Annotated in this window: 84 protein-coding genes, 1 tRNA gene and 1 riboswitch (2 of these 86 cut by a window edge); of the genes, 37 read left to right on the plus strand and 48 right to left on the minus strand. The window is 42.5% G+C overall.

Annotated features, from left to right (window positions below):
- From FPZ42_RS11275 to FPZ42_RS11305, 7 genes are all read left to right on the plus strand, one after another.
- Window positions 1-220 carry the end of an ImuA family protein gene (locus FPZ42_RS11275; RefSeq protein WP_146271400.1) on the plus strand. The gene continues 518 nt to the left of window position 1, outside the view, so only the last 220 of its 738 coding nucleotides appear in the window; its start codon lies beyond the left edge, outside the window; the stop codon is at window positions 218-220.
- 2 nt (window positions 221-222) lie between these two features.
- Window positions 223-1,728 (plus strand): Y-family DNA polymerase, encoded by a 1,506-nt coding sequence (locus FPZ42_RS11280; RefSeq protein ID WP_146271401.1) that lies wholly within the window; start codon window positions 223-225, stop codon window positions 1,726-1,728.
- Between the two features lie 11 nt (window positions 1,729-1,739).
- Complete coding sequence (locus tag FPZ42_RS11285; RefSeq protein WP_146271403.1) at window positions 1,740-4,955, plus strand: error-prone DNA polymerase; 3,216 nt, start codon at window positions 1,740-1,742, stop codon at window positions 4,953-4,955.
- Window positions 4,956-5,055: 100 nt separating this feature from the next.
- On the plus strand, window positions 5,056-5,490 hold the full coding sequence (locus FPZ42_RS11290) for a LexA family protein (protein ID WP_146271405.1): 435 nt from the start codon (window positions 5,056-5,058) through the stop codon (window positions 5,488-5,490).
- The gene (locus tag FPZ42_RS11295) at window positions 5,459-6,727 is read left to right on the plus strand and encodes a Y-family DNA polymerase (protein ID WP_146271407.1); all 1,269 of its coding nucleotides are present in this window, start codon (window positions 5,459-5,461) and stop codon (window positions 6,725-6,727) included. Before FPZ42_RS11290 ends, FPZ42_RS11295 begins: the two co-directional genes overlap by 32 nt.
- A 68-nt stretch (window positions 6,728-6,795) precedes the next feature.
- Complete coding sequence (locus tag FPZ42_RS11300; protein WP_146271409.1) at window positions 6,796-7,410, plus strand: SOS response-associated peptidase; 615 nt, start codon at window positions 6,796-6,798, stop codon at window positions 7,408-7,410.
- Window positions 7,411-7,483: 73 nt separating this feature from the next.
- Complete coding sequence (locus tag FPZ42_RS11305; RefSeq protein ID WP_146271411.1) at window positions 7,484-9,907, plus strand: ABC transporter permease; 2,424 nt, start codon at window positions 7,484-7,486, stop codon at window positions 9,905-9,907.
- A 68-nt stretch (window positions 9,908-9,975) separates the two neighbouring features.
- Here FPZ42_RS11305 and FPZ42_RS11310 read toward each other — a convergent pair.
- Together FPZ42_RS11310 and FPZ42_RS11315 are read right to left on the minus strand one after the other, a co-directional pair.
- Window positions 9,976-10,049 (minus strand) — tRNA-Pro (locus tag FPZ42_RS11310).
- 312 nt (window positions 10,050-10,361) lie between these two features.
- The gene (locus FPZ42_RS11315) at window positions 10,362-10,778 is read right to left on the minus strand and encodes a DUF1801 domain-containing protein (RefSeq protein ID WP_146271413.1); all 417 of its coding nucleotides are present in this window, start codon (window positions 10,776-10,778) and stop codon (window positions 10,362-10,364) included.
- 60 nt (window positions 10,779-10,838) lie between these two features.
- Between FPZ42_RS11315 and FPZ42_RS11320 the strand changes: the two genes are divergently transcribed.
- Both FPZ42_RS11320 and FPZ42_RS11325 read left to right on the plus strand, forming a co-directional pair.
- A complete protein-coding gene (locus FPZ42_RS11320; protein WP_146271415.1) occupies window positions 10,839-12,566 on the plus strand; it encodes an FAD/NAD(P)-binding protein in 1,728 nt (575 codons plus the stop codon).
- Window positions 12,544-13,140: a DUF1543 domain-containing protein gene (locus tag FPZ42_RS11325; RefSeq protein ID WP_146271417.1), complete on the plus strand. Its 597-nt coding sequence runs from the start codon at window positions 12,544-12,546 to the stop codon at window positions 13,138-13,140. Before FPZ42_RS11320 ends, FPZ42_RS11325 begins: the two co-directional genes overlap by 23 nt.
- Here the strand turns inward: FPZ42_RS11325 and FPZ42_RS11330 are convergent.
- Entirely contained in the window at window positions 13,127-13,597 is a 471-nt protein-coding gene (locus FPZ42_RS11330) for a pyrophosphohydrolase domain-containing protein (protein ID WP_146271419.1), read from the minus strand. The genes FPZ42_RS11325 and FPZ42_RS11330 overlap by 14 nt on opposite strands.
- A 127-nt stretch (window positions 13,598-13,724) precedes the next feature.
- Between FPZ42_RS11330 and FPZ42_RS11335 the strand changes: the two genes are divergently transcribed.
- Genes FPZ42_RS11335 through FPZ42_RS11345 form a run of 3 tightly spaced genes read left to right on the plus strand, consistent with a single transcriptional unit; the run spans window position 13,725 to window position 17,185 of the window.
- Entirely contained in the window at window positions 13,725-14,750 is a 1,026-nt protein-coding gene (locus FPZ42_RS11335) for an LLM class flavin-dependent oxidoreductase (protein ID WP_146271421.1), read from the plus strand.
- Window positions 14,751-14,789: 39 nt separating this feature from the next.
- Window positions 14,790-15,611 (plus strand): helix-turn-helix domain-containing protein, encoded by an 822-nt coding sequence (locus FPZ42_RS11340; RefSeq protein WP_146271423.1) that lies wholly within the window; start codon window positions 14,790-14,792, stop codon window positions 15,609-15,611.
- Window positions 15,612-15,652: 41 nt separating this feature from the next.
- Window positions 15,653-17,185 (plus strand): FAD-dependent monooxygenase, encoded by a 1,533-nt coding sequence (locus FPZ42_RS11345; protein WP_146271425.1) that lies wholly within the window; start codon window positions 15,653-15,655, stop codon window positions 17,183-17,185.
- Window positions 17,186-17,192: 7 nt separating this feature from the next.
- On the opposite strand, the gene FPZ42_RS11350 is transcribed toward FPZ42_RS11345, so the two are convergent.
- Window positions 17,193-17,654 (minus strand): hypothetical protein, encoded by a 462-nt coding sequence (locus FPZ42_RS11350; protein WP_146271427.1) that lies wholly within the window; start codon window positions 17,652-17,654, stop codon window positions 17,193-17,195.
- Between the two features lie 360 nt (window positions 17,655-18,014).
- Here FPZ42_RS11350 and FPZ42_RS11355 point away from each other — a divergent pair, with 360 nt between their 5' ends.
- Together FPZ42_RS11355 and msrA are read left to right on the plus strand one after the other, a co-directional pair.
- Window positions 18,015-18,545, plus strand: coding sequence for an ankyrin repeat domain-containing protein (locus FPZ42_RS11355; protein ID WP_146271429.1), 531 nt, complete (start codon window positions 18,015-18,017; stop codon window positions 18,543-18,545).
- 135 nt (window positions 18,546-18,680) lie between these two features.
- Window positions 18,681-19,175, plus strand: a complete 495-nt coding sequence (msrA, locus tag FPZ42_RS11360) for a peptide-methionine (S)-S-oxide reductase MsrA (protein ID WP_146271431.1) — start codon at window positions 18,681-18,683, stop codon at window positions 19,173-19,175.
- Between the two features lie 6 nt (window positions 19,176-19,181).
- On the opposite strand, the gene FPZ42_RS11365 is transcribed toward msrA, so the two are convergent.
- From FPZ42_RS11365 to FPZ42_RS11390, 6 genes are all read right to left on the minus strand, one after another.
- The gene (locus FPZ42_RS11365; protein WP_146271433.1) at window positions 19,182-19,628 is read right to left on the minus strand and encodes a BLUF domain-containing protein; all 447 of its coding nucleotides are present in this window, start codon (window positions 19,626-19,628) and stop codon (window positions 19,182-19,184) included.
- Between the two features lie 101 nt (window positions 19,629-19,729).
- The gene (locus tag FPZ42_RS11370; RefSeq protein ID WP_222431565.1) at window positions 19,730-21,184 is read right to left on the minus strand and encodes an amino acid permease; all 1,455 of its coding nucleotides are present in this window, start codon (window positions 21,182-21,184) and stop codon (window positions 19,730-19,732) included.
- A gap of 131 nt (window positions 21,185-21,315) precedes the next feature.
- Window positions 21,316-22,728, minus strand: coding sequence for an efflux transporter outer membrane subunit (locus FPZ42_RS11375; protein WP_146271435.1), 1,413 nt, complete (start codon window positions 22,726-22,728; stop codon window positions 21,316-21,318).
- 33 nt (window positions 22,729-22,761) lie between these two features.
- Window positions 22,762-25,914, minus strand: a complete 3,153-nt coding sequence (locus tag FPZ42_RS11380; RefSeq protein WP_146271437.1) for an efflux RND transporter permease subunit — start codon at window positions 25,912-25,914, stop codon at window positions 22,762-22,764.
- Window positions 25,915-25,959: 45 nt separating this feature from the next.
- Entirely contained in the window at window positions 25,960-27,126 is a 1,167-nt protein-coding gene (locus FPZ42_RS11385; protein ID WP_146271439.1) for an efflux RND transporter periplasmic adaptor subunit, read from the minus strand.
- A gap of 67 nt (window positions 27,127-27,193) precedes the next feature.
- Window positions 27,194-27,787 (minus strand): TetR/AcrR family transcriptional regulator, encoded by a 594-nt coding sequence (locus FPZ42_RS11390; RefSeq protein ID WP_146271441.1) that lies wholly within the window; start codon window positions 27,785-27,787, stop codon window positions 27,194-27,196.
- 186 nt (window positions 27,788-27,973) lie between these two features.
- Here FPZ42_RS11390 and xrtY point away from each other — a divergent pair, with 186 nt between their 5' ends.
- The gene (gene xrtY / locus FPZ42_RS11395) at window positions 27,974-28,570 is read left to right on the plus strand and encodes an exosortase Y (protein ID WP_146271443.1); all 597 of its coding nucleotides are present in this window, start codon (window positions 27,974-27,976) and stop codon (window positions 28,568-28,570) included.
- Between the two features lie 9 nt (window positions 28,571-28,579).
- On the opposite strand, the gene FPZ42_RS11400 is transcribed toward xrtY, so the two are convergent.
- Both FPZ42_RS11400 and FPZ42_RS11405 read right to left on the minus strand, forming a co-directional pair.
- Window positions 28,580-29,017: a DUF4395 domain-containing protein gene (locus FPZ42_RS11400; RefSeq protein WP_146271445.1), complete on the minus strand. Its 438-nt coding sequence runs from the start codon at window positions 29,015-29,017 to the stop codon at window positions 28,580-28,582.
- A gap of 1 nt (window position 29,018) precedes the next feature.
- On the minus strand, window positions 29,019-29,495 hold the full coding sequence (locus FPZ42_RS11405; RefSeq protein ID WP_146271447.1) for an Lrp/AsnC family transcriptional regulator: 477 nt from the start codon (window positions 29,493-29,495) through the stop codon (window positions 29,019-29,021).
- Between the two features lie 146 nt (window positions 29,496-29,641).
- A riboswitch (cobalamin riboswitch) is annotated at window positions 29,642-29,833 on the plus strand.
- 150 nt (window positions 29,834-29,983) lie between these two features.
- On the opposite strand from FPZ42_RS11405, the gene metE reads away from it, so the two are divergent.
- On the plus strand, window positions 29,984-32,290 hold the full coding sequence (gene metE, locus FPZ42_RS11410; protein ID WP_146271449.1) for a 5-methyltetrahydropteroyltriglutamate--homocysteine S-methyltransferase: 2,307 nt from the start codon (window positions 29,984-29,986) through the stop codon (window positions 32,288-32,290).
- Between the two features lie 73 nt (window positions 32,291-32,363).
- On the opposite strand, the gene FPZ42_RS11415 is transcribed toward metE, so the two are convergent.
- A complete protein-coding gene (locus tag FPZ42_RS11415) occupies window positions 32,364-33,362 on the minus strand; it encodes an SDR family oxidoreductase (protein WP_146271451.1) in 999 nt (332 codons plus the stop codon).
- Between the two features lie 30 nt (window positions 33,363-33,392).
- Entirely contained in the window at window positions 33,393-34,556 is a 1,164-nt protein-coding gene (locus FPZ42_RS11420) for a zinc-dependent alcohol dehydrogenase (RefSeq protein ID WP_146271454.1), read from the minus strand.
- Window positions 34,557-34,735: 179 nt separating this feature from the next.
- Between FPZ42_RS11420 and FPZ42_RS11425 the strand changes: the two genes are divergently transcribed.
- Genes FPZ42_RS11425 through FPZ42_RS11435 form a run of 3 tightly spaced genes read left to right on the plus strand, consistent with a single transcriptional unit; the run spans window position 34,736 to window position 38,422 of the window.
- The gene (locus FPZ42_RS11425) at window positions 34,736-36,511 is read left to right on the plus strand and encodes a carbamoyltransferase family protein (protein WP_146271456.1); all 1,776 of its coding nucleotides are present in this window, start codon (window positions 34,736-34,738) and stop codon (window positions 36,509-36,511) included.
- Complete coding sequence (locus FPZ42_RS11430; protein ID WP_146271458.1) at window positions 36,456-37,424, plus strand: glycosyltransferase family 2 protein; 969 nt, start codon at window positions 36,456-36,458, stop codon at window positions 37,422-37,424. The genes FPZ42_RS11425 and FPZ42_RS11430 overlap by 56 nt, the downstream gene beginning before the upstream one ends.
- A gap of 5 nt (window positions 37,425-37,429) precedes the next feature.
- Complete coding sequence (locus FPZ42_RS11435) at window positions 37,430-38,422, plus strand: glycosyltransferase family 9 protein (RefSeq protein ID WP_146271460.1); 993 nt, start codon at window positions 37,430-37,432, stop codon at window positions 38,420-38,422.
- Here the strand turns inward: FPZ42_RS11435 and FPZ42_RS11440 are convergent.
- The 4 genes from FPZ42_RS11440 to FPZ42_RS11455 are packed head-to-tail and all read right to left on the minus strand — an operon-like array spanning window position 38,349 to window position 42,286.
- Window positions 38,349-39,479: a glycosyltransferase family 9 protein gene (locus FPZ42_RS11440; RefSeq protein ID WP_146271462.1), complete on the minus strand. Its 1,131-nt coding sequence runs from the start codon at window positions 39,477-39,479 to the stop codon at window positions 38,349-38,351. The two genes, FPZ42_RS11435 and FPZ42_RS11440, sit on opposite strands and share 74 nt — an antisense overlap.
- The gene (locus tag FPZ42_RS11445) at window positions 39,460-40,041 is read right to left on the minus strand and encodes a D-glycero-alpha-D-manno-heptose-1,7-bisphosphate 7-phosphatase (protein WP_146271464.1); all 582 of its coding nucleotides are present in this window, start codon (window positions 40,039-40,041) and stop codon (window positions 39,460-39,462) included. Before FPZ42_RS11445 ends, FPZ42_RS11440 begins: the two co-directional genes overlap by 20 nt.
- Window positions 40,041-41,315, minus strand: a complete 1,275-nt coding sequence (locus tag FPZ42_RS11450; protein WP_146271466.1) for a glycosyltransferase family 4 protein — start codon at window positions 41,313-41,315, stop codon at window positions 40,041-40,043. The genes FPZ42_RS11445 and FPZ42_RS11450 overlap by 1 nt, the downstream gene beginning before the upstream one ends.
- Window positions 41,312-42,286, minus strand: coding sequence for a glycosyltransferase (locus FPZ42_RS11455; RefSeq protein ID WP_146271468.1), 975 nt, complete (start codon window positions 42,284-42,286; stop codon window positions 41,312-41,314). Before FPZ42_RS11455 ends, FPZ42_RS11450 begins: the two co-directional genes overlap by 4 nt.
- A 640-nt stretch (window positions 42,287-42,926) precedes the next feature.
- Between FPZ42_RS11455 and FPZ42_RS11460 the strand changes: the two genes are divergently transcribed.
- Window positions 42,927-43,226: a hypothetical protein gene (locus tag FPZ42_RS11460; protein ID WP_146271470.1), complete on the plus strand. Its 300-nt coding sequence runs from the start codon at window positions 42,927-42,929 to the stop codon at window positions 43,224-43,226.
- Between the two features lie 13 nt (window positions 43,227-43,239).
- Here the strand turns inward: FPZ42_RS11460 and FPZ42_RS11465 are convergent, their stop codons facing one another.
- On the minus strand, window positions 43,240-44,862 hold the full coding sequence (locus tag FPZ42_RS11465; RefSeq protein WP_146271472.1) for a PAS domain-containing protein: 1,623 nt from the start codon (window positions 44,860-44,862) through the stop codon (window positions 43,240-43,242).
- 157 nt (window positions 44,863-45,019) lie between these two features.
- On the opposite strand from FPZ42_RS11465, the gene FPZ42_RS11470 reads away from it, so the two are divergent.
- Both FPZ42_RS11470 and FPZ42_RS11475 read left to right on the plus strand, forming a co-directional pair.
- Window positions 45,020-45,496 carry a hypothetical protein gene (locus tag FPZ42_RS11470; protein ID WP_146271474.1) on the plus strand — a complete coding sequence of 159 codons (477 nt, stop codon included), beginning with the start codon at window positions 45,020-45,022 and terminating at the stop codon, window positions 45,494-45,496.
- Between the two features lie 191 nt (window positions 45,497-45,687).
- Entirely contained in the window at window positions 45,688-46,239 is a 552-nt protein-coding gene (locus tag FPZ42_RS11475; protein WP_146271476.1) for a YciE/YciF ferroxidase family protein, read from the plus strand.
- A gap of 104 nt (window positions 46,240-46,343) precedes the next feature.
- Here the strand turns inward: FPZ42_RS11475 and FPZ42_RS11480 are convergent, their stop codons facing one another.
- Window positions 46,344-48,374 carry a PAS domain-containing sensor histidine kinase gene (locus tag FPZ42_RS11480; RefSeq protein WP_146271478.1) on the minus strand — a complete coding sequence of 677 codons (2,031 nt, stop codon included), beginning with the start codon at window positions 48,372-48,374 and terminating at the stop codon, window positions 46,344-46,346.
- Window positions 48,375-48,545: 171 nt separating this feature from the next.
- Here FPZ42_RS11480 and FPZ42_RS11485 point away from each other — a divergent pair, with 171 nt between their 5' ends.
- Complete coding sequence (locus FPZ42_RS11485) at window positions 48,546-49,667, plus strand: PAS domain-containing protein (protein WP_146271480.1); 1,122 nt, start codon at window positions 48,546-48,548, stop codon at window positions 49,665-49,667.
- Between the two features lie 268 nt (window positions 49,668-49,935).
- Here FPZ42_RS11485 and FPZ42_RS11490 read toward each other — a convergent pair whose 3' ends face one another.
- Window positions 49,936-53,637 (minus strand): ATP-binding protein, encoded by a 3,702-nt coding sequence (locus FPZ42_RS11490; RefSeq protein WP_146271482.1) that lies wholly within the window; start codon window positions 53,635-53,637, stop codon window positions 49,936-49,938.
- Between the two features lie 173 nt (window positions 53,638-53,810).
- Between FPZ42_RS11490 and fbp the strand changes: the two genes are divergently transcribed.
- Window positions 53,811-54,878: a class 1 fructose-bisphosphatase gene (gene fbp, locus FPZ42_RS11495; RefSeq protein WP_146271484.1), complete on the plus strand. Its 1,068-nt coding sequence runs from the start codon at window positions 53,811-53,813 to the stop codon at window positions 54,876-54,878.
- Between the two features lie 81 nt (window positions 54,879-54,959).
- On the plus strand, window positions 54,960-55,301 hold the full coding sequence (locus FPZ42_RS11500; RefSeq protein WP_222431567.1) for a nuclear transport factor 2 family protein: 342 nt from the start codon (window positions 54,960-54,962) through the stop codon (window positions 55,299-55,301).
- Between the two features lie 5 nt (window positions 55,302-55,306).
- Here FPZ42_RS11500 and FPZ42_RS11505 read toward each other — a convergent pair whose 3' ends face one another.
- The 3 genes from FPZ42_RS11505 to FPZ42_RS11515 form a co-directional block, all read right to left on the minus strand.
- A complete protein-coding gene (locus tag FPZ42_RS11505; protein ID WP_222431568.1) occupies window positions 55,307-57,724 on the minus strand; it encodes a glycoside hydrolase family 95 protein in 2,418 nt (805 codons plus the stop codon).
- A 98-nt stretch (window positions 57,725-57,822) separates the two neighbouring features.
- Window positions 57,823-58,839: a zinc-binding alcohol dehydrogenase family protein gene (locus tag FPZ42_RS11510; protein ID WP_146271488.1), complete on the minus strand. Its 1,017-nt coding sequence runs from the start codon at window positions 58,837-58,839 to the stop codon at window positions 57,823-57,825.
- A 75-nt stretch (window positions 58,840-58,914) separates the two neighbouring features.
- Window positions 58,915-60,549, minus strand: coding sequence for an alpha-L-fucosidase (locus tag FPZ42_RS11515; RefSeq protein WP_146271490.1), 1,635 nt, complete (start codon window positions 60,547-60,549; stop codon window positions 58,915-58,917).
- A gap of 218 nt (window positions 60,550-60,767) precedes the next feature.
- Between FPZ42_RS11515 and FPZ42_RS11520 the strand changes: the two genes are divergently transcribed.
- Window positions 60,768-61,649, plus strand: coding sequence for a helix-turn-helix domain-containing protein (locus tag FPZ42_RS11520; RefSeq protein ID WP_146271492.1), 882 nt, complete (start codon window positions 60,768-60,770; stop codon window positions 61,647-61,649).
- A 16-nt stretch (window positions 61,650-61,665) separates the two neighbouring features.
- Here the strand turns inward: FPZ42_RS11520 and FPZ42_RS11525 are convergent, their stop codons facing one another.
- The 16 genes from FPZ42_RS11525 to FPZ42_RS11600 form a co-directional block, all read right to left on the minus strand.
- Window positions 61,666-62,979, minus strand: coding sequence for a vanadium-dependent haloperoxidase (locus tag FPZ42_RS11525; RefSeq protein ID WP_146271494.1), 1,314 nt, complete (start codon window positions 62,977-62,979; stop codon window positions 61,666-61,668).
- Window positions 62,980-66,318 (minus strand): VCBS repeat-containing protein, encoded by a 3,339-nt coding sequence (locus FPZ42_RS11530; RefSeq protein ID WP_222431569.1) that lies wholly within the window; start codon window positions 66,316-66,318, stop codon window positions 62,980-62,982.
- A gap of 170 nt (window positions 66,319-66,488) precedes the next feature.
- Window positions 66,489-68,186, minus strand: a complete 1,698-nt coding sequence (locus FPZ42_RS11535) for a RagB/SusD family nutrient uptake outer membrane protein (RefSeq protein ID WP_146271496.1) — start codon at window positions 68,184-68,186, stop codon at window positions 66,489-66,491.
- 8 nt (window positions 68,187-68,194) lie between these two features.
- A complete protein-coding gene (locus FPZ42_RS11540; RefSeq protein WP_222431570.1) occupies window positions 68,195-71,383 on the minus strand; it encodes a SusC/RagA family TonB-linked outer membrane protein in 3,189 nt (1,062 codons plus the stop codon).
- Between the two features lie 421 nt (window positions 71,384-71,804).
- Entirely contained in the window at window positions 71,805-72,635 is an 831-nt protein-coding gene (locus FPZ42_RS11545; RefSeq protein WP_146271498.1) for a glycoside hydrolase family 16 protein, read from the minus strand.
- Window positions 72,636-72,679: 44 nt separating this feature from the next.
- Window positions 72,680-76,738 (minus strand): hybrid sensor histidine kinase/response regulator transcription factor, encoded by a 4,059-nt coding sequence (locus FPZ42_RS11550; protein ID WP_146271500.1) that lies wholly within the window; start codon window positions 76,736-76,738, stop codon window positions 72,680-72,682.
- A gap of 346 nt (window positions 76,739-77,084) precedes the next feature.
- Window positions 77,085-78,602, minus strand: coding sequence for a glycoside hydrolase (locus FPZ42_RS11555; protein ID WP_146271502.1), 1,518 nt, complete (start codon window positions 78,600-78,602; stop codon window positions 77,085-77,087).
- 11 nt (window positions 78,603-78,613) lie between these two features.
- Window positions 78,614-81,031 carry a beta-galactosidase GalA gene (galA, locus tag FPZ42_RS11560; RefSeq protein WP_146271504.1) on the minus strand — a complete coding sequence of 806 codons (2,418 nt, stop codon included), beginning with the start codon at window positions 81,029-81,031 and terminating at the stop codon, window positions 78,614-78,616.
- A 140-nt stretch (window positions 81,032-81,171) separates the two neighbouring features.
- Complete coding sequence (locus FPZ42_RS11565) at window positions 81,172-82,992, minus strand: sensor histidine kinase (protein WP_146271506.1); 1,821 nt, start codon at window positions 82,990-82,992, stop codon at window positions 81,172-81,174.
- A 75-nt stretch (window positions 82,993-83,067) separates the two neighbouring features.
- A complete protein-coding gene (locus FPZ42_RS11570) occupies window positions 83,068-85,251 on the minus strand; it encodes an alpha-galactosidase (RefSeq protein WP_146271508.1) in 2,184 nt (727 codons plus the stop codon).
- 156 nt (window positions 85,252-85,407) lie between these two features.
- Window positions 85,408-86,292 (minus strand): bestrophin family protein, encoded by an 885-nt coding sequence (locus tag FPZ42_RS11575; RefSeq protein ID WP_146271510.1) that lies wholly within the window; start codon window positions 86,290-86,292, stop codon window positions 85,408-85,410.
- Window positions 86,293-86,448: 156 nt separating this feature from the next.
- On the minus strand, window positions 86,449-89,601 hold the full coding sequence (locus FPZ42_RS11580; protein WP_146271512.1) for an efflux RND transporter permease subunit: 3,153 nt from the start codon (window positions 89,599-89,601) through the stop codon (window positions 86,449-86,451).
- Window positions 89,602-89,623: 22 nt separating this feature from the next.
- Window positions 89,624-90,724 (minus strand): efflux RND transporter periplasmic adaptor subunit, encoded by a 1,101-nt coding sequence (locus tag FPZ42_RS11585; RefSeq protein WP_146271514.1) that lies wholly within the window; start codon window positions 90,722-90,724, stop codon window positions 89,624-89,626.
- Between the two features lie 26 nt (window positions 90,725-90,750).
- Complete coding sequence (locus FPZ42_RS11590; protein ID WP_186458751.1) at window positions 90,751-92,043, minus strand: TolC family protein; 1,293 nt, start codon at window positions 92,041-92,043, stop codon at window positions 90,751-90,753.
- A gap of 220 nt (window positions 92,044-92,263) precedes the next feature.
- On the minus strand, window positions 92,264-92,995 hold the full coding sequence (locus FPZ42_RS11595; protein ID WP_222431571.1) for a response regulator transcription factor: 732 nt from the start codon (window positions 92,993-92,995) through the stop codon (window positions 92,264-92,266).
- A 76-nt stretch (window positions 92,996-93,071) separates the two neighbouring features.
- Window positions 93,072-94,085, minus strand: coding sequence for a mechanosensitive ion channel family protein (locus tag FPZ42_RS11600; RefSeq protein ID WP_146271518.1), 1,014 nt, complete (start codon window positions 94,083-94,085; stop codon window positions 93,072-93,074).
- A gap of 197 nt (window positions 94,086-94,282) precedes the next feature.
- Between FPZ42_RS11600 and FPZ42_RS11605 the strand changes: the two genes are divergently transcribed.
- The 6 genes from FPZ42_RS11605 to FPZ42_RS11630 all read left to right on the plus strand — a co-directional run bounded on the left by FPZ42_RS11605 (window position 94,283) and on the right by FPZ42_RS11630 (window position 99,965).
- Window positions 94,283-95,026 (plus strand): hypothetical protein, encoded by a 744-nt coding sequence (locus FPZ42_RS11605; RefSeq protein WP_146271520.1) that lies wholly within the window; start codon window positions 94,283-94,285, stop codon window positions 95,024-95,026.
- 109 nt (window positions 95,027-95,135) lie between these two features.
- Window positions 95,136-95,876, plus strand: a complete 741-nt coding sequence (locus FPZ42_RS11610) for a hypothetical protein (protein WP_146271522.1) — start codon at window positions 95,136-95,138, stop codon at window positions 95,874-95,876.
- The gene (locus FPZ42_RS11615) at window positions 95,873-96,556 is read left to right on the plus strand and encodes a response regulator transcription factor (RefSeq protein WP_146271524.1); all 684 of its coding nucleotides are present in this window, start codon (window positions 95,873-95,875) and stop codon (window positions 96,554-96,556) included. Before FPZ42_RS11610 ends, FPZ42_RS11615 begins: the two co-directional genes overlap by 4 nt.
- A 3-nt stretch (window positions 96,557-96,559) precedes the next feature.
- Entirely contained in the window at window positions 96,560-97,891 is a 1,332-nt protein-coding gene (locus tag FPZ42_RS11620) for an ATP-binding protein (protein ID WP_146271526.1), read from the plus strand.
- A 173-nt stretch (window positions 97,892-98,064) separates the two neighbouring features.
- Window positions 98,065-99,177, plus strand: a complete 1,113-nt coding sequence (locus FPZ42_RS11625; RefSeq protein WP_146271528.1) for a metallophosphoesterase family protein — start codon at window positions 98,065-98,067, stop codon at window positions 99,175-99,177.
- Window positions 99,178-99,338: 161 nt separating this feature from the next.
- Window positions 99,339-99,965, plus strand: coding sequence for a carbonic anhydrase (locus FPZ42_RS11630; RefSeq protein WP_146271530.1), 627 nt, complete (start codon window positions 99,339-99,341; stop codon window positions 99,963-99,965).
- A gap of 67 nt (window positions 99,966-100,032) precedes the next feature.
- Here the strand turns inward: FPZ42_RS11630 and FPZ42_RS11635 are convergent, their stop codons facing one another.
- Entirely contained in the window at window positions 100,033-102,690 is a 2,658-nt protein-coding gene (locus FPZ42_RS11635; RefSeq protein ID WP_222431572.1) for a DUF5695 domain-containing protein, read from the minus strand.
- Between the two features lie 765 nt (window positions 102,691-103,455).
- On the opposite strand from FPZ42_RS11635, the gene arr reads away from it, so the two are divergent.
- Together arr and FPZ42_RS11645 are read left to right on the plus strand one after the other, a co-directional pair.
- Window positions 103,456-103,851, plus strand: coding sequence for an NAD(+)--rifampin ADP-ribosyltransferase (gene arr, locus FPZ42_RS19485; protein ID WP_391561006.1), 396 nt, complete (start codon window positions 103,456-103,458; stop codon window positions 103,849-103,851).
- A gap of 112 nt (window positions 103,852-103,963) precedes the next feature.
- Window positions 103,964-106,408, plus strand: coding sequence for a bifunctional YncE family protein/alkaline phosphatase family protein (locus tag FPZ42_RS11645; RefSeq protein ID WP_146271536.1), 2,445 nt, complete (start codon window positions 103,964-103,966; stop codon window positions 106,406-106,408).
- A gap of 15 nt (window positions 106,409-106,423) precedes the next feature.
- Here FPZ42_RS11645 and FPZ42_RS11650 read toward each other — a convergent pair whose 3' ends face one another.
- The 3 genes from FPZ42_RS11650 to ppk1 form a co-directional block, all read right to left on the minus strand.
- On the minus strand, window positions 106,424-106,987 hold the full coding sequence (locus FPZ42_RS11650; protein ID WP_186458752.1) for a UbiX family flavin prenyltransferase: 564 nt from the start codon (window positions 106,985-106,987) through the stop codon (window positions 106,424-106,426).
- A gap of 164 nt (window positions 106,988-107,151) precedes the next feature.
- Entirely contained in the window at window positions 107,152-108,039 is an 888-nt protein-coding gene (locus FPZ42_RS11655) for a Ppx/GppA phosphatase family protein (protein WP_146271538.1), read from the minus strand.
- On the minus strand, window positions 108,036-110,090 hold the full coding sequence (ppk1, locus tag FPZ42_RS11660) for a polyphosphate kinase 1 (protein WP_146271540.1): 2,055 nt from the start codon (window positions 110,088-110,090) through the stop codon (window positions 108,036-108,038). The genes FPZ42_RS11655 and ppk1 overlap by 4 nt, the downstream gene beginning before the upstream one ends.
- Window positions 110,091-110,232: 142 nt before the next feature.
- Here ppk1 and FPZ42_RS11665 point away from each other — a divergent pair, with 142 nt between their 5' ends.
- The gene (locus tag FPZ42_RS11665) at window positions 110,233-110,724 is read left to right on the plus strand and encodes a YajQ family cyclic di-GMP-binding protein (protein ID WP_146271542.1); all 492 of its coding nucleotides are present in this window, start codon (window positions 110,233-110,235) and stop codon (window positions 110,722-110,724) included.
- 21 nt (window positions 110,725-110,745) lie between these two features.
- Here FPZ42_RS11665 and FPZ42_RS11670 read toward each other — a convergent pair whose 3' ends face one another.
- Together FPZ42_RS11670 and FPZ42_RS11675 are read right to left on the minus strand one after the other, a co-directional pair.
- A complete protein-coding gene (locus tag FPZ42_RS11670) occupies window positions 110,746-111,462 on the minus strand; it encodes a hypothetical protein (RefSeq protein ID WP_146271544.1) in 717 nt (238 codons plus the stop codon).
- Window positions 111,463-111,592: 130 nt separating this feature from the next.
- Window positions 111,593-112,018 carry an Hsp20/alpha crystallin family protein gene (locus FPZ42_RS11675; RefSeq protein WP_146271546.1) on the minus strand — a complete coding sequence of 142 codons (426 nt, stop codon included), beginning with the start codon at window positions 112,016-112,018 and terminating at the stop codon, window positions 111,593-111,595.
- Between the two features lie 136 nt (window positions 112,019-112,154).
- Between FPZ42_RS11675 and FPZ42_RS11680 the strand changes: the two genes are divergently transcribed.
- Window positions 112,155-112,601: an acyl-CoA thioesterase gene (locus FPZ42_RS11680; RefSeq protein WP_146271548.1), complete on the plus strand. Its 447-nt coding sequence runs from the start codon at window positions 112,155-112,157 to the stop codon at window positions 112,599-112,601.
- Window positions 112,602-112,629: 28 nt separating this feature from the next.
- On the opposite strand, the gene FPZ42_RS11685 is transcribed toward FPZ42_RS11680, so the two are convergent.
- Together FPZ42_RS11685 and folB are read right to left on the minus strand one after the other, a co-directional pair.
- The gene (locus tag FPZ42_RS11685; protein WP_146271550.1) at window positions 112,630-114,027 is read right to left on the minus strand and encodes an FAD-binding oxidoreductase; all 1,398 of its coding nucleotides are present in this window, start codon (window positions 114,025-114,027) and stop codon (window positions 112,630-112,632) included.
- 6 nt (window positions 114,028-114,033) lie between these two features.
- Window positions 114,034-114,390, minus strand: coding sequence for a dihydroneopterin aldolase (folB, locus tag FPZ42_RS11690; RefSeq protein ID WP_146271552.1), 357 nt, complete (start codon window positions 114,388-114,390; stop codon window positions 114,034-114,036).
- A 185-nt stretch (window positions 114,391-114,575) separates the two neighbouring features.
- Between folB and FPZ42_RS11695 the strand changes: the two genes are divergently transcribed.
- Window positions 114,576-115,343, plus strand: the 5' portion of a protein-coding gene (locus FPZ42_RS11695; RefSeq protein ID WP_146271554.1) for an acyl-CoA dehydrogenase family protein. It continues 414 nt past the right edge of the window; only the first 768 of its 1,182 coding nucleotides appear in the window; it begins with the start codon at window positions 114,576-114,578; its stop codon lies off the right edge, out of view.

Consider the following 115,343-nt stretch of genomic DNA (forward strand, 5'->3'; position numbering starts at 1 on the left):
TACTACTTGTGTTGCCCGCTGGCAGGTAACGCCATTACCCAGCCAAACAGAAGGCGATCTGCCAGGTGTGGGGTTTCCGTGCTGGCAGGTACAGTTGCTAAGGGTTCGTAACGGGTTGCCCGGCACCTGGCAACTAAGCTGGAGCGATCAGGGCTTTACCTGGGGAACCGAACAGGAACCGCAAATTGAATACACTGATGTACAATTACAGGTTGGTTAATTATGGGCAGGCGCTATGTTTCACTTTGGTTCCGTCATTTATTAACGGATTGGCTTACGCTTCGGCAGCCGGAGTTGAAGGATGTACCTTTCGTACTGGTTGCACCCGAAAAAAACCGACTGATTGTAAAAGCCGCAAACCATTTAACCGAAAGCTATGGCATTAGCACGGGCATGGCTGCTGCAGATGCACGTGCCGTAGTGCCCGATCTGAAAGTGCTGGATGCCGAACCCGGCAAAGCTGAAGAAATATTAAAAAAAGCAGCAGCCTGGTGTATACGTTATTCGCCCCTTATCGCTATAGATGCTGATGGGTTGCTCTTGGATATTACCGGCTGCACGCATTTATGGGGCAGTGAAAAGGATTACCTCAGATCATTAATAAAAACACTGATAACAAAAGGGTATGATGTGCGTGGAGCTATGGCAGATACGGTTGGCCTTGCATGGGCTGTTGCACGTTATGGTAAACAAAAGCCTATTATAACAACTCAAGAGCACCAACAAGCTTTACTGCCCTTACCACCGGAGTCTTTACGTATTGAACCAGAAACGGTTGACCTGCTATATAAACTTGGATTTTTTACAGTAGGACAGTTAATTGGGCATGAGCGTTCTGCCTTACGCAGAAGATTTGGAAACAGTTTTCTGTTAAGGCTGCATCAGGCTTTAGGTAATGTTGATGAGCCTTTACAATACATCCACCCGGTTGAGCCTTATCATGTGCGGTTACCATTCTTAGAGCCCATTCGTACAGCAGAAGTGATTGAAAAAGCGATCAATACGTTATTGGAAATGATGTGCGAACGCTTAAATAGCGAAGGAAATGGTTTACGCAAAGCTGTTTTAAAAGGCTACCGTGTTGACGGACATTTAACAGAAACAGTGATTGGTACAAATAAGCCATCAAACAATCCTGCCCATCTGCTTAAACTATTCGCGTTAAAAATCCCCAATATTGAACCGGCTTTAGGGATTGAACTGTTTACACTTGATGCCTTTAAGGTAGAAGAAGTTGAACACAAGCAGGAAAACTTATGGCTGCTTGAAGGCAGCGAAGGATCAACCGATGCCCTTGCAGGCTTATTAGACCGTGTTGGCAATAAAATAGGTGCACAAAACATTCATCGCTACCTGCCGCAAGCCAGCTACTGGCCTGAAAGATCTATAAAACCGGCCTTATCACTAACAGATCAGCCTGAGATGGATTGGAACAATGGCAGGCCCCGCCCTTCGCTCCTTTTAAAGTATCCGCAACGTATTGAAGTGATGGCCCTGCTGCCGGATGACCCACCCAAACATTTTGTGTGGAAGGGGCAAAAGCACATCATCAAAAAAGCCGACGATGCCGAACGCATCGAACCCGAATGGTGGCAACATGCCGACAGGCACAAACACCGGGATTATTACATGATAGAGGATGAAAAAGGTTGCAGGTACTGGGTATTCCGTTCGGGGCATCATCAGGGTGGTGACACACAATGGTACCTGCACGGTTTTTTTGCGTAAGGGGGATTAATATGGAAGAAATTAAAACCAAGTATGCAGAGTTGCAGATCACAAGCAACTTTACCTTTATGCTGGGCGGCTCACACCCCGAGGAATTTGCTGCCCGGGCTAAAGAATTAGGCTATACTAAAATTGCTATTACAGACCGTAATAGTGTTGCAGGAATTGTGCGTGCACACCAGCAAATTAAGAGTGATAAAAATGAAATAGGTTTCATTCCCGCATGCCGATTGGATCTGATAGACGGCCCGAGCCTGCTGGCATACCCTACCGATGTTAGTGCCTGGGGCAGGCTTTGCGCCCTATTGTCATTAGGCAACCTGCGTACAGAAAAGGGTAAATGCGAGCTATACAAGAACGATGTTTACGAACACAAAAAAGGTATTAAATTCATTGTTATCCCACCCGAAAAACTGAATGATAGTTTTGATTTTGATGATAATTTTAAACGCAACCTGGCCGTTTATAAAAAAATATTCGGTTCCGAATTATATATAGCAGCCAGCCGCTTATACAATGGGCACGACAGGAAGCGTTTGTACCGCATCAAAAAAACAGGCGTGCCAATGGTGGCTACCAATGATGTGCATTATCATGAACCCGCCCGTCGTGAACTGCAGGATATACAAACCTGCGTACGCGAGAAATGTACCATCAGCAATGCAGGTTTCCGTTTGCTGGCCAATGCTGAACGCTACCTGAAACCTGTTGAAGAAATAGAACGGCTTTTTACGCTTTACCCTGATGCTATTGAGCGCACACAGGAAATTGCCAATGCCTGTCATTTCTCATTAGATGAACTAAAATACCTCGAGCCGGAGTGGCGAAGCCCCGATGGACGTACCGCAGATGAGCACCTGCGCGAACATACCATGAATGGTGCGCACAAGCGATTTGGCGATCACATTCCACCGGAGATAAATAAGCAGATAGATTTTGAGTTAGCTTTTTTTGCACGCCGCAAGCTTGCCCCCTACTTCCTAAGAGTTTACGAATACACCCAGAAAGCCGAAGAACTGAATATTTTACATCAGGGCCGTGGTTCTGCAGCTAATTGTACGGTTTGTTATTGCTTAGGCATCACGCCGGTAAATCCGCTTAAGCAAAAATTACTGTTCTCACGCTTTATGTCAGACTCGCGTGAAGAATGGCCGGATGTTGATGTTGATTTTGAGCACGAGCGACGGGAGGAGATCATGCAATGGATATATGACACGTACGGTCGCGAACATGCAGCCATCGTGGCTACTGTAACCCAGGAACGCCATAAAGGTGCACTGCGCGATGTTGGCAAAGCAATGGGATTATCAGAAGATACTATTAAACGCCTCGGCGGCACCATCTGGAGCTGGGCCGAGGAGGGCTTTGACCGCGACCGCCTTGTTGCCCAAGGCATTAATCCGGATGATCCCCATATTGCAAAGGTTTTGGCGCTCACCAGTCAGCTAATGGGCTTTCCGCGGCAGTTGGGGCAGCACACCGGCGGCTTTGTGATCACACAAAACAAACTCTCAGATATTTGCCCGGTGATGAATGCCCGCATGGACAACCGAACCCAATTGGAATGGGATAAGGACGACCTGGAAGCTTTGGGCATTCTTAAAGTAGACGTGCTGGCTTTAGGTATGCTTACTTGTATCCGTAAAGCGTTTGATATGCTGCAGCTCCACTATCACAAGCATTACACTTTAGAAAGCGTAGAGCAGGATGATCCTGTTGTTTACGATATGATATGCAAGGCCGATACCATAGGCGTTTTCCAGATTGAAAGCCGGGCACAAATGTCGATGCTGCCCAGGTTAAAGCCGCGCGTGTTTTACGACCTGGTTGTTGAGGTTGCCATTGTACGCCCCGGCCCTATCCAAGGCGACATGGTGCATCCTTATTTACGTAGAAGAGATAAGATAGATCCTGAAATTTATCCCTCAGATGAACTAAAAGAAATCTTAGGACGAACGAAAGGAGTCCCTCTCTTTCAAGAACAGGCAATGGAAATAGCCATCGTAGCAGCGGGCTTTACCCCTGCTGAGGCCGATCAGTTACGACGAAGTATGGCAACTTTTAAAGCCAAAGGACAAGTAAGCGCTTTTAGGGATAAACTGGTAGAAGGCATGGTAAAAAAAGGCTATGAAGAAGATTTTGCCCGCAGGGTTTTTAAGCAGTTAGAAGGCTTTGGTAGCTATGGTTTCCCAGAGAGCCATGCAGCATCATTTGCGCATCTGGTATACATATCGTCATATTTAAAATGCCATTACCCAGATGTTTTTGCAGCAGCCTTGCTTAATAGTCAGCCTATGGGTTTTTACCAGCCGGCAGAAATTGTAGATGATGCCCGTGAGCATAATGTTGTGGTACGCCCTGTAGATATCAACTACTCCGAATGGGATAACATACTTGAAGAAATAGATGGTGAATACCATGCTTTACGCCTGGGTTTCAGGCAGGTAAAGGGTTTATCTTTACAGGATATGCAGATGCTTACCGCTAACCGAGGGATGGGCTACAAAAGCATTAGTCAGCTTAGTAATGCCGGCGTCCCAACAGATGCTATTAAGATATTAGCTGATGCTGATGCTTTTAATTCACTCAATTTAAACCGCCGCCAGGCTTTGTGGGAAATTGCCGCTTTAAATGATAAACCGTTAGCCTTGTTTGGCAACCAGCCATCAGAGAGTACAAAGGAGCGCCAGATAAGCCTGCCGCTAATGTCAAGATCAGAGCATGTGGTGCAGGATATTGCCGTTACAGGCTTATCCTTAAAAGCGCACCCGGTAAGCTTTGTGCGTTACCAGTTAGATATGCTTGGCGTAACCCCTACCGCAAAAATAAAAGAGCTTAAAAACGGCGACCGACTAAAAACAGCGGGCATTATTACCGTTAGGCAACGGCCGGGTACTGCAAAAGGTGTGCTGTTTATCACCATAAAAGACGAGACCGGTTTTACCAACCTGGTGGTATGGGAAAAAATGTTTAATAAATACCGCCGCGAGATACTGCAAGCCCGCTTACTAATGGTTGAGGGGCAGGTACAAATAGAAGGCCAGGTGATACACGTTGTTGTTAAACGTTGCTTTAATCTTAATAACCTGCTAAGCAAGCTTACTCAAAAGGGCGACGATTTCCCTGAGGTTACCCTATCACGCGCTGATGAAACAGTTTCGCCCGTACCGCAAAAGCGTGATATGTCTGTGGAAAGCATCTTACACAAAGGCCGTAATTTTCATTAAATACTTACAACCGGGCAGAATATTCGGGCTAACCACTTTTCAACAAACTTGCAGCTTTGGCTGAAAAATTCTTATTTTGCTAAAAATATTAGTAATCAAAATGCTGCGTATAAGGAAACAGGTTGCAAAAAGAGATGTGCTGGGGTTTAGGCTTCCTATGTTGTCGTACGAGGAGCCACCGCTTGATATAACCGATATCACCGTTATGGACCCTGATAATACTTACTTTATGCGGATGGGTTCTGAAGCCATGAAATCCTATCACATTATGCCTGATAATATCCTGGTGATCGACCGCAGCCTGAAACCCGTGAAAGGAAGTATCGTGGTATTTTTTCATGAAGGAAACTTTTACACAAGGGAATTTTATCCTGTTGCAGATAAATTATTATTGCGGGCAGATACGCTCGCTAATACCATTGAGATAGCGAATACAGAACACTGGACGTGCTGGGGTGTGGTTACGCTTAACCTAAACCCGCTGCTACCGGCCGAATTAAAAGTTGGGAGGTACCGGGGTGTTTGCGCATGTTGATATCAATAATTGCTATGTAGGCTGTGAAACACTTTTTAAGCCTGAATTAAAGGGGCGTGTTATTGTAGTGCTGAGCAATAATGATGGCTGCGTTATAGCCCGCAGCAACGAAGCCAAGGAAATAGGCATTAAAATGGCCGATGCGGAATTTATGGTTCGAAAGAATTTAGCTGAACACAATGCTATAATATTCAGCAGCAACTATCCACTGTATGCCGATATGAGTGCCCGTTTGATGAATAATTTGGCACGTTACACTTACATGCTGATGGTTTATAGCATAGACGAGGCATTTCTGGCACTGGGTGATATCTACGGCCTTGATCTGGAACGGCACGCACAAGCCATCAGCGAAAATGTGATGCATGATACCGGCTTACCAATAACCATTGGCGTTGGCCCAACCTTAAGTTTGGCTAAACTGGCCAACAAGGCAGCTAAAAAACAAAAGCGCGACTACCTGGTGCTTGATACCCCGGAAAAAATAGAGCAGGTGGTTTCTAATTTTCCTATTGAAGATGTTTGGGGCGTTGGCCATGCCTACTACCATAAGCTGGTAGCAAATGGTATCACAACCGCTGCTGATTTCCGAAACCGAAAGGCCGATTGGGTGCGTCAGCACATGACTGTGCAAGGTTGGCGGCTGCATCAGGAACTTTGGGGAAAGCCCTGCAACGTGATCCGTGATGTAGCGGAGCGTTCGAAAGGTATCGAATCAAGTCAAAGCTTTAACAGTTATCAAACCCGGTTAGAAGCTATTGAGGAAGCAGTTGCCATGCACGCAGCCACTGTTTCATTAAAGTTAAGGCAGCAAAAAAGTATGGCGCTTAATATCACCGTTTACCTGCGTACCAATAAGCATAATGTAAAGCACGATCAGCACTATCCCAGCATTACGGTTAAAATACCATTTGCAGCAAACAGCGCACACGAATTTACACGTATTTGTATACAGGCCTTAAAGGCTATATGGCAACCCGGTTACAATTATCTTAAAACAGGCGTGCGGGCAACTGGCGTCATCCCTGCCGGCGAGGTACAATACAATCTCTATTCGGATTATGAAAGTGAGCGCGAACAGCGTTTAGCCGGTTTAATGGACGATCTGAACCTAAGATATGGTCGCGGTACACTGCGTATTGCTACCGAGGGTTACAAAAAAAAATGGGTAATGAAACAAGAGTTCCTGAGCAAACAATATACCACCGACTGGCAAGACATTCTCACTACCCGCTGATTTACTTCAAATTAAAATTTGTTATTAATTACTAATTTTATTAGCTTTGAACTAATAAAATTAGTTTTATGTGCGGTCACGTTGAGATTGGTGAACAGAAAGATATCAAAGTTATTAAACGGGATGGTGCATCCTATACGCCGAAGAGTAATGGCGCCGGTAATCCCGGCTCTATGCTGCCGGTAGTTACTGATGCCATACCGGATAAGGTGCAGCAGTTTAGATGGGGTTTGCTTAATGCGGACGACGATCGCATACATAGCAAAAACAAGCACGCCCGTATCGAGTCTCTATTCGTAGTGCCTATGTGGAAAGACATCGCAGGCAAGCGGCATTGTGTAATACGTATCCAAGCATTTTTTGAATATAACCGCGAACAGCAGCGCAAATACCGCATAGAACGTGCAGACGGCAAACCATTTTATATAGCCGGTTTGTGGGATATATGGTTCGATATTAAAACAGGTATTTTGTTGCCTACGTTTGCTATGATCACCATGCAACCGAACTCGGCAATGGCAGAGATCCATGACCGTATGCCAGCCATATTGGAACGCGGCGACATCAAGACCTGGATAAATGGCAACTATACCGCCGAACAACGCGTAGATTTCCTGCGCAAACACCCCTGCCCTTCTGATCACTTACGGATCACTGTAGAAAAAGAACATCGCGATGAATGAGATTTTCTATTTGCTCGATAGCTTTTTTGTCAGAAACTACTGAATTATTGTAGATTAGCGAAAACACCTTTCTATGTTACGCAATCTGCTATTGGTGACTTATCGCAACCTAATTAAAAACATCTCATATACCTTTATCAATGTGGTTGGCCTTAGTTTAGGGCTGGCGGCGTTTATTGCTATAAGCGCATACGTACAGTATGAAAAGAGCTTCGATACCATGTATCCGGGCGCTGATCATCTATATCGTGCTGAAAGCCGTTTTTATAAACAAGGCGAACTTACCGATGCCTGGGCTACTGCAAGTAACGGTTATGCAAAAGCCATGTATGATAACATTCCGGGCATTGCCAGCTATGCACGGATAAGTTGGAATGGCAATGAGCGCGTGGTGAGGTATGGTGATACAAAATATCGTGAACAAAAGGTTTGCTTTGCAGATAGCAACTTTTTATCATTCTTTAAATTACCCTTACTTAAGGGAGATGAAAATTCGGCACTGAAAGAGGTGAACACTGTGGTGATCTCTGAAGCCGAAGCCAAAAAGTATTTCGGTGATCCCCAACAAGCCGCTGGCAAAAGGTTGGAGCTATCATCTCGTTTCGAGACTTATCATTGCCTGGTAACAGGTGTATTTAAAGAACTGCCGGCTAATTCTACTTTGCAGTTTAATATGCTCGTTTCTTGGGCAACGGCGCCTAACTGGATAAAAGAATTTTGGTATCAGCATGAGAATTACACATTTCTAAAATTGAAGCCGGGTGTTGACCCCTCAACCGTAGCACAAAAATTCCCGGCGCTGGCGGAACGTTTTAAAACAGCCGAGCCACTAAAAGAACTAAGCTGGGGCGTTGAATTGGTAGCGCTAAAAAACATTCATCTAAACGCTGCCAAACCGTACGAGATGGAACCAAAGGGTAATCGACAAGCTGTTGGCTTTCTTAGCGTAATGGCCTATATCATCTTACTGATTGCTTGTATTAATTATATCAACCTGGCAACTACAAAATCGGTAGATCGTGCGCGTGAGGTCGGTATCAGGAAAGTTAGTGGTGCACACACCAGCCAGCTGGTATTTCAGTTTTTCCTGGAATCCTTTATAGTGAACATTGTATCGCTTACTTTTTCAGTATTATTAGTAGGCGCGATCAGCTTGCTGCTTAAAAATATTTCCGGCGATACGCAGACTTATAGTTTGTTGATAGATGGTGAATTGGTTGTAAAAGTTTGCGTAGCCTTTGTTGCAAGTATTATTCTCTCCGGTCTTTATCCAGCTATTATACTATCAAAGTTAAAGCCGGTTAAAGTGCTAAAAGGCCGTTTTGCGCTTTCTAAAACAGGAACCTGGCTACGTAAGGGAATGGTGTTTTTCCAATTTGCTTCATCGCTGTTATTGTTAGCAGGTACAGTGGCAGTTTACAGGCAGGTTATTTATATGAATACCGAAGATACCGGCATAAACCTGAAGCAAACCTTAGTGGTGAAGGCCCCGGCCAATACCGATAACTACATTCAAAAGGTAAACGATTTTAAAAACAATGCTTTGAACATTACAGGCGTGCGTCAGGCTACGGTTTCAGGCGCTGTTCCGGGCAGGCAGGTAGGTATGGGGGCAGCATGCCGGCGCTATGGCACGCCTAAATTAACAGAAAGGCTGTATGAGATGCTGCGGGTTGATTTTGACTTTATGAAACTTTACAAACCGCAGCTAATTGCGGGTCGTGCATTTGATAAAGGCTTCACAACCGATTCTACCAAAGTGGTCCTAAACCAGGAAGCGGTCAAGCGATTTGGGTTTAGCTCTGCTCAAGACGCAGTTGGTAAAAAAATATGGATAGAGTCATTAGACAAAGAGCCTAACGAGGTTATTGGCGTTGTAAAAGATTTTCATCAACAGTCCTTAAAAGAAAGCTACGCGGCAACCGTATTATTTATGGATCCTAAATTGACTTGGGTGCCATTAAAATATATCTCCTTTGAGATCGACCAATCCAAGGCAAAATCGACATCACGCCAACTTGGTGACCTTTGGGCGCAATTCTTTCCTGAGTCGTCTTTCGACCAATTCTTTCTTGATGATTTTTACGCAAGGCAATATGAACAGGATGTACATTTTGGCCAGGTATTCATGCTTTTTTCTGCTATAGCTGTGGTCATCGCTTGCCTGGGCCTGTTTGGTTTAACCGCTTACGCTACCGCGAGACGCAAAAAAGAAATTGGTGTACGTAAAGTATTAGGGGCATCCGCGCAAAGTATTGTCAGGTTACTTGCCGCCGATCTGTTTAAATTAGTCATTGCCGCCAGTTTAGTAGCAATACCAGCAGCGGTACTATTGGTATACCAATGGCTGCAGGGCTATGCATTTAAAGTACAGCTTACCTGGTGGCAATTTGTATTACCTATACTTGTATTAATGCTGATATCGTTTTTGGCTACAGCTTATCTTACCTACAAAGCAGCATTAACCAATCCGGTTAAAATGCTCAGGGACGAATGACGACAACCATATAAAACAAAAAACCCTGCACTTAGTACAGGGTTTTTGATACTTGGTATCGCTTTTTGTCGGGATGGCAGGATTCGAACCTGCGGCCTCCACATCCCAAATGTGGCGCGATACCGGGCTACGCTACATCCCGTTTGTTCTCGTTTGGGATTGCAAAAGTAGCTTTTTTACCTACCCTTGCAAACTTTTTTTTCAAATTTTATTAAAGCGGCACCTAACCAATTCATTTGCATCAACTTAATTTTTATTTAACATCATCGTGGCTTTTCCTAACTAAAGCATTATACCGCATTTGCGGTATTGATGAGTTGAACTTTTGCTTGCAATTTTACAATATTGCACGGCACTAAAGCCTGGTACAACACGGACGGTCATACTAATAAAATAGGGGGAATGTGATCTTCCGACAAAGCCACATATCAACAATTGATGTGTGGCTTATTTTTTAACCGTAAACCGTTTTAAGATATGTTACGGAATTGTTTACCATTTTCTTTAAAATCTTTTCATCAATATCCGCCAGCTTTTTGATGTAAAGGCAACTTATGCCCGTCTTGTGTTTGCCAAGCTGTTGTAACAACTTTTCCTTATCAGCAAATTCGGCTGCCAAATAAATTGCAAACTCCTTACTCCGCGGCGAGAAACCAACAAGCGGTGCGTCACCTTCTCTCCCGCTTTCATATTTGTAATGGTAACTGCCAAAACCAATAATTGCCGTTCCCCACATTTGGGGTTCCATGGTTGTCTCATCCTTTAATAGGGCCAAAAGCTTAAACGCATCATCGCGTTTGGCTGTATCACCAATAGCGTTCAAAAAATCTTCTACGCGTATTGCTGTTGGGATAGTTTTGTTTTGTGCCATTTTAAAACAATAAGTTGTTTAGGTAGTTGATAATTTAATTTCTAAGATATTTTTTATTAATTGAAGATAATTAAGCAAATAGCTATCCTGGGCGGTGGTCCAAGCAGCTTATTCGTATTTAAACGTTTGGTTGAGAGCGGTCACACCGACATCTCCATAACCGTTTTCGAGAAAAACCAGCAACTGGGTACTGGTATGCCCTATTCTCACGATGGCGCTAATGACGAGCATGTAACCAACGTATCCGGCAACGAGATACCGGAAATTGTTACCGGCATCAGCGATTGGGTAAAAACAATATCCAAAGATACGCTGGATAAATACCACATCAACCCGTCTAAGTTTAACGATTATAAAGTATTACCACGGCTGCTGTTCGGTCAATATCTAAACGCCCAGTTTAAACTATTGCTACAACAAGCTAAAGATAAACAAATTAAGCATGAGGTAAGGTACGGTTGCTGTGTTACAGACATTATCGACCATCCAGAACAGGAAATGGTTACTGTAGTTGTTAATGATGACGAGAAATTGGTTTTCGATACTATTGTAATATGCACCGGACATAACTGGCCAAAAAAAGATGAAGACAAAATACCCGGTTTTTTTGATTCGCCTTATCCGCCTAAAAAACTGGCTTTAAAGCTCGATCATCCGGTTGCTGTAAAAGGCTCTTCGTTAACAGCAATAGATGCCATACGTACGCTATCGCGCCACAACGGGGCGTACGGTAAGGATGAGAACGGCTTAATTAATTACAAGCTTAACCCCGATAGTGAAGGCTTTAGAATTGTGATGCATTCGCGCAATGGGTTGTTACCGGCTGTACGCTTTCACCTGGAAGATCCGCATCTTTCGAAGACAGATACCTTAACACCCGAGCAAATAAAAGCGCACCGGGAAGGTAACGGTGGTTTCTTATCGTTAGATTATGTTTTTGAGCACGATTTTAAGCTTCCCCTCAAAAAGAAGCGTCCTGCTTTTTACGATGAGATAAAGGACATGAACATGGAACAATTTGTGGATAAGATGATGAGCCTCCGCGAAAGCATGGATCCATTTAAGTTGCTAAAGATAGAATACGATGAAGCTGAAGCATCTATAGAGCAACGGCGCTCTGTTTACTGGAAGGAGATGCTGGCTATACTTAGCTTCGCGATGAATTATCCGGCCAAATACTTCTCGGCCGAAGACATGCTTCGCTTACAGAAAACCTTGATGCCATTGATATCTGTTGTGATTGCCTTCATTCCACAAAGCTCTGTAGAGGAGTTGATGGCACTACATAATGCGGGCTTATTGGAGCTCATCTGTGTTGGAGATGACAGCCACGTAGAACCTGGCACGGAAGGCGCAACCTATTATTACACAGACGATAAAGGCAAAAAAAATGAGCAGCGTTACAAAACTTACGTAGATGCCACGGGGCAAAAACATCTGAACTTTGAACAATTTCCGTTCGCATCTTTGAGAGAGAACCGTGTGATTACTCCGGCCCGTGTAAAGTTCAAAAGCAGTGATGAAGGCTTACAAGCCATGAATGATGGTAACGATAAGGCTCAAACCGATGGTAAGGGCAATTATTATCTCAACGTTCCGGGCATTACAATTAACGACACCTTTGAAGCAATTGATGATTACGGAGCTTTAAACGATCGTATTTATGTGATGGCGGTTCCGTATATTGGCGGCTTTAATCCGGATTACTCGGGCCTTGACTTTGCCGAGGCTGCATCAGAAATTATCGTAAAAAGTATTTTTAAAGATGAACCAGCAACCATCTACTAACTATAAATTATTTATGCTGCTACTGGGCTCAAAAGCCCCTGCTCGTAACGTTGAACAACACGATTTCTTTTTTGGAATCGCTACATCACTAAAAGAATTGATCCCTGAAATAAAGGCCTTTTGGCCTGAGGCAGGTAAAAGCCTGCACATTGATGGCTGGCGAGAAGTTAACAGCGTGGATGGCTATGGAATTAGCATCACTGAAAAAATAGAACAACAGGCTGAACAAGAAAATAAACTATTCTTTATAAACCTGGGTGGTTACAAAGGTACTGACTTGGTTGAGCAACACTATACTTTACTCAGCGTTCATCCGGATCAGGGTACAGCTACGCAGGAGGCCAAAAAGACGATCTTCTTTAAAACTAATAGCATTGCTAACGGTAATCGTGCAAACGCTCACGTAGACGACAAATATGGTATTGATGTAGATGAGATATACCGTATAGAAGATATTCTTGCACCTCATCAAAAGGCAAAATTTCAGATCAACATCACACCAAATGCAAACCCGCCCGAAGATGAGGTACATTTAGGTTATTTTAAGCTGGATAAGATACTTAAGGGTGAATAATGCTCTTTAGATCAGCTGGCGAATAGTTGATGGATTTAAGCGTTTTGTTATCGGTAGTACGATAAACCAAAAAGCGATCCTCCTCTTGCAAAGCGTATGATCCGCTGCCGTCTTTTGCTTTATAGTACGCAATGGTGGAATTGGCTTCTTCTTCAGACTTGCAGGCTTTGCTCATGTTTGAGCGGTGCACTTCGTCAAAAATTTCTTTGAACTTATCTGCCAAACCAAACTCCAATATGGCACCGGCCAAAACGTATTGTATATCGGCCAGGGCATCAGCTATTTCAACCAGGTTGTTATCTTCTACAGCTTCTTGCAACTCTTTAACTTCTTCGGCAAGCAAAGCAACGCGCAGGTCGCAGCGTTTTTTATCCGGGATGGTCGGGCTTTCTAAAATTGGATGTTTAAAAGTGCGGTGAAATTCGGCTACCTGGTTTAATGCTTGTGGTTCCTGCATGATAATTGTATTGTGCTTTCAAATGTATAAAATATGCGGTCAATTTATTTTGATGTGGAAAAATCACACGCTTGTGGATATGACAATCAAATTGCATGTTTTAACACCTAATTATTGAACTTGCAGTATGGAAATAGGCATCGATAGTTTTGCGTCAGCACTTTACGGATCGAATGAATTAACGCCAGTTGTTGCCATGGAGCAACTGCTTGAACGTATTGTGTTGGCCGACCAGGTTGGGCTTGACGTTTTTGGTATTGGCGAACATCACAAAAAAGAATTTTTGGATTCGGCGACGGCGGTTATCCTTGCCGCAGCTGCAGCCAAAACGAAAAACATACGCCTCACAAGTGCGGTAACTGTTTTAAGTGCTGCAGACCCTGTTAGGGTTTTTCAAAGTTTTGCTACGCTTGATCTGATCTCTAAAGGCCGCGCAGAATTGGTTGTTGGCCGAGGTTCATCCATAGAAGCCTATCCCCTGTTTGGTTTTGACCTTGACGACTATGATGCGCTTTTCCGCGAGAAGCTTGATCTGCTATTGCAGATTCGCGATGAGGAGTTTGTAACATGGCGCGGTAAGTTTCGTGCGCCCCTAAACAACCTTCCGGTATATCCTCGACCGTCACAAAACAAGTTACCTATATGGCTGGGCGTTGGCGGTACACCCGAGTCGTTTGCGAGAGCGGGTGCTTTAGGGCTACCACTAATGGTTGCCATTATCGGTGGGAATACCTCACGTTTCCGTCCACTGATTGATCTTTATCGCGAAGCTGGTGCCCGTGCCGGATACAAACCGGACGAATTGACCGTTGGCCTGCATTCGCCCGGCTTTGTATCTGATAACGACGAAAAAGCGGTTGAAGAATACTACCCCGGTTATGCCGAATTATGGACCAAGCTTGGACGTGAGCGCGGCTGGCCGCCGGTAACACGTTACCAGTTTGATAGCCTAATTGCCCCCGAGGGCGTACTTGTTGTTGGTGGCCCGGAACGCGTGGCTGAGAAACTGTTGCATCACAGCGAAGCGCTGGGCGGCGTAGACCGTTTTACATTTCAAATGGATAACGCGGGCTTAACTCACTTGCAACTGATGCATTCAATAGAGTTAATAGGCACTAAGGTTATCCCGCTTGTGAAGGCAGCCAAAGCTTAATGTTTTGCTTTAAGTAAAAGCAAGCTTGTATATTACGGGATGTTTCATCAAGAATATGAGTCGCCATTAGCGTTAAAGGAAGCCATTAAATGCTTTTGGTATACCGACAAAGATTTTGGCGACGGTTATGCTGATTTTGAAGTTGTACCTGATGGCTATGCCGAAATAATCTTTCAGTTTAGTGAGATGAGTTTGCTTGATACCAGCGGCTTGTCCAAACCAATGCCCTCTCCTTTTATGGTAGGTTTACTTAATCAGCCATTGATATTTCGCGTTAAAGGACGCATGCAGGTTATCGGCATAAGATGTTACCCGTGGACGGTGTTCGATCTTTTAGAATTACCTGCAGGCAAGGAGGCTGTAAAGCAATTTGAACATCCTATTGCTGGGTTACATCCCATCTTAACAAAATTTATAAAGCAGAACGAGCCTGAAAGAGCCATAGATACGTTAAAAAGTTTCTTTTTAAATTATCATGTATCTCTGCGTGCTACAGATGCAACCTTATTTAAAGCCGGAAACTCCCTTACTGAAAACAAAGGAAGCGTGGGCGTTAGTTCTGTAGCGGAAGCTGCGCATGCAACGGTGCGTACCCTTGAACGTAAATTTAAGCAGGCCACCGGCCACACCGTAAAAGATGTAGCCGGACTGATGCGCTTTGAGCAGGTTCGCAACAGGCTGTGGAGCGAACCCAAGGTAAATCTGGCTCAACTTGCCAATGAGGTCGGCTACGTCGATCAGGCCCACCTTACCAGAGAATTTAAGCGTTACAGCGGCACTACACCCGCCGCATTTACCCGAAAAGCCAAATTACGGCAAGAAAGCTACGGCGACGATTTTGTCGCGTTTGTACAATCCTGAGATTTCGGCGCTTGTCACCTTTGTGTATCAATTAAAACAATATGATAAATACACAAAGCGATCATACTTACGATGTTATTATAGCTGGCGGTGGGCCGGTGGGCTTATTTCTTGCTTGCGAGTTGGCGCTCGCTAAATGCAGTGTTCTCGTACTTGAGAAAAACTCCGGATCGTGTTCAGTACTTAAACAATTACCATTTGGATTACGCGGATTAAATTCGGTTTCCATTGAAGCATTGTATCGAAGGGGATTGCTTCAACAGATGGAATTACACAAGCAATTTAAAACCCCACACATCAACAGCAATCCTAAACCTGGCGAAAAAGCATCCGGTTTAGGTCACTTCGCCAGAATACCTATCAATCGCGCAAAGATTGATGCATCGCAATGGAAATATCGCTTAACCGATGCCCTTGATACCAGTTTATTCACCTCTATGGAAGAGATCGAGACTGTGCTTTTAAAACGCGCAACAGAATTAGGCGTCGAAATAATGAACGGCTTGCACATAACGGGGTTTACTAAAAATCCCGAAATGATTATTGTTCAAGCAGGAGAAACTACATTCACGTCACAATGGCTTGTGGGTTGCGATGGCAGCCGCAGCATTGTAAGAAAAGCCGCCGGGATTGAATTTGCCGGTACCGAGCCCGAGTTTACCGGCTATTCGGCTAAAGTTGATATTGCCGATCCTGAAAAATTGCATACCGGCGGTATCACTAACGAAAAGGGCATGTACCTTTTATCGCAAAAGGATTACCTCATTATGCAGGACTTTGATGGCGGCGCTTTTCACAATTCAAACCAGCCGGTCACACGCGAACATCTGCAGGCTGTCCTCCGAAAAATTTACGACGCAGATGTTACAATAAACAAATTACATACAGCTACTACCTGGACAGACCGTGCAAGGCAAGCTACCACTTACCGCAAAGGCAGGGTACTATTAGCAGGAGATGCTGCACACATCCACGCACCGCTCGGCGGGCAAGGGCTTAACCTTGGCATAGGCGATGGCATGAATTTAGGCTGGAAACTTGCCGCGGTAATAAACGGCCACGCGTCAGACGAACTGCTTAATACTTATTTTAAGGAGCGCTATCCAATCGGCGCCAAGGTGCTCGACTGGTCCCGGGCACAGGTAGCTATCATGAAGCCCGATCCGAGTTCACGTGCCATCAACGCCATCATTCGCGATCTGATGGACACCAGCGATGGTGCAACCTACTTCGCCGGCCGAATATCCGGGGTAAATACGCGCTATGACCTCGGCGGTGATCACTCACTTGTGGGTTACAGCGTACCGGCTTTCAAGCTTAGCGATGGCACAACCATTAACGACAAAATGGCTGATGCGTTATGGACAATCTTAGCGTTTGAGCATAATGATGCATTAAAAAGTATTGCCGACAATGAACGGATGAAATACATCGAATCGACAACTACTGAAACATTTGGCCTTAAGGCCCTTCTTATCAGACCGGATGGTTTTGTAGCCTGGAGTACAAATAAGAATGCTGACGTTGATGTATTTAAAAGAGTGCTTTCATCAAATCAATTAATCAGCTTTTGACTACCATTTAGTTTACCTTTTTAAACCACATCACCTGTGTTGACTTGCTCGAGCCATTTGCATTAATATCATCAAAAAACAGGCATAATGTGTTGGCATTAAGCAAGCGGATAGTTCCGGGTCGTATCATCTGCTGGCTTTGGCCGGGTGCCAGGGTTATAATGATGTTTTTTTCATTTAAAATGTAGGTAAGGTCTGTTTTGCTGTTGGCGTTTATCTGTTCACCCGTACCATTTATATTAAATTGATAATACACATCGGTTACTAATTTACCATTGGTGTTTACAACTGTATTGCTATCGATCAACCTGGTTGTATCTGCAGTTTGCTGCCATTTCGAGGCCAACATCAGCGGGTATTTTGCAGCGTCATCGTTACCCCCGTTTGCAGGAGCAGGGTTATTTGTAGTTATTTTCTTACAGGCAAAAAGTGATACTGCTAACAAGGTAGCGAGCAATATTTTTTTCATAGACGTAGCAAATTATTTCAACGTTTTCGACAGTGATTATAAAACACCGTGCCAAATTTTCACTTCGATTGAAAAAGAAAACGCATGTTTTTGTGGATTATTTCTTTTTTGAAAGTTGGTGAGATCTCAAACAATGTCATCGTAGTGTCATTAGTAAACCAAAGGTTTATTTTCTACTAAGGAAATCATGTTGTTTTAAAATTAACCAACATGCATCTCAGACCTCAAGACGCCACTTTTATTTCGGGATTAGAAAGATTGTTTTTCGTTCCTCTCGCCTAAAACCTAACGCTATAAATATGCATAAACTAACAGTGGCGCTTTATCGTATAGTTCAGGAAATTCCATATAAAATACACAATGATCAAAAAACTTGCTTTGGTAGTTCTCCCCCTGCTTTGCACGGCAACTGCCTTTTCTCAGAATTTATTTACAGCTATTAGTGAGCGCGATGCTCTTGCGGTAAAACATTTACTTTACAAAGGTGCCGATATTGAGGCCAAAGACAGCAATGGCGAAACGCCTTTACTAAGCGCCGTCAAAAGCGGACAGGAACGTATAGTGATACTGTTACTGCAACGCAACGCAAATGTCGATGTTAAAGATAAAAATGGCAATACACCTGTAATGATAGCCGCTGCGCGGACAGCTGATGATGAGATTTTAAACTTACTTGTTCAGCACTATCCAAAATTATCAGTGAAGAATGGTATGGGAGAAACAGCATTAATAGTAGCCGCTAAAGCCGGTAATAAAGAAGCCGTTAACCTTTTGGTGAACAGTGGTGCCGATGCCAATACGCAGGACAAACAGCATAAAAAAGCTGTTGATTACGCTAACGAACAAAACAATGGCGGTATGGTCTCCATCTTAACAACCGGAGGAAAATAAATTATACGAAAAAGGGACAGCCTGTTAGGCTTTCCCTTTTTGATTTTGAATAGCTGCCATAAAGGCCAGTATAAATCCGGATCAGTTAATTGGTACGGATTTGGCATTACAGTTAGTGACAACAAAATTTGATTTATGGCAACTGAAAAAGCAATATTGGCAGGCGGATGTTTCTGGGGCGTTGAAGAGTTAATAAGGCATCTACCGGGCGTGCAATCTACACGTGTTGGATATACAGGCGGTGACGTACCTAATGCAACCTACCGCCATCACGGCACACACGCTGAAGGCATAGCAATCATATTTGACCCTCAAGTACTTTCTTACCGTAAATTGCTGGAATATTTTTTCCAGATACACAACCCAACAACAAAAAACCGTCAGGGTAATGACATCGGTACATCATACCGTTCTGCAATTTACTATCTGGATGAGACGCAGAAGCAAACTGCCGAACAATTGATAGCAGAAATGGATGCATCTGGTGTATGGCCAGGTAAGATAGTTACCGAAGTTGAGCCCGCAGGCGACTTTTGGGATGCCGAGGATGAGCATCAGGATTATCTGCAAAAACATCCTTACGGGTATACCTGTCACTACGAGCGCCCCGAATGGAAGCTTACCAACTAAAATGTATTACTTGTGAATATCATAAAATGAACGAAGATAGGTAAGTGGAATATTCATACCTTCTTTGTTCATTGCTTTAGGAAAGTGATCGGGGTCAAACCATTTATTTAGCTCATCCGGCACTGAGGACGCATCGCTAACGCGCTTAAAACCCATACTCCAATCGGGAAAATTTCTTTGTTTAATAGGATAGCTGAATAATTCAGTTATCTGGTTATGCCTATCGTCTTTGGATATTGTTTTGTAAATATCTTTAACGGTCTCTTCGCTACCTTCTAATACCTGGATAAATCTTCCGTGATCACTAAACGCGCTTTGCTCGTCTATAAAAACTAACATACCGGTTATATCCTTTTCAATGTTGTTTTTTACAGCTGTTGCAAGTATCTCATCCAGGTTATTATCGCTCATGGGATGGGTAGCATGGCTCATGTAAATCAGGTAATGCAGCATAGGTGGAATTTTTTATCAAATACTTCTAAAACCAGTAATTGTTTTAACTATTATTCGGCAGACAATTTGTTATTGAATATTATTCCTTAAAGGAGTGTGTTTTACAGTAAATTGGATGTTTCCTTTGCGAGGCGACTATGCTTCCGGCCATAAAAAAAGTAAATAACCAATCCTATAGCCAGCCAAATGATCAATCTTAACCAGGTATCGCCGGGTAAAAAGGTCATCATAGCCAAACAGGTAAGGATGCCCAATATTGGCACGAGTGGTACCAGTGGGGTTTTGAACGGCCTAAATACATCGGGTTGCTTTTTTCGCATAACAAGCACACCAGCGCAAACCATCACAAAAGCTAACAAAGTGCCGATGCTGGTCATCTCGCCTACTACTCTTATAGGAACAAATGCGGCAAAAACAGCAATGAAGGCGCATAGTACGATATTGGATTTCCATGGCGTGCGGAATTTATGGTGAACCTCTGAGAACACCTTTGGCAGTAAGCCATCTTTCGACATGGAGAAGAAAACCCTTGATTGCCCTAACAGATCAACCAATATCACAGATGTATATCCGATAAGAATGGCCAAAACTACCGCTTTACTTAACCAGGGAAAACCGGTTTTTTCAATGGCGATAGCTACCGGCGCGCCTGAGCCTATAAACTCTTTATAATTAGCCAATCCGGTCATTACATGGGCGAAGATCACAAACAAAATTGTACACACCACAAGCGACCCGATAATACCTATGGGCATGTTACGTTGCGGGTTTTTAGCTTCCTGCGCGGCAGTAGACACCGCATCAAAGCCGATAAATACAAAAAACACCAAACCGGCGCCGCGTAATATACCAGACCATCCATACTCGCCCCAAACACCTGTATTTTGAGGGATATAAGGATGATAGTTCTGCGGGTTGATGAAAGACCACCCTACAGCAATGAACACCAGCACAACCCCCACCTTAAGCGTAACGATAATGGCATTCACCATTGCTGAGCCTTTAGTGCCCCTGATAATGATGCTGGTAACCAGAATAACGATAAGCAGGGCAGGTAAATTAATTATGCCGCTTATTAATTCACCGTTTACTCCTTTAATGCTTTCAAACGGAGACATGGTTAGTTGCTGTGGCAGATAAAGATCAAACCAGGACAGGAATTTTGTTAAATACTGCGACCAACTGATCGCCACCGTTGCGGCACCTACCGAATATTCCAGCACCAGGTCCCACCCTATTATCCAGGCAAATAATTCGCCCATTGTGGCGTATGAATAAGTGTATGCACTGCCCGCCACAGGTATCATAGCTGAGAACTCTGCATAGCATAGCGCAGCGAACGTACAACCTAATGCTGCTATCACAAAAGAAATGGTTACAGCAGGCCCGGAGTGTTGGCCAGCGGCTATTCCCGTTAGTGAAAATAAACCTGCACCTATAATAATACCTATCCCTATTAGGATAAGATTAATTGGCCCTAAGGAGCGCTTAAGTGTGTTTTCGTTATTCTCTGATGATTCCTTAAGAAGTACGCTTATCGGTTTAATACGCATCATGCAAAAATGCGTAACACTGCCTGCATTTTATACTTTAAATTCAAATTTGACCTCAGCGAGCATTTTCGTTAACAAAAAACCCGCTGCGTTTTAAGTGCGCAGCGGGGTTTTTGTTGTATCTGTTCATGAAATTATCTCCAGCCACCGCCAAGTGAGCGGTATAAATTAACAACGGCTTGCAATTGCTGCAGTTTATCGTTAACACCACTCAACTGCGCCGAAAGCAAACTTTGTTCTGAGGTTAATACATCGGTATAATTTGTGGCCGAACTATAGCGTAATAACTCTTTTGTATAATCTACCGCCTTTTGTAATGCTGCCAGTTGTTGCGTGCGCGAGTTTTGTTTCTCAACCGCGGTTTCGTATTCATATAAAGCGTTTGAAACCTCAGAGCCTGCAGTTAATATACTTTGCTGGAATGCATAAAATGCTTCTTCCTGTTGTGCTTTTGCGGTACGCAAACGTGCTTTGTTCTCACCCCTTGCAAATATCGGCTGCGTTAAACCACCTATAATATTGTAAAAGATGGAATTACTGAACAGGTTTTTAATAAGCAATGACGACACGCCACCCTGCGCCGTAATCGTTAACGAAGGATAAAAATATGCTTTAGCAGCGTTTGTAGTCTCAAAGGCCGCCCGGAAAGCAAATTCTGCCTGTTGTACATCCGGTCTGTTTTTTAACAATTGTGACGGTACGCCTACCTGCATATTGGTGTAAGGTTTTTGCTCATCAAGCGAACCGCGTTTAATAGTACCAGGCGTACGGGCAAGCAATATACTTAACGCATTTTCCGTTTCACGGATGCTGCGTTTAAGATCGGGTATGGTAACTTCTGCGGCGTAGCGGTTAGCTTCACTCTGTACTACAGCGGCACCGTTAACTATTGCGCTTTCTTTTAACGCTTTCATTGTCTCCACATCGTTAATGCGGTTTTTGAGAGTTTGCTGCGTAATGGCCAGTTGTTTATCTAATGCTAATAGCGCATAATAATTATTGGCAATGTTCGCTATTAGTTGTGTTTGTACTGCACGCTTGCCTGCGTCACTTGCAAAAAAATTAGTCAATGCAGAGCGCTTAGCACTGCTTAGCTTACCCCATATATCAGCCTCCCAGCTTGAGCTTAAGCCCAATTGATGTGTGGTAGTTGTCAATATGAACGAGCTGGCAAATTCCGGCGGAAAGTTTAAACTTGCCAACGAAGTTTTAGTCCGCGTGATCTGTGCATTGGCAGATAAACTTGGGAACAAAGCAGCCTTAGTTTGTTGCACGGTTGCGTAAGCCTCATTAATGCGTTGCATGGCAGTTTTAAGGTCGAGATTATTTTGCAAGCCTTCCTTTATCAGGTTTTGCAATTCAACATCAGCAAAAAGCTGCTCGATTGGCATCGTTGCAATCGATGTTGTGTCCGTAATTGTGGTATCACGGTACAACCTATCTGTTTGAGTATTTAGGTTTGGCCGCTGATACTTTTTAGTAACACATGATGATACGATCATCGTTACCGAAAGCATAGCAAATACAGGCCATTTATATGTTTTCATTTTTGTTGTGATCTTTGTTTGTCTGCAAATAAATTAAGCCAGTTCAATATCTTCCTCGTCGTCATCTTCCTCTACACGTTTAGAGCTGATGCGCTCCTGTAAGGTTTGGAAAATGACAAATAGCGTAGGGATTACGAATACCCCGAACACCGTACCGATAAGCATGCCGCCTACCGCACCTGTACCAATAGAGCGGTTACCCTCTGCACCTGCACCACTGGCCAGCATCAAAGGCACAAGGCCCAGGATAAATGCAAAGGACGTCATCAAAATTGGTCGTAAACGTGCCACGGCACCTTCAACCGCTGCCTCAACTATACTTAATCCACTACGGCGTCGCATTACGGCAAATTCCACGATCAGGATGGCATTCTTAGCCAGCAAGCCGATGAGCATGATGAGCGTGATCTGTAGATAGATATTGTTTTGTACACCAAATATTTTAGCAAAAACAAATGCACCGGCCAAACCAACCGGTAGCGATAACAATACCGCGAAAGGCAGGATGTAACTTTCGTACTGTGCACTCAAAAGGAAGTAAACAAATATCAAACACAGACCAAAAATGAAAAGTGTCTGGCTTCCGCTCGATATCTCTTCACGGCTTAAGCCTGAAAATTCATAACCATAACCTGTCGGCAACGTTTTCGCAGCAACTTCCTGCACAGCCTTTATGGCATCACCGGTACTGTAACCCGGTTTTGGTGCACCTGTTATGCTGATAGAAGTAAATAAGTTAAAACGGCTGATCGATTCCGGCCCGTAAACTTTTTGCAAGCTAACAAACTCGGTTATTGGCGCCATAACGCCATCATTGTTGCGCACGTAGATTTGGTTGAGACTCTCAGGTGTTGCGCGATAAGCCGCATCAGCCTGTATCATTACGCGGTATTGTTTACCAAACTCATTAAAGTTTGAGGCGTACAAGCCACCAAAGTAACCCTGCAATGTGCCTAATACTACATCAACACCAATGTTGGCATCCTTACATTTTGCAACGTTCACATCAACTTTATATTGGGGGAAGTTGGTGTTAAAGAAAGTGGTGCCATATTGTATTTCCGGGCGCTGATTAAGTGCTGCAAGAAATTTCCCATTTACGCCCACAAAATCATCTATGGTGCCGCCTGTACGGTCTTGCAATTCCACTTCAAAACCGCTGCTGTTACCAAAACCCTGTAAAGATGGCGGCGCAAAAAAGATGATCTTTGCTTCCTTAATACCAGCCGTCATACCAAACATTTTGCCGGTAACCGCGCTTACAGTATGTTCTTTACCTTCCCGTTCGCCCCAAGGCTTTAATTTGATAAACAAGATACCGTATGAACCACCTGCACCGCTCAATAACCCAACGCCACCAATGCGGGTGACTGATTCTACCTCGGGAAGGGAACGCACCACACTTGTAACTTTCTCGGCTACTGCAATTGTTCGCTCTAAAGAAGAAGCAGGTGGCAGACTGATATCGGCCATAATAAAGCTTTGGTCCTCATCTGGTACGAAACCGCTTGGTGTGGTCTTCAGCAAAAACCAAAACAAACCGGCAAATACAGCAATACCTAATACCGCTATCCATTTCTTAACAGATAAAAAGCTTACTGAACGTTTATATTTCTCTGTAACAGCATCAAAAGCTGTGTTGAATGCACCATAGAAACGATTTAGTAAACCTGTTTTATGTTCGCCTTCATTGTGAGGTTTTAACAACAATGCACATAGCGCCGGACTAAGCGTTAGCGCGTTAACTGCCGATATGATGATAGATATAGCAAGCGTTAAACCAAACTGTTTGTAAAAGACCCCCGATGACCCTGTTATAAACGATACCGGGATGAACACTGCGGCCATTACCAGCGTTATGGAAATCACGGCCCCGCTTATCTCATTCATGGCGGTTATCGTTGCTTTCCGTGCCGATCTTGCACCTTTATCCAGCTTAGCGTGCACCGCCTCAACCACCACGATGGCATCATCCACCACGATACCAATAGCCAGCACCAGCGCAAACAGTGTAAGCAGGTTAATGGTAAAGCCGAATAGCTTTAAGAAGAAAAATGTCCCCACAATGGCCACCGGCACTGCAATAGCCGGTATCAAAGTAGAGCGGAAATCCTGCAGGAAGACAAATACTACAATGAAAACCAGGATGAATGCTTCGATCAGCGTATGGATTACCTTTTCGATCGACACATCCAGAAATTCGTTCGCGCTGAATATGGTGTAAACACTTACACCTTGCGGGAAGCTTTTGGCAGCGTTGTCCAACGTTTGCTGTACTTCCTTGATCATTTCATAAGCGTTTGAACCGGCCGATTGGTAAACGGCTAAAGCTATAGATGGCTCGCCGTTAGTTACCGTTTCACTGTTGTAAGTAAGTGACCCGAGCTCAACCCTTGCAACATCTTTCAGACGAAGCAGTTGGCCGCCTTTGGCCGAACGAATGATGATGTTCTCAAACTCCACAGGCTTTTTCAAACGGCCTTTGTATTTCAAAACATACTCAAAAGATTGGTTACTATTTTCACCCAGTTTACCGGGTGCAGCTTCAATGTTCTGCTCAGCAAGCGCGTTGCTAACATCACTTGGTATTAAACCATAAGTGGCCATCACATCAGGTTTTAACCAAATGCGCATAGAATAATCCTGCGTACCAAATGCTGATGCATCGCCCACGCCGTTGATACGTTTTACCAGCGGCACCACGTTAATGTTGGCGTAGTTTTGCAAGAAAGTTTGATCGTATGATTTGTTGGAACTTTTAAGGGCAAACACCATCACCATGCTGCTCTGTTGCTTACTGGTGGTGACACCTGCCTTAGTAACTTCGGCTGGTAATAAAGGTGTAGCCTTTGAAACCCGATTCTGCACGTTCACAGCCGCCAGATCGGGGTTGGTACCCAATTTGAAATATACAGTAATTGTAGCAGAACCATCGTTACCGGCTTTAGAGGTCATGTAGGTCATGTTCTCCACACCGTTTATCTGTTCCTCCAACGGAACAATAACGCTATTCATTACCACATCGGCGTTTGCACCATTGTATGCTGCTGAAACCTGTACGGTCGGGGGTGCAATTTCAGGATATTCAGAAATAGGCAGCGATGTTAGGCCTATTATACCCAATATTACTATGATGACCGATATGACGGTAGATAATACCGGCCGTTCAATAAATTTACGTAACATAAATATTTTGTTGTGCTGCGGAAGATCCCACAGTTGCGTAAAAAACTATTTCAGATCGTTGTAGGCACCTTCGCCGGCTTTGGTATCAGGTTTAATTACCATACCATCGTGCATGTTGGCAAGGCCATCAAATACAACCGTTTCACCGCCCTTAAGCCCATCAGTTACTACAAAGTACTGGCCCGACGGAGCATCCATAGTTTTGATCTCGGTTGATTTTGCTTTGCCGCTGTTATCCACTACGTAAACAAATCGTTTGCCTTGCAATTCATAAGTTGATTTTTGCGGAACCAGTAAGCCGCCTTTAATTGGCTGCGGTATGCGCACAACCGCGCTACCACCACTGCGGATAAGCCTTACAGGATTATCAAACGTAGCCCGTAGCTGCGATGAACCTGTAGCAGTATTGATCAATCCGTTGGCAGTTTCAACCTTACCTTTTTCAGGATATTCCGTACCATCTGCAAGTATCAGTGTCACCGGCGGCAATTGTTTTAGTTTAACATCGAGAGATGAACCTTTGTACTGTCTTGAAAAATCAAGCAATTGTTTTTCATTAAGCGCGAAATAAGCATATATCTTACCGATATTTGATACGGTGGTGAGTGGTTCAGCCGTGTTGCTATTGATCAGGCTTCCTAATTTGTAGGGTATTGCGCCAACCACGCCATTTACAGGGCTTGTAACCTGTGTGTAAGATATATTGGTTTTTGCATTAGCCAACGTTGCCCTGGCCTGTTTCAGCGCTGCTCTGCGCGACTGCAGTGTTAGCTCTGCTGATTCCAATTCGAACTTGCTGATGATGTCTTTTTCTACCAGCGGGCGGGTTTTGTTAACCTGTAACTGTGCAGCATTAACATCTGCCTCTGCGCTGCTGATTGCTGCCGCCGCTGTGTTAACCTCCTGCGCGTACTGCGGTGCGTTTATAGTAAATAACAGCTGACCTTTTTTAACTACGCTACCTTCGTCAATGTAAATCTTTTCGATATACCCGTCGATCTTCGGACGGATCTCGATATTCTGCTGCCCTTGCAGCGTTGCGGGATAATCGGTGTTAATGGTAGCATCTTTTTGTTCTACTTTAAATACAGGGAAACTTTGAGGTGGCTGCGCGCCCGCGCCGGGCTGCCCCTGCTGCTGGTTGCCGCCACAAGCAGCTAATAGCAGCACTGCCGAACTTATGCCGGCAAGTATTGAAGCTTTTGCTTTCATGGTGATGTTGGATGTATGTGAGTGCATGTTTGTGAGTAATCTGTTTGATTGTTTAGATTTTATTTTGTTACTGCTTGCCAAAAAGCATTTTGCAGGTAATGTCTTTACGCTCCAGCATAAGCTTGGTAAATTGTTCATTGGTGAGCTTATAAAGCTGCTTATACAGGGGCCTCATAATAAGTGGATAGATCATCAGCGAGAACATGTTCATTGCAAAATGAATAGGATCCATTTTTGGTAAGCGACCTTCATCTATCTCTTTCTGAATCTGCGCTGAAAAATTTTCAACTTTCAGATTCATATCCGGTTTGTTATGCAGATTGCTGTTGGTGTTCATTTCAGTTATCAAAAAAGTTTCCTGGTAGGGATACTCCATAGAATCTGCCATAAAAACATCAATAAAACTTTCTATTTTCTCTCTAAAAGGAATATCGCTTTCCATTATTTGCGACAAGCGATTATCCATATCGTCCATACCCTCTTCGTACACTTGCCTTATTAATTCGTCTCGTGACCGGAAATAATAATTGACCAATGTTCTGTTAACACCAGCAGCATCAGCTATGTCTTGAGTAGTAGCATGCAAACGGCCTTCTTTAAAGAAAACCTGTTTCGCAGTGTCTTTTATGAGTTGTTCAGTACCTGTATCTCGCGTTGTCATTGTTTGACAAAAATGTTAAACATTTAAATTAAACAAAAATTTCAAACACAAAATGGCATGTTGATGACGAATTGAGCTTTGATAGGTACAATTAGAGAATTTAAAAGAAAGCGTAGTCAGTGTTGTATTTAACAAATAGTGGTATTAGTTTTAAAGCTTCAAACAAAATTGGATTTACGCAACCTGATGGAGAATCAATTAAAAGTATCCGAAAGAAAAAAAAGGGGAAACAAGATTGCGTTAATCTTTGTAGCTAAACTTTTTTTAGTTTATTTCTTTTTAAGCGAGGGCAACAAATTTATGTTTAGCGCTACTTCGCCTGGCGGTCGTTTTTATCATCCATTTGTTGCGGAACATTTTAATTATATACAAGGGCTTAGAAACATCCTCATTATACCAAGCACCTGGATCATCAACGCTTTTGGATTTATGGCATACCGCAACGCTACAGAATTAATGATTATTGATGGCCCTATCCTGATGGTAAATTACGATTGCCTCGGGCTTGGCGTAATGAGTTTCCTGATTGCTTTCTGCGTTGCATTCCCTGCAGAATGGAAAGCTAAGGTTAAGTTGTTAATATTTACAGTGCTTACTGTTTACATACTAAACGTTTTTAGAATAAGCGGATTAGCGTTGTTACTCAAAGTTTATCCAAACCAGCAGCAGTACTTTACCTACCACCACGAAATCTTTAATATCACCATTTACATAGTGATATTTTTGATACTATACTTTTGGATAAGAAGGCATACAATTGTACCAACTTCCGCTACAATTTAAATTGAGGTATTACCTCGGCCTGAGTTGTTTGGTCCATGTGTAAATATAGCAGCCGGCGCAAATCCCCGCAAAAGATTCAAGACTTGCAAAAACCACCAGCAAACCGGCGATAATTTGTGACTGTGGCTTAAACCCAAACATCAACCCCACAAACAAAAGTCCTGATATTACAGTACCCATCAAGGCTGCAAAACGCTTTGGCCCGCGGTCAACAAACCGGCTCTTGAGCTTAAGGGAAGTCGCAATGCTCCCGGCCAAAATATTAAGTGGACCGTATTTGCCATAGTTAAGGCTTCGGAGCAGAAAGTCGAGAAATAATACAGCCGCTACTACCGGGTTTGCTGTAAAAATGATTGCTATGGCAAAGGCAACGACAAAGAAAGCTACCACTCTAACCCGTGTTTCATCTATTCTCACCCCATCAATGGGGCACTCTAACTTTTGCATATTATAAATTTATATTGTGCGTATTTTTGTTTTCGCACATTACAAATGTACTATGCGTACTGCCAATACTTTTAACAGAACCTAATTTATTAAAAACAAAATCCTGATAGTGCTTCATGTCTCGCGCATAAACCTTAAGTAGAAAATCATAATCGCCTGATATATTATAGCACTCAACTACTTCCTTAAGTTGCATAACGTCTTTCACAAAATCACTCCCTATAGCTTTGTCGTGTTGCTTTAATTTGATGTTGCAAAATATCATCAGGCCATAACTTAACTTCTCGGCATCAAGCACGGCAATATATTTTTTTATAAAACCAGACGCTTCCAATCGTTTTAAACGCTCGAAAACCGGCGAAGGTGAAAGGTTTACTTTGGCCGCAAGGTCTTTTGTTGCTATGTTGGAGTCTTGTCCAAGGTGTTTTAACAACTGTATATCAATATCGTCTAATAGTTCGTTTGAAGAATATTTCACGGCCAAGGTTAGCTAAATAATTTATTTAAAGATTATTTTACTGACAAAGCTATAATTTTTATTCTTTAACACTTATTTAAATACTTTTTTCAGTAATTAAAACCTTGTATTTAGCTTTACACCGTTTTGTTTAATCAATTCATAGTTCTTTATTCACCGATAATGGTTTCCGGCAAACGCCGGGATTAAAAGGGAACCGTGTGTAAATCACGGGCTGTCGCGCAACTGTAAGTAACCAAAAAGTTTTTACCAATTGATGCTCACTGACTGTTATTGCTGTTGGGAAGGGCGGTAAAGATGTTACAAGCCAGGATACCTGCCTCTACCGGATAGACAAATGCTTTCGCGCAATAAGGCAAAAGGTCTTCGTAGAATATTACCTCGGTAAACTCCCATTATCGATAAGTGTTTTGCCTGCCCTATCCTGCCGTTTTGCGTTGTGAAGCTTTGTCTGCAGCATTTATTTTTTCATCATTAACTTATTGAAAATGCTTACGCAAAATTTAGGCTATCCGCGTATTGGTAGTCATCGTCAACTAAAAAAAGCCTGCGAAAACTATTGGGCCGGCAAAATAACCCTTAAGGAATTGCACCAGTTGGGGCGCAGCATCCGAGAAGAGAATCGGAACACCCAACTACAGGCAGGGATAGACCTGATACCCTGCAACGACTTTAGCTATTACGACCAGGTTTTAGATATGAGCCTTTTGCTCGGCAATATCCCCGAGCGCTATGCCCCTGTTCTCTCGCAGATAAAAGGAAACACGGAAACGGACCTGTATTTCGCCATGGCACGCGGTTATCAGCAAAACGGTCTGGATATTACCGCTATGGAAATGACCAAATGGCTTGATACAAACTACCATTACATTGTACCGGAATTTAAGTCAAAACAGAAGTTCAGCATCTTCTCTGAAAAGATATTTGGCGAGTTTGCCGAGGCCAGGCACTTGCTTGGCAACAAAGCCAAACCTGTATTATTAGGTCCTGTAAGCTACTTATTTGTTGGTAAAGAAAAACAGGAAGGTTTCAATCGTATAGATCTGATCAAAAACCTTGTAACTGTTTACGTAGAAATCATAAACCAACTTAAACAACAGGGTGCTACCTGGATACAATTGGACGAACCGATATTATCGCTTGATCTTTCCGCTAAAGAAAAAGATGCCTTAAACTTCGCCTACCGATACATTGCTAACCGTGTAAGCGATATAAAAATAATGGTGGCAACTTACTTTGAGGGCTTGCTGGAGAATACTCATTTGGCCGTGAACCTGCCTATTGCTGCTCTTCATATTGACCTCGTGCGTGCCCCTGAACAGCTGGAAGATGTACTTGAAGCTATCCCAGCCGGCCTTCAATTATCATTAGGTTTAGTAGATGGCCGCAATGTTTGGAAGAACGACTATGAACGCTCATTAGGCTTTATAAAAAAAGCTATTGAAAAGATAGGAGACGACAGGTTGATCATAGCCCCTTCTTGCTCTCTTTTGCACAGCCCGGTTGATCTTGAGCTGGAAACTGCCTTAGATTCAGAAGCCAAAAGCTGGATGGCCTTTGCAAAGCAAAAATTAGATGAGGTACGTGAATTGAAACTGATAACCAAAGGTAATACTGAACTTTTAGTGGCTAATAATGAGGCCATAAAAAGCCGCCGTAACTCGAATAGGGTGAACAACCCTAAAGTGGCAAAACGCGTTGCAGCTATAACAACCGTAGACATTGACAGAGCGAGCGACTTTGTGACCAGGCAGCACATACAACGACAACGTTTTGCTTTGCCTGCCCTACCTACAACAACAATTGGCTCATTCCCACAAACAGATGATATCAGGCAATTACGTGCCCGTTTTAAGAAAGCTGAAATAACCGAAGATGAGTATGAACAGGCACTTAAACAAGCAACCATAGACGTGATACGCTGGCAGGAAGAAGTTGGATTAGATGTGCTGGTGCATGGCGAGTTTGAGCGTAACGACATGGTAGAATACTTTGGTGAGCAGTTGGATGGTTTCCTGTTTACAAAAAATGGCTGGGTACAAAGCTATGGCAGCCGCTGCGTTAAGCCGCCTGTAATTTATGGTGATGTTAGTCGCCCTGTGGATATGACCGTTAAATGGATAACATTTGCAGACCAACAAACCAAAAAACTGATGAAGGGAATGCTAACAGGGCCTGTCACAATACTTCAGTGGTCTTTCGTTAGGGATGATCAGGAACGCGAGACCACCGCTTACCAGATCGCTTTGGCTATCCACGATGAAGTTCTGGCTTTGGAGAAAGCAGGCATTGGCATTATACAAGTTGATGAAGCCGCCATACGTGAAGGTTTGCCCTTGCGCAAATCAAAGCATCGGCATTACCTGACCTGGGCAGTAAAAGCCTTTAAGATAACAGCCAGTGGTGTTAAAGATGAAACGCAGATACACACCCATATGTGCTACAGCGAGTTTAATAACATTATCGAACATATCGCCCAAATGGATGCAGATGTGATCACCATTGAAACATCGCGCTCGCAAATGGAATTACTGCAAGCCTTTGCCAGTTTTGATTATCCGAATGAGATTGGCCCCGGTATATACGATATACATTCGCCGCGCGTGCCTACTGCCGAAGAAATGGTAGCGTTGCTTACCAAAGCTGCGGAACTTTTGCCTCCGAAAAACCTTTGGGTAAACCCAGACTGTGGACTTAAAACCCGCAAATGGCCTGAAACCAAAGCCGCCATCGCAAATATGGTTGCAGCTGCTCGCGAGGCAAGGTTGAAAATAAGTACTGAGGTCACCGCTTAAATTAAAAGCAAATAGCTGCGTACTTAATTGTACGCAGCTATTTTTATTGAGCAGAAAACACACCTAAAATTTATTATGGCTGGCCACCACCACCCGCTGAGCCATAAACCTGGCCAGTTGCATAGCTTGCATCGGCCGCGGCTAATTGTACATATATTGATGCAAGCTCTGCCGGTTGACCGGGCCTGCCCATTGGCGTTTGGCCGCCAAACTGTTTCAGTTTTTCCATAGTAGCACCGCCACTTACTTGCAACGGAGTCCATATCGGTCCGGGAGCAACTCCGTTTACGCGTATACCTTTTGGCGCCAACTGTTTAGCTAAAGATTTAACGTAGTTCATGGTGGCAGCTTTGGTTTGCGCATAATCATATAGATCCGGTGATGGATCATAGGCCTGCTCTGAAGTGGTACCAATAATTGCCGAACCCGGCTTTAAATGCGGCATTGCGGCTTTAATAGTCCAGAACGGCGCATAGATATTGGTCTTCATCGTAGCATCAAAATCCTCGCTGCTAACATCAAGGATGGTTTTACGGGTTTGCTGGCGGGCTGCGTTGTTCACCAGGATATCCAATCCGCCTAATTGTTTTACGGCTTCATCAACCATTCGTTTACAAAAATTCTCATCCCTCAGATCGCCCGGGATAGCAACAGCTTTTACACCCTCTTTTTTCATCAAGGCGATCACTTCCTGCGCATCCTGCTCTTCTGCGGGCAGATAGTTTATTGCAACATCAGCACCCTCGCGGGCATAAGCTATAGCAGCAGCACGGCCCATCCCTGAGTCACCACCGGTAATTAGCGCCCTACGACCCTTTAATCTGCCCGAACCTTTGTAGCTTGTTTCGCCATGATCAGGTCTTGGGTTCATTTTGCTCGCTAAGCCTGGCCATGGTTGGCTCTGCTCCATAAAAGGTGGTTTAGGATACTTTGTTGTGGGATCTTCAAGTGGTTTTGCTTCCATCGTATTATTTGTAGTGTTACCTAATGCCGGGGCTGCAACAACAGCCGCCAATGTGGTTCCTAAACCGGCAACCGCTTGTCGCCGGGTCATTTTGTTTTCGTTAGACATTGTTGTATAAATATGCTTCTTATTATTTATTTATTCCCATGGCTTTAAAACCACTTTAACACAGTCGTCCTCTTTCTTCTGGAACATATCATAACCTTTGGTAACCTCGCTTAAAGGCATCGTGTGCGAGATAATATCATCCAGAACAACTTTCTCTTGTTTAACCAGGTCGATCAGGTGATCTACGTAATTTATCACCGGTGCTTGTCCCATTTTAAGGGTGATGCCTTTATCAAACAAGCGATGGAAAGGGAAGTTATCGTAAGTAGAACCATATACGCCTACTACTGATACGGTACCCATACGACGAACAGCTTTGAACGCAAGGTCCAATACTTTCATACTGCCTACTTCAAAATTGATAAGGGCCTTTGCTTTATCTACAATGCTTCGTTCAGGTTCAAAACCTACAGCATCTACGCATACATCTGCACCACGGCCGCCTGTCATTTCCCTAATTGCTTCAACAACATCAACATCGTGCGGGTTCAGGGTTTCAACTTTGTTAACCGCCCGTGCACGTTCTAAACGGTACTCAAGCGGATCAATAGCAATAACCCTGCTTGCGCCGTTTATCCATGCAGCCTTTTGTGCCATTAAGCCTACCGGACCTGAGCCGAAAATGGCAACAACCTCGCCGCCCTTAAGTGCGGCCCAGTCAATTGCCGACCATCCCGTAGGGAATATATCAGTAAGGAAAAGCACCTGCTCGTCACTTAGGTTATCAGGCACGACCTTCGGGCTAATGTCTGCATAAGGAACTCTCACATACTCTGCCTGACCACCTGAGTAACCTCCATACAGGTCGGTATACCCGAATAAGGCAGCACCTTTCTGATCGAGCATGTCGCCGTCTGGGCCATAATGTTTATAGTTTGAATTTTCGCAAGCAGGTGATGCATCATGCTGGCAGAAAAAACAATGCCCGCAAGCAATAGGGAAAGGTACTACCACCCTATCACCGCGTTTAAGATTGGTAATGGAGCTGCCTACTTCCTCAACAATGCCCATAAACTCATGCCCCATTACCATAGGTTCTTTTTGCGGCACACCGCCGCTTAGTATATGCAAGTCGGAGCCGCAAATAGCTGTAGATGTAACGCGGAGGATAACATCACGGGAGTCCTCAATTCTCGGATCCTCAACGGTATCGTATCTGATGTCGCCAGGTTTGTGAAATACGGCTGCTTTCATAATTTTTTCTTTAAGTTTTCAGTAATTACAACACTTTGTAATTCTTTATAGTTTTAATTAATTATCATTTTAAGAAAATTTATTTATTTAAAACTTAACATAATTCATTGTGTTCTTAATTGACTGCGTACCAAATACACTATGCATTTGGAGGCTTAAAAGCACTTATATCTACCTGAATGTATACACTTGGAGTTAATGCAGCTTTCCATGATTCGGCGGCATGTTTAGTAAAAGATGGCATTTTGCTTGCCGCCACAGAAGAAGAACGTTTTATCCATTACAAACATGGCAAACGCCCGGTGCCATTTTCAACCTGGGAACTTCCATTCCACGCAATAGATTATTGCTTAAAGGTTGCAGGCATTCATATAAACGATATAGATAATATAGCATATTCATTTGATCCATATTTGCTAATAGGTGAAAAGTACCGTGGTAAAGAAACCATTGAGATTCCTTTTGAAGAGGGCTGGTCGCACCTTAACGAAGACTTCAACAATCCTTGGGAACCGTTATTCCTTTCATCCATCATAAATGCGCCAGCACAACTCAGGGATGGGTGGCCGCATCACTTACAATTGCGCTTTACAGGCTGTAATATTGGTCGTGATAAATGGCATTTTGTGGAGCATCATATCTCACATGCTGCGAGCGCGTTTAATTGTTCGCCATTTAGAACGGCAGCCGTAATGACAGTTGATGGCCGTGGTGAACAGGCAACCACAACATATAATATTGGCCACGGCCAGCAGTTGGACAGGATAGGCCAGGTAAATATGCCGCATTCATTAGGATTGTTGTATGAGGATGTCACCACTCACCTCGGTTTCCTGCACTCAAGCGATGAATACAAGGTGATGGCTTTAGCTTCTTACGGCAAGCCGGAGTTTGTAAACGATTTCCGTGAGATAGTGCAGATGGGCGCTAACGGACAGTATACCATCAACAATCAAAACTTAACCGAACGATTTGGCCCTAAACGCCTGCGTCATGAAGAATTTACCAAACATCATTTTAATGTAGCACATTCGCTACAGTTAGTTTTGGAAGAAGCCATGCTTGAACTTACTGCCTGGCTGCACGAAGAAACCAAAGAAGAAAACCTTTGCCTTGCCGGTGGCGTAGCGCTAAACTGTGTAGCCAATGCGCGCATACGAGACAAAGGTTTCTTTAAAAACATCTGGGTACAACCAGCATCAGGCGACGATGGTACCGCCCTTGGCGCAGCGCTATGGGTTGATGCGCAGCAACGCAAAAGCGATGAAAAATCTTTTGTTATGGATCACTGCTATTGGGGACCGCAATACAGCGACGCTGAAATTGAAAAGCAGCTAAAGCTTTGGAAGGTGCCTTACCGTAAATTGGAAAATATTGCCGAAGAAACTGCAGACATACTGGCGCAGGATAAGATAATTGGCTGGTACCAGGGCCGCATGGAATTTGGTCCGCGTGCTTTGGGTAGCCGCTCTATTTTGGCATCACCTATTAACCCGGCTATGCAGGCGAGGTTGAATGAGGTAAAAGACCGCGAAGACTTCCGCCCGGTGGCGCCCGTGGTATTGCAGGAAAAAGCCGGCGAATGGTTTAATAATGCCGAATACTCTCCATTCATGTTATTTGTTTATGATGTTAAGGAAGAGAAGGCTGATCAAATACCCGCTGTGAGACATACAGACGGAACCGCCCGCATCCAAACCATAAACCAGCAACAGCATAAAGATTATTACGACTTGCTAAAAGCCTTTGAACGCAAAACGGGTGTCCCGGTTTTAGTGAACACTTCATTCAATACTCTGGGTAAACCGATAGTTTGTACACCACGGGATGCGGTAGAATGTTTCTGGTCGTCTCCTTTTGATGCATTGGTCATTGGTTCATTTGTAATTGAAAAAGAAAATGGTAACCGTATCTATAGTGATACCGACGTATCAGCGGCCGAAGCTCTTAGCTAATTGTTTAAAGGCGCTGCTTCGTCAAAAATTTGACAGGCATCAATACGAGATCATTGTGGTTAGCGATGGGCCTGACGAACAAACAAAAGCTGTTATAAACGAATGGTCTCTTTACGATCATCCGCAGATCAAATACCTGCCGCTCCCTCAAAAGAAGGGACCGGCAGGTGCACGTAACTATGGCTGGCTAAATGCAAAAGGCAGCATTATTGCTTTTACCGATGATGATTGCCTGCCTGATGCACATTGGCTGCAACAAATAGTTGCCCACTGCAATCCGGAAAAAGAAATTGCAATAACCGGAAGAGTAATAGTACCCATCAGCGACCGACCTACCGATCATGAGCAAAACACAGCGCACCTGCAAACAGCAGATTTTATCACTGCCAACTGCGCATGTACCAAAAAAGCGTTGATTAAGGCAGGCGGCTTTGATGAGGAGTTTGAAATGGCCTGGCGAGAAGACAGCGATCTGCATTTCAAATTCATTCATAACAATGTGCCTATTACAAAGGTGGAAAGCGCTATTGTTGTGCACCCGGTACGGGCATCTCCCTGGGGCGTGAGCATTAAGGAACAGAAAAAGACGATGTATAATGCTTTGCTTTATAAAAAGCACCAGGACTTGTACGATAGACTTATCCGCCAAAAAACGCCGGTATTTTACTATTGCATTATCGCAGCTTTTTTAATGATGATAGCCGGATGGATCACTCAACATCAAACCCTATTTACCGTGGGTTCCGCTGGATGGGCCGGGCTAACCGTATGTTTCGCTTATAAAAGATTGAAAAATACCAGCCTGGCTGTGAGCCATGTTGTAGAAATGGTTTATACATCAATTATTATCCCGTTTGCCTCGGTTTTTTGGCAATGGTATGGAGCAATAAAATACCGCGTTTTATTTATCTGATCAATATGAAAATTCCTCACTTCGAAATAAAGAAGATAGCAACATTCCGCGCCCTTCAATTGGGTGATATGCTTTGTGTGATACCCGCGTTGAGAGCTTTACGAAATGCTTACCCAAATGCACAGATCACTTTGATTGGTTTGCCTTGGGGTAAATCGCTTGCTGAAAGATTTAATCAGTATTTTGATAACTTCATTCATTTTCCCGGCTATCCCGGTTTGCCTGAACAGGAACTTGATAAAGCTGCGTTTACCAGTTTTTTAAAAGAAGTGCAGGATGAAAAATTTGATCTTGCGATACAAATGCAGGGTAATGGCTCTGTAGTTAATCCAATGGTTGAGCTATTCGGCGCGAAATACACAGCAGGTTACAAAATCGATGGGCATTATGCGCCTGACAACGGCTTATTTATGACTTACCCTAACGAGGGCCATGAGATTGACCGGCATATCCGCCTGATGGAATTCCTTGGCATTGAATCACAAGGCAATGAGTTAGAGTATCCGTTAACAACCGCGGATTACGACGCGTTAGATGCTTTGCAGTTAGATATTGAACCTAAAACATATGTTTGCATCCATCCCGGCTCAAGGGGAAGCTACCGCCAATGGCCGGTGAAATATTTTGCTACCTTGGCTGATTACTGTATAGACGAAGGATACAAAGCGGTACTTACCGGCACAAAAGAGGAAGGTGGTATTATTGATGAGGTGATAAGCCTTATGAGGCATGAGCCTATTAACACAGCAGGCAAAACTTCAATGGGGGCAGTTGGTGTATTGATACAAAACGCTGCAATGCTTATATCTAATTGCACGGGTGTCTCGCATATCGCATCTGCGTTCAAAACACCAAGCATTGTGATCAGTATGGATGGTGAACCTCATAGGTGGGGACCCTTGGATACGCGCGTTCATCGCACCATCAACTGGCTGCAATCCCCGGATTTTCATCTGGTATTCCGGGAGACGGTTGAACTGGTAAGTCTTGCGGATTAAGCAAGTGTGTAACAGCATTTGATATATCGCCTGCATTCGGCATTGGCACCGGGCGATCATATAATTTTCTGTCTACATACCCTATAACTTCATTGCGACTGCGCATTTGAACAGGCACTGCAAATGGTAAAACTACATGCGGCACTTTCCAGGGCGTGTGCTGCGGATTGGTTTGCGCATAAAGCACAACCACAGGCGTACCAACAGCAGCTGCTATATGGATGGTGCCAGTATTTACAGACACCAGCAAAGGTGAATGTTTAACCAAACAAACAAACTCATTCAAAGGAAATAATCCTGCTGCGGAGTAGCAACCCGTCCCTATCCCGTCTGCTAAGTGTTCGGCGAATTGCTTTTCGCTCGCGGCGCCCGTAACAATAAGTTGATAGCCATCATTCACTAACCTTTTACCCGCCTCAACCCAAAGCTCAAATGGATATTCCCGCTTTGACTCGCTTACACCGGGATGAATCAATAGCCAGGGCTTCGCTAAATCCACACCAAGCTTACTTATTCGGTTACTGATAGCCGGCCATAGATCATTATCTACATCCAGGCTTAAATTATCATCGTCAATATAAGCGCCCACCGCAGCTACCAGATCAAGATCGCGCTTAACCTGATGTTTTATAAGCTCATAAGGTTCTTTATCGGGCACCCAATTATTAATGAGTTGATATGGATTTTCCCGGCAGTATGCTAATATTTGAGGTACGCCTGCCAGGTAAGCAAGCATAGCCGTAGGTTGCGGGTTTTGGCTATAAACGGTAAAAACAACCGCAGCATCGAAGTTTTTATTTTTAATATCGGCAATTACGTCATAGAACGCTTTTGTGTCCTCGATTTCTGCAGTCTTAACCCAAGGCACATCATACACCATTACTTCGTCAATCTCGGGCATCATCAGCGTAATACCTTTAGCCATTATTGAGGTAAGCAAGGTTATACGAGCACCAAAGCTTTTCTTAAGCGCACGAATAGCGGGCCCGGACATGATCAAGTCGCCCATGTTGTCCGGGCGGATGCAGAGGATGTTCTTACAGCCCTGCCAATTCATGTTGGTTTGATTTTAACATCAGTATCGCAGCCTCATCAATTGATTTGGCAATTACTGTCGGCACCCGGTGATGGCCGGATACCCATTCCGTTTCATTACCGTTATCTATTAAAACCGTGCTACAGCCAGCGCGGTTACCTGCTTCGACATCGTTAAGGATGTCTCCTATCATCCATGAAGCTCCCAAATCGATATGGTGTTCCACTGCTGCGGTGAATAGCATGCCCGGCTCGGGTTTACGGCAGTTACAATCGGTGTTCAAACCAGGGACAATACCTTTGGGATGATGCGGACAATAGTAAAAAGCGGTTAGTCCAATACCTTGCGCTGATAACATTTGCCGGATGCGTTGCTCCACTCCTTTTAACATGTTCTCCTCGAAAATGCCACGCGCTACGCCGGATTGGTTGGACACAACAATAAAGAGATAACCAGCGGCTTGCAACCGCTTTAACCCTTCAATGGCATCTGCCTGAAGGGTTATCAATTGCGAATCGACATTGTAAGGGATATCAGGAATCAGCGTGCCATCTTTATCCAGAAAGATTGCTTTATTCTTCATTAAGCAGCCTGCGATTGTTTTTGAACTAAACGTGTAACCGGTGCAATGTTCCGGTAAACCTTCTTAAGCATATTGGCAACGTCTTCCCAGGTGAAATAGCAATTAACATGTTCAATTGCATTCTCACTCATATCACTAAGCAGCATCTCATCGCTAAGCAGTTCGTTTAAAGCCTGCGCTAACTGCTGCGGATTATGAGGCTCTACTAATACACCAGTTTCGCCATCTTTAATACTGTATTTTATACCGCCAACGTTGGATCCTATCACCGGCGTTCCGCAGGCCATGGCCTCCAGTGGCGTAATTCCAAACGGCTCGTACCATGGTGTAGTGATAAAAATATCAGCGGCAGCATAATAATATCTAAGCCTGTCTCGATTTTTGCGGCCTGCAAATATTACCTGCTCGATAACACCATGTTTCCGGGCAACGTTTAGCAGCCTCGCATACTCAGGGCAGGTTTCTTCTTCCAGTTTTTCACATTCTCCGCCAACAATCAGCAGCCTAACCTGCTTATTTTTAGTTTTTACGCCGGCCAACGCTTCAATAACATTGTCAACGCCTTTGCGCGGCACCATGCGGCCCAGCTGCAATATGATATGCTCATCTTGTGGCAAGCCTAATATCCTGCGTGCACACTGCTTATCCATAGGCGAAAACTCATTGTGACTAAACCCGCACGGTATAATTGAAATTTTGTCTTCATTAGCGTTATAGTAATTAATGAGATCTTCTTTATCCTGCGGGCACTCTGCTATAATTTGGTCGGCCATTTTCACAGCCTGTTCTTCGATGGCTAAACGCTCAACAGGAAATTTATCGGCATCATTTTGATGAATGCGTCTTACATGCCCAAGTGCATGAAACGTAACCACAAATGGTACGCCTAATTGTTGTTTAATCCCCATGGCTACCAATGCCGACATAAAGAAGTTTGCATGCACCAGCGTATATTCTATTCCCTCAACCCTGATGAACTTAAGCATATTGACCTTGAAGACTTTCATATAAGGTAAAAGTTCCTCTTTGGGTACATTAGCCACCGGACCGGCTTCTATATTAATCACGCGTACACCGTTAACCCAGTTAACAACATCCGGCAAATTAGCGTCATCTTTACGTGTAAACACATCAACCAGGTAGCCCTGTATTGCCAATTGCCTGGCTAATTGGGCAACATAAACATTTTGCCCACCGGTGTCAACTCCGCCAAGATTTGCAAGCGGCGAAGCATGATCGCTTATCATTGCGATCCTTTTCGTTTGATATTTCATGATGCTGTGATTAGGACTTCGGGTACGTGAGTATTGGTCACTTCGTTAAAAAGTTGTTCCCAATCGTTGGCAAAACGCTCAATGTTAAAGCGCTGCATAGCTACCTTTCTGCCATTATTACCTATTTCGAGGGCCAGTTCCGGCTCTCTTATTAAAAGTTTCATTTTCTCTACCAGGTAATCCACATCTGTATGGATAAAACCTGATACACCATTTTCTATCACCGCTGATAGCTCTGTTGTAGCTAAACCTATAACAGGGATGCCCATCATCATGGCTTCGCAAATGGCCAGTCCAAGGCTGGTATATCTGATCGGGTTGAAAAAGAAACGGTAACGGCTTTGAAATTCGGGCAGCTGCGGATGCAGCACCTCACCAAGTCCAAGGTCTCCTGTACCCATGCCCACCAAATCAAGCGGTACATGTTTACGAACATTCATAAATATATCGTAACCTAACAGGCGGCCACGCGCCGGCAGGTTATTGATCACTACAATGCCTTTATCTAAATCACCTTTGTAAACAACACCGCTATCCGTAACGCCGTGTTCAATTACACGTGTCGGCGTGTTGTTACTATCCCACATTAAACGGTTGAAATGTGTAACGTGCACCAGCGTAACTTTGGGGTCATCTACCACATGTTTGGTATCGGTTGGATGCTGGCGCGGCGGGTCGTGCTCTATGTATATACGAGGCAGCTTGCGTTGTTCCTCTGAAAGTATCTCGTATTGGTCGGTCAAATAATTGTTGTTAGTTTGATATACTATGCAATCGAAAGTCTGATGCTTTACTTCCTCGGCGGGTATTTCTATCACATTGTTTCCGAAAGGAAAGGTTTCGCCCCTACCGTAGTAACCTTCTGTTTTTTCTGGTTTTGTGGGAATATATATATCGTAATTTCCCTGAGATAGATAGAACAGATAACTGCCGTGGATGTGCCACGTAAATACCTTTAGTTTGTTTTGCATGTGTGGGTGTTTGTGCCATAAAGTAACCAAACCGAACGCCACAATAAATTTAACTACTAAATAAATTTATATATTAATAACAATAATTTTATTTACCTATAAATCAAATAGAATAACAATTAGCCAAAATGTAATTTAATGTATTGGCTCTTTTAAAAACTGTCTGTTAAAACTACATGTTGTATGTTTCTCTTAACAATAGGCATTAATAGAACGCTCGTTTACATCAAACCCTTTTTTTTATTTCCAAAGTAAAATTTTGAGGGATGCCTGGAAATTGCGCTCGTCATGGTGGGAAGCAATTGCAGCTATTATCCTTCCCATTACAGGAAGTTTAGTTTTAACTTAAGATTAATCAGTCGTGGGAAAGCTTAATGCTGAAATAACTTCATTACTATAACGGTGATTATACCCGTTACAGCAGGGCAAAAGCCTGTAAGCTGATAAAATAAACCCAAAGGCTACTGAGATGAGGCAGTGTCCACGAAAAACCTGGCAAAAGGATAGCTATTTATAACGTTTAGAAACGCGGCATGGCGTGTGTCAGATAGGTCTACTGTTAAATGAAAAAAAAATAAAATTTTAACTGATTTTTAAAATCTGTTAATAGCGACGTTTCGTAAATATTCCAAAAAGCTATATGGACGACCTAAAACTTAAGCTTGATAAACACTATCCCTTTGAAGTTTCATTTTACCACGAAACTGAGAACGACGGTATTTATTGTCTTATAATTAGACCGGACGAGCATTTTATACTATTACAAAAAATTAGCGGCACCACGCTTTGGACCAAAGTTAATTCAAGTAAGTTGAAGGCGGAGTTTGAGGCTGCAATAATGACGCTTGCACCCCTGTTATTGCGATGGATGATAACCACAAAGGAAATCAAGCCGCTTAATTATCTGAGCAGTTCCTACCTGCCTAACAATTTTAATTAAGAAATAAGCATCATTAATTTGCAATCGGTTGCTCTACTTCTCTGATAATGCCTGAGAGCACCCTTTCCCCTACCAAGTTTGAAGTTACACGGCCAATAACATTCATCCAGATTACGCTACCACTATCAAAGCGTTTGGTTTGATAAGTAACGTGAAGTAAACCTTCATCGGCAATCACCTGCTCTACTGCATCAGCCACCTTTGTTAAATACGGTTCATTAATCAACCCCAACGCTTCTTCGTAGCTCATTTCATGGTCGTGCTGCCATCCTAATAACTGCTTAAAGATCGTATTGGAGACTATTGCACGGCTATTGATATTCAAGGACCATATACCAAAGTTTGCGGCATTTACTGCCATGTTCAACAGCGATTCTGATTCTTCAAGTGCCTTACGGGCATTCACCTGCTCCGTAATATCAAACGCAACGATGAAAATACTGTCTGTTATACCTTCTTGGTGACGGATGGGTTGGTAGATCATGTCAAAATACTTTGCAAAAGTTCTTCCTTCGAAATTTACGATCACGCGCAGTTCGGGATTCACATAAGCGACACCGGTTGAATGTACGTCGTCCAGAATAGCTATAAACCCCTGTTCTACTAAATCAGGAAACGTTTTACCAAGAGATCGGCCAACAACATCTTTGTCCCTATGCCAATATTCAAGTATTTTTTTATTGGCGGTCTCAATAATATGCTCTTTTCCTTTAAGAACAGCGATAGCAACAGGTGCGTTATCTATTAATTTCCGATGTCTGTCTTCGCTTTCAAAAAGTTTCTTAGTACGCTCAAAAACCCAGCCTTCGAGTTGTTGCTTTGTTTGAAACAACTCCTGGTGGCTTTCTTCAAGCCGTTCTATCACCTTGTTCAACTTTACATTAGTAACCGCGAGTTCTTCGGCTTGTGTAAGTTCTTTAAATATGGCTTGTTCTATCGCATTCTGGTCAAGAATTTTGTCCGTAACATCATCAACTTGTATTACCAGATAGTTTACAACCCCATCATACTTTATAGGCTGTACCCTAACATTCCACCAATTTATTTCCGTTGTTACAGAAAGCTTAGTTGGAATGTTGTAGTGTACCTGCTCTAATTTTACCGGTTCATTTCTATACACCGCATCATGAAATGCTTGCAATAATTGTGTAGGCCCGTAGCCGCCGGCATCTTCCGGTTTAAAGGCCTCCCACCAGCTTTTTCCACGCACGTCCCGCTTAGTTAGAAAGGTTGACCTTTCAAACGCCTTATTGTAAGTTAAAATAGTAAAATCCGGAGCATCGGTGCTCACAATAACCAACGGATTATCCATATTCATGATCACAGTAACAAGCGACTCATCAATATTGGGCTTAGGTTTAGCCACCTCTATATTGCTTTCATCAACCTTGTTCTGAAATTCATTCCACGTTGTAAATCCGCAGAATTGAGCGCAGGCTGTTAGTGAGTACAAAGAAGGTTCAAATTTTCCCTCTAAAAAACCAAACATACGCTGTAGTGTAAGATCGCTTATCTTAAGGCCGGTTTGCCTAAAGATACTCTTTGCCAGTAAGGAACAGTCGGTTAACCTTATCTTGCCAATATTAGCGGCGGACAGTATTTCACGCTTAAGCGGTTCAAGATAATGTGCGAACATTTATTTAGGTTATCATCAAAAGGCTAAGCAATTTAACGCTTTTGGGAATAATAAGGTTACCGCTCAACCTTTAATATTCAATAATATATATATTTGTTTACACATCTTATATAACTTTGCCTGTATTAGCACGTTAGTGCTAAAAGGCACCATTAAAATGGAAAACAAGTCGGGCAGAGAAAATTACATTTCATTCGTAAACAGAAGCTATTATGTTGCTTCGCTATTGATAGAGCGTTTAGAAGAGTTAAAGATCCACCACATTAAGCCCGAGCTTGAAGCTTTATTAGATAGAGCTATTTTCCAACTACGTGCTAAAGCAATACTTATGCGCGATGTTATTGTAGCATCAGGTGAAACCGACTCTGCAGAAGCTGTAGAACCAGTGCTAAATCTATTGGAGAGTATTTTTAACCGCGTATTACAACCTGGCCTTGGGCTACAGCACATACATCTTTATGATTATTTGAACCTATCTGATTGTATGATGCGTGAAACCGAAAGGATCAACGAAATACTTTCTCACCAGCTTTCGCCGGAATTTCTGACGGAGACCGAACTTTACGATACCAACATCCTTAACGGCCCGTTAGATTTTCTAAAGGAGAACTTTCAGTCAGCTGTTATTTCTTAACATCATCCGTTAATGTACTGTCTATGCTTTGAATGAGGTGGGACTTTGGTATTGAATATTTTACTTTTAACTTATTTTGTTTCTTATTTATAAAATATTTGAAACTTATTTAGAGCTTCAAGGTTTAAAGTTTATAACGGGTTAGTAATCAACTCGCCGTTATTAATTATAAATTTTAAACATTTACTACCATGCCTACGAAAACTAAAGCTGCTGAAAAGCAATTAAGCGGCCGCAAACCTGAAGCGGAGAGCGCCCTTAAAGAACTATTTATTGACGAATTAAAAGATATCTATTGGGCAGAGCAACACTTGGTGAAAGCATTACCCAAGATGATGAAAAACGCTACCTCTGATGAGTTGAAAAACACCATTCAGGAACATTTAACCCAAACCGAGAATCAGGTTGTTCGCCTTGAGCAGGTATTTGAATCTATCGGGGAAAAAGCCAAAGCTGTAAAATGCGAAGCCATGGAAGGACTTTTAAAAGAAGCTGATGAGTTGATGAAAGAGACCGAAAAGGGTACGGAGGTTAGAGATGTTGCAATTATTTCGACAGCGCAAAAGGTAGAGCACTATGAAATAGCATCATACGGTACTCTTTGCGCTTTAGCAGGCACGCTTGGCTTTACTGATGCAGTTGAATTATTGCAACAAACTTTAGAAGAAGAGAAACAGGCAGACCAATTGCTGACGCAAGCAGCGGGGGCTATCAACGAAGCCGCTTTACAAGAAACTAACTAAGCTAAATTCAAGCGCCGCAGCAATTATGTTGTGGCGCTTTTTTATCTACAACGACTTAGACTTAGCACTTCTTCTGTTCTGAACATTTTCTCAATAACTGATACTTAAACCCGATCAAACATTTTTTGTCTTCCCAACCATTCCTCAGCAGATTCTTTGTCGGTAAAAAAATGCGTTTGAAAATCACCAAGATCTGTTTGCACGCTTCTGTCGGCTGCGAGACGGCTAAATGCACTGGGCGAATAAATCCAGGCAAATTGCTTTAAACCCGCTTCACGCAAAGCCGGGAACCAAAAAGATGCTCCCCAGTCGGCAGCTTCAGACCAGTTGCCTCTCACCAATGTATTATCATTTAATATCTGTGTGTATTTAGCAGCTTTAACCATTTCCAAGATGGCCATACAACCTTTTTTAACAGATTCGAGGTTTTGATAGCCCAGCCACTCGGTTTCTAACCAACCCTTTTCTTCGTTGTATCTTACCTCAATAAAGTTAGCGCTGTAAAAGGTTTTGTTATCTGTGTCTACAACAGTCAAATTACGTTCGCCGTTAATAGGAAGCAAGAAGTTAAATGTTGATCCTTTTCCCGGTTCGCTTTCTATCCACAAGCTACCATTATGGCGTTTTAATATCTCTGCGCTTATGTACAGTCCCATTCCTAATCCATCAAATCGCATGGACGAATTATCTACCCGGTAGTATCGGTCAAACAATCTGGTTAGGTCTTTCTCTTCTATGCCTATACCAAAATCTTGTATAGACACAATTATAGAATCACTAATTACCTTGCTATTAATAATAACTTGTGTTGCATCCGGCGAATATTTGATAGCATTTAAGATCAGATTATTTAAGACTTGTTCTATCCTGTGCTTATCGCCTTTTATCTCTATGGGGTCACACTCCTGAACAACCAACTCGTGGTTGTTATTTAGTAATTGTAGAGAATCCACCGTTTCCTTTATCAACTTGTCAAAATCGAATGTTTCGATATTATAGGTCATTTTCCCTGCATTGATACGCGAAACATCAAGCAGATCCGTAATTAAACGCTCAAGCCTTATTATGTGAGATTTGGATTTCGAAGTAAACTCGGCTTGTTTTTCGGGCGAACCATTTTTTTGAGAAAGTTGGTTATAAAGTTTAATGCTTGTTAAAGGCGTTCTAAGTTCATGGCTTACAATACTCAAAAACTCATCTTTGCGATGCTCATTATCCTTTTGCGCTTGTATATCTGTATTTGTGCCTAACCAAAGTGTTATACTATCTTCATCGTTACGTAAAGCGGTGGCACGCCCCAGAAACCAACGATAATCGTCTTGTTCGTTCTTCAGCCTAAATTCAATGGTAAAATCTTTGCCGGTTTGTACCGAAGTTGACCATGCCGCTCTACATTTCTCAACATCTTCCGGATGAATTGACTCATCCCACCCGTTTTGTATAATTTCAGCATCATTACTACCAAGATAATCGCAAACTTGTTTATTCACAAAAACAAGCTTACCGTTGGGTGCGGCAGTAAACACCTGTTGTGGGATGATGTTGGTGATGGTCCTGAAATTTTCCTCGCGCATCCGAAGCACATCAAATTCTGACCGGCGATCACTAATATCTTCAATAGTAGTAAAACCAAGCATGTCATTACCATCCCTAAAAAGCATTGAAATCACATTTACCCAAATGCTTTCACCATTTTTTTTAACCAAACGGGTCTCTAAATTAAAAGATGGTAAACGCTTACTCCATAGCCTTTGTTGCAATATCTGCCAATCGCCCGCATAATCGGGATGTGCAAATTCAATTATAATTTTACCGGTGATTTCATTTTTAGACTGATAGCCCAGCATATCTACGAGGGCTTGGTTCACTTGCAAAATTTTGAGATCTGAACCGATGATCTTATTACCGAGTAAAGAATTCTCAAAAATTGTACGATAACGTAACTGGTTAATGCGCAGCATTTCGCTGGCAGCGTCATTAATATCCCTGCTGTCAATTTCCCTTCTTTGACTGCGTTTAAGCTCAAGGTTTTCCGCCTGCAAAGAATCAACTTGTAATTGGAGTTGTTTTAGGAGTTCCGCATAATCGGTCATGGTCTGCAAAATGGGATAAAATGTTGGTTTTAAAGAAACCATTTTGTAATAACTTACAACTATATTGTTTTTGTAAGTACGGCCCGGGTTTGGTAGTGTAGAATACAAGTATTATTTTTACAATTCTCTTAGACGATATTTTATAACGAATATTTACTATAGCATAATTGCCGCTGCTGAATATAAAAGAAAGTAATTTTCAACTCAATACATTTGACGGAATACCTATTTCGCGCGCTGTTTGATCAATTGGCTGAACCGCGTATAATTTTAAAACCAGACCATCCTACATTCACCGTAGTATCTATTAATTCAGCTTATGAGCAAGCTACGGGCTACAAAGAAGAGCAGCTTAAAGGACGTAGCGTATGGGATTTTTTTAAGGCCGATGCTGCCGGGAGTTTCTCTGCAGAAAAATTAAAGCAAGGCCTTGAAGATGTTCTGCGTCATTCTGCCGAGATCAAATTACCTATATTTCGTTTTGATCTAATGGGTGGCGCCGGTTCTTCACCGCGTTGGTGGCAGGTTGAACTATATCCTATTATTGATGAGAATAACAGCATAGTTTATATTACCTGTACTACACACAATGTAACTATCCATGTTGAAGACCAGGCTAATATATTAGAAAGCAGACGAAACGAGGCTGCAATGCTAATACAGCAGCAGCAATCTGAGAAGGAACTGCAGGTATCTGAACATGCATTAAGAGTTACACAGGATGAGCTATCGTCCGAACGTTCTGAAACTGAAAATAAAATAACCCGCCGCACAAAGGAATTATCAGATAGCGAATATCGCCTAAATCGCATTATAGCCAACACACCAACCGGCCTTTGTATCTTAAAAAGCGATGAACTTATTATTGAAATAATAAACCAATCTCTATTGAAGTTATGGGGGCGGGTTGAAAATGATGTGATAGGCAAATCGATACTTACTGCTGTACCGGAGTTTGAAGGGCAACCTTTTGTTAAAAGAGCTAAACAAGTGTTAGGCAACGGCAACCAGGTTACATCTTTAGAAGAAGCGGTACTAATTATCAAAGAAAACGGAAAACAGGAAACCCGCTTTGCCGATTTCAGCTATGACCCGCTTTTTGATGTAAATGACAAAGTTGAATCAGTGCTGATTACTGTTAATGATGTTACGGAGATTGTTAAAGCTAAACAACTGCTTCAGCACCAACAGGAAGAACTCGAAACTACTAATGAAGAATTAACAGCTGCCAACGAAGAATTACAGTCGATGAACGAAGAGCTACATGCTACCAATGAGCAACTGGCAGAAGTTAATCAATTACTGGAAGAAGAGCGTGAGAAAAATAGCGATTAATACTTGCAAGTAATATTGCAGATATTAGTTAAAGGCAACCCCAGGAAAGCCCAGGTAGTTTAACGAAAATGAGCGGGAAAGATTTTGACTAAATTTTGAAGTCCACAGGCCGTTTCTAAAGTTAAAATGGCTTATCCCATCGCGGGATAAGCCATTTTGCACAATTTTCAGCTATGCTGATACACAACTTACGATTTATATTAAAGAAAAGTTTGAAGCATTAAGCAATTTAATAATTGCTTAATATAACAATTTTGTAAATAATCTATTACAATGGCAGGCTTACTTCAAACGTTGCGCCCTGGCCAATTTCGCTGCTAACAGTAATGCGGCCACCGTGACGTTTCACTATCTCGGCACTTAGGTAAAGCCCTATGCCAAAGCCGGCTATATGCCTCATATGGTTGCTTTCTACACGATAATACCTGTCAAACAACTTGTCCTGCTCATCCTTCCTGATGCCCATGCCCTCGTCTTTGATGCTGATAAAAGCCCGATCACCGACGGTCAAGGTTTTAACGTAAACCTGTTTAGCTTTAGGCGAATATTTGATAGCATTACTCAGTAAGTTAAAAAACACCGAATTCATCTTATCCTTGTCCGCATTTAAATTGATGGTAGTATCGGCATCAAATAATATCACATGTGTTATCATGATGCCGTTGATATCTTCAATTACTTCGCTTATCAATCCATTCAGATCAAATGATTCTTTATTTAAGTCTATTTTACCGGCATCAAATCTTGATACGTTAAGGAACCCGGTGATCAGTCTATTCATTTTCCTGATCTGCACCGCCACTTTTTCAAGTTTCTCCTTAGCAAACCCATCCTCTTTTTTAGCAGCGTGCATGTGCAGTAACTGCGAGTATCCGCTTAGCGACGTAAGCGGCGTTTTTAATTCATGGCTAACCATACCAATAAAGTCATCTTTACGCTGGCTATCCTCTTTAGATTCGGTAATATCTAAAATGGTACCGATAACACCTATAACTTCGCCATAATTATCCAATTCTACCTTACCGGTGGTATTAAGCCATTTAGGTTTACCGCCATCAGCGGGGATGATCTGGTAGTCTTCGCTAAAACGGCCTTTAGCTTTAACAGCGTTCTCTATTGACTGTAACACCCTTGCGCGATGCTCAGGTACGATCATCTCTACAGTTTCAATAAATGATAGCTGCTTATCCAGCGGAATGCCGTGAATATTCCTTGCAATTTCTGAAACATGTAACGTGTCCTGCCCCCAATCGGTTCGCCAGGTACCAAGGTTAGCCGCATCCATCGCCATTGTCAAAGTATCGGTGACCTTTTCAAGGTCTTTTCTTGACATTACCTGTTCAGAAACATCTGCAGCAACCGCTATCATGCCCGTGATCTGCCCATTATCATCACGTAACGCCTCGATCGTAAGATTTATAAAACTTTCTTCTTTACGGCCGAACTTAGTGAGGATTACCTGTATCTCTCCGGATATAAACCGTTCACCTGTTTGATAAACCTTGTCCATTACAGAACCAAAACCTTGCTCTTCTAACTCAGGCAGGGCAACCAATATCGGCACTCCAAAGGCAGCCTCAGAAGTTAATCCCCAATATTCAAGCATGCGGTTATTGGCAAACTCGATAATATGCATTGGGGTGCGATAAATTGCTATAGCAACAGGCGCTTCGGTTAACAGATCACGCAACTGCTGTTCGGCAAAACCACGGGTTTTGCTGATCTTTATCTGCGCCCTCACCTTTGTCAGTAATTCTGCTGCCGAGAAGGGCTTAACCAGGTAGTCATCTGCACCTGCCTCCAAACCATCTATCCTTGCCTCTTCACCCGCGCGGGCTGATAGAAATATTACCGGCATGCGCAGCGTTTCGGCAGAATTGCGAATATGCTCCAGCATCGTTTTCCCATCCATCACCGGCATCATCATATCACTTAATACCAGATCGGGTTTAAACTCATGGATCTTTTGCAAGGCATCTTTGCCGTTAACGGCTAAAGCAATAGTAAAATATGGTTCAAGCAAACGTTTAAGATAACCGCGCATGTCGGCGTTATCGTCAACAACCAGTATCAGGGTATCTTTGGTATCTGTAAAATCCTGATTCGTTGTAATGCTTTCTTTTGCATTATCACCGTCAAATTGCGACTGGGTTTCTACCTGCAGCAAGTTGAAAGCCTCCTGTAAAAAAGCGCCTTTTAGGGCCGAGGAATCGATATCTTTCGCTTTATCTATAACGTTTGCTTGCGGCAGGTGCGCTTTACCCAAAGATATCTTTACGATAAACGTAGTACCTACACCTTCAGTACTGGTTAGGCTTATATCCCCGCCGTGCAAATGAACCAGTTCATGCACAAGTGACAAACCAATGCCAGTACCTTCATGCGTGCGGCCGGCAGAGTTCTCAACCCTGTGGAAGCGCTCAAACATGTGAGGCAGTTCTTTTTCAGGGATGCCCACACCGGTATCTTCTACAGATAACATGGCCTCATTCCCAATTTGTTTAAGCGTTACGGTTATGTTACCGGCAAGGGTATATTTGAAAGCGTTAGATAGCAGGTTAAGCACGATCTTCTCCCACATTTGCCTGTCAACATAAGCAGGCAGTTTTCTATTTCCTGTATCAACAACCAATTGCATTCCCGCTTTCTCAATAATAGAACGGAAGCTGCTGGCCAGATCGGCCGTTAGTTCAGCAAGATCTAATTGCTGATAGACAGCCTGAGCACGGCCTGCTTCTACCCTACTATAATCCAGCAGGTTATTCACTAACTTTAAAAGGCGCAGCGCATTACGATGCGTAGATTCAAGCGGTGCTTTTATATCATCGCCAATATTTTGTTTACTAAGCAGGTCCTCTAACGGGCCAAGCATTAACGTGAGCGGCGTACGAAACTCGTGGCTTACGTTACTAAAGAATGCTGTTTTTGATCGGTCTATTTCGGCGAGGGCTTCGGCACGTTTTTGTTCCTGCTCGTAAGCGTAAACGTTAGAAACTGCTGTGTTATAAGTATTTAATAGCTGATCGTAAAAATTCCTGTAATCAGTATCCAGTGCACGCCTTGAGCTTACACCGGCCACTATGAAACCAAATGCATCATCCTGGCCTGATATTTTAAGCGGGAGCAACATAGCCGTATGCGGCGCTTCCGGATAAGGGCCACAATCGCAGTCGCCAAATTTGCTCTGCAGGTCTTTTACCTCCAGCATTTCGCCTAACTTTGCGGCATCTTCAAACGGCCAGCCCAAGTCACTGTTTTCTAAGGTGGCTGATTCAGGCGCTAATAAAGACCCCGACTCTACACCGGCTGAAGATGTGAGCTTGACAATATTTGTCTCATGATCAAGCTGGTAAACAAGCAGGAACGGTATATCAAGTTCATAATCACTGTAATGCACTGCTGTTATGTCACCTACATCTTGTATGTTTTTGGCTTTACTTAATGCAGCACCCAGATCGCGAAGGGTTTGCGTTCTGCGACCGCTGAGCATCTTTACAGTAGTTTCAGTAATTGGGTGAAATATGCCGCCTACGCCGCCTGTTTCATCACGAATGGGCGCGAACGAGAAAGTCATCCATGATTCTTCAAGGTAACCATAACGATCAAGAAACATGCGCTGGTCATTGATGTAAGTACCTTCGCCTTGCTCACCGCGGCTAAATGCATCGCCAACTACCGGTAAGGCAGTTTCCCAACATATCCTAAAGTTTTGCCCCATTGATTCCGGGTGCTTAGCGCCACAAATGGGCCGGTAGCTATCATTATAAATTTGAATGGTCTCTGGCCCCCAGGCAATCAAAATAGGGAATGTGGATGATAAACAAAGGCTTACAGATGTACGCAAACTTTGAGGCCAGTTCTCAACAGGGCCAAGTGCGGTTTTTGACCAGTCCATCGTACGAATGAGCTTACCCATTTCGCCACCGCCGGAGAGAAATTGTTCGGTGCTTTCAGTTATATCGGCAATCATTTATTAGTAACTATCATTAAGGCATACGGGTTTAGATATGCCCTTGTAAATGTAAGATTATTTGGCAAATGTTCTTTTAAAGAAACATGCGGAGATGAGCTGATAAATACCGATCGATGCTCGCTTGTGTCCTGCCATTTGCAATTCCTAAGTTGGTTGCAAACGCTACCGCTATGAACCAGGCTAAGACATTAGGACAATTCATTATTGAAAAACAGGCAGATTTGCCATACGCCAAAGGCGAGCTATCAAGATTACTGCGTGATATTGGCATTGCTGCAAAAATTGTAAATCGGGAGGTAAATAAAGCCGGCCTTATGGACATTTTGGGCCATGCCAACGCTGTGAATATTCAGGGCGAAGAGCAGCAAAAGCTTGATGTTTTTGCCAATGAGCAATTTATATCGGCACTTACCAGCGGTGGCGAATGCTGCATCGTAGCTTCCGAAGAAAATGAAGACATTATCTATTTAAACAGCCCATCTGGGGGTAACGCCAAATACATTGTGGCCATTGACCCGCTTGATGGATCATCAAACATAGATGTAAACGTTGCCGTGGGCTCCATTTTCAGCATCTATCGTAAAATTGATATTAATGCCCCCGCCGGCCTTGCGGATGTTTGCCAAAAAGGCAGCGCACAGGTTGCAGCCGGTTACGTTATCTACGGATCATCTACCATGTTGGTTTACACTACGGGTAAGGGCGTTAACGGCGTTACATTGGACCCATCCATAGGCGAATTTTGTTTGTCGCATCCTAACATGCAGATACCCGTTGAAGGACGAATTTACTCGATTAACGAAGGTAATTACGTTCACTTTCCACAAGGGGTAAAACGCTTTATCAAATATTGTCAGGAAGAAGACACCGCCTCTGACAGACCATACATTTCGAGGTATATCGGTTCCATGGTAGCCGACCTGCATCGTAACCTCATCAAGGGCGGAATTTTCATCTATCCGGTTACGGCCAATGCGCCATCAGGTAAACTGCGCCTGGTTTATGAGTGTAATCCTATGGCTTTTATTATTGAACAAGCCGGCGGCCGGGCAACTGATGGTAAGCAAAGAATACTGGATATTGAAGTAAGCCAATTGCACCAGCGCTCCCCTATTTTCATCGGCTCTAAAAATATGGTGATCACCGCAGAGAACTTCATGCAGTCTGAAAATGAACTGGTAAAAGAGGTTTCTATACCTGAGCAACCGGTACTTGATTACACTTACTTTCCGGATTAGACAGATTGTTCCTTTATGATTTTAGTATGATTTATTCAGCTTTCTAAAAGATTAATTTTGAATAATACTATCTGAATTAATATGGAGAACAAAGATATTTTAATAAAAGCGAACGCGCTGGTGATGGCAGGTGATAACGAAGGTTTTTTAAATTTCTGTACTGATGATACTGTTTGGGACTTTGTTGGCGACCGTGTGCTGAACGGTAAAGAAGCAGTACGCAATTACATGGCGGAGGCTTACATAGAACCACCCATTTTTGATACCGAGTCGTTGATAGCTGACGGAGACTTTGTTGTAGCTGCAGGAAACATCAGCCTGAAAAACAGCGATGGAAACCTGATAAAATACAAGTACTGTGATATATGGAAATTTAGAGATGGTAAAATGGCTGAAGTACGCGCCTATGTTTTAGCCGTTTAAACACTTTACATAGCGGATACTCGGTAACTCATCCCTTTTAGTGTTGTAAACGATGTTACAAATCCACCTTTAGATGCTATTGATCTCACTGACAGGCCAGCTACCTTGATAGGTTTAGCTGTGCGCAAAATGCATTTGCCGCCTTTTTCGGCCGTGATTACAGCCGATTTTAAGGTGCCTTTTTGCCAGTTGATAGTAACGGTAAAAGCCCCTCTTGCTTTTAATCCTGTTACAGACCCGGTTTGCCAGGCCGTTGGTAACGCTGGTAGCAATTGCACCTCTCCCAGTTGGCTTTGCAGCAACATTTCTGTTATGCCTGATGTTGCACCAAAATTTCCATCTATTTGGAATGGTGGGTGAGCATCAAATAGGTTTGGATAAAGCCCGCCTCCTTTTGATATGCTCAGATCCCGCATCAGATCTCTAAGTAACTTGTAGGCATGGTCACCATCGAGCAGCCGTGCCCAAAAATTGATTTTCCAGGCTAAACTCCAACCGGTACCTGCATCGCCTCGTAACTCAAGCGTTTTCTTGGCAGCGGCAGCAAAATCGGGCGTTGTTAGAGGTGATATTTCCCGGCCAGGGTGCAAACCAAATAGTTGACTAACATGCCGGTGATGCGGGTCAACATCTTCCCAGTCTTTGTACCATTCCTGCAGGTTACCTTTGTGGCCTACGTGTAATGGGTAAAGTTTTGCCAGCTTGGCTTTAAGCATATTGCGGAAAGCAACGTCTATATTTAAAGCTTCTGATGCCTCAATGCAATTCCTAAAATGATCACGTATGATAGACATATCCATTGTAGTAGCAATGGAGGTGTTGCCTTCTTTCCCTTTACCATCTATAAAATCATTCTCTGGTGAAAAGGATGGCGATGTAACCAGGTTGCCATTCTTGTCTTCAACCAAAAAATCGGACAAAAACTCGGCTGCACCTTTCATAATAGGGTAAGCTTTCTTTAAAAACGCTTCATCTTTAGTAAATAGATAATGCTCAAACAAGTGGCGGCAAAGCCATGGTGCACCCATGTACCAATTAGCCCATTTAGGGTCTCCTTTACCAAAATCACCAACAGGGTTGCTTATGGCCCATATGTCTGTATTGTGATGGGCTACCCAGCCACGCATATTGTAAAAATCTTTTGCTGTGCGAGTACCGGTTACAGCTAATTCTTTTATGAAATCGAAAAGCGGATACTCCATTTCCTGCAAATTGGTTGTGGCTGCGGGCCAATAGTTCATCTGCGTATTGATGTTAATGGTGTAATTTGAGCTCCAGGGGGCGCGCAGTAAGTTGTTCCAGATACCTTGCAAGTTGGCAGGCGGGCCACCTGGCCTTGATGAACTGATAAGCAAATACCGGCCATACTGAAAAAATAAAGACTCAAACTCCGGGTCTTTGGCCCCCTTACTAAACGCCAGCAATCGCTCATCAGTTGGCAATTGAGACTGATACGCCGGCGACCTACCAAGATCAAGCCTTACACGATAGAAAAATTGCTTATAATCTTTAAGATGTTCATTGTAAAGCTTCGTCCAACTCTGTTTTATAACATTTTGTATATCATTATTGCAAAGCTTCAATTCGTCTTTGCCTTCGCTATCGGGGCACTTGTCAAAACCATTAAAACTTGTGGCGGCGCAAATAAATAAGGTTACTTCATCGGCATTTTTTACCACCAAAGCGTCGTTGTCGGAGTTTACTGAGCCACCCTTGTTAACAGCCTTTATCTGCACAGCAGCACGCATACCTTTGCAGTTTGTACTATCGCCGTATTTTATCGGCTCTTTATTATAGGTTACATAGTTAGGGTCAACCTGTGAGGGTGCTTTTACTTTTAAGAGCAATGAGTTTTGTCCTACTGCGCCAACAGAATATTTAACCTGACTGCTTAGCGCAACCTTAAAATTGATGCTGGCCGGTTTATCGGCAGTAAAATGTACCACTATCGCTTTGCCGGGGAATGTAGCAATTACCTCCCTTTTATAATTCACGCCGTCGGCGTTAAAGGTCACGGTTGCAATACTTTTATCGATGGATAGCGATCTCCTGTATTGCTGATAGTTAGCATTTCCTATTTCCTGCTGCAGATTAATATCAGCCAACGGTAAATAAGACTGCGTGTAAACACCCTGCAAACCGGTAACTTCTTTGTTGGCGAGGCTATAATCTTCATTATTTAAAGCCTCACGGGTTTTGGCAAGTGCTTTAGCACCGCCCGGATTAACATTATTGGTTACCGGCCCGCCGCTCCAGAAAGTAGCCTCGTTAAGCTGGAGTAATTCTTTTGCAGGATCGCCAAATATCATGGCGCCTAATCTCCCATTACCTACAGGCAAAGCTTCCGTCCATAGCTTGGCAGGCTTGTTATACCAAAGCGTGAGGTTGTCCTGCGCTTTGGTACACATGCCCACTAACATCATTAATAATGTTAACAGGGGGATTTTGCTCGTGTATAATCGAATCATTTATTTTAACATCAAAATTTGACTTTCAATCACTTAAGAAGCTCTACTTGAACTCACGCTATCTCTACCATCGCTTTAATTACACCATTCGCGGGATCCAGCCAGTTTTTAAATTCTGTTTTAACGTGATCAAAAGCAACACGGTGCGTTATATAATTTATTGGATCGATAAGTCCTTTTTTCAAAGCGTTGATCACATGCTCAAAATCGGCGCGTGTGGCATTTCTACTGCTCATCAACGTTGCCTCGCGCTTATGAAATTCCGGGTGACTAAAGCATATCTCGCCCTTTTGAAGCCCCACTAACACGTATCTGCCGCCGTGTGCAAGGTAATTAAAACCATTGTTTATCGCCTTTAAACTCCCTGTGCAATCTATAACAACGGTTGGCATATCACTATTAGTTATCCGGTTCAACTCCGCAACCACATCGGCCTCAAGTGCATTTACGGTATGCGTTACGTTCAAAGGTTCTTTGCAAAAATCCAAACGCGATTGATTGATATCTAAAGCGATCACTTCACCACCCGCAATTCTCGCAAATTCCATAACACCTAAACCTATTGGCCCGGCGCCTATTACCAGCACATATTCACCTTGCTGAACGTTAGCTCTGCGAATACCATGGGCGCCTATGGCAAGGGGCTCAATTAATGCAAGCTGGTTTAAACTTAAATCTTTATCGCCGATCAGAGCGTTGTGAGGAACTTTCAAATATTCAACCATACCGCCGTCGATATGCACACCGCATACCTGCATTGATACACAACAATTTGGTTTTTCGCCCCTGCAGGCGATGCATTTATCGCAGTTAAAGTATGGAATGATGGTTACATTATCTCCCTTCTGTAATCCATCGGCCCCATTCGCATCTACAATTTCTCCGGATAACTCATGCCCCAAAATACGCGGGTAAGTAAAGTACGGTTGTGTACCCTCATAAGCATGCAGATCGGTACCGCAAATGCCTATACGTTTTATCTGGATAAGCGCTTCGCCTTTTTTGAGAACTGGGAGGTCTTTTTCAGCATACGACAACTCTCCGGGCGCCTCGCAAACAAGTACTTTCATATGTTTTAAATATACAATGATAACCGGCATTTACAATTCAACCAGTTCAGTAATCATAATGTGCAAGTTTATACATTAAGTTATATCACCCTGTATTTTAAATACATAAGCTACTTGTGAATCCGTAGTTGGAAGTGAAACTTGTAAACTCTCGGCAGTTTGTTTAAACTCAAGATTATTATTGCTTCCTAACAAACCTACTCTATCAACCTTGCCCGATTTAGTTGCCGCAAGACTTTTAATAACCGCCTTTCCTTCCGCAGGTTTATCAAGCATAGCAGCGTAAAGAACATTGCCTTTTTTGGTAAAACGGAAATCGGCAGACGTGTAAGGCCTGTTCTTTCCCTCATTAAAGCCCTGCGCATTTAAAGGAGCAAACGACTCTATTGCCGGCCCCTCACCAAACACTTTCCACGGGCGGGTACTGTATATACACTCACTATTTACTTTCATCCACTTGGTAATGCCCTCAACTACTATTCGCTCCTTCTCATCAATCGTTCCGTTTCCGCGGACAGGGATGTTTAACATCAGGTTACCGTTCTTGCTCACAATATCTAAAAGCATGTGAATGACGGTTTTGGCATCTTTGTATTCGTTACGATCATATATCGGCCTATCGTAATGCCAAGCACCTATACAGGTATCGGTTTGATATGGTAGTGGTTCTATAGAATTTGTTTGGCCGCGCTCTATATCCCAAACCAAACATTTCCGTTGTTGCTCATCCAGTATCTTTCCAAAAATTACGGCTTCAAGCTTACCATGTTTTTTTATACTTGTGTTATACATATGCGCGGCAATCTTAAGCCCGGCATCACTAATTGGGTATAACGGTAATATCGTGTCATCAAAATAAATAACATCAGGCCCGTATTTATCTATCAATTCAATTGTGCGGTTCAAAAATTTATCACAGTATGCTTTAGATGGCATTGACACGCCATTACCCCATGCCCATTGGCTGTGGATCATGCCGTTGTCTTCGCTGTTTTTACTTAACGGATGGTTTTGGGCGTAAAGCTCTTGAGGGTCTTCGCCATTCCACCACTTTCCGGCACCATCCGACTTTGTAACTTTACCATCGTAGGGTACCCCGGCGTAAGGCCCTTCTTTATCAGCACGCTGGGCTGTTTCCATCCAGCTCCAGGTATGCGCTGCATGCACCGATACTCCAAAACGCAATCCATTATTTTTTGCAGCCTTAGCCCAACCGCCAATAATATCTTTCTTTGGACCCATGCGTACCGAATTCCACTTTTGGTAACTGCTATCCCAAAGATCAAAGTTGTCATGATGGTTGGCCAATGCCATAAAATACTTAGCTCCGGCATTTTTGTAAAGGCTCACCAGTTCTTCCGGATCCCATTTTTCCGCTTTCCAATCGTTGATCACGTCTTTAAAACCAAATTTTGAAGGATGACCATACTTTTGAACATGATATTTGTATTTGTGACTTCCTTCCATATACATCTCACGTGCATACCAATCGCCATACTCTGGTTGGCATTGTGGCCCCCAATGCGCCCACATACCAAACTTTGCATCACGAAACCACTCGGGCACCTGGTATTGCTGTAAGGACGACCACGTAGGCTTAAACCGTTCCGGAGCGTAAGGCGCTTTCAAAACACGACCTGCGTAACTTTTTGTGAAGTAAGCAGACGATAAACCGACTAACATATTTTTCAGCAATGTTCTTCTTTGCATATTAGTTGAGTAATTAAAGTATGCGTAATAAGTAATGGTACTACCGTAACGCACAGTAATTGGTTAAAATTGATGTTACATCAGATCTGAGCCTGATGTTAATAATCAAATTTAGCATCTCATCGGCACAGATAGCTTGCGTTACAAGACTTTTTTTTATACAAAACCGACTTCTGCTGGGGAGAAAATATTAATTTCCCACTTCGAAAAATAGTGCAATGTTAAAACGTTTCCTAAAATATAACTTCTCGCTTCTAAATGTAGACCATACGGAATTAAGTAATAAGTGGAATTACAAAAATGTGATAAGTCCTTATTATAGAATATATTACATTGATGCAGGTGAAGGGGAAATTTCTGATCTTGGGAATAGGCTGCAACTGGAGCCGGGATATCTATACCTTATTCCAAGCTTTACATTATGCAACCTCAGTTGCCCCAACTATTTAAGCCAGTATTTCGTTCAGTTTTTTGAAGAATCGTCTGATGGCATCTCCCTGTTTTCAAACAACAGGATGGTGATGAAAGTACAGGCTAACGATATAGATGTATTTAACATCAAAAGACTTTTAGAAATAAATCCCGGCAGGGGCATTAATCGCTCTGATAATCCAAGGATTTATGAGAAGATCATCTTTTATAAGGAATATCAGCAGCTGAACTATCAGCAAAATATCTCGACATTTTTAGAAACGCAGGGCATCATCTTACAGCTTGTATCCAGATTTTTGAAACAGGGATTGCTTAAAAACAAACATGATACGGGCGTCCCTGCCAAGATACTCGACACTATGAGCTATATACAGCTAAATTTAAACCAGGAGCTCTCTGCAATTGAACTGGCCAAAAGAGCAAATCAAAATACAGATTATTTCTCGCGCTTGTTTCAAAAGCATACCGGCGAACGGCCAATAAGCTACATAAACAGCAAACGCATAGAACGCGCGCAATACCTAATGCTTACTACACAGATGACCTTAGCACAGGTAGCTGCTCATACCGGCTTTAAAAACGTGTTTTATTTCTCTAAAATATTTAAAAAAGTTACCGGGATAACGCCCAAAAGCTATGTAAATCAATCAAACCTATTTGAGTTATAGTTTCATTCAATCAACTTTAGCCTTTTATTTTGCTCAAAACCCACGTCCCAACTTGGTTTCCTTGTATAATGCCGTTATCAATAGCATCCATAAAATGGATCCCTCCCCAATAACGGGATATTGCAGCCTCCCTGGCAGCCTGTTTAAACGATGAGAATTTTCTTGGTGGTATGCCGTATTTTCGTTCCACGTTATCGGTAAAATGGAAATTATCACCGAAGTAATGCGTTAAAATTACAGCGGAGGACGTAGACACTACTGAATGCCCGCTTATATATTCCGGGAAAGGGGGCGTTTGCAATAACGGCTTCCAGTTTGGGTCTATATATTTTCTGATCGCAGTCTCCGGTCTTATCCTATTAGTGCGGTATTTATCATCCCAGCAGCAGATAAAGCTATCTGTAAGGCCTATTGCGATCATGGTATAAACCTCGAGCGTTTTCTCAAAATCAAACTTCTTCATTTCACAAGCCAGTCCAGCAATACCCATCCAATGTGCACCCGGCGAGATCTTTTTGAGACCTATGAGCATGTGGCCATCATTTTGAACTGCAAAAGGATTACAATCCCAAAAATTGGCTACGGCCTGTTCTTCATCTGTTAGGCCTTTACCGCTTTTGGCATAACTCATTTGCAGATATTTATAAAACTGAGATGATTTATTTGTTGAGAACGGAATTGGCGGGACAGGTAAAAATTGCGACGCAGAATCAAGCGTGAAAGGCCTTATCGTATTAAAATAAGGCTCTACAGGGTTCATATATGCCGGAGGTGTGGCTTTCCAATCGCCATCACCTGCTGATTCCTGATAGCGCTTATAATTACTTATCCGATTGTATTTGTCTGCCTTGGCATATGCAAGTATCTGCTTGCTTATCCTTTGAGCATAGCTTGCTGAGCTATCTATGGCTTCAGAACTAAATCCCACTTTCTTGCACGAATCCAGAACGGTTTGTTCGTACTTGACCAGTATTGTAGTGCCAGATGGCTGTAACTTTTGCGCAGTTTTTAACATAGCCAGAACAGCAGCTAAGCGATAGTCGTAACCTGATATTCTCTTGGGCTTTTGTATTAAAGGATAGCCATTAAGTTTACCATGCATACTTGGTACTGCTTTATCATTTTCATTAACAACTTCGTAACCGGCCAGGCAGGTATAAGCATAAAAGCGGGCTGCTAAGGGCGGATTAGTTACATCATGGATCATTACATCAGTCATCTGTTCGATAACCTTTGAAACGTCTTTATTACTAAGTTTTGCTGAATTGCGGGAATGGCAAGCGCCAAGACTTATAGCTATAATAAATATGATCGGATAAAACTTCTTCATTTACTTAAGAGGTTTGTAAGCTTTCAACTCTCCTTCGCTTAAACCAAACAAGAGCAGGTTGTTCAATTGTAATATGCTACGGACGTCGCCTTTGATCTTAAAGCCGGATTGTTGTTGCCGGATGTAAGTATAACCACCTTTTGTATCGCCCTTTAGAAGCACACCATAATTAGCATCATACTTACCAAACCGCAGGCGTTCATGAGTAATGTTGCCACACAGCAGCATATCCTCTATCCCATCATGGTTGTAATCGAAAACGTTAATAGCAAACACCGGCGCAAATTGTGTTTCGGCAGGTAACGCCAACGGCTTAAGCTTTCCGCTTTTATCGCTCATAAAGCAGGCATTTCCTAAATAATTTGCTGTGAGCTTGCCAGCACCTTTCATCTCCTCTGGTGTGAAAACCTTATCGATAGTGGCATCGGCATAACTTTTATAATCCGGAAAACGGCCACGCATAACGCTCAGTTGATCCAGCAATTCATCGCGACTTACGTAAGGATAACTTTTGTGCTGGATGTAAAAGCAAAGAATAGGATCGACAGAACCGTTGTCATCAAAATCTTTGTAATACAATTCAGCAGGTTCTTTATATGAGGCTTTGCATTGCGTATTTAAACCAAGATTGCCAGCAACTATATCCGGTTGGCCATCATGATTAATGTCTTGCACCTTTAAACAATTCCACCAGCCGGAGTATTTTTTACCAAGATATTTTTCCGTGGCATCGATTAGCTTTCCATTTAAATTTAAGAACACGGTAATAGGCATCCATTCACCGGCTAAAATAAGGTCTGGCTTGCCATCATGGTTCATATCAGCCCATGCTGCGTCGGTAACCATGCCTATCTTCTTGAGGCTTGCATTGTAGGTAGCTGTCGCATCAGTAAAATGCCCCTTACCGTCGTTCAGCAACAAATAACTATCGGGCATTTCCGGATAACGACCAGGTATTACCCGGCCACCTACAAATAGATCTATATAACCATCGCCATTTATATCGGCTGCTTTAACGCACCCTTTACTCACCAACATTTTAGGTAGGGCATTTGCAGCCTTGGTGAAATTACCCTTCCCATCATTTAAATAAAGCCTATCCTGTAATAATGGGTCGCTCTCATTAACACCTGCATAGCCGCCTGATGCCACGTAAAGATCGGGATAACCATCGCCATTAGCATCAAAAAACGCAGCTGCTGCATCGGTATATTTATTATCTGCTGCAAAGGCAGATTCAGTTTTTTGAATAAAACCGCCGTGTTTGTTTTGTAGATAAAGAGCAGCCTCCTGCCCATTAGCACCTCCTATGAACACATCTTCCAATCCGTCTCCGTTGACATCTCCTTTCTCTATACACGGGCCTGAGTATGATAATGGATTTGTCAACAACGGCTGCCGTTTAAAGTCGTTATCTGTGGCGGATTTTTGAGTGAACTTAATTGGAGAGTTTACTTGTTGAAATAGAGGTTTTGTTACAGGTAACTGAATAAAATTAGTTTTTGCCTCTTCCTCGGTAACCGTTAATAATTTATCCGCAGTGATATCTTTATATAAATTGGTGTAACCGCTCTGCCAGATTATCCTTAATGAATCTATCTTATTAACCTTACCCAAGCCGAAGTGCAGAACGGGCGAAACGCTCGACTGAAAACCTCGTGTAGGCATCTGCTCGAGATATTGTGATTTTCCTTCACTGTAGATGGTCGCTTTAGCGCCTATACCTTGTGTGTTGCCCGGCTTACCTTCCAGACTAATATCTAAGTAGTGATTTTTAATTTGCTTATCAGCCTGATTCTCATAAATGAAAGCCGGTTTGTTGATATTGTTAACTACAAGGTCAAGGTCGCCATCGTTATCCAGATCAACATAGGCAGCGCCATTGCTGTTGGCTGGCTGATTAATGCCCCAAGCTTGGCTGGTATTAGAAAAGGTGAGATCACCATTGTTTTTAAAGAAATAGCTTTTTACTTCAGAAGAAGGCATCTGATTTACAATGTTGAGCAGATCCTGGCGCATTACACGTCTGTCCCTTAGGTTGTCTCCCATATACTTAAGGAAATCCATATTTGTATAATCGCGGGTGTAGCCGTTAGATACAAATAGATCTTTCCAACCATCATTATCATAATCCGCAAAAAGGGGTGCCCAGCTCCAGTCAGTATTAGAAATACCTGCAAGCTGGCCTATTTCGCTATAAGTGCCGTCGCCGTTGTTGAGGTGGAGCATGTTACGCATATACTGATAATAGAACCCCACCCGTAGGTTGAGCGCAAAAGATTCGTAATTATCTGCACCAAAAAGTAGTTTTTGCCTGCGATTATCTTCCGGTAGCATATCCAGTGTATAGATGTCCGGTTTAAGATCATTATTGATGTCAGCAACATCATTACCCATAGAATAAAATGAGGTGTGGCCTACACTGCTTTGCAATTGATCATTAAACTTGCCGTTATGCTTGTTTATGTACAAACGGTCAGGAACATTATAATCGTTGGAAACATAAATATCAGGCCAGCCGTCTCCGTTGAGGTCGGCAATCCCGGCACCTAACCCGTAAGATAACGAGGTGCTTATAGTACCCGAAGTAGCCGTAACATCTTTAAAAAAACTCTTATCGTTTTGAAGTAAACGGATACCGGCCTGTTCATCTGATTGCTTCATCAGGTTACTTACGCTAATATCATCCAGACTGCTGATCCTTGCAGGATTATGGTTAACTATAAGCATATCCAGGTCACCGTCCCTGTCATAATCAAAGAAATAGGCTTGCGTACTGAACGACGGAAAATCTAAGCCGAAACTGCTTGCCTCATCTTTAAAATGTGGAATTCCCTCACTATCGTTCCCTTGATTTATAAAAAGCTGGCTTCTGCGTTTTTCAGCAGAAATTTTCCCCGAGTAAGAAACGTAAATATCCAACTTGCCATCGCCATTAACATCGGCCATGGTCACACCTGTTTTCCATGGACCCGGTCGGCCGGCAACTTCTGCAATTGAAGTCACGTCGTTAAACTGCATTGCACCCTGATTTAAGTACAATTTGTTATCCGTCATGTTACCGGTAAAGTAAATATCCTGTTTTCCGTCGCCATTGACATCACCGACAGCTACCCCGCCCCCATTGTAAAAGTACTCATACATTAACACGTTGGTGTTTAAGCCCTCGATAAGTGTATTAGCGAAACTTATGTGAGTTTGTTGTTCAGGTAAAAGTTTAAATAAAGGATCTTGGTTGGCGGCACCATTGTTATCAGCATATTCAGAACAAGCCGCCAATAAAAAAATGGCCAGTGCAAAAGGTGAAAAACGCAGCAATTTTAGATTCAGGAAATCCAATTGTTTAAATAATTAGGGTTGTGGTCAATAGTAATTTTAAATTAACCTATAGGCTGGGTTAATTTCACTCAATAAATATAATGCAGAAATAGCACATTAAAACAAGTTTGAACTAAAAAAGCCACACCCGGGCTTGTACCCAAAGTGTGACTTTATTAATCAACTTAACACTAATAGCCTGGATTTTGCACCAGCTTTTTATTTTGATCCATTACATCTTGCGGAATAGGCATCCAGTTTTGATAATCGAAAAACAAGTTTGTGAATATCTTAACCGGCGTATAGGTTAAACTTCCTCCCGATGGTTCTATCTTCATACCGTACACTGCTGATGTTAACACACCATTTGTACCGGTTGTAATTTTCCACCTGCGGATATCAAACCAACGCTTATCCTCAAAAGCAAGCTCGATACGTCTTTCACGCCTGATGTAGTCGCGCATCTGATCTTTACTCAACCCGCTTTTGACTGCAGGTAAGGCAGAACGTGCACGTACCTTGTTTACAGCATCATATACGGTATTATCAGGGCCAACTGCCTCATTTTGGGCTTCCGCATAACTCAACAATACCTCGGCGTAACGGAAGATAATGTAGTTAGCGAAACTTGGCGCCAGGTTGATACTGGTTTGGCCTGTAATAGATTCATCAAGGGTTTTACGGGCGTTGTAACCGGTGTTGCTGATATCGCTTGTTGAACCAAGGTCAATCTGGTTACTACCCCCTATTCTTGACTTAAAGATATCGCCCTGCCATGATGAGCCGTCATACAATATAGATTGATAAAAACGCGGCTCACGTTTTTCATAAGGTTTTTGAGGGTTATAACCTGATGCCGGATCGCTAATAGGCAAACCATTATCCATGGCATAATCGTCAACCAGGCCCTGAGTTGGTGCAAGGTTACCCCATGATTGTTGTACACCATTTACATATACCGGGCCTAAGTAACCTTCGCGATGGCTACCCTTCGCCGGGCCTGTTGCATAACCGCGAGCAAAAATAGTTTCCGAGTTCCAGTTGTTTGGGCCCAGGAACTGGTCTGCATAAGATGTTGCGGAAGTATTAAATAAATTGTACGTACCCAAATCTATCAATTGCTTGTTTGTACTCGCTGCCTTTGCCCATTTCGAGGCATCGTTACCTGTATTCACCAGTGGGCTTGCAGCAAATAGCTCAACCCATCCTTTTAGTGCAAGTGCGGATCCCTTTGATGCACGGCCAGTCTCTGACGCCTTTGCGGGTAACACAGCGGCAGCAGCATCGCAATCAGCCTCAATAAATGCTAATGTTTGATCTATAGAGGCCCTTGCTCCGAAAATGTCGCTGCCATCTCGGTTATCTAAAGGCACAGTGATAATTGGCACACCACCGTAGCTGGTAAATAACAAAGAGTAAAAATAGGCTCTTAGATAAGTTACTTCTGCCACACGTTGCTGGTACCAAGTGTCGGAATAGTTAGCTTTGTTGGTAGCTGCCTCTTTTAAGAAAACATTACATTTTCTTATCTTAGTGTAGGTACCTTTCCAATCCCACATACCGCCCGGACCGGTTGGTACGTTGCTCGGATTTATAGATCCGGCTCTAACGGTTGCTTGTCCGTTTTCCCATGCTGCACCGCAAAAGCTATTATCGGCATACTGGTCTAAAGCCTGGTAATCGTTGTTGCCATCAGGCAACTGATTGTATATGTCGTTTATAAAAAGGTCGGCATTGTTTTGGGATGCAAAGGTGGATTGATTGTTTAATGTCTGCTTGTTAGGGACATCCAAGAAACCATCCTTTTTACACGCACCCAAACTCACAACAATGGCACCAAGTGCAAAAACGCATCTACGTTTTATATTTTTATATTTCATTGCTTTCATATCTTATATTAAAAAGTTGCGTTTACACCTATCGACAATACCCTTTGTTGATAATAATTTATATTACCGCCACTGTTTTCAGGATCTATGATCTCTCTTGTACCAGGTGTCCAGGTGAAAACATTTTGCCCGGCGGCATAAACTCTGAGCGATTGCATTTTATTCTTTAACAACTTATTAGAGAATGTATACCCCAATTCAAAACTGCGCAAGCGGATGTAAGAGATGTTTCTCATGAACCAGCTTGAAAATTGAGTATTGTTTGAAGTAGGCGTACCTGTAACGCGTGGATACAGTGCATTTGGGTTAGATGGTGTCCAGTGATCATCATATACTAACTGAGAAGCCGAACCAGATGCGTTAAACGGAAAGGCAAAATAGTTGTTGATACCGATGTCGCTATTGCCTGAACCCTGTATTAAAACATCCAGATCAAAGTTTTTATATGAGATACGTGGCTCCAAACCATAAATAATCTCAGGTGTTTGCGGGTGACCGATAACGGTTTGGTCGTTAGCATCTATTTTACCATCAGGCACTCCGTTAGGGCCACTCAGATCCGCGTATTGGATATCCCCAGGTTTAACGGGGCCAAAGCTTGGAACAGGCACACCGGCTTTAAGAGAACCATCAGTGTTAAAGTCGCTGGCCTTAAAGTAGCCAAGTGCCTGGTAACCAAAAGGTGTACCAATTGGGCGGCCGGTTTGCCTTCTATTAGGGTTATTTGCTGTAGCGCTGTTTTCGTAAACCTGTAACAGTTTGTTGCGCGCAAATGTAAAGGTACCCCTAACATCCAGCCTTAAACCGTTAGAGAAGCTGTGACCGCTTTGCAGGGTAATATCAACACCATGGTTACTCATAATACCACCATTAACAAGTCCGGTAGCCAATCCATACTCGCCCGGTAAGGTATTACCGATGCTAACCAGCATGTTAGATCGTTTTTCGTAAAAATAATCTGCCTCGATGCTAAGTGCTCCCTTCCACAAAGTTGCTTCGAAACCAACATCAGTTTTGTTTGCCTTTTCCCAGGTGATATTGGGGTTGCCCTGCAAGCTTTCATAAATACCTTGAGTTGCGCTGCCGTTTATTACGCCTGAGTTGGCGTAAGGGTTATATGGATCTAAATACTGATAGGTAGCTATATTTCCAGCTATTCTTGGATAAGCGCCTGATTGACCCCATGAACCTCTTATTTTTAAGTTATCAACCCAAGTAACATTATCCTTAAAAAACTTTTCTTCAGATAATCTCCAACCTGCAGAAAATGCCGGAAAGAAACCAAACCTGTTGCCCGGTGCAAATAAATAGCTACCATCGTAACGGCCTGATGCCTCAAACAGATACTTATTATCGTAAGTATATCCCAAGCGGTATACATAACCCAATTGTTTTTGACCTGTTGATGAACCTGAGTTTACTGCATCAGCCGCAGCAGGACCACCAAAATCCAGCTCATCTATATCCAAATTATAGTTGTATTTGGTAGCGCTGAATGTTGAGTATTTAACCCTGCGGCTTTCTACGACTGCCAGGGCGCTGACATCACTCTTACCGAATTTTCTTTGATAGGTCAATAATCCCTGAAGGGTAAGTGAATGATTTTGACTGTAACTTTCAGTAAATGTTGCCTTGGAGTTACCTTGTATACCCTGTTTGTAGGTATAAGGCGTGGTGGTTACGTCGACGTTATAAAAAGGAATCGGTGTGGCATAAGTACGCTGAAATGATGTTTGATTACCAAACAGCGGATCGGGGCCGCTATCATAACTTACCACACCTTTAAGACTTAAGCCTGTAACAGGGAGTTTTTGATCTATCGAAAATTGAGAAAGCATTGCTGTGTTCTCATTTAATTGATAGCCGCTATGGTAGATCTCTCCGATAAGCGACTGACCAATGTAACCAGACCACAAGCCATTGCTGTAGTATACAGGTGTTGTTGGCGCCTGCCGCTGTGCTTGCCCTATTATTGTAGCTGCACTTTGAGATGGGAAGTGCTGATCTTCTACATAGCTATTAACAGCCAACGATACAACTGTTGTACTGGTAGCGTTAGCGGTAATGTTTAAAGATCCGTTGTATTTATCCAAATATGTGGTTCTCCACATACCGTCTTGGCGGTTGTAACCTAAAGCGGCAAAATACTTGATATTTTCAGAACCACCTGATAAGGTTAAGTTATGATACATGATAGGCCTGTTAGGGATAATAATATCATCCAAAGGGTGCCCATCCGGGTGACCGTCAGGGTCTGAGCCATCTTTAAATTTCTGGATATCATCAGCAGTGTATGCCGCTGGTTGACCATCATTAGCATTTGCCTCATTGCGCAGTAACGCGTATTGATAAGAACCTACAAATTTTGGAACCTTAGTTGGGTTTTGGACACCATAATAGCCGTTGTAAGTAAGCGTAGGCTTACCGGTTTTACCCCTTTTTGTGGTTACTAAAATAACACCATTGGCACCCGCAACACCATAAGGTGCAACTGCCGCAGCATCTTTTAGGATCGATATATTTTCAACGGTTGCCGGGTCGAGCCTGCTAAAATCGCGAGGCACACCATCAACAATTAGTAGAGGTGCGCTACCGCCAGTAGATCCAATACCCCTGATCTGAATATTTGAACCATCGTAACCGGGCTCGCCACTGCTTTGTGTTACAATTAAACCTGATGCACGGCCAACAAGGCTGTTGGTTAGGTTAACTACGGGCTTTTTAGCAATTTCGTTTGCTTTAATAGAAGAAACTGCTGCAGTAGTTGACGTTTTCTTTTGCGTACCGTAACCTACAACGATAACCTCGTTAAGGTTTTTGCCAGAGGGCTGTAAGCTGATGGTTAAGGATGTTTGTCCGCCTAAAACGATTGTAGATGTTTCATAGCCTACGTATGATACAACTAACGTTGCGCCTTCCGGTACGTTAAGGCTAAACATACCGTTAACATCTGTAACTGTACCCTGGTCTGTACCCTTTATAAGAATTGTAGCACCTATAACGGTTTCTCCGGTTGTTTTGTCAATTACCTTACCTTTTACAGGGGGTAAATTTTGTTCGGTTTTATCGGCTTTCTCAAAAAAGCGATTGTTACTTGCATAACCGGGTACAGTTACCATAAGCATTGCAGCGAATAGCAAAACCAGCGGTCTAAATTTGCGTTGTAAGAATAAACTTTTGGGTAAAATATATTCCATAATTAGTGTTGTAATGATTTAGATATTAGCTCATAATTTGATAATGAATTGCGGGGATCTAATGCTAAGTTCTGTTCATTGTTTGGCCGTGATTTTAGGTGATATAATTAGTTGATTGGTTTTGTTATCTGTTTCCAATACTCAGCAGATCTTAGTTAGAGGGAAAACCCCTGTAAACATGATCAGCCGGTTTAAAGACTTTAAAAATCAATGAAAATTAAAGCTGTTTTTTAATTGGTTTCTACGAATTAAAGGGAAATCACATTAAGATAAGGGGGGTAAAACAGCAATTTTAAGGGGGGTAAATCTTAATTTTTAAGCAAAAACACGCCTAAAATCAGCTATCAATGTAGTAGGCGGTTAAACTTTAAAAATTTTTTAAATGCTTTGGTAAAAGCGCGTAGTATCGGTACGATAATTATTAGCGTTGATAAACTCTAACGTAGTCAATCTCGTAACGTTGAGGAAAGGTTGTGGCGGCAGGATTACCACCATTATCACCACCAATGGCAAGGTTTAGTAAGATGTAATGTGGCTGTTTGAAAGGGTTAATACCTGAACCATCTTGATTCGGAAGGTCTTTCAACTCTTTACAATTCAAGAGCTGATCATCTACATAGAGGCTTATTTTACTTTCGTCCCAATCCATTCTCCAGACATGAAATTTTTTACTCCAATCAGGATCTGCAAACGAAGTTAGAGGCTTTTTAACACTGAACCATTTTGGCGAATATTGTTTGGTGGTGCCAGTGGCAATATTGGCCAAAAGCATGCCTTGGTAGTACTCCATAATGTCAATCTCACCATTTGATGGCCATTCACCTTTAACACCGAGCGTCCAAAAGGCCGGCCAAACACCATCTGCAGTACTTACCCGCGCGCGCATCACAAACCTGCCGTACTTCCAACTGTGCAATCCAGCTGTATTTAAGCTTGCGGAAGTGTATTCTATTCTTTTTCGCTTGGCCCGCCAATCGCTATCACCCACTTTGTAGTCGGGATTTGGAAGATCTACCCTGTTTGCTGTAATAACCAGTAGCCCATTTTCACAAACAGCATTCTCTTTTTGATACCATTGATCTTCATGGTTGCGTTTAAATCCCTCCTCAAAACGCCAGTTTGTAGAATCTACTAAACCCGGCTTGTTGAATTCATCTGCCCAAACAAGTTTGTAATCTTTAGAAGTTGATTGGCAAAAGGCGTTGTTTGCTGCTACAAGTAACAAAGCGACTGTCAAACGACTAAAAATCATATTAATGAATTATAATTAAGATTGTCGCGATCAGATAATTTAACCTAAACAATTGCCTTTTCTACAGAATATTTTTTATGGAATGCAGCGCGGTGCTGTTTTATAAATTCTGAAGGCTTGATCCCGAATTGCTTGATAAATTGTTCCCTAAAATATTTGATATCGTTAAAGCCGGTATTTAGTGCTGCTTCATTAACGTTGCATTCAGTATCAATCATCATTTCAGCAGCTTTTCGGAGTTTTACAAAGCGTACAAACCCATTGACAGATTGTCCGGTGATAGATTTAATAGTTTTGAACAGACTTGAATAGCTTATGCCCATCTCATCAGCAATACTTTTAACCTCAAAATCGGGGTCAATAATGTGTTCTTCTATAATTGCGATTATCTTGTAAAGAAACTCGCGATGATGCTCAGAAATACTGCGCGTATTTTCTTTTAGTGTTATCTCATTGTAGAAGTATTTTTGAAGATCTAATCTATCTTTTAAGATCCCCTGTACGCGCGCCACAAGGAGGTTTTTATCAAAAGGCTTACTCACAAAATCGATAGCGCCTACTTCAATCCCCTTTAATCTGCTTTCAGGGTCGGGGTCTCCCGTAAGCAATATCACCGGTATATGACTTAATGACGAATCCTGCTTTATAATAGCGCATAGTTCAATACCTGAGATTCCTTCCATATTGATATCACATATCACGACATCAGGCATACGGCGTTTGATGGCCTCTAACCCGTTTTCAGCATTCTCAGATTCGTGAACATTAAAATCTTCGTGAAATATTTTACGGATGTACGACCTTAAGCCCGCGTTATCGTCTATTATTAAAACGGATTGTTTATCAGAAATAAGTAACGGAAGGTTTGTGACCGGTTCATCAACTGGTTGTTGCCAATTTATCAGTCCGTCAACATCATTTAAAAGATTTGATAGATCTTGTTCGTCATCTTTTATGACATGACTTGAATAATCGTTTAAATCCTCTTTGTAAGGCAGGTGCATCACAAAAGTGGCGCCTGTAGTTTGGTTATTAAAATAATCAATTGTTCCGTTATGGCTGTCAACAAAGTTTTTCACCAAATGCAAGCCAATACCAAAGCCTTTTCTCGCTGTATTATCTTTAACCTGGTAGAACTTGTCAAAAATGCGCTTGCCCTCCTCTGGAGATACTCCACATCCTGTATCAACTACCTTCAATTCAATTGTTCGTTCGCCTTTGGTAAGGTAGAGCATAACTTCACCTCCGTCTGGCGTAAATTTGAGCGCGTTGGATACCAGATTGAATACAGCGATCTCAATCTTCTCGCGGTCAGCCTTTATAATTGTCTCGTCACTATCGCAGAAATATTGGTAGTTGATCTGCCTGCTTTTTGCATGCTGAACAAAACAAAGGTAAACATCGTGGCACAACGTAGAAATATGCAAATCTGCGAGGTTGAGAGAATCGTTAACACTTTCGGCCTTTCTAAATAGTAACAATTGGTCAACAAGTCCAAGTAGGCGCCTTGCATTACGGTAAATCGTGTTTAACTCATCAGAATGGCCAGTTGGTTGATGTAACAGATCTTTAATCGGATTAATGATCAACGTTAATGGTGTGCGGAATTCGTGGGAAACATTTGTAAAAAAAGCAAGCTTCTTTTCGTTCAACTCCTTTTCCCTTTCGGTATTCAAATTGGCTAAACGGATCTCATATTTAAAGTCAGCTTGTTTTGTACGGTACCGCCATATCCAATAAACAGCAAAGCTTGCAACAGATAAATAAGCTAAATACGCCCACCAGGTACGGTACCATGGCGGCATCACTATTATTTGCAACTGCAATTGCTTATTGCTCCAGCTTCCATCCGTGTTGGTTGCTTTAATTTTAAAAGTATAATCACCTTCGTTCAGGCGAGAGTAATAGGCAGTCTTTGCATTTCCAACCTCATTCCAACGATGATCCCAACCTTCTAATATGTATTCATATTTTACTTTATCGGGATAACTATATTCCGGAGTAGTGTAACTGATCGCAAGAGTAGCATCGTTGTAGGGTAACGTTAATTTTTTTAAATCAATAAACCCAACCCCTTTGGTGTAAAAAGGATCATTTTCGATCGATCGGTTATTTATTTTAAAACCGGTTAATTTTAACTGCGGGCCATGAGATACAACGCTTAGGCTATCGGGGCGAAAAATACTGAACCCTTTAATGCCTCCAAAAACCAACTCGCCACTGGTTAGCTTGAGAGCCGCATTGTAGTTAAACTGATTTATCTGCAAACCATCACTTGCACTGTAATTTTTAAAGGATTGCTTTGTTCGCTCAAACTGAATTAGGCCATTGTAGGAATTAGCCCAGATGTTATCACCATCATCGGTAAGTACGTTAAGGATAGAGTTACTTTGCAGTCCGCTTGCTTCTGTAAAACGTTGGAGCTTTTGGTTACCAACGTCAAACTTAATTAAGCCCCCTCCTTCGGTACCCAGCCATAAGTAGTGCTTTTTATCCTCTGTTATGGAACGGACAGCTTTCTTTACATCGATAAATTGATGATGCTTGTTCTTAATGTCTATCTTAATAAGATTTTTATAATCACCAGCCCATAATGTGCCGTTATGATCCTCATAAATAGCGTGGATATTAAGTAGCTTAGCGTCAAACAGCTCAAACTTGTCTTTAATTTTGTCGTACAGATAAAGTGCTCCGCCTCGGGTAGTGCCGGCCCATATATGATTGTGATGATCTACATATAACTTCCACAGGTTTCTGTCTAAAGCACCCGTTGCTGTATTAAAACAATCGTAGTGTACAAACCGGCCGGTTGCCTTATCAAAACGATCAATCCCTCCATTGAAGAGTCCCATCCATATTTGGTTATCGGCACCTTTCACAATGCTTACCACAAAATTGCTCCTTAATGACGATTGATTGGTTTTATCGGTTTTGTAATTAGTAAATAGATTTTTCTTCCTGTTCCAATAGCTGAGGCCGCCACCATCCGTACCTATCCAGATATTATTATGTTCATCCTCGCAAAACGACAATACAAAATTGTTGACTAAGCTGTTTTTATTGAACGGGTCGTTAGCAATAAGTCTAAATTTATTAGGCTGACTATCAATTGTATAAAGCCCACCTCTTAACGTAGCAATCCATTTTGTCGATTCATTATCCTCGTAGATAGCACTCACAGCATCGCTGCGTACAATTAAATTGTTGTTGCGTTCGCTCACAATATGCTGTACAATGTCTCCCTTTGGTTTTACGATGTTAATACCGCCGCCATTGGTAGCGATCCACATATCGCCAGACTTATCTATTTTAACATCAATAATTTTATCGCTGTTTAGCTTTCCATTAAAAGGCGCTTTTACAAGTCGTTGTAATTTACCATCATAAAAAAACAGATCGTTATCTGTACCTATCCAAACTTTATTTCCAGTATCGGCAGTTAAGCAATTGGCGTATTTTATAGTTTCATCAAGTAGCGTTAACTTATTTTTCTGTAAGCAGAATAAACCACGGTCTCTCACTAAAACCCAAATTCTGTTATCCCTACCAACAGCTACGGCCTGCACCGTAAATGCATGGTTATCTCCACTTAACTGAATCTTACTGCAGACGCCTGTGTTTTTGTTACGCACAAACAGCCCCTGATCATCAGTGCCTATGTACAGATTACCGGCGCTATCAATTTGCAAAGCATTAACATTACCGGTTATTGCGGTGATTTTGCCATTAGCAGATTTAAAACTTACATCTTCAAAACCAGAAATATCGTAATTATAACAAACCAAGCCTTTTTGCGTACCAACAAAAATTTTGTTACCATAACCGGCTAATTTGTTGATATGGTTATCAATCAGCGAATGGCCATCACTCCAAACGTTTCTGTATATCCGTACCGAACTTCCGTCATAGCGGTTTAAGCCATCATTGGTACCGATCCATACGAAGCCATGTGGATCTTTATAAATGCTTGTTACCGAATTGTTAGATAATCCCTGTTCAATGCCGAGGTAGTGCATAGACTGACAAAGCGCCGGTTGGCTATACACCAACAAAACGCAAAGTGCCGCAGCAAGAGGCAACAGAAAGATTCTTCTGGCAGTCAAAGTTTGATCAATAAAGAGTGTTTATATTGGTTTACAGATAGGATAAGGTGTTACCGATCAACTATCATATCATTAAAGATAGTATATTAATTGTTGTATAAACAATTAATAATAAAATTATTTTTAGCACCCGCAAAACTTTGAAATGATTTTTTGGGGCAGCGACAAACGTCCAAAAGTTAATACATCGACTTTTACCTTAAAAATTTTGATATGATGGACTTTATTTCCGTTGCCGGATTTGTGTCAGTAAATACACTTATTTTATGATATGTGCTCAGTCGCAGGCAAAAAATAGCCGTAGCTTACACCGAATTATTTATGATAAACGCCGCTATTTTGTATATCACTTGATTCTTCCTAACAAAGTAACAACCGATTGTGCCGGTATGGTTACCACACTTTTAGCATAACCTGGTTTGAGATTACCACTTGCAGAAGTTGTATACGTTCGCCTAACAACCATCTCTCTACCGCCAGCCATACAGCTAAAAGTAGCATCTTTTGAACTGTTGTTAATCACTACACAAACCAGTTGCTTACCCTTAATGTAAGCTGACAGGTAAACATTTTGAATGCCGGTACCGATGTCCGCAGCTACGCGCTTAAAACCCGGGTGTACGAAGCGACTGTAATTCCCCAGCACCCAAAGCATTTTGCTGTCGTAGAAAGCGCCGCCGGTTTTGTTTTTATCTACATAAACCAATCCGTCTTTGTAGTCATAAGGCGATATGGCAGTCCACCATTGCCATGCGGTGGCATTTGCAACAGTTAGGTCTGTATTGATAACGCGGGCCATGTAAAGTGCCGCAGTCATGCCCAGATCGCGACCATTGCCTTTGATTTCACCGTCGTTATCACCCAAGATGCAGTATTCGGATTGCCAGAACTTGAGACCAGGAACAGTTGCAATCTTATCGGCAAGTGCCTCGCGATCTTTAACCGAGCGTTCATAAGGCGATGTAGTAAAGTAGCTGTGCGTGCTGATGAGGTTTGCCATAGATGGCAAGTTGCCGATGTAATTTTCAGAGCCTTGGGCAAAAAAGTCTTCTGCCTGATTGCCTTTATTTTTACTGCTACCTTGATAAATGTATTGGATGCTTCCGGCCTCGGCAACGGCTAATTTTGTGGTGATTTTATTTTTTATAAATTCTTTATCAATCTCCCGGGCCAAAACTGCGATCTCCTGGTTATTAAAAGGGCTTCCCTCCTGCTTATTATCACTCCATTTCCATTGAGGCTCATTAACGGGACTTATATAATCAAATTTCACCCCTGCACTTTTCTTTAATCCAGATATTACAGCAGCTAAGAATTTAGCATAACCCGGATACTTATCGGCTGCGATGTTAGTGCGGCCGCTATCGGCAAAAGCCCTGCCGTTGCGCGTTAACCAAACCGGCGGACTATTATTAAATGCGAGAAACTGCTTTACACCCCTTGCCTTGGCAGCCTTTAGGAACCATTGTTGGCCAGCTTGTTTACGCCAGTTGTAATTGCCATTGCTATCGGCAAAGCATTCGGCACGGTGCCATTCGTCAGGTATTTCACTTTTGGCTTCCTGTTCTGCGGTACCTGCACCAATGTTAAATCGCCAAAGCGATAGGGCTATACCTTTTGGCTGGCCGTTACCAGTGGTGTCATTGCTAAAAAGCAGATCGGCAATTTTATTACGCTGTACATCCGGCCACTGCCCCACAAACTGGCAGGCCCACGCATCAGACGCGCCAAAATTATCTATAACCTGGTACTGCTCGGAAGGGTCAATATTTAGCGTTATCACTTTAGATTGCCCTAAACTTGATGCTGCAGAAAAGCAAAATATTATAAAAATTAGCCTTCTCGAGATCAACTTCTCAGTCATAAAATCGCTTGTTATTGAAAAGTTACTTCATCAGCTTTTAAACCCGATGAAAAACCTTTCAGTGTAATTTTACCATTTGACTTAAGCGAACGGATTATAACCTGCGCTTTCCCGCCGAACAAGCTTCTTTGCCACTGTCCATCGCTACATTTATCTGCCTCATGACTGCTTGGGTCGCCGTTACCGACGCCAATAATTTCTGCGCTACCCTGCAAATCAAACTGAATCATATTTGCAGCATCCGGCACTTCCCTTCCCTTAGCATCTAAGGCTATCACGTTTACAATTACAGCATCCTGACCATCATGCATAAGCTTGATCTTTGATGGAATCAATTTTATGCTAACTGGCGATAAGGTTGTTTCAACTTTAGCTTTTATTACACGGCCTTTTTTATGAGCGATAGCACTGAGCACACCAGGCTGATAATTAACAGTCCAAACCAGGTGGCCGTTACGCGGCATATCTTTTTTTCCTAAGCTTTTGCCATTAAGTTTAAGTTCAACATCGTCGGCATTGCTATTCACCCAAACCTCAATTGGCTGCCCCTCTTTGCCTTTCCAGTTCCAGTGCGGCGCTATATGCAGCACGTCTTTATCTGTCCACCAGGCTTGGTAATAGTAATAAACAGTTTTAGGAAAACCACACATATCCATGATACCAAAGTGCGAATTTACGTTTGGCCAGCGATAAGGCGTTGGTTCGCCGCGATAGTCAAAACCGGTCCATGCAAAACCTCCTATAAACCATGGTCGGTCTTGCGTTATCTTCCACCAGGTTTCGGCAGTACTGGCCCATGAAGGGAAGGTAAGATCATAATCAGGAACGTAAGCACGAACCGTATCTTTGGTAAAAATGCTGCGGGTGGTTACTGTACTTGCCACCTCGGTACCGATGATCGGCTGATCGGGGTGGGCTGCATGATAGCCGTCTAAGCCCCCTAAATTATAGTTAAAGCCTCTAACCGGTATTACTTCATTTACACCTTTAAAGTAGTTACCCATATTAGCTGCATAAGTACTAATGCGTGTCGGGTCGAGCTCTTGCTGCAACAACACCTGGTTTTGGGCAATTCGCTTACCTATGTCAGTATGTTGCATCACATATTCTTCGTTACCTATCGACCATAAGAAAACGCTTGCGTCATTGCGGTCGCGAAGTATCAAATCACGAAACTGGTCTTCGTACTCCTTACCACTGTTTAGCAAACGTGTCTCGTCCATAACCAGCATACCCAGGCTGTCGCAGGCATCCAAAAGTTCAGGTGTTGGTGGATTGTGTGTAGCGCGGTAAGCGTTAACACCCATTTCTTTTAGCAATTTGATACGGTAGTACTGCAATTCATCAGGCAATGCCGAACCTACACCGGCATGATCCTGATGGCAGCTAACGCCCTGGATTTTCATCTTCCTGCCGTTTAAGGCAAAGCCGGTTTTGCTATCAAAGGTAAAAGTGCGTACACCAAAACGTGTTTGCACACTATCGATTGTGCGGCCATTTTGTTTAATAACAGAAACTGCTTTGTATAAATAAGGGTCGTTTAAATCCCATGAATGAGCGTTCCGTAACAGGATATCATCGCTTAGCTTAACATCCTTGCGTACTGCCAGGTCAAGGGGCATCTCTTTACCTTTGGCCAGCACCTTGCCGTTTCTGTCAGTTATATAATTGTAAACCGTTGCTGTGGCTCCCTTAATGCCCCTATTTTCAATATTGGTCTCTATGGTTACACGGGCATCTTTATCTTCAACTGCGGCATGTGCGAAAGCGCCGCCGTTACTTTTAAAATGCAGGTTGTCATAAGTATTCAGCCAGGCATGTCTGTAGATGCCACCGCCTTCGTAAAACCAGCCTTCAAATTCAGTTGCGTCAGCCCTTACAACCAGCACGTTCTTTTTTCCAAACCTGATAAAGTCTGTGATATCAAATGTAACGCTATTGTAGCCGCTAAAATGGCCGCCTATGTAATACCCATTAAGCCATATTTTGCTATCGCGATAAATTCCGTCAAACTGGATTTCAAAACGCTTACCTGAGTCAACTGACGCAATCTCAAATGATTTGCGGTACCAGCCAATGCTATTTTCAGGGAAAAGCATCCCCACCGGTTTGTAACCGTGAGAATCAATATCATCGTTCTTAACATATCTGAATGGTAAGCCAACCACCCAATCATGCGGAAGCCTTATGTTGGTCCACTGCTTGTCGTTAAAATCAATTGCTATGGCTGTACCTGCCGACTCGCCGGATTTTGCAAAAAGATTGTTACCATTACCGTAATTAAAATCGCGGGTATAATCGGTAGCATGGCCAAGGGCAAACTTCCAGCCTTCATCAAAATTGGTATGGGTACGCGTCTTTATTGCCTGGGCAAATAAAGTTGATGATCCAAGCAAACAAAGGATAATGGCGATTTTAAAGATTTTCATTTATGATGTAAATGTAGATGTTGCGATATTAAACCGTTAAAGGACATTATGCAATCAATTAATTGGGTAAAATTAAGCTAAAAGCCAATAACAGACTTGTAGGATATTATCCCAACATAGCATGCTTTTAACAAAATAGGTTATTTCTTAAGCCTGTAATAAAAACTTGTTCCGTTGCCTGGCTTACTTTCTACCCAGATACTACCGCCAAGCTTTTCAATCAAATCTCTGGCGATGGTCATGGCCATACCAGCACCACCTTTAGGGTTTCCGTTATCGGGACGGCCAAAGGCAAACAGCTTTTTTACACGGGCCTCATCCATTCCCGGCCCTTGGTCTGTAACTGCGATCCTTACAAATTTTCCTTCGTCAAACATATCAACAGTTATGTTACCACCAGCCGGCGAATGCTTTATTGCATTATGAAGTAAATTGCGGTTAACAAATTGCAATATCTCTATATCTGTTAACAGGTTAACCGCCGGATCTATATTGATGATTATTTTAAGATCATTAGCGAGAATCGCACGGCTAAAGAACTGTTCTGCCGATAGCCAAATTTCCTTTAGATTTACTTCAACAGCCTTAAAACGATAACCTGCCGACTGTTCTTTTACCCACACAAGTAAGTTATCGAAAGTTAAAAGCACTTGCCTTGTATCACGCTCAAGCTCATCGTAAAGTTGCTGTCGGGTGCCGCTGTCGAGCGTATCATCACGTAAAAGTTCCACTAGGCCCAAAGTGGTACTTAACGGGGATCTGAAATCATGCGCTAAAACGGATATCAATCTCCCTTTAAACTCGCTATCTGCTGCCAACCTTACACTGTAAGCCTTTGAACGCTTAAATTGCCATATCACAATAATGAGCAAGATCAAGCCGATCACTATGATGCCGGTTAACCAAATGATCCGCTTATTTTTCGCGGCATTAATAGCTTCCAGGGTTTGAATATCTGTCTGCGCTGCAGCATATTTCAAATAATCACCAACAAATTTTTCGTTAGCATTAGCTTTTTCTTCTAAAGCTTTAACAAGTAAACGATGGTAGTATAAAGACTTTGCAATATCCTTTTTAGAATCGTAAGCCTTTATCAGTTCGCGCTGTACTTCTGTTTCCCAAAACGAGACTCCGTTTTTCCTGGCAAGGTCTGCTATTTTGAAATATATGTTAATTGCACTGTCTATATCTCCCTTTGAGGTGTAATATCGGGCTTTTAATCCAAGTCCTTCAAGGTAATGGTAATCCCAGCCTTTGCGCTTAGCAGTAATAAGTATCCTGTCTATTATCGGTCCCGCCTTTTGAGGTTGATTTAAGTTTAAAAACCTGTCTGCATTTTGTTGGTCAATTGCCAGAAACACCCGTTCATCATGAAATATCTTGGCAACGCCAACAGCTTTATTCAGTAATAAACTAATAGAGTCTGCACTCAATCCGGGGTTCATGGCGGCATAATTCACATAGGTCATGCTTGTTACCGAATCCCTTGGGATACTCGCAGCAAGCGCCAAAGACCTGCGCGAAAACTCCACGCGCTTTGTACTGTCTCCTAAAAAGTCATACGCTAAAGCCTGGTTCATTAGCGACTGCATCATGTTTGCGGTGTCTTTCAATTTGGCCGAAACGCCGTAGGACGCAGCGTAACTTGATAAGGCCTGGCTATAAAGCCCCTTAAGTAATAAACCTGCAGCTATGTTAGAATAAGATTGCGCAATAGCCTTATCGTTATGCTGACGGCTGGCCATAGCAAGGCCCTTCACACCATAGATAAAAGTGCTATCGGCACTATTTAAATGTAAAAGAAAACCAAGCTGATTATACGTATCTAGATATTTTGCCGAGTCTTTAGCACCAAGCAATTGTTTGCGCACAATCTCAACATCGCGGTTCTGAGCGAAACCAGTCTCAGCGCTAAGCAAAGCGCCTAATATGATACAGCTTAAAATAAGGTAATTACGCACATCACTAATATAATAGATTTAGGTTGAAGGACTCTTATAAGTTGTATTAAAATCAGTAGTAACATAGTCGAGATCTCACTTCGTCTCGTCGATCTTAAGTACTACGCTACTTCGGCTTGGATCTATTTCTGGATCGATCCCCACCTTCATTAAAAAATCGCCGCTGTAAATGCTTTCACCATTAAACCTTCCTGTTTTACCCGGGTAAACATTAATTTCTCTAATGGTGTACTTTTTAGCCGGATCAAGGCCTTTTAGCAACATGCGCGACCTTGGTGCCGCATCGTAACGATTACTGACCAAATAGTCGAAAACAACGGCTGATGCTTTAATGGTATCTACATACATAACACAAGCTACCGGATCTGTTTGCGGATCGGACAAGCGATACTGATCTCCGTGCCAGATGATAGATTTGACGCTATTGTAATTTACAACAGCATCTTTGGCGAATTGCAGATCCTGTGGGCTAAGCTTAGCTATCACAATATCGAAACCCAACTTACCCATCATAGCTACATCTACCCGGTATTTTAATGATTGCTTGCCCCAATCTGTAACATGGGTGGAGCTGGTAATTGCCGGGTAGAAATAAGAATATTCCCATTGTATGTAAATCCGTTCTAAAGGATCGGTATTGTCACTTGGCCAAAACTCTGTAAAATATTGCAGGGCGCCATAATCCACGCGTCCGCCTCCACCAGAGCATAACATCATTGGCACATCAGGGTATTTCTTACGGATACGTTGTAAAACGGTATATAAACCCCTAACGTAATCAACATATAATTGCGATTGCTGAATTTTTAAATGAACCGAATAAGCATTATAGATTACCGCGTTACAATCCCATTTAATATAAGCTAACTTTGGATCTTTAATGAACAATGAATCAACAACCTTAAACACAAAATCCTGCACGGTAGGGTTGGTAAGATCCAACACCAACTGGTTACGAAAATAATACTCGTCCCGCTTTGGTTGTTTGATTACCCAATCAGGGTGCTTACTGTAAAGTGCGCTTTTAGGGTTTACCATTTCCGGCTCTATCCATATTCCAAACTTAACTCCTTCTTTATCTGCTTCCCTCGCAACTGAGGCGATACCGTTAGGCAGTTTCTTTCGGTTTTCTTCCCAATCGCCTAAGCCGGCATGGTCATCATTACGTGGAAACTTATTGGCGAACCAACCATCATCAAGCAAAAACAGATCTACCCCAAGCGCCTTTGTGTCTTTAAGCAGACCAAAAAGTTTCTGTTCGTTAAAGTCAAAATAGGTAGACTCCCAGTTGTTTAGCAAAGTTAACCGGTCGCCCTTGCCATTCATTAATTTATAATTGCGCGCCCAGTTGTGCAAGTTTCGGCTGGCCACACCCTTCCCTTTTGATGAGAAGGTGTACACAAATGCCGGTGTAGTAAAATCAACATTGGGTTTTAATTTATATGCTGATGCATAATTGTTGATGCCCGATATGACGCGCAGGTTATCGTCCGGGTCGAGTTCGAGGTCTGTACGGAAGTTGCCGCTCCATTCCAAAGCCGCCATCATCACTTTGCCTTCGTCCTCGGTAGCGGGCTTATTAAGCGATACCATAAACATTGATGGCATAAATAAATTAGCACGGGTACCCAACTTGCTATCCAGGGTTTTGATACCGTGGGTTAATTGAGTTTCTTCCGGGCGCATTTCTTTTGCCCAATCGCCATGATATTGCCTTAACCAATAAGCCTTGCTGCTCAGGTTAAGATTTGCTGACGCGAATTTTTGCAAGGTGATCTCCCCCTTCTCCTGGTGGCGAATAACGCTCCATTGTTCAACTACGTCGTCTTTTATATAAGCTTTATAATACAGGGTCACAACTACCTTATAAACAAGATCTTTAAGTACAACTGAAGTAAGTGTAACATCTTCTGACAGCTTATCTACTTTGTGACTTACGTACCGCAGATCTAACGATTGATTGCCATCGGCATGTTGGATACTAATAGCAGGTTCTAATAAATTACGCGAGCCGGAAGGTGTATATGCAGATTGATAAAGGCCGGTATAATCTGACGTGCGTACTTCCTTTATTTGCGAGTATTCATCTGGGGTATTAAGCCTTTCCCCAAAATATGCTTGAACCAGATCATTCTTAGCAGTAACCTGAAGTACAACTGCGTTATGAGCCGTTTCAATTGGGATGGTTAATTTTTGCGCTAAAGATCGATTGACTGATAATAAGACAAACGGCATTAAGAAGAGTATGCGTTTTTTCATATGCTTAGGATGGTTATCGAGTTTGAGAGCTTTATGGATACAATGATTAAGATCGTTGTTATGCAATTTAGCAAGTTGCCGTGTTTCAACAAAACAAACACAGCCATTGAATTTGAAGTTCAATGGCTGTGTAAACAGTATTGTTATTTGCTTAGGCTACATCATGTAAAAAGTATTCGGTTGGGGCTTTTGCTCAGGAGCAGGTAACCGCGACATTTCGTAAAGATTACGTTCTATAGTCGCCGATAATGCATTCATCGGTGTATCAGTAGGTTTATTCTCAAAAGGGTCCTGCATCAATATCGCTGTTCTTTCGATTGTTATAAACAGAACCGGTACGGCGGTAGCCAGGGCAATCTCTATTATCCAATGATGATCGTCTAACCCGAACGGGAAAATAGTGGTAAGCACGTATATTAAAAAATGTATCAATACGCTATAAGCCCTTGGGAATATAGTGTTTTTAATACGCTCACATTTTCCCATCGAATCGGTAAGGCGTTGAATAGTGTTGTCAAGTTGAACTTGTTTATTAGCATTAAGATCATACTGCTCACTAACATCGGCCAAACGTTCGGCATGGATGCTTAATATAAGATTTGGGCGATTTTGACTATCCTTTCCTATCTCTTTAATATATTGTTCTACTTTGTCTGATGGGCATTTTCTCAGCGCTTCGGTAAGTGCGTAGCACCAAACCGATTGCCGCACAGCAAATTCCTTAACAATATTGTTTCTTTCGGCGGCCTGCGGCAAAAATTGGATCAACTGTCTTATTAACGTACGGCTATCATTAACTATAGCGCCCCAGATGATGCGGGCTTCCCACCAGCGTTCGTAAGACTGTGCAACCCTAAACGCAAGTAATAAAGAAAGCAGCGTACCTACCATAGCGGATATACTGAACGGAATAGAAAGATCTTTAAAAAAGGAAAAATAATCTAAGGCACCTACAAGACAGGCGTATAAAAAAATGCCAAAAATATCCCATTTGATAAGTTTCAGAAAGTAAATGATCGAGATCTGTTTATTCAGTAACATAAATGATGTAGGGTTGCAGTTTACGTTTAAATCAAAACAGAAACAACAAGCGCCAAATTTAGTTTGGAAAGGTAAAAACTAAAAAAGCTCCGATGGCTATTAACCATCGAAGCTTTGCACTTATAGTAGATGGGGTATATACTTCTTTAAATGTCTTTATCTTGTAGTAGGGTCAACTTTGCGATATGCCCAGCCAAATATCAGCGGGAACACCCAAAGGCTAAAGATCATTGCACACAAGATACCGCCGATAACTACCCTTGCCAACGGCCTGGAGCTTTCTGAACCGATGCCATGTGAAATTGCAGCAGGGAATAAACCTATTGCTGCCATCATGGCCGTCATCATAACCGGGCGGATACGCGAGTGTACCCCCATTTTAATGGCATTGTACAAAGCCTGGTCTCCAATATGAAGGTTCTCCAGGTTCTGCTTGAACACCGTTATCAACAACACGCCATCCTGGATACAAATACCAAACAGCGCGATAAATCCTATACCCGCAGATATACTGAAGTTAGTGCCTGTTATTAATAAAGCTAAAATACCGCCTACTATGGCAAATGGTACGTTTAAGAACACCAGTGCAGCATCCTTGATGTTGCCGAACATGATGAACAGCAGCAACAGGATCAACGCTAAGCTAATAGGTACAACCTGTGTAAGGCGTTTTGTTGCACGCTGCTGGTTCTCAAAATCGCCCTGCCACTCTACACGGTAACCTCGTTTAACCTGCACCTGTTTAGATACCTTTTTCTGTGCTTCGGCAATGGTACTACCCATATCGCGGCCCCGCACAGAAAATTTAACCGTAGCATAACGCTCATTTCCGTCCCTGAAGATAAGACAGGGCCCGGTCTTTTGTGATATCTCAGCGATCTCATTGATCGATACTTTAGCGCCACTCATGGTGGGCACAAGTAAATTCCCAATATCGTCAGGTGTTTTTCTGAATGCTTCCGGGAACCTCACTCGTATATCAAAGGTGCGCACGCCCTCGTAAAGCGTTGATGCAGCCTCCCCGCCTATTGCCATTGCTATTACGGAGTTTGCATCGGCAGTACTAACGCCATATTGCGCCATCTTTTGCTGATCCAGGTGTATATCAAGCTCAGGCAAACCAATGCTTTTAAGTACGCCGAGGTCCTCGATACCCCTAACGGTTCTCAAAACTTTATAAATGCTATTTACGCGGTTCTCCATATAATTCAGCGAATCGCCATAAACTTTTACCACGATGGAGCCTTTAACGCCTGAAACGGCCTCCTCCACGTTATCGCTGATAGGCTGCGAGAAGTTGAGATCCGCGCCGGGTATAACTCCCAGTTTCTTATGCATCTGGTCTATCAGTTCCTCTTTGGAGACCTTAGATTTCCAATCCTCCTCCGGATACATAATAACGTCAAACTCGTTATTGTAAAAACCCGCCACGTCGGTACCATTATCTGGTCGGCCGGTTTGCGATACCGCATATTTTACCTCGGGGAAGGTCATTAATATCTGCCTCACCTGTTTAGATACCGCTACAGACTGATCAAGCGAAACGCTATATGGCAACTGTACCCTCAACCAAATGGAACCCTCGTTCAATTCCGGCAAGAACTCCGAACCTAAAAAAGAGAACGAGAACAACCCAACAACCATGGCAATTAGCGATGCAGTTACCACAATTTCTTTACGTTTAAAGGCTTTTACATAGCCCGAAAGCATAAACTTAGTAAGTCCATGCACGATAGGGTTATGCTTTTCATGGATATTTTTACGCAAAAGCATACTTATCAATACCGGTACAAGCGTAAGCGTAGTTATCAGCGCACCCAGCAAAGCAAAACCTAAAGTGTAAGCTAACGGTGAAAATAGTTTGCCCTCTACCTTTTGGAAAGCAAATATTGGCAGCAGGCCAGTGATGATAATAAGCTTGGCAAAAAAGATAGCCTTACCCAATATTGCACCCTGGTTCTTAATAATGCCTGATTTGAACCGTTTGTTAAACCGCTCGGTGCCAAGCAATGTCGATCTATGCTCGAGATATACAAACATCCCCTCTACCATTACTACGGCACCATCTATGATGATACCGAAATCGACTGCGCCTAATGAAAGCAGGTTGGCCGACATACCCATTAAATGCAGGCAGATGAAAGCGAATAACAGAGCTAGGGGTATAATGATGGAAACGATGAGCGTTGTGCGCCAGTTAAACATAAATAGCGATACAAGCAGCGTTACCAATAAAATACCTTCTATCAGGTTATGTAATACGGTGTGTGTTGCATAGTTGATAAGATTAGTACGATCATAGTATGGAACTATCTTGGTATCAGCAGGCAAAACATCGTTATTTAGATGATCTATCTCCTTTTTAAGCGCAGCAACCACTTTGGTTGGGTTCTCCCCTTTACGCATCACGATGATCGCCTCAACAGCATCATCATCATTTAAAACTTTACGTTTACCATCCGGGCTGTCAATTGCATCGCTGCGGCCTACCCAGCCAAGTCTTGGCAGGTTAGATATTTGTACATCAGCTACATCCTTTACCAGAACCGGCACGCCATTATTATTGGTTACAATAATGTTTTTAATATCGTTGATATCATTTAACAGCCCTATACCACGTACAGCAAAGGCCTGATGATTTTGAACGATCATATCCCCACCTACGTTGATATTCGTTTTTTGTACAGCCGTGAAAACATCAAGAGGCGTAATGCCAATATTGGTTATTTTCTTAGGATCAACTGTTATCTCGTAAGTTTTGGTTTTACCGCCAAACGCGTTGATATCGCCTATGCCCGGTATGGCTCTCAATCTTCTATCGATCACCCAGTCCTGTAAGGTTTTAAGCTCTCTTACATCACGTACAGAACTTTTAAGCGTATAACGGAATATCTCGCCGGTTGGGCCAACCGGCGGCTGCACAGAGGGTTGTACCCCATTAGGCAAATTTGCATTTTGCAACAGGTTCATCACCTGGGCCCGGGCCGCGGGGTCTTTCACATCATCATCAAAAATGATCTTGATGTAACTTAAGCCAAATATGGTTGATGATCTTAAGCTTACCTTTTGCTGAACAGGGTTAAGTGCTATCTCCAGCGGAATGGTAACCAGTTTCTCAACCTCCTCTGCACTTTGCCCCTGCCATTGAGTTATAACGTCAATCTCTGTATTGGTCACGTCAGGGAAGGCTTCTATCGGCATCTGGCTGAATGTGATTAAACCGACCACTACAAGCAACCCTGCAAGCGAAATAATGAGGTATCTATTTTTGAGGGAAAATCCGATAATTCCCTTTAACATCTTGTTCATATGAATATACTTAGATTGGGAATTAACTATTTAACGAACCGTATATGAGTATCGCGTCAGATGCAACAAGCCTGTCGCCAGGTTTAACACCACTACGGATATAGGCCTTGCTGCCATTAATGCTGATCACATCAACCCCCCTCAATTCCGGTTTATTATTAGGGTGTAGAACGATCACATAGTATTGGCTATGATCAAAAATTAAAGCACTGCTGGCTATGGTTGTGGCCTGTTGCGATTCAGTATTATTGATAGCTACCGTTGCAAACATTTGCGGCTTTAATAAATACCCTGGGTTATTAAGCACCACCCTTATCTTCATTACTTTTGTGGTTGGGTCTAAAACATTCATCACACGGTTAACCACACCTTTAAAAACTTTATCGGGGTAAGCTACTGTAGAAACTTCTGCAGTATCCCCGTTGTGTACTTTGCTGATGTTCTCCTCGTAAACGTTTGCCTGTACCCATACACTTTGGAGATCTGATACCACAAATAAAGGGGCATTATTATCCGTACGGATATTGGTGCCGTTGTTCACATTCTTTTGAACTACAAATCCCGGTACCGGTGTTTTGATCAGATATTTACCATTTGTATTGTTGCCATTTACGCTTAACACTCGTTTTGCAGCAATCAGTGCTGCTTCAGCCTCGGTATAGTTGGCTTGCGCGGTTGTAATATCAACCTGCGATGCAAGGCCGCTATTATAAAGTTGCTTCTGCTGATCCAGTTGCTTTTTGGCTACCGTTACCTGTGCTTCGGCATTAACTAAAGACGAAGAAAAATTAGCCATCTCGCTACTGCTAACGGTGCCAAGTACCTGGCCTGCCTTAACATAGTCTCCCGGCATAACTGTGATGCCGCTGGCAGTACCACTAACCAAAGGATAAATGTTGGCTACCTTATCGGCATCAAAATCAACCATACCGTTAAATTTCAAGGCATCGGTTACGTTTGATGTTGTTGCCGTATCAACCTTAAGTGTGCGCGCCAATGAATCTGGTATTACATAGGGCTGGCGTTCGTCGGTATTTTCTTTATGGCTGTTGCAAGCGCTCAATAAAAGCAGTGAAAAGGCAGCAGGAACATACATTGCCCGCAGGTTGAAACGCTGTTTCATATAAGTTATAGGGGTGTTAAACGTGATCATTTGTTATTAAAAAATGGGGTTCCGGTAACGTAATTAAGTTGCTCTAAAGAGGCCATCTTTGCCTGCTTTAAGTTATTGATCTGCAGGGTGGTGTTCTTGTAAGAATCATAGAAATCTAAAAACTCAAGCAAACTGATATTGCGTTTTTGATAGTTATCAAACACGCCTTTAATAAGACGGGTGAAATTCTTATCAAAAGATGGATCAATACTGTTTGAAAGCTGTTCCTGCCTTTGTGCCAATCTGTAATAGGTGCTTAATTGGCTTTGTACAGCATCCGTTTGCGATTGCAATTGTAACTGGCTTTGCGATATGGCCAACCTGGCCTGTTTTATACCGCCCTGATTACGGTTGAAAAATGGCAGGTTAAACTCGATACCCGCACCAATAAAGTTGTTACCGTAACTACCCAGCTTATCATAGTTTACAGATAAGCTAAAGTCGGGCACGGCCATGCTTTTCTGCAGCTTAAGATTGATATTATTGTAATCAACCTGCGATTTTGCAAGCCTGAGATCATAGCGGTTCACGTTTGCAGAATCTATCAATTGCTGATACGGCACTGATGTAAGCTTTTGCTGATCGCTATCAATATCTATAACGGGCGCCACAGGCTGATCCGGGTTTGCCCTGATAAGCAATTTAAATTCTGATGCCGTGGTATCAATGCTGGTAAGCAGGTTGCTGTATTCGCCTTGTAATGAATAAAGCTGTGATTGAATACGAAGCACTTCTTTTTGAGCGATGTTGCCTGCCGCATATTGCTGCTTGAAAACTTCCAGCGTTTTCGCAAGCGAATTGATCTCTTCCTGGTAAACCTTGGCTGATTGCTGCTGATAGTATATGCTGTAAAAATCTGTTCTAAGTGTATACCTAAGCGTACGCAGCAGATCAAACAGCTGGTATTTACTTTGAGTTACACCTATTTTAGCCAATTGAATGCTGTTATTGCGTTTGCCCGCAGTTTGTATCAATTGCGATAAAGTAGCAGATTGCTGGCTTGCCGCATTGGCAACTTGTGTAGCATGAATACCGTTGGTAAAGCTAAAATCAGGATTAGGGAAAAGCTTAGCCGTAATAACCTGTGCTTCGGCGATATTTACATTGTATTTTTGAGCCAGGAATTGCAAATTGTTTTGTAACAGGCGATTCTCAGCATCCTTAATATTTAGTTTTAAAGTATCTGCAACGGGTTCTGTTTGTGGTAGCGCCGCTAAGGCGTATGTTTTTATCGATAGACTGAATAACCCTGCAGATAGCAGGATAATTTTGATGACCGATCTGTTCATATGGTAAATTGAGGGTATTAAATTCATTGACCAAAGCTATATTGGCGGTATTGGAACAAGGTTAGATTAGAATTAAATAGCGATTAGAAATTTGATAATCGTAAAGCTGAAAATAGAATTAAAATTCAATAAAAAGGTGACTTTGTTGCAGGTTAACAGTGTAACCGCTATTGACTTACTGACTTTATAAGGGCAGCTATGTACCGGGATTATCAGGTTTTTAATCTTTGATCACGTAACCCGCACCTATCATGGTATAGATAAGCTGTTTAGAAAATCCCCTATCTATTTTGGTACGCAGGTAATTGATATAAACATCTATCAGGTTTGTTTGATTTTCAAGACAATGGCCCCAAACCTCTTTAGCTATGTGCTCACGCGATAAAACACGGTTCTTGTTATAAAGCAGTGTGCTTAATAGCTTAAACTCTTTTAAGGTTAAAGGAATCACCTTACCGGCTCTGGTTACCGTTTTAAACTGCACATCAAGTGTCAGATCTGCCAACGATATTACCGATGAAGATTGCTCAGCTTCCTCATCCTCATCAAATTTGCGGGTAAGCGCCCGGATGCGGGCAAGTAACTCGCTAAAATGGAATGGTTTTCCCAAATAATCATCAGCGCCGCAATTCAGCCCTTTTACTCTGTCTTCAACACCGCTAAGGGCGCTAAGGATCAGTATTTTCAACTTTATTTTTTCTTTACGGATGCGTTTGCACAGTTCTAATCCGCTTATATGCGGCAGTACGATATCAAGGATAACGAGGTCGAAATTTTTGCTTGTAGCCACTGTTTCATCAAGCGTACCTTCTGTTAAATGAGTAACGTCATAAGCATGCTCGGCCAAACTATTTTTAATAATGGTCGCCGTTCTTGGATCGCCTTCGAGCAATAGAATTTTCATGAACTTTTTGGCAAAAGTAAGCGGCAGTAAAATGCGTTTGTACTGCATTAAAGGATTCTAATTCAGTATTAGAAAATTCTAATTCTGAACCGCCGTATCACGTTAACCAGTTTTACGAAAAAAACTAACTGCCCTCAGGCGCAAAGGCAACCTTTTCGGGATTTGCGTTGAGTTCGGCAATTACGGCTTTAACAATATTGCTACGCATTTGAGAAGACTGTTTTGGGTCGACAATATAGATCAGAACCACTTCTACCCAGTTGTTCTCGTGTATCCTGAAATTAACGAACGGGAATTCCTTGATATCGATATCGTCTACAGGTGTTTCTGATATCAGGTCGCGCATATCCTGCACGTGCTCCTTGGTTTTTTCGTCTAACTGACCAAGGCACGTTCTCCTCACGATATTCTCAACCCAATCCAGATCACTCTTGTATGTGATGTAAAACGATATTTCGTTCCAAACCAAAGGGTAGCGCTGCCATGAGTAATTATAAACCTGGTTTTGAAAGATAAGGCTATTAGGAAATCGAATCAACCTTCCGCTCGGCAAGTCGCTGGTCATTAAATTACCGGAGAATTCCCACAAAGTGGTATCCAGGAAATTTATCTCCACTACATCGCCGTTAAAGCCGCCAACTTGTATCCTGTCGCCAACCTTGAAAGGGCCGCGCATCACAATATAAAACCATCCAATAAGGGAGGCAATTGGCGTTTGTAAAGCAAAGCCCAGTAATAAAGATATTAGCCCTAATGATACCGCGGCGGTGTACCAGTTGGCATTTAAGAATGATATAAATATGAATATGATTACTATGAAGGTCACCAGCCGGGTAAATTGTATAAGATTATACAACAAGCCTTTTTCCAGTGTGCCTTTAGCTATTTGCGTTTGAATAACCCTTGATATAATGAGTACGCCGAAACTGAGCGCGGCTGCAAATAATATATTATCCAGCACGCCATGATAATTACCTATAAAATCAAAAGCTTTTAGCCTTACCAGGAAAGATGTAACTATACAGGCAACGGCTCCTATAATGTATCCGCTTATTTTAAGTTTTCTGGCTTCCTCGTTATGAAGTTTTCTGATTGCGGCTTTCTGTTCGGGTGTAGCTTGCTGGTCTTTGATCTCCATGTTAGGGGCAGGTTATCTTTTTATTAATTACGCAGTAAAATATAAAATTGGTTTTAAAAAATCGAGGTCAGTATCAAAAATCGAATTGTAAGATACTAAGGTTGCGTATGAATTTAAATTAATTTGCTTTTCATACCCTCTTCAGCCCGCAGGGGTAATTTTGGATTATAAATTAATTCAAATCAAAAACAGAGAATATGAAAAATCAAATCAAAAAGATAGCCATTACAGCCAGTTTAGCTTTAATGACCAGCATGGCATTTGCACAAGTAGCGCCAGCTAACAGAAACTTACCTGCACCACCGGCTGGCGGCCCCGGCCAATTACCTCCGCCGCCGCCGGGCAGACCAGATGCAGGCCCGGGTCGTGCTTTTGGATTGCGCACCTTAACTACCTTAACAGGAAAGGTTACTGCATACCAAACCAACGACCGCTATGCTTACAATAGCTTTACAATGCAAACCGGTGGACAATCAGTAACGGTCAGGTTTCCTGAACATATGGGCAAACAGTTAATGAGTGCCGCAGGCAAAGGCGAATCGGTTTCGGTAAAAGGCTTTACAGAAAATGGCCCGGATGGTGTCAATGCTTTTCAACTGGTAAGCGTTTCTGCGGGTGGAAAACAATTAACAGATACGCCACCCGCACTACCTGTTCAGCCGGTAGCAGAAGCAGCTGCAACTTTTACAGGTAGCATCAGGGATTTTAAAAGAGACCAGGGCGGTGCCATACGAGCAATCACCTTGGGCAACAATCTACAAATAGAACTTCCTCCGCCTGCAGTTGAACAATTACAGTCGTCTTTAAAATCCGGCGACAAGGTGAAAGTTACAGGTTTCAAAGATTCGCCGCCATCAGGAGTGGTATTGGCTTCAGGTGCCCCTACCATTGTGCGAGCACAAACGCTTGAAGTAAACGGGCAAACATATTTGGTTCGCTAATCTTTTAAGAGAGAGAAGGTCATTTGATCTTCTCTCCTTTTTATTAGGCAGTTTAAGAACCTCTTTTACATTTTTCTGTTACCTGAGAATTACTTTCAGTTGATGCTTAATGAAAGAGGAGCAAACAGATCGATCATGCAGTAAGCTTTTTGCAGCAGGCAATAACCGCCCGTTACTGGTTGTTATTGTTTTGTTGTTGTTGGTTATCATCTGGCTTTTAATAAAGCCCCCAATCCCATTGTTACCCAAACCGCCGCTGCAAGATGGCCCTCCCAAACCGAAAATGGTGGATAGGATAAGATCACTTGCCGGTGTGGTGGAATCATATAGATCAAACCCTCATTTGGATATTAACGCTATTCAAATAAAAACGTCACCGGCAGGTGTTAAAACATTTGATTTTCGCCCGCACATGGCAAAGGCCATTACGCAAACTACCAAGATTGGCGACTCTGTAACGGTAACTTATGCAATACACCCAAATGATGAGGAAGTAGGTTATCAGTTGATAGCGATAAAAAACAGCATAACCGGGAAAAGTGATTTGTTAAAAGATATTCCGCCACCGCCCGATGTTCCAAATCATAATACAGAACAATTTAAATTAAGCAGTCCTGTTGTGCTAACTGATAAATATGGAGGCATCGTAGCTTTAAGAAAAAACGATTTGTTGTTCCATTTTAAGCCGGGCCTTGTTGATAATATCTCATCGTTGATAAAGCAAAGCAAGCAATTTGATCTGATAGCTGTGCATCGGACTGACGACCAAGGCTTTATAAATATAAATCACGATAAGGTTTACATTGTCTTAAGTATTAGTATCGATAATAAAACATATCTGGTTAGATGAAAATATTATTAGTTGAAGATGAGCTTAAATTAGCCGGATTTGTTACCGAAGGTTTAAAACACGCCGGCCATACCTGCGACCATGTTGTGGATGGCGGTAAAGGCTTGGAAACTGCAATGGTGGGTAGCTATGATCTTATTTTGTTAGACCTGATGTTGCCTAACCTAAATGGCTTTGAAGTATTAAAAAACCTGCGGAGTTTTAATAATAAGGCACCTGTTATTATACTGAGTGCACTAAATGACACCGAGCATGTGATACAAGGGCTTGACCTGGGTGCAATAGATTACCTAAAAAAGCCCTTCGACCTTGATGAGTTGTTAGCCAGGGTGCGCACCGTTCAACGACGCACCTTAGTACAGGATTCATTAAAACTGCAGGTTGCAGATCTTAAAGTAGATCTGCTAAGCAGAGAGGTTTACAGGGCCAGTAAACAAATATTGCTCAGCAACCGGGAATTTGCGCTATTAGAATTTCTCCTCTCCAACCCAAATAAAGTGGTAACAAAATCGCAGATACTCGAAAAAGTTTGGGACATGAATTTTGACCCCGGCAGCAACATTGTTGAAGTGCATTTATACCAGCTTAGAAAAAAAATGGACCGGGGCTATCACCAGGAGTTGATACATACTGTTATTGGCAGGGGTTACGTATTAAAAGGCGATGTTACAAAAGGATAATTTATGATGTTGATGCGGCAATTTGGGATCAAGTTAAAAATTACCATAGCGTTCAGCATCATCTTTATAGTGCTCAGTTCGTCCTTTAACCTATATTGCTACAAGCAAATAAAAAGCCTCATCATTAGCGACAATAATGCTTATTTGCTATCACGCGCCAAAACATTGCTGGATAAAACAGATATTTCTCCGGTTATAATTCCACTGCCAGATAATAATACTTATATCCGCGTGCTTTATCACGCGGATGGAAAGCCCGTTACAGTATTTGAATCGCCTGGTATTATCAAGAAAATTAAAACGCCGCATAAGACAGGCGTTACCGACACGCTTGGCATGAGGGTGGCTTACGTTACAAGCAGCAATCAGGATAACCCGTCGGAAATAGTGCTGGTGCGCAGCGCAGAAACATTGAACGATAACCTGCAGTACCTGCTTTGGCTATTGCTTATTTGTAGTTTGATCAGCGTGTTATTAGCCGGTCTTATTGCCTACGTACTATCCTTCTATTTGCTTCAACCGGTACAAAAGATAATCAACGCCGCGCAGAAGATCAATACCAATAAGTTGCGTGATGTGATACCGGTAAAGCAAACCAATGACGAATTGCAGGAACTTACCGAAACTATCAATACCATGCTGGTTAGGATTGACGAATCGCTGCAGCAGCAACAGGCTTTTTTTGCATCTGCCTCTCATGAGCTTAAAACACCACTTGCTATAATGCGTGCGGAAATTGAAGTCCAATTACTCACTCCGGGTCTTGACAATAAGGTTGTAGAGTTGTTAAAAAGCCAATTGGTAGAGATTGACAGGTTACAGCAGGTTGTACAGGAATTTTTATTGATAAGTCAGTTAAAAAATAGTGGCATCACGCTTTACAAAGAACCTACTGATCTTTCTGCAGTGGTTCCAAAACTATTTAATAAGCTACAGCCGCTATTTAAGCAAAAAGCACTTAAATCCGTCGTTAATTTTGATAAAGATATGGAGAGCTTTACTATATCTGCTGATCAGGATAAGCTCAACATTCTGCTTTTAAATCTGCTGGAAAACGCATTAAAATATGCCATCCCTAACACCGAGATAAATTGCACTATCAGACAACCGTCAGAGAAAAAAATCATCGAGATCACGTTTACAAATGCCATAAAAGAAGCAAGCCTGCCTACAGCAGATCTGCAAAAGGCTTTTCATCGCGAAGATCTTCGCGCCAATGGATCTGGCATAGGCCTTTGGTTAGTGAAAGAGATTACCCTATTGCATGGTGGAACTCTAAATGTGGACAGCAGTGATTTCCATTTTAAAGCTGTGGTACAAGTTCCGATTGTTTAACTCTCTACTTTTACCTGTTGCGGTAAGATAAGATACCTTGAAAATTAAAATTCGATTAATTGTTCATTTACAAGGAACAAAAAGGCACGCAGTCCTGTTGAAAATTGACGCTTGGAAACATGCTTTGTTTACCGTTGCGATATATCAAAATAATTGCCGATTAAACCGTTGTTATGAATAATACCCCACTAATTTTCGCCCATATAGGCGACCTTCACATTACAAAAGCTAAAGAGCAAAACTACGTTGACATGCTCTCCATTGTTGCCCAGATAGAAACGGAGTTGAAAGATCAAATAGACTTTGTTGTTTTGCCCGGCGATAACGCTGATAATGGAAAACCCGAACAATATAACCTGGTGGCGGCAGCATTAAAAATGCTGAGCGTGCCGGTTTACATTTTGGCCGGAGATCATGATATGGAGCAGGGCAGCCTTGCTAACTTTTATCAAATGCCATTGACTGAGAAACTGCCCTTTTCAAAAGTACATAAAGGCAACAGGTGCATTTTTATAGATGTATGCGGCAACGGAAGCGGCGGCCCGGATTTCAGGTTAGGTGAAAAGCAATTTAGTTGGCTGGAGCAGGAACTAACAAAAGCCAGCCAAGCGGGCGAAACAAAACTGGTTTTCATGCATACTTTTCCATCTGATTTGAAAGAAGCCGAAGAACAGCAAAAACTCAACAAGTTGCTTGATGAACATAAAGTAACGTTGGTAGATATGGGCCATACCCATTACAATGAAGTCGCCAATAATGGAGAAACCATATTTACGGCAACCCGGTCAACCGGGCAGATCGAGGAAGGGCCGGTTGGCTATTCAGTAATTTCTGTATACAATGGAGCCGTGAGCTGGATGTTTAAAAACTTAATCGATCCCTTTCCGATGGTTTTGGTGAACTGGCCGGTTGACAAGCGCTTACTAAATGATTCAGAACAATTGGTTGGTGACGAATTTGAAATGATTGTAACAACGCTTGGTGCCAAAGCAATAAAAGAAGTTGAATGTAATGTGGGTTCAGGTGAATCAATTAAGTTAACTAACACAGGTAACCTATGGCAAGCATCAATTAACGCAAACCAAAACGCATTCTCTTTAGAAATAACTGCAACTGATGTTACCGGTAGGCCTGGAAAATGGTCTTTGCAGCCGGCTACGGCAAGTTATCAACTACCAGTCCGTAAGAAAGACGGCAGCGATGCTGATACTATTGGTGCATGGCCTGAAAATGGCTTAATGGGCACGCAGCTCGGGCCTAACAGCAACGCGAAACCTGATAAATAATTTGATTGGTGTTTTCTGCAAGTCGCCTTAAAACAAGAATCTAATATAGCTTGTTGTGACATACGGAGTAATCGGAACGTAACAGATTTCTCAAGTTTTTTCTACCTTGCATCAATTACTCAACAAACAATTAAACGTAAGTTCCATCAAATTTTTAACCTATGGATATTTCAAAGATCTTTAAAAATAACGAAGAGTGGGTTCAGAAAAAATTAAACGTTCAACCCGACTATTTTAATAATTTATCTAAAGGCCAAACTCCTGATATTCTTTATATCGGTTGTTCTGATAGCCGTGTTACAGCTGAAGAACTAATGGGGGTTGCACCGGGTGAGGTGTTTGTGTTAAGAAACATCGCCAACATGGTTCCGAATACAGATCTGGGTGTAATGTCTGTAATCAACTATGCAGTTATGCACTTAAAGGTAAATCACATTGTTGTTTGCGGTCACTATTATTGTGGCGGTGTACAGGCAGCTATGAAGTCTGCCGACCTTGGAATTTTAAATCCATGGTTGAGGAACATACGTGATGTATACCGTACACACAGAGACGAATTAAACGCCATTGCCGACGAGGAAGCACGCTATAAAAGATTAGTTGAGCTTAACGTAGAAGAGCAATGCATCAATGTTATTAAAACTGCCGAGGTACAAAAAGCAAGAACCGAACGTAACCTAACTGTACATGGTTGGGTATTCGATATTCATTCCGGTAAATTAATTGACCTTGAGATCGATTTCATAAAAGCACTTGAAAACATAATGGAGATCTACCGTTTAGATTAATACTTAAAAAGGCTTGCGATAATCGCAAGCCTTTTCACTTTTTGTTACTTATGGCAGTTTAAAGCGTTTACCTTTTTAGCTTCAATATTACTTCGGCGTTATTCCTCTTATCTTCAGGAATAAAATAATAACCATCCTTTCGTTTGCTTTGCTTTGGTAAAATACCTGAAATTGCATTATTCGGATCATCGATATTCAAATACGTTGAACCGGTTAATTTAATTCGCAACATTCCGGTTTTAGGCTGATAATCCACATGGGTTATGTTGCCGGCCGCAGTTGTAAGCCACAAAGACGCTGGCGCAAAGAACACCCTGTTTTGGCCGGCGCATGTTACCTCAGTACTTATCCAACCTTTGCTTTCTGTTACGTTTCCACCAAAAGCAACCCAGCCAAATTCGGGGTGTTTTACAATGTACGTCCCCGAATTAACTGCATAGCCATAAAAACCGGGACCATAGTCGCTCGCATACCCATCTATCTTCAGCGTAGATGGATAGGAATGGAAAGCAGCCGGGCCAAAACCATCTTTCGTAATGTTTGCTAAAGCGCCCATGGTACCGGCGTACCCTGTACGCAGCAGATAAAAATCCTGTGGTGATCTACGGTACGCAGTTAGTAATGGAATAGAATTTAACGCTGATCCGTAGTGGTGCAGTTGCCTTTCTATGCGGGCAAGTTTGCCACCGAAAACAAAGTCCCAATAACGCCTCGCGCTGCCGTTGTAACCCCAATGCGGAACCGCCGGCGCATAGGCTAAGATAGCATTGAGGGTAACATCAGCTTTATCTGCCATCCCAAAATAGCTCGACCACATGTAAACTTCTTCCTGGCCGGTAGAATCCCAGGGCATTTCGCTACCAAATGGATATTTAAGCGTTTTCCAGTGCAGTGCCCTTTTATTCATTTCTGCTTCGAGTGTGGCAGCCATTTCCTTTTTGCCTTCACGTTGTAGATCTTTTAGGATAAAAAGGAAAACAGAACCCTCCATTTGGCCAAATTCAGCATAATCAGGGGCAAGCTTTACCATGGCTATTGCGGTATTGTATGCTCTATCCAAATTGGTATTCCAATCTATACCTGCAATATGATGATACCTTGCCAAACGGTATAACACCCAGTGAGCTGCAGCTACGTGCGGATAGTTGTAAGAGCGGGTGATCTGGTCTGCCTCTTTCTTCGGCCATGCCTCCCAGCCTTTGTAAACAATGTTCTTGTCATAAGTTCCGGCAGGGAAAATATCAGGCTGGTAATAAAACAAGCTCTTTCTTACGCCATATTGCTTCGGCCCGTTGCTTAGTTGTAATTTACCCCACAAAGTCTTGTTTGCAAACTGTTTAAGTTTTTCAATTTCTTTTTCATCGGGCTTTAAAAGCTGTTTCATAAAGGCAGCAAGCCAGCTGCCTGCACCTGCCTCATCGCTAAGCCCTGCAAACCAGGCACGGCGTTCCTGGGTTAATATCTTACCGGTCTCGTAATCATAATTCATTACCGCTGGTGAACGTTTAAAAGGGTCTTTAGGGTCTGAGTACCATTGTTTAGTAGTTAAAAAAGCGCCGAGATCTGCAACTGCTTGCGCCTGGGGCTTTATAATTTTGTAATTAATAGTTTGCAGGGTGTTGTCAGCATAAACAACACTTACACGTGCCCTCCCCCATAATTTCCCCGAAACGTCGTATTTTAAATACCCTTTGGCGGTTTTGCCGGCGGGTTTAACTGTTGCTGCGCCTTCCGGATAAACGCTGATGTTTTTAATCTTCTCCAAATATTTGACAAACAGCTTCCCGGTCTCATTCATCGGCAAAACATATCCCGGCACGCCAACGGCAAGCGGCCGGTGCTGGCGTACCAATTCGGTTTCTATCTCTCTGATTGATGGGGCTAATACAAACTTAATTGCAATGCTGCGCGAAGCCCCCTTAGCCAGTGTAAACGATGTTGGCGCGTTCCATTGTTCAACACCTTTCCATTCATTGTCAGCATAGGCTTTTGAACATATCATCCATTCGTGGAATCCCTCGAAGGTGATACCTTTTGGAGTAAGATCATCGCTTAGAGGACTATAAGCCTCCAGGGGTGCGTTTTGCTGCGGTATCACTAACAGGCTCGCATCCCGCCCATGCAAGTGATTAACCTGTATGTAGCCTGCATCTGCGCCAATGTATGGGTCGGAGAAAACGTTAGTGGCGTGTGCCTGCTCAAGCGTTTTACCTTCAAGAATATTATTAAATATCATCGGTATACCAACAGACCCGATCTCAACATCAGCAGAAGATGTATTGGTGAGCGTAAAACGTAAAACGAGATTGTCTTTATCTACTTGCCAATACCGCTTTACCTTGACAGGCATATCTGGTGGCAACGTGGCTGAAAGGTCCGCAGCAGCAATAATTCCTACGCCGGTTGCGAGCTTTTGAACGGGCTTTCTTGCATAAGCTGTAGAGTAACTTTGCCAGGCTGTTTGCCCGGCCGGTCTTATCCGCAACTTAATATCGCCTAAATAATAAAGGCTGTCCTTATCTCTTTGCTTAAGTCGTTCGCCGGGAGTAAAATCAAAGTTGCTGTCTGCCGCCGGAGACAATGCCGCAACAGTTTGAGAAGCACTTACCAGGCTCAGTATAAATTTATCTGTTTTATAAATATCAATACCGCCATTGATCATCAGTGTTGATGGTTTTGCCGCAATAGCTTTCCAGGATTGTGAATAGCTGATACTAAACATCATTAAAAAGAGAACGATTGTGAAACCGATCCTTTTGATAGAATTACAAGGGGTATCCATGGATTTGGCGTTTAAATTGACAACAATAGGCTAAATAAAGCTAATAATTGTTATATCAACAATTAAATACGATGGTGATTATTACTCCCTAAACCAGAAAGAGGATAATATTTGCATCCTATTATTAGTGTAAATATAACAATAATAATCCTTTATATGATTCGCTGACCAAGCGTTAACCGAAAATAGTTTGAGCTTTTTGATGGATAAGGAAATAAGGTATATGGAAAGTGTCTTTTGTAGTGATAACGTACAAAAAACCACGATAGTACGCCGAAAAATATATACCTGTAAACGTGCTTTTTTAAATAATGTGTATTTTATTTTCGGGGATAACAATCTGATTTTTAATTGCAAATTATGGATTTTGACCCTCACGATCCCATTATTCAGCTTTGCATACAGGGGATGCAACTGGAAGATACAGGCGACCTGAAAGCGGCCGGAAAAGTTTTTAAGCATGTATGGAATGATGCCACCAACGACTTCCAAAAGTTTCTTGGTGCATGGTTTGTTGCCCGTGTTGCAACGGGTATTGACGACAGGGTTAAATGGTATAAAACTGCTTTACAGCTGGCTGCAGCGATCAATAATGATGCTGTAAAAGCTGCGTTATCATTACTACATACAAAAATGGCTGAGTGCTATGAATCTCTTGGCAATACTGATGAAACCAACAAACATCGTCAATTAGCTTCTGCTTCAGTTATTGAGCCTTCTGATAAAGGGCCTTTCTACCATGGTACAAGAGCAGATCTGAAAATTGGTGACCTTTTAATGGCCGGCCATTTATCTAATTACCACGCCGGACTGGTGATGAACCACGTTTATTTTACTGCGGTGGTAAACGGCGCAGGCCTTGCTGCTGCCCTGGCCAATGGAAATGGTGAACAACGTGTTTACATCGTTGAACCTGCCGGAAGTTTTGAAGACGACCCGAACGTGACCAATAAAAAATTTCCGGGTAACCCTACCAGATCATATCGTACAACAAAACCGCTGAAAATTACCGGAGAGTTAACCAATTGGCAACGGCTAACACCTGACCAAATAAAACAATGGCGCGAAAAACTTGCCAATAGCAAAGGCGAGATCATAAATTGATAACCCATGGTTGACCATGTGGTGTACACAAACAATAATGCTGTATTAAGTTTTTGTTAAGCCTATACATCATTCAAAGCATTAGCATAAATTTGAAGAATAACGTGTTATTATGAAACGCATCTTCCTATGCTTTGCCTTAGCTTTTTTGTTTACTGTTAATGCCTCGTCGCAAACGCCAGGTAAAATTGAAAACACCGGCCAGGTACTACTTCCCAACGGTTGGAAATTAAGTCCCGCAGGCACTTCGCTCCCACTTGGCGATCTGCCATTGAATATGCAGCTATCGTCGTCAGGAAGATATCTCGCTGTCACAAACAACGGCCAAAGTACGCAATCACTGCAACTGATAGATCCCAAAGGGCAAAAACAGTACGATAGCAAAGTACTTGGCAAATCATGGTACGGTATTGCTTTTACACGCGATGAACGCACCCTTTACGCCTCAGGTGGTAACGATAACGTGATCTTAAAATTCGAGATTACAAATAACAAGTTAAACACGACTGATACTATCAGGTTAGGCGATGCATGGCCAAAAAATAAAATATGCCCAACCGGTATAGCTGTTAATAAAAGTAATACGCAGCTGTACACGGTCACTAAAGAAGATAGTGCCTTATACACTATTGATCCCATAAAAAAAACAATTACCAGCAAAATAAAACTCGGCGCCGAAGCATATAGCTGTATACTCTCACCAGATGAAAAAACGCTTTATGTTTCTCTTTGGGGTGACGATAAAGTAGGCATTTACAATATTGCTACCCGATCTCTTACTAAAATTAACACCGGCAGTCATCCCAACGAGCTGCTTCTTAATAAAAAAGGCACGCTGCTGTTTGTAGCTAATGCCAATGATAACTCGGTGAGTATCATCAACACCACCAACCATAAAATCTTAGAAACGATTTCCACCTCACTTTATCCAACTACACTTACAGGTTCTACAACCAACGGTTTCGCGCTATCGGCTAATGAAAAAACGCTGTACATAGCCAATGCGGATAACAATTGCCTTGCAGTATTCGATGTATCTAAACCCGGCAGCAGCCAAAGCCGCGGATTTATTCCGGTGGGCTGGTACCCTACTAACGTAAAAATGCTTGGCAATAAAATTCTGGTGAGCAATGGCAAGGGATTCACCTCTATGGCAAACCCTAAAGGCCCCCAACCTTTGCTTAAATTGGATAATAGCGGCTATCAGCGGGGCGCCATCAATAGCAGGGAGCAATATATTGGCGGTTTATTTAAAGGCACATTATCATTTATAGATGTCCCTAATGAAGTAAAGTTGAAAGCTTATACCAAACAGGTTTACGCTAACGCAGCATTCACCATTAAGAAAGCTGCGGTTGCAGCGGGCGAAACAGGAAACCCCATCCCTCGACGTGTTGGAGAAAAATCGCCTATCAAATACGTTTTTTACATCATCAAAGAAAACCGAACTTATGACCAGGTACTTGGTGATATGCCGCAGGGTAATGGCGATAGCTCGCTTTGTATCTTTGGTAAGAAAACAACACCCAATCTGCATGCTATAGCCAGCGAATTTGCATTGATGGATAATTTTTATGTAGACGCCGAAGTAAGCGCTGATGGCCATAATTGGAGCATGGCAGCTTATGCTACCGATTTCGTAGAAAAAACCTGGCCTACGAGTTATGGCGGGCGGGGCGGCGCTTATGATTTTGAAGGCACGCGAAAAGCAGCTTATCCGCGTGATGGTTTTATATGGGATTACTGCAAACGTGCAGGCGTAAGCTATCGTACCTACGGAGAGTTTGCCAGTGGCGGTGAGAAACCTAAAGCCAACATAAAAGCCTTGGAGGGCCACTTTTGTCTGCAGTCGCCGGATTTTGATTTGAAGATAAAGGACATTACACGCGAGGCTATCTGGGAACACGATTTCGACTCGTTACTGAGGATAAATGCAGTGCCGCGTTTTAACAGCGTACGTTTAGGTAACGACCATACCAGCGGTCAACGCAAGGGAGCCTACTCTCCTACAGCCGCCGTTGCTGATAATGACCTTGCTGTAGGTCGCTCTATACAGCACCTTTCTGAGAGCCCGATCTGGAAGGAATCCGCAGTATTTATTCTGGAAGATGATGCACAAAACGGTCCCGACCATGTCGATGCCCATCGTTCGCCCGTGTATGTGGTAAGCCCTTATGTAAAACGCAATGCAGTTATTCATAGCATGTACTCAACATCGGGGGTACTGCGTACAATCGAGTTGATATTAGGGCTACCGCCAATGAGCCAGTATGATGCTGCTGCGATGCCATTATATGAATGTTTTACAGCCAAGCCCGATCTTACGCCTTACAAAGCTAAAGACGCACAGGTTGACCTTGAGCAACGCAACATTGCAGATAATGAAAGCAGCCGCCGTTCAGCGGTGTTCAATCTTGCTAAAGAAGATGCAGCGCCAGACCTTGAATTAAATGAGGTGGTATGGAAATACGTAAAGGGTGAAAACTCAATAATGCCGGCACCAAAACGCAGTGCTTTTGTTATTCTGGAAAAGAAAAAAGAAGAGGATGACGATTAAAGTCAGCAAGCTAATTTATATCCCCTTCCACCTGTAGCTGTCATTCTCTAATCCAATCAGATCTATTACACGGTTTACAACAGTCATGGCCAAATCTTCAATGGTTTGGGGTTTGCTGTAATATGATGGTATGGCCGGGCAAATGATGCCTCCTGCTTCGGTAACCGTGGCCATGTTGCGGATATGAATCAAATTAAGTGGCGTATCGCGGGCTACCAAGATCAGTTTGCGACGCTCTTTTAAGATCACATCGGCAGCACGGGTTACCAGGTCATCAGATACGCCGGAAGCAATCCGCCCCATTGTGCCCATTGAGCATGGAACTACTACCATGGTATCAAACTTTGCTGAACCTGATGCAAACGGCGCCATAAAATCATTTTTAGCGTAATATTTAAAAGGATAATTGCCATGTGCTGCATCATCTAATTCAAACTCCCAAACTTGCTTTGCGTTATCGCTCATCACAATACCCACCTCTTCTATCTGGTTCTGCAATTGCTGCAACTTATCAAGCAATAATTTGGCGTAAATAGATCCGCTGGCACCTGTAACCGCAACTACAATTTTTCTTTTCATGATGTATAGGCTACAAATAAACGGAAGAAAAGTTAGAGGCACAAAAAAGGGTCGAATAACTCGTACTCGACCCTACATCTACCTATGAAAAACATGCCCTTTGAGCGGGCAATACAAATGTAATAACTGTTTTAATTATTTTAAAATAATTTGTTAAAATAATTTCAACTACGTGTTAAATTATTTTTCTCAATGAGTGTTTGAATGATCCCATCAACCATACCAACCGTTGGCACATATATGGTTTTTATGTTAGCACACTTAAGCACAGTAAGATAGATCTCACAGGCCGGTATGATGACGTCTGCCCTATCCTGGTTTAAACCAAGCACGTTGATGCGGTCTTTCAGCGAAAAAGAATTAAGGTAATTATACAAAGCACGCAGTTTAACGTAACTCATAGGAACACCATCTTTCTCCTGCGAAAGGCGATATAATTTGTTGATGTTGCCACCTGTGCCAATACCAAAAATATTTTTGTAAGCGCGGGTATGTTCGCGGATAAAATCCTTCATCTCGTTCCAGGTCTCGTCTCTGTCCTGGTTATCGAGTATACGGATAGTACCCAAATTAAATGATTGCGATGCTACCAATTCGCCATTGCTGAACAATGAAAGCTCCGTACTGCCACCACCTACGTCAATGTATAGGTAATTTTTTGTTTTATCGATGTTGAGCTCCGCATGGCTGGCGTAAATGATCTTTGCCTCCGCTTCGCCATGTACTATTTGCAGATCTATATTAGCCTGGTCTTTTATCCTTTGCACCACCTCGGCACCGTTCTGTGCCTCGCGCATGGCCGATGTTCCGCAGGCCATGTAATCACTTACACGATAAACATCCATCAGGTTTCGAAAAGCCACCAAAGATTTTACCAGGTCATCCGTTTTTCTGTCTGATAAATTTTTGGCCAAAAATGCATCATCACCCAAACGCACCGGCACGCGGATAAGCGTATTCTTTTTAAACGATACCGAACCGTTGTTCTCTATAATTTCGGCTATCAGTAACCTTACTGCATTAGACCCTACATCAATTGCTGCGTATCTCAACTTGTTAAATTTTTATTCTTTAAATAGGAGTAAATATCGATCTGTGCGCGGGTTAACACCTCTGCCTGTGTTTTATGATAGCGGTTAACATTGCTGCCGGTAATATCGCGGGCCTTTGTGTTATCGCTTAGTTGTATGTCAATAATGTCGCGTATCTCGCGGCGCAGGTCTTCATCCAGTACCGGGAAACCTACCTCAACACGGTTCTCAATGTTGCGTGTCATAAAATCGGCACTGGTAAGGTATATCAATTCTTTGCCACCATTGCCGTAAATATGTACACGCGCGTGCTCAAGGTATTTATCTACAATGCTGATCACTTCAATATTTTCGCTGTAGCCTTTTATGCCGGGTATTAAACAACACATCCCACGTACAATCAATCGTATCTTAACCCCGGCAGTGCTTGCCTGGTAAAGTTTTAGTATCATTTGCTCGTCGGCAAGGCTATTCATTTTTAAGATCATGTAAGCGCGCTTACCGCTTTTAGCAATCTTTATCTCATTATCAATAAGCTTATAAATTGCCGGGCGCGAATCAATGGGCGATACGATAAGTGTCTTTAATCCTTTAGGCAGTACACCCCTACTCAAAGCCCTGAAAATTGCTACCAGATCTGTCGTGATCTTTTTATCTGCTGTGAGTATGGTATGGTCTGCGTAAATGGCCGCTGTTTTTTCATTGAAATTCCCGGTAGATAAGCAGGCATAACGCATCGGTTTGCCTTTCTCCATACGCGTTACCAGGCAAATTTTTGAGTGCACCTTATATCCATCGATGCCATACAACACCGTTACGCCCTCTTCTTCCAGGCGGTTGCTCCAGTAAATATTGTTCTGCTCGTCAAAACGTGCACGAAGTTCAACAAGGCACGTTACCTTTTTGCCGTTTTTAGCAGCGTTGATAAGTGCATGGATGATCTTTGAATTCTCGGCCAGGCGATAAACCGTTATACTGATCTCTTTTACTTTAGGATCAATAGCGGCCTCACGCAAGAAGTGGATGATGTAATCAAAAGACTGATATGGTGTACTGATCAAATAATCCTTTTTGGCGATCATGCCCATCAGGCTTTTACCAAACGAAAGGCTATCCACAGGTAATGCCTGGTTTTTTTTGTACTCAAGATCGGGCCTGCCAACCGTTGGAAAAGCAATGAAGTTTTTAAAATTGTGATAGCGGTTACCAGGGATAAGGCTCGATTTTTCAAGCTTCATTTTCCTAACCAGATAGCCAACCATTTCGGGTGGCATCTCGCTATCGTACAGCAGACGCATTGGCTTGCCTTTACGGCGTTTTTGCAGGCTTTTTGAAAGCGCGTCAACAAACTTCACGCTTACCTCCTTGTCCAGGTCAAGTTCTGCATCGCGGGTGAGCTGCAATGAGTAAGCCTCTATAGAATCATGCTCGAAAATAAAAAAGATATCCTCCAAGCTGTACCTGATGATATCATCAAGCAAAATGATGAATTTTAAATTATTGGTCTCCGGCAGTACAAGAAAACGCGAAAGATTATCAGGGAACTCGATGAGCGCAAACCTTGATTTCTTATTTTTAGTTAACCGTACAAAAAAGTAAATAGCCCTGTCGCGCAGCTCCGGCATGGGTAGCGTGTCATCAAGCATAATGGGCACCAGCGTCGACAGTAGCCTCTCCCTGAAAAAGCTTTTCACAAACTCACCACGGGTTACGTTCAACTGCTTATCATTCAACAGAAATATCTTTTCCTCGGCTAACTGCTTTACAATGATATTCTCGTAGAGGTTGTTAAACTTTTTCTCTTGTTTTACTACAAGATTTTTGATCTGCCCGAGTAATTTTTTGGGGTTGTATCCTAAAATTTCCTTTGAACGCTCGTTTAAATTAGCAAGCCTGGTAAGGGTGGCTACCCTTACGCGATAGAACTCATCCAGGTTGGATGAAAATATTGCCAAAAACTTTATACGCTCTATAAGCGGCACGGTAGGATCTGCAGCTTCCTGCAAAACCCTGTCATTAAAATACAACCAGCTTATTTCCCTGTTAACTAGAGGAGCGTTCTTGATATCCATAAGGCTATACCTGCAAAACTGTGGATTTATTTGTTAAGTTAATATTAACTAATTAGCACTTGATGTGTTTGTTAAGCAGCAGCACAAAATAGCGATACCGCGTTTAAAAACGTACCTTTGTTTTAATATAAACTCAATACACATGCCTTCATTTGATATAGTAAGTAAAGTTGACGGACAAACACTTGACAACGCCATCAATGTTGCCAAAAAAGAGATCCTTAACCGTTACGATTTTAACGACTCAAAAAGCACGGTTGAATTGGATAAGAAAACCAATGTGGTAACCGTAGTTACCGAGAATGATATGCGACTTAAAGCAATAGAAGACAGCATTATAAGCCGCATGATGAAACAAAACCTGGACCCTAAAGCACTTGACTTTGGTGACGAACAACAGGCATCAGGTAACATGATACGTAAAGAGATCAAGATAAAGGAAGGCCTTGATAAAGAAGCTGCTAAAAAGGTAGTTAAAAAGATAAAAGATAGTGGCCTTAAAGTGCAAGCCGCCATTATGGACGACCAGGTGCGGGTAACTGCAAAAAAAATAGATGACCTGCAAGCTGTTATAAGCCTTTGCCGTGGCGAAGATTTTGGCCAGCCGCTACAATATATCAACATGAGGAACTAATGGTTCCTCATGTTGATGACCTTACCTAAAATTGATCGGCTGTCCTTTTTCGTCCAAAGCTTTGAATATTACCTGGTTATTGTTATCTATATATAGATAGATGCGGGGCTTGCCTTTTTTGTCTTTGATAAACAAGCCAACTTCGTTATCGCTGTTTTTGCCAACAAACATCCTGTCTTGCCCTACTAACCCTTCTTCGCACATTTTTTGCATGCTCGCTTTAAGCACACCCTCATTATGTAAATTCTTAAGCGAGTCATACTTGGTATTTAATTGCCCCGCTGTGAAGTTATCAGGTCTGTCCCAAAACCTAAGGCCGTAACTCTTGGCCGATTTTCCGTTCTCGGTATCATCGTTATACTGCAATTGCATGATCTGGTCGTTCTGGTATTTATCTATCGAGAGTGCAAAGCCTGCAGACTTTTTAGTACCATCGTAAACCAAGCCACCACACTCATCTCCATCGGTATTAAAAAATATCATCCCCGGTTCGCGCCGGCGTTTTGGTAATACTTTACCATCTACAATGCCGGGATGCTGGCGTTCCTGATTACTGATCACCATGCGCAATTGGCCGGTTTTTTCTACAATGTTAATACGTTCTACGTCTATCACTTTAAACTTGGCATTGCCTGCAACGTAGGTAAAGCTGAAAAATATACCCGCCAACACAACCAGCGTTAATACGGCTGAATATACCTTAAGGATCTTTACCTGTTTCAATAATTCTTTTTCCATAGCATAGATCTTTTTTAAGCGATATTAGCAAATAGGTAATGAATAAAAAAGGCCGCCCCATTACTGAGGCAGCCTTTTAACTAAACCAACTTTTCTATGAAAACAAATTCTTATTTCAATAAGAGCAAGCTTATTTAATAGCTATTTCTCTCGATTGATATTTAGCATCTTCTCTTTTTGCAACGGTTAACTTTAATATACCGTCGGTATAATCAGCTTCAATTTTTGAGTAATCTACAGTTTCAGGTAAGGTAAATGACCTTACAAACGAGCTGTAGCTATACTCGCGTTTACTGTACTTTTTTGCTTCATCAGTGTTTTCAGACTTCTTTTCTGCAGAAATTGAAAGCACGTTTTTGTCAAGGCTGATCTTGAAATCTTCTTTTTTCAAACCCGGAACTGCTAACTCGATGTGGAACTCGCTGTCGTTTTCAGCGATGTTAACTGCTGGTACGCGGGTTACTAATCTATCAGCGATAAATGAATCATTAAACAATGTTTCGAAAGCGTCGCTGAAATTGTTTTTTACTCCGTTGTTGAATTTAACTAATGTCATGGTTTTATATCTCCTTAAATTTTGTTTTATTAACTTCGTATACTCCTAAATCAACTGTTGTACCAGCGGCTTTCAACACCGTTAATAACGACAAAAAGTCCGATTACTAAATTTATTACCGACAAAATGTCTATTTATGGCTGAAAAATTATCAGATTACCGATATAAAACACCTATCACCATCCGCTTTTCGGATATTGATGCAGTGGGGCATGTGAACAACGCCGTATATCTCACTTTTTTTGAGTTGGCAAGAATCAACTACTGGAAAGATGTAGCTGGGTGGAATATTCGCAACCATGGTACTATCATTGGCCGGTCGGAGATCAATTATCTTAAGCCGGTAACCATAGATGACAACATATCATGTTATGTGCGTGTAGTACGTATAGGTAACAGCAGTTTTGATGTGATGCATGTATTGGTAAAGCAAACAGATAGTGGCGAAGAAATTTGCACTACCTGCAAGACAGTTTGCATTAGCTATGATTATGCAGCCGGCAAATCAATCCCCATACCTGCTGAGGGAAGGCAACGGATGATAGATCACGACGAACCGAGGTTGATATTGAATACCAATTAACCGATATGCAGATGTGCAAATCTGAAATCTAAAATATTTTCCCCGGGTTCAATATCCCGTTAGGATCAAATACTTGCTTAATGCCTTTCCAGATCAAGAAATGCGTATCGTTGTACTTCAAAGGCATATAATCTTTTTGCACCAGGCCGATACCGTGCTCACCGGAAAGCGTACCTCCTAAAGAAACGGTTAGTTTAAATATTTCAGTTATTCCGTCTTTGAGTTTATTGTTCCAGTCCTCATCGCTCATGCCTGCTTTTACAATATTTACGTGCAGGTTCCCGTCGCCCGCATGGCCGTAGCAAACAGACTCAAAACCATATTTTGCACCTATTTGTTTAATGCCTTTTATCAGCTGAGGCAATGCCGCACGTGGCACTACGGTATCTTCTTCTTTGTAAACAGAATTTGATTTAACGGAAACCGCCATGGTTCTTCGGATGCGCCACAATTCCTCTTTCTGCGCTGCGGAATCTGCAAATAACACATCGGCACAATTGTGAGCTTCCAATACGCCGTTGATCACTTCGCAATCGTCAAAGATCACATCCTGGTTGGTGCCGTCGACTTCGATCAGCAGGAATGCACCTATGCCATCCTTTAAATCGAAAGCGATGCCATCATGCTCAATCACCCATTCCATTCCGCGGCGTTCCATAAATTCAAGTGCCGAGGGGATAACGCCCGCCCTGAAAATTGCTGATACAGCCGCACACGCATCTTCATTTGTAGGAAACGAAGCTAACATCAACACATCCTGCGTTGGGCGGGGTATCAGTTTGGTAACTATTTTGGTGACCACTCCCAATGTCCCTTCCGAGCCAATCATCAATTGCGTAAGGTTATAACCTGATGCATATTTAAGCGTATTGGCACCAGTCCATATCACATCGCCATTTGGCAATACTGCCTCAAGGTTAAGCACATACTCGCGTATGGTACCGTATTTAACCACGCGCGGCCCGCCACTGCAGTTAGCCACATTGCCCCCAATAAAGCAACTGCCCTTACTTGCCGGGTCGACCGGGTAAAGCAAGCCTTTTTCGGCAACTGCGTTAATAAACACTTCCGTAATAACTCCTGGTTCTACCGTTGCCTGCAGGTTTTGCTCATCAATATCAATGATCTTATTAAAGCGCTCCATCGATATCAATAAGCCACCTTTAACAGGTAAAGCACCACCAGCCAAACCGGTGCCGGCACCACGTACGGTTACCGGTATTAAAGCATCATTACAAATTTTAAGCAAAGCCGAGATATGTTCAACGGTTTGCGGTTTCACTACCACCTCGGGGTAATAAATCAGGTCCTCCGTTTCGTCATGACTGTAATTTGAAACTTCTTCTTTGGCGGTTACCACGGCGCTTTCGCCAACGATAGCTTTAAATCGGGCAAGTATGCCTTCGGTGATCTTATTAAAATCCATTTGTGTTTATTTTTGGTAACTCAAGCTAATAACCGATTGCTTTATTGGCCCATTAAAAGGCGGGTTTTGTTTTTTGATAACTATTTCTGCAAAATCGATAAATGAGAATGCATCCATTATCCGTTTCAATATCGCTTCAGCAACATTTTCAATTACTTTGCGAGTATTTGCCATTTCTTTTCTTATAATGGCGTAAAGCTCCTCGTAATTAACGGTATGGTTTAAAGTATCGTCTGCAAAAGTGCCTTTTTGCTCAAAGGTTACATAAACATCTATCAGAAATCTGGCGCCTATTTTTTGCTCTTCCGGATAAAAACCATGGTAAGCAAAAACCTCTATGCCTTCTAAAGCTACTTTTATCATGCGGCCAAAAATAATGGATTATGTTGAAGTTTACTCACCCTGCCCCTCTCTCCTTCGGAAAGCGGGAACGATATAATTCTTTTCTCTTCTCACCCTCTTTTCGCGTACCGAAGAGAGGGTCGCACACGAAGTCCCGCGGGGTGAGTCCAAATTTCCTATATTTGGATAACCAATTATCTACTGCTATGGCTAAGACCGACCTGTACGAAGCGCCCGATTATTTTTTGTTAGACGAATTACTTAGCGATGAGCATAAACTGATCCGTGCCAGCGTGCGCGAATGGGTAAAGAAAGAGGTCAGTCCGGTAATTGAGGATTACGCCCAGCGTGCCGAATTTCCAAAGCATCTGTTGAAAGGCCTGGCCGAAATTGGTGCCTTTGGCCCAACAATACCTGTAGAATATGGCGGTGCCGGTTTAGATTATATGGCCTATGGTATTATCATGCAGGAGATAGAGCGTGGCGACTCGGGGATACGCTCTACCGCATCTGTACAAGGATCATTGGTGATGTATCCAATTTACGCGTATGGCAGCGAGGAACAAAAACACAAATACTTACCCAAACTTGCTTCCGGCGAATTGATGGGGTGCTTTGGATTAACAGAACCGGACCACGGATCAAACCCCGGTGGTATGGTTACCAATATTAAAGATGCCGGTGACCATTATATTTTAAATGGCGCTAAAATGTGGATCTCAAACGCACCATTTGCTGATGTTGCCGTTGTTTGGGCTAAAGACGATGAAGGTAAAATACGCGGGCTGATAGTTGAGCGCGGTATGGAAGGCTTTAGCACTCCCGAAACGCATAATAAATGGTCTCTTCGCGCATCGGCAACCGGTGAATTGGTTTTCGACAACGTCAAAGTCCCGAAAGAAAACCTACTGCCGAACGTATCAGGACTTAAAGGGCCCTTAGGATGCTTAAACCAGGCGCGTTACGGTATTGCA

It is taken from the genome of Mucilaginibacter achroorhodeus (assembly GCF_007846095.1).
GTDB classification, from domain to species: domain Bacteria; phylum Bacteroidota; class Bacteroidia; order Sphingobacteriales; family Sphingobacteriaceae; genus Mucilaginibacter; species Mucilaginibacter achroorhodeus.

Bases quoted from the DNA above. Each gene is read 5' to 3' on its own strand.
- FPZ42_RS11280 (WP_146271401.1), top strand. From the start codon at position 223: ATGGGCAGGCGCTATGTTTCACTTTGGTTCCGTCATTTATTAACGGAT.
- FPZ42_RS11285 (WP_146271403.1), top strand. From the start codon at position 1,740: ATGGAAGAAATTAAAACCAAGTATGCAGAGTTGCAGATCACAAGCAAC.
- FPZ42_RS11290 (WP_146271405.1), top strand. From the start codon at position 5,056: ATGCTGCGTATAAGGAAACAGGTTGCAAAAAGAGATGTGCTGGGGTTT.
- FPZ42_RS11300 (WP_146271409.1), top strand. From the start codon at position 6,796: ATGTGCGGTCACGTTGAGATTGGTGAACAGAAAGATATCAAAGTTATT.
- FPZ42_RS11305 (WP_146271411.1), top strand. From the start codon at position 7,484: ATGTTACGCAATCTGCTATTGGTGACTTATCGCAACCTAATTAAAAAC.
- FPZ42_RS11315 (WP_146271413.1), bottom strand. From the start codon at position 10,778: ATGGCACAAAACAAAACTATCCCAACAGCAATACGCGTAGAAGATTTT.
- FPZ42_RS11325 (WP_146271417.1), top strand. From the start codon at position 12,544: ATGAACCAGCAACCATCTACTAACTATAAATTATTTATGCTGCTACTG.
- FPZ42_RS11330 (WP_146271419.1), bottom strand. From the start codon at position 13,597: ATGCAGGAACCACAAGCATTAAACCAGGTAGCCGAATTTCACCGCACT.
- FPZ42_RS11335 (WP_146271421.1), top strand. From the start codon at position 13,725: ATGGAAATAGGCATCGATAGTTTTGCGTCAGCACTTTACGGATCGAAT.
- FPZ42_RS11340 (WP_146271423.1), top strand. From the start codon at position 14,790: ATGTTTCATCAAGAATATGAGTCGCCATTAGCGTTAAAGGAAGCCATT.
- FPZ42_RS11345 (WP_146271425.1), top strand. From the start codon at position 15,653: ATGATAAATACACAAAGCGATCATACTTACGATGTTATTATAGCTGGC.
- FPZ42_RS11350 (WP_146271427.1), bottom strand. From the start codon at position 17,654: ATGAAAAAAATATTGCTCGCTACCTTGTTAGCAGTATCACTTTTTGCC.
- FPZ42_RS11355 (WP_146271429.1), top strand. From the start codon at position 18,015: ATGATCAAAAAACTTGCTTTGGTAGTTCTCCCCCTGCTTTGCACGGCA.
- msrA (WP_146271431.1), top strand. From the start codon at position 18,681: ATGGCAACTGAAAAAGCAATATTGGCAGGCGGATGTTTCTGGGGCGTT.
- FPZ42_RS11365 (WP_146271433.1), bottom strand. From the start codon at position 19,628: ATGCTGCATTACCTGATTTACATGAGCCATGCTACCCATCCCATGAGC.
- FPZ42_RS11370 (WP_222431565.1), bottom strand. From the start codon at position 21,184: ATGATGCGTATTAAACCGATAAGCGTACTTCTTAAGGAATCATCAGAG.
- FPZ42_RS11375 (WP_146271435.1), bottom strand. From the start codon at position 22,728: ATGAAAACATATAAATGGCCTGTATTTGCTATGCTTTCGGTAACGATG.
- FPZ42_RS11380 (WP_146271437.1), bottom strand. From the start codon at position 25,914: ATGTTACGTAAATTTATTGAACGGCCGGTATTATCTACCGTCATATCG.
- FPZ42_RS11385 (WP_146271439.1), bottom strand. From the start codon at position 27,126: ATGAAAGCAAAAGCTTCAATACTTGCCGGCATAAGTTCGGCAGTGCTG.
- FPZ42_RS11390 (WP_146271441.1), bottom strand. From the start codon at position 27,787: ATGACAACGCGAGATACAGGTACTGAACAACTCATAAAAGACACTGCG.
- xrtY (WP_146271443.1), top strand. From the start codon at position 27,974: ATGGAGAATCAATTAAAAGTATCCGAAAGAAAAAAAAGGGGAAACAAG.
- FPZ42_RS11400 (WP_146271445.1), bottom strand. From the start codon at position 29,017: ATGCAAAAGTTAGAGTGCCCCATTGATGGGGTGAGAATAGATGAAACA.
- metE (WP_146271449.1), top strand. From the start codon at position 29,984: ATGCTTACGCAAAATTTAGGCTATCCGCGTATTGGTAGTCATCGTCAA.
- FPZ42_RS11415 (WP_146271451.1), bottom strand. From the start codon at position 33,362: ATGTCTAACGAAAACAAAATGACCCGGCGACAAGCGGTTGCCGGTTTA.
- FPZ42_RS11420 (WP_146271454.1), bottom strand. From the start codon at position 34,556: ATGAAAGCAGCCGTATTTCACAAACCTGGCGACATCAGATACGATACC.
- FPZ42_RS11425 (WP_146271456.1), top strand. From the start codon at position 34,736: ATGTATACACTTGGAGTTAATGCAGCTTTCCATGATTCGGCGGCATGT.
- FPZ42_RS11430 (WP_146271458.1), top strand. From the start codon at position 36,456: ATGGTAACCGTATCTATAGTGATACCGACGTATCAGCGGCCGAAGCTC.
- FPZ42_RS11435 (WP_146271460.1), top strand. From the start codon at position 37,430: ATGAAAATTCCTCACTTCGAAATAAAGAAGATAGCAACATTCCGCGCC.
- FPZ42_RS11440 (WP_146271462.1), bottom strand. From the start codon at position 39,479: ATGAATTGGCAGGGCTGTAAGAACATCCTCTGCATCCGCCCGGACAAC.
- FPZ42_RS11445 (WP_146271464.1), bottom strand. From the start codon at position 40,041: ATGAAGAATAAAGCAATCTTTCTGGATAAAGATGGCACGCTGATTCCT.
- FPZ42_RS11450 (WP_146271466.1), bottom strand. From the start codon at position 41,315: ATGAAATATCAAACGAAAAGGATCGCAATGATAAGCGATCATGCTTCG.
- FPZ42_RS11455 (WP_146271468.1), bottom strand. From the start codon at position 42,286: ATGCAAAACAAACTAAAGGTATTTACGTGGCACATCCACGGCAGTTAT.
- FPZ42_RS11460 (WP_146271470.1), top strand. From the start codon at position 42,927: ATGGACGACCTAAAACTTAAGCTTGATAAACACTATCCCTTTGAAGTT.
- FPZ42_RS11465 (WP_146271472.1), bottom strand. From the start codon at position 44,862: ATGTTCGCACATTATCTTGAACCGCTTAAGCGTGAAATACTGTCCGCC.
- FPZ42_RS11470 (WP_146271474.1), top strand. From the start codon at position 45,020: ATGGAAAACAAGTCGGGCAGAGAAAATTACATTTCATTCGTAAACAGA.
- FPZ42_RS11475 (WP_146271476.1), top strand. From the start codon at position 45,688: ATGCCTACGAAAACTAAAGCTGCTGAAAAGCAATTAAGCGGCCGCAAA.
- FPZ42_RS11480 (WP_146271478.1), bottom strand. From the start codon at position 48,374: ATGGTTTCTTTAAAACCAACATTTTATCCCATTTTGCAGACCATGACC.
- FPZ42_RS11490 (WP_146271482.1), bottom strand. From the start codon at position 53,637: ATGATTGCCGATATAACTGAAAGCACCGAACAATTTCTCTCCGGCGGT.
- fbp (WP_146271484.1), top strand. From the start codon at position 53,811: ATGAACCAGGCTAAGACATTAGGACAATTCATTATTGAAAAACAGGCA.
- FPZ42_RS11500 (WP_222431567.1), top strand. From the start codon at position 54,960: ATGGAGAACAAAGATATTTTAATAAAAGCGAACGCGCTGGTGATGGCA.
- FPZ42_RS11505 (WP_222431568.1), bottom strand. From the start codon at position 57,724: ATGATGTTAGTGGGCATGTGTACCAAAGCGCAGGACAACCTCACGCTT.
- FPZ42_RS11510 (WP_146271488.1), bottom strand. From the start codon at position 58,839: ATGAAAGTACTTGTTTGCGAGGCGCCCGGAGAGTTGTCGTATGCTGAA.
- FPZ42_RS11515 (WP_146271490.1), bottom strand. From the start codon at position 60,549: ATGCAAAGAAGAACATTGCTGAAAAATATGTTAGTCGGTTTATCGTCT.
- FPZ42_RS11520 (WP_146271492.1), top strand. From the start codon at position 60,768: ATGTTAAAACGTTTCCTAAAATATAACTTCTCGCTTCTAAATGTAGAC.
- FPZ42_RS11525 (WP_146271494.1), bottom strand. From the start codon at position 62,979: ATGAAGAAGTTTTATCCGATCATATTTATTATAGCTATAAGTCTTGGC.
- FPZ42_RS11535 (WP_146271496.1), bottom strand. From the start codon at position 68,186: ATGAAAGCAATGAAATATAAAAATATAAAACGTAGATGCGTTTTTGCA.
- FPZ42_RS11540 (WP_222431570.1), bottom strand. From the start codon at position 71,383: ATGGAATATATTTTACCCAAAAGTTTATTCTTACAACGCAAATTTAGA.
- FPZ42_RS11545 (WP_146271498.1), bottom strand. From the start codon at position 72,635: ATGATTTTTAGTCGTTTGACAGTCGCTTTGTTACTTGTAGCAGCAAAC.
- FPZ42_RS11555 (WP_146271502.1), bottom strand. From the start codon at position 78,602: ATGACTGAGAAGTTGATCTCGAGAAGGCTAATTTTTATAATATTTTGC.
- galA (WP_146271504.1), bottom strand. From the start codon at position 81,031: ATGAAAATCTTTAAAATCGCCATTATCCTTTGTTTGCTTGGATCATCA.
- FPZ42_RS11570 (WP_146271508.1), bottom strand. From the start codon at position 85,251: ATGAAAAAACGCATACTCTTCTTAATGCCGTTTGTCTTATTATCAGTC.
- FPZ42_RS11575 (WP_146271510.1), bottom strand. From the start codon at position 86,292: ATGTTACTGAATAAACAGATCTCGATCATTTACTTTCTGAAACTTATC.
- FPZ42_RS11580 (WP_146271512.1), bottom strand. From the start codon at position 89,601: ATGAACAAGATGTTAAAGGGAATTATCGGATTTTCCCTCAAAAATAGA.
- FPZ42_RS11585 (WP_146271514.1), bottom strand. From the start codon at position 90,724: ATGAAACAGCGTTTCAACCTGCGGGCAATGTATGTTCCTGCTGCCTTT.
- FPZ42_RS11590 (WP_186458751.1), bottom strand. From the start codon at position 92,043: ATGAACAGATCGGTCATCAAAATTATCCTGCTATCTGCAGGGTTATTC.
- FPZ42_RS11595 (WP_222431571.1), bottom strand. From the start codon at position 92,995: ATGCAGTACAAACGCATTTTACTGCCGCTTACTTTTGCCAAAAAGTTC.
- FPZ42_RS11600 (WP_146271518.1), bottom strand. From the start codon at position 94,085: ATGGAGATCAAAGACCAGCAAGCTACACCCGAACAGAAAGCCGCAATC.
- FPZ42_RS11605 (WP_146271520.1), top strand. From the start codon at position 94,283: ATGAAAAATCAAATCAAAAAGATAGCCATTACAGCCAGTTTAGCTTTA.
- FPZ42_RS11610 (WP_146271522.1), top strand. From the start codon at position 95,136: ATGAAAGAGGAGCAAACAGATCGATCATGCAGTAAGCTTTTTGCAGCA.
- FPZ42_RS11615 (WP_146271524.1), top strand. From the start codon at position 95,873: ATGAAAATATTATTAGTTGAAGATGAGCTTAAATTAGCCGGATTTGTT.
- FPZ42_RS11620 (WP_146271526.1), top strand. From the start codon at position 96,560: ATGATGTTGATGCGGCAATTTGGGATCAAGTTAAAAATTACCATAGCG.
- FPZ42_RS11625 (WP_146271528.1), top strand. From the start codon at position 98,065: ATGAATAATACCCCACTAATTTTCGCCCATATAGGCGACCTTCACATT.
- FPZ42_RS11630 (WP_146271530.1), top strand. From the start codon at position 99,339: ATGGATATTTCAAAGATCTTTAAAAATAACGAAGAGTGGGTTCAGAAA.
- FPZ42_RS11635 (WP_222431572.1), bottom strand. From the start codon at position 102,690: ATGATGTTTAGTATCAGCTATTCACAATCCTGGAAAGCTATTGCGGCA.
- FPZ42_RS11645 (WP_146271536.1), top strand. From the start codon at position 103,964: ATGAAACGCATCTTCCTATGCTTTGCCTTAGCTTTTTTGTTTACTGTT.
- FPZ42_RS11650 (WP_186458752.1), bottom strand. From the start codon at position 106,987: ATGAAAAGAAAAATTGTAGTTGCGGTTACAGGTGCCAGCGGATCTATT.
- ppk1 (WP_146271540.1), bottom strand. From the start codon at position 110,090: ATGGATATCAAGAACGCTCCTCTAGTTAACAGGGAAATAAGCTGGTTG.
- FPZ42_RS11665 (WP_146271542.1), top strand. From the start codon at position 110,233: ATGCCTTCATTTGATATAGTAAGTAAAGTTGACGGACAAACACTTGAC.
- FPZ42_RS11670 (WP_146271544.1), bottom strand. From the start codon at position 111,462: ATGGAAAAAGAATTATTGAAACAGGTAAAGATCCTTAAGGTATATTCA.
- FPZ42_RS11675 (WP_146271546.1), bottom strand. From the start codon at position 112,018: ATGACATTAGTTAAATTCAACAACGGAGTAAAAAACAATTTCAGCGAC.
- FPZ42_RS11680 (WP_146271548.1), top strand. From the start codon at position 112,155: ATGGCTGAAAAATTATCAGATTACCGATATAAAACACCTATCACCATC.
- FPZ42_RS11685 (WP_146271550.1), bottom strand. From the start codon at position 114,027: ATGGATTTTAATAAGATCACCGAAGGCATACTTGCCCGATTTAAAGCT.
- folB (WP_146271552.1), bottom strand. From the start codon at position 114,390: ATGATAAAAGTAGCTTTAGAAGGCATAGAGGTTTTTGCTTACCATGGT.